We start from the raw sequence: 115,343 nt of genomic DNA, 5'->3' as shown, positions 1-115,343 counted from the left end.
AAAAACCAGTATGCTAAAAAACATACCGGCTTTCTCATTTGTTCGATTAAAATTTCGCTGCAGTTTCAGCCACTTTTGCCAATCCATTAGCTATAATATCCTGAGTTTGATCTGGATATTGATTATGTCCCTGAATGATTACCGTTTCCAGGTCCGTAATGCCCCATAAATTCAAATTCATCGTTACGTATTTCTCGGCCATTTCACCAGCGTTCATTTGCGGCAAGGCATAATCCGAGCCACGCGCATTAAGCAATGCCACTTTTTTACCTCCAGCAAGACCTACTGGGCCTTCAGCTGTATACTTGAATGTTGTACCTGCTTGAGCAAGATAAGAAATATACGTGATCAGCGGAGCAGGAACGGTAGCATTCCATAATGGGAAGGCAAAAACCACTTTGTCAGCAGCTAGGAATTGATTCAAATATTGTTGGACGATATCAGCAATCTTCACTTCTTCTTCCGTCAGTTCCATACCTTGGCTCCGTTTATATAGCGCAGTGATCGCTGTATTGCCGTAATAAGGTAAGTTCAGCTTAAATAAATCCAGCTCAGTAATCTCATCGTTACTGTTCGCTTCCTTGTATGTGTTCAAAAACGTTTCATACATCTTCACGCTTATAGCTTGTTCTGCTGGACGGTCGTTCGATTTAACAAATAACACTTTAGACATTGTCATTTCCCCCAAAAGTTTGTTTTGCTGCTAATATTGTCAACCCATATATCTCGAATTAACTGCAATTGCTACTTTCACATTATAAGACTGGAAAAGTAATAGTGCAAGAAATTTGTTTTGAACCACAATGATTGTCCTTCAACCCTTTTTCTTTCAAAAAAAATGAGAGCCAATTGGCTCTCGATTTAAGGTATCTCCTTGTGATGGAAGGGGCATTTTCCTTTAATCGGTTCAATATCATCACCGATGAAAAATTGTTTCCACTCATTATGGTTTACATCACCAAAGTGACTGATATCCGGGTGAGTAGGGAGATTATCCCATTTTTTAACTCTTTCTCGAACCTTTTCACGTGACATGATACCGCCTTTTTCCGTTCCTTTTAACCCCTCGAAAATCATTCTAGGCTGGAAGCCAAGAACAAGGCTATTACCTAAATCACGGGTTTTACGCTGTTTATATGCTGGTGCATTTCCAAACACGAAAATTGGCTCCCCAGCAAAATGGTAATCCCATAAATAATGTTCCGGATCTTTTGGCTTTTCAATCGGCCAAGGTTTTTTATCCTCTTTATGCAGGTATTGCAGAATATCCCAAAAACGTTTGCGATATCGTTCAAGATCCGCTTCTTCTTTCTCAGGCTCCATAAAGACAAACAGGCCATGCCTGATATATGGCGGTTCCTGAAATAAATTCAAAAAGCTTTCGACAGCTTTTGGGAGGTTCGACCAATCCTCCTGGGTAATAAACGCATAACGGAGTTCCCCTTTATTCTCGGCCTTCATGCCAAAATAACAAGGAAATGTTTGATCCGTCACCGTTTGGTGGAATGTTTGATATTCTTTTATTAACCATGGTGGCACTCGATCGGGATTTGTCATATCTGCTTTCGTCAATAAACTAGAATTAGCAGCTAGCATCAATGTTCTCCTTATCTCTTTTTTACTTTATGTTACCCGCTTACAGTGAACTGAAACTTCCTTCGCTTAACTTTTCATTCATGCTGTGTCTGAACATCCACTTACATAATCTTATTGTTTTTTCATTCTTAACATGACTATCAATTGTGGAATGTAACGAAAATCGATAATCATTTCCCTTCCTTTTGGTAAACCTAAGAAAAAATTGGAGGTATCGATGATGGCAAAAAGAAAAAGAAATAAGATTTTGATTGCTGAAGCCAGGAAAGGGCTTGATGACTTGAAAGCCAAGGTAGCCGGTACGGATAATCCTGAGGATGCCAAGTTTGAAGTGGCGAAAGAAATGGGTGTGCCGTTTAAAAAGAACGATAACGGTTTGTTGACCGCAAAGGAGAACGGAAAAATAGGCGGCAGGCTTGGAGGGGGGATGGTCAAGGAGCTTGTAAAGATGGCCCAGGAAAGCTTAACGAAAAAATAATGCATTTTCGTTCAAGCTCCCAAAATTGGAGTGATCGATTAAATCAGGCTCGTACCAACTAAATAGGTTCAACATCCTGAAATGCGCACCCGTAAGCATTTGCTAGAGCGAACAAAAAAAGTCGCATATACATAGCAGGCTTTTTTTGATTTGTAATTAATTGATTCCTACAGGTGCAACACGAGAAGCCACTGACTTAATCAATTCGGCTGACATCGGAAAATTAGCGGCAGCTGGATCCTTCATGACGGCTTGGACAATGCTGTCAATATCCAATTGATTAACCCGATATTCACTGAATTCGGACGGAAGTCCAAGATCATTCATAAACAAACGGAGTTTTTCAATCACTTTTGCCAACAGTCCTTTTGCATCCTCACCGTCGAATTTCACTTTAAAAGCTTCAGCTATTAAATGAATCTTTGGTAAATATAAATCAGGGATGGACTCCATGACGACCGGCAGGAAAACAGCATTGGCCAGTCCATGGGGAATGCGAAATAATGCACCATACGCATGGGCAAAGTTATGAATCGGGATCGCATTCAGTGCACTGGAAAAGGCGGTGATTCCCATCATGCTCCCATGCAGCATTTCCATTCTGGCCTTGATATTCGTTCCATCCTTTACAGCCTTGGGTAAGTTATCTTCGATGACACGAATGGCCTGAAATGCGTAGGCATCCGTTAAAGATGTTGCCTGAGGTGAAACGATTGCTTCGATTGCATGCGTCAAGGCGTCTACTCCAGTAAAAGCAGTGATATAAGACGGCAAACCGACTGTTAAATCGGGGTCGAGAATGGCCACATCCGAACTCAGATAAATATTATATATATTCATTTTAACTTTCATATCTTCATTATATATGACTGCGATCGGAGAAACTTCAGAGCCTGTCCCTGCCGTTGTCGGCACGGATATATGAGGAATGTTCATTGGTTGCGCTTTTGGAAACCCCTCATACAGAAAGCCTCTTGGAATGCTATCGTTTATTTCGGTGATCCCTTTATATAGCCCGAATTTCAGCGCTTTAGCTGTATCGATGACACTTCCGCCGCCAACGGCTAGTATAGCATCTGCTTGGACTTCACGAGCATAATTCAATGCTTCATTCACACAACTGCTCCCTGCATCTTGTGTTACCTTAAGAAATTCCCCTACTATTTCTGGGCCAGCACTTAAAGCATGTACTTCAAAAACTTCGGTAACCTTTTTAACGACCCCTGCATTTTCCAATCCCGAATCACTCACAAGCAAGATCCTTTTTGCCCCAAGACCTTTGAATAGTTCCGGTATGAGCGATCGTGAATCAGAACCGCTATAAACTGAAGATCTTAACCAAAAATTAGAATGACTTTTTATGCCCATATTTTCCCACCTCAGACTTCTTAGTTTTTTTGTATTGACGATACGATATATTTCCATTTCAACGATTGCCAGTTAAAGCAATTGTTGCTGCCATTCACATTTGATGACCGTATAGGATTTCATCAACTCATCACAAAATTCCATAGTCCTTTTCATGGCTATGATAGATTTCCTCAATCTTCTTACCTTTTGCCCTTGCCAATATCTCCATCCTTACAGCCAGCTGTTTCATGGTAAAATCCAAAACCGCTTGTTTGTCATTTCCAAACGGATTGCCCAACCGGTCGTATCCCTCCGTATTCAACGCGATGGCCATTGGTGAAAGCTCTTCCATCCTCTTCTCAACCTGTCTGAAGATATGTGGATGTTCACTGATGATTCGCTGCAGCAAGAAGGTCCCATACGCAATGTGGCGTGATTCATCCTTCTTTAATAGACCCACACCTTTCAACAATCCAGGCATCATTTTATTCGCTTCAAGTGTCTGATAAAATCCGAAATATCCAGTCTCTGCAAGAACCCCCTCCGTAAACATGTTATAAACGGTTGCTGCTTCTGCCAATGCTTCCGGGGACTGGTCGGTTAAAAGTTTCTCCATCGCCTCAGGCAATATATCGTAAAAAATCGCTTTGTACGTGTCTGAGTGAAAAACCGTCAAATCGCCTGTTTCACCGATTTGATCCAATGTATAACGAAAAAACTCCATATGCTTCGCTTCCTCGAACAAGAATGTCGTCAAATACATTTCCTCTTCGATCCTGCCCTCTTTGGCAATTGTCATAATGAGCGGCAGTAAATCCAATGTCACTGCTTCTTCTCCCCCTTGAAAAAGCGAAATGATTCGCAATAACACCTCCCTTTCGACTTCAGTGAATGACTTCCAATCTTCTTTGTCCTGACTGAAATCGATGTCACGAGGATTCCATACACCGAATTTCTTCGCTTTTTGATATAGTTTAAATGGTAGGATATCTTCTCTAAAGCTCCGGCTCGTTGTCGTTAACGCCTCTCTTTTCATTTTATTGCCTCCTTGTATTTATGTACCTTTTTCATTGTAAGGGCTTTCATTATATTGTAATATATTAGTAGGCTATCGACTAGCACTGAAAATGTAGGGAGGAATAAAGTCGAATGCTTGAGGAAACTGTCATGAATCATGTTAAAAGGATTTCCCATCAAAAAAATGCTGCCCTTAAATCACAAATGATCGTAAGGGGCTGTGTGGACTTTTTTTCGTTTCAGCGAGCATCCTTATTCAGTTACTCTAGTCTAACGGGTATGGGTCAAGGAATATGCGCCTATACAAGTGAAGATACCTATTCTATCCAACATGTTAAAGAGAAGATTCACGATATTTACCCCATTTACCAGGCTGTCATCCATAATCAACCGATTTATTTAACAATCCAGCATGCAAAATCCGCGATCCCTGCAAAATACATAAAAAGGTTCGACATTTCTTCATTGGCTATCATTCCGGTCATTGTAAATGGGATGGTGATCGGTTTCGTTTTAGTAGACCCCGAAATTCCCAATGAACCGATTTCCAAGAATGATTTACTGACGCTAGCCCATTATTTGAAACTGGCAGTCAGTTCAACCTTCGATACCGCTCCCTGCCAATACCTTTTAAGTAAACGTGAAGTGGAAGCCTTACAGCATTTAGCTAATGGTTTGGGATTAAAGCAAATGGCCCCAAAAATGAAAGTAAGTGAATATACCGTCCGCGATCATATTTCTTCAGCAATCAGGAAATTAGGCGTCGCACACCGAACGGAGGCAGTAGCAGTTGCAATCAGGAATAACATGATCATGTAAAGGAATATAAAAACCCTAAAGGGGTTTCCGCTCCAGGCACTCATATTTTAACGGAAGGATCTTGGCGTTTTATATAGTCCGAAGCCTTCATCCGGGCATGGATTTTAAGCAGTAATCTCGATACCCGCTCTGTATGAAAATTCTTTTTTTAACAAAAAACCAAAGGAACTTCCTTTGCTGCTTTCAACCATGCCACCATGACGAAGGTATGATTCATTTCCAGTCGTTCTGATGCTCGGTAATAAATAGTATGTCATTTTGATAATGTTCAAGATGCCCCTCGTCCATCATTCGCTGAAAGGCAAGGTAACCTTCATTGGCTTTGCTTGTAATCGTTTTACATAATCCTTTTAAACGTAGCAGGACCATATCTATATAATCTTCTGCCACCGCTTCACCGTAGGAATCAAAAAACAATTGAACCCTGTTTTTAATACGGTTCGCATCTTGACAAGATTGATAATGAACTTTTTCACCTGTTTCATCAAGATGAAATCTGCTTAATGGAACACAAGTGTAAAGAGTATAGGCTATGTCCCACAGTCTTGGACCAGGTCCCGCTACATCAAAATCAATGATGCCCATAGGTCTTTCATTTTGGAAAACAATGTTGTATAGGGCAAAGTCATTATGACATAGAACCTCGGCAGGTTGTGGCGTATAGTCGATTGATTGCCAGTTTGCTTCAAATGAAAAATCGCTTACGGAATCATGATATTGACGGAGCATTTCGGCAATTGCTCGTAAAACTTCATCTGACCACATATATTTTTTCACAGGATAATTGCCAGCTTCTCCTTCGATGTATGACAGAATTTCTCTTCCTTTTTCATCGATACCAAGATACTTAGGCGCGTATTCGTATCCTTTGTGTTCAAGATGCGTAAATAATTCATGAATTCTTTTGCTATTCGACTTTAAATCCCTTCTAACTGTATTACCTGACCTATATACGTTTGAGACGTTACCGCCAGCTAACAATTCCTCTTTTGATCGTTTAGGCATATGTAGACCTCCTATTCTAAAGTAAGATAATTTTAGTGAGTCAATGGGCATGAACATTATTGTAATTTGAACACAATAACCACGGAATAAAGGCAAAAGCGATGACAGCATAAATGGCAGAAGCGGATTTTTAAGTGGAAATCAAAAAGGTTTCGGAAGAGAACTATTCCGAAACCTTTTTGAACCGCAACCTTCATAACTATGATAAAGTAACTTTTTCTTCAACTTTTGTAGTCCAGTTTAACTCATCTGCAAGTTTACCCGTTTGAATGCCTGTAAGTGTATCATAAAGCTTTTTAGATAACTCACCCGTTTCGCCGCTTTGTACCGTCATTTCTTCACCGTTCCATAAAAATTGACCAATTGGCGATATTACAGCTGCTGTTCCTGTTCCGAAGGCTTCTTCCAAGAGACCTGATTTATGGGCTTCATAAACTTCTTCCATGGAAATGCGTCTTTCCGTCACCGGAAGGTTCCAATGTTTAAGCAATTCGATAATGGAATCACGGGTAATCCCACGAAGTATGCTGCCGTTTAAAGCTGGAGTGATGATTTCACCGTTAATCTTGAAAAACACGTTCATGCTTCCAACTTCTTCAATATATTTCTTCTCTACTCCATCCAACCAGAGTACTTGGGCATAGCCCATCTTTTCGGAAACCTCCTGGGCCTTGAGGCTTGATGCATAATTGCCACCCGTTTTAGCTTCACCTGTCCCCCCGCTCACTGCACGGGTGAAAGCTGACTCCACCGCTATTTTGACAGGGTGAATGCCTTCTTTATAATATGATCCGACAGGTGACATGATGATGATGAACTGATAGTTGTGCGATGGTGAAACACCAAGATATGGCTCGGTCGCTATGATGAATGGTCTGATATATAGCGATGTCCCCTCCTCCTGAGGGATCCATTCTTTATCAACACTTATTAAGGTTTTTAATGCCTTCAATGCAAACTCCACATCGACTTCAGGTATGCATAGCCGTCCATTGGAACTATTCATGCGTTGAAAATTCTTTTCGGGACGGAATAAAATAACTTCATCCTCTGGCGTTGCATATGCCTTCAACCCTTCAAAAACGGATTGACCATAGTGAAATATCATTGCTGACGGCTCTAATGCGAGCGGTTGATAAGGAACAATTCTTGGATCATGCCACCCTTGTCCTTCTGTGTAATCCATCATAAACATATGATCGGTAAACTTTTTACCGAACTCAAGCTGGTCGGTCTGCGGTTTTTCCTTCTTTGCTGTGCTAAGCGTGATTTGCATGTCTTGTTCCTTCATTACCAAAACCCCTTGCTGAATAAATTTACAAGATTTCACTTCCATAAAATCTATCTTTCATTAGTTTACTCCTATCAGGAATCATAGTTCAAGTCTTTGTGACGAAATTTTCCGAATTTTTTTATAATATCATGAACTTTTCAAATTTACATATGTATGCTTCCTAATAAAATGACTGTGTATGCTCTCTTTTAGAAAATAATATTCATTTCGTCTGCTCCAGTGTGTCTGCACACACGAAAAATGCTAACCAATATTAACAAATCCCATGTAACGAGGCCAATTCGTTCGTAAATTATAACATAAACAAGTACATTATGCCTTCTCAATAAGCTATTTCATAATAATTTTTTATTAGTACCCTTTACTTTTCAATAAAGCGCTCGTACCTTTCCGACTTCATTCTAGATTTCTAGATCATGAGTTGCACGCTTTTTGACAGGTGTTTAGTAATTGGAGATGTACCTTCGGAAATCAAACCGTCCTCGTTTCTCGGCTTGATTCAAAGAAAACTTTGGATTTCGTATGGCCTTCCTTTTCTTTTCGTGCCCCTGATTAAAATAGTTTAACTTTACGCCAATAAAGGGAATCAACAAAGAGATGGAATAGGGGGGATTTTCTTGTGGATCAATAAACCTTTTTTTAAGCATGCATGCGCGATTATATTGATCATTTTAATTATTTTCTTACTAGGTAAGATTGATTATGTTTTACAGCCGCTGCAAAAGATTATTGCAGCGATGTTCTTCCCAATCATATTGGCTGGGCTATTATACTACATATTACGGCCGGTCGTTAACCTATTGACTGAATTCATCCCAAGAACCGTCAGCATTTTTATTGTTTTTTTAATTATCTTTGGTTTGATTGGGGCAGGTAGTTATTATGGAACGCCAATAGTGGTCGATCAATTTCAAAAACTATCCGAAGACTTCCCGAGCAAGGTCAAGGAAATCTCTAAAGAATCTGAAGATATGATCAAAAAAAATGATTTTGGAATGGTTGATACGGAAGCTTTAAAAGAAAATGCCGGGTCACACTTGAAGGTTTATTCTGAAAAACTGTTAGTGAATGTCAGCACCGTTTTCACCATGATAACAAGCGTCTTGACAGTACTGGTCATTACACCATTCATCTTATTTTATTTCCTCAAGGATGGAGAGAAGCTTAGACCCTTCCTGCTGAAATACATTCCGAGTGAAGTGGAATCAGAGGGAAACACGATCTTAAAAGATGTGGATAAAACACTGTCAACGTACATTATCGGCCAATTCATCGTATCGATGGTAATTGGGACGTTGATGTATATCGGCTACCTGATTATCGATCTCGACTTTGCTCTTGTCTTGGCTCTTCTTGCAATGATTTTTACAGTCGTTCCATTTCTTGGGCCGTTAATCAGCGTCATTCCTGCCCTTTTCATTGCTTTGCAGCAAGACGTTGGGATGGGAGTGAAAGTGCTTATCGTCCTCACTGTCGTTCAACAAGTCGAGGGACACCTGGTTACCCCGAATATTATGGGTAAACGCCTTAATATCCACCCATTGACAATCATCTTATTGTTACTGGCTGCAGGTTCAATCTACGGCTTCATTGGCATCCTAATTGCAATTCCTACTTATTCCGTGTTAAAAACGATCATAGGTAACTTCAGGAAGTTTTATCGATTAAGAAAGCGGACGACTTGAACAAAAAAGTCCAAGCACTTTTATCCATGAATGAAAGGGAGACCTATTAAGGTCTCCCTTTCAATTAATGATGACAGCGCTATATGTTTTCCTTCATGCTTTCATCAGCGTTTGTTTAATATTCGTTTAACCCAACTTTTTAATTTCGATTCGTTGCTCTTCTTTTTTTCAACCTGAATGGTTTTTTTTTGCTTTTCTATATATATTTCTTCATTGTTTATCGCATTTTTTTCGGCTAGGACCAGACCCAATTCAGTGTCATGATCTTTGTTCAGGACAATTTTATACGGTATATCATGACTCGTGGCCAATTTAATGTATTTACCTAGGTATTGGTAGTCCATCTGACCATTCAATAACAAATCTGCGCCGGAGTGCTGTTTCATCATTTGCTCAATCTCCGGATAGACATCTGTTTCAAAAACTTGGCTTTTCTTTAAGACGATGACGACGCGCTCTCGTAAGGTGCCAAGAAATTCTCTTCGTTCACCGGGCTTGATTTCTTTAGGACCATACATCCCTTGTTCTAGATAGTCTTCGACTTTTGGGCGTGACACTTATCCCACCTCCACTTTCACTTCAATAATGTATGTAATATGGCCAAAAACAGTGTTCTTCATTCTTAATGGATCAAATAAAAAAGTAAAATAGGCGTCTGACTCTTTGCCGCCATTAAATGTACCCTCCCGATAAAAAATTGTCACTTTTGTTAAGCAGCATGCATAGGATAGTATATGCGTGAATATATAACTGTTTTTAATAAGGGACGGGGAAAAATATGAACAAAGTGATAATATTTGCACTGATATTCGTCTTTAGTTTTTTTGGGTTCGAACATTCAGGAAGTGCGGCATCAAGACAACTGATAATCATCAATAAGGCCAATAATCAGCTTGCGTTTTATGAGAATGACAAATTAGTGAAGGTGTTTCCTGTTGCTACAGGAAAGAAGGCTTCCTACACCCCTGAAGGAAAGTTCAAGGTAGTGACAAAGATTGTGAATCGTCCTTATTACAAAGGCAACATCAGGGGAGGAGATCCAAAGAATCCTCTCGGAAAGCGTTGGATGGGGATTAACGCACGCAATACACCGGGGAATACGTATGCCATCCATGGCAATAATGACGCTAACTCCATCGGGAAATATATAAGTGCTGGCTGTATCCGAATGTATAATGGAGATGTTCAATGGCTGTATGATAAGGTGAGTATGAATACGGTGGTCTTGATTGCCAGTTCTAAAAAACCATTTGCTTCAATTGCTGCTCAAAACGGGTATAAAGTTACTGGTCCTGGGAGTGTCCCTGTGAATTCTGCCCATTCGACATTGAAAAAAGGAAGTAATGGCCCTCAAGTAGTTGAACTGCAAAAAAGGTTAACTAAGCTTGGATATAGCACGAAAGGAATAGACGGGGAATTTGGAAAAAACACTGAACTAGCCGTAAAGAAATTTCAAAAAGCGAAGAGACTTACTGCTGATGGGGTCGTAGGGCCCAAAACGAAAAAGGCGCTCGGAATAAAATAACAAGATATTCTCGATGATATCCATTTAAAAGGATATCATTTTTTAATGGCCATTTTACATCCAACCACACAACATTACCCATACCGACATAAATTTCCCACCACCACATTTAGGCTTTGTGATATAATTTATACAGAAACAGCGAATCATAATCGCACTGTCTTTCATTACATAAAAGGAGGTAAATTAAATGTACGATGAACTTCTCATTAATATCATAAAATCAACCTTCGTTATCGGTACAATCTTAATGTTTGTAATTTTAGGACTTGTAAAAGGACGCCAATTTTAATTTCCCTCTCAAGCAGCCTCAAGCCTAATTACCTTTGGTAATTAGGTTTTTCCAATTAAAGAAACCTTAATAATTCCAGTAATTCGTTTTATCTAAAAGTTGATCAATGTCAAATGTAACAAGATGGAATGGAACTGATTCTTCTGCAATCTCTTCAGTAGCAAGCAATAACTGGTCGATATCAATAATAGCCAATACAGTCCTCTCCCTTTTTTAATCGTCTTTACCCTCATTTAAAATATAATAAACAATACGTTCAAAAGATATTTTATAAGAGGGTAGCCGTTTAATTTTTATATTTGACAATTAATCAATATGAACGGAATGATCTTTTTCTGAATTTGCCTGAGAAAGTGTATGTATCAATTTAACCAGCTTATAAAGTGTACCGCTGCAAATGGTTACCTCGGGTAGGTTATGAAAAATCGATTTTTTATTAATATGATAGTTGTCTTTTTCCGGTGAATATACAATAATTTTCTTATTTAATGACAAAGCATATCCAAGCTCGGAAAGATTCCCCTTTCCTGCAGTTAGGAAAATCAGCATAAAATCAGCTTCCTCAATTCCCTTTTTCTCATAATCGCTAATGCCGTCAGCAATTGGGTCAGCTTCTTCATCAGCTTGTACATTCCAGTCATTCACACATAAAAACCCTTTTGACGTCAATTTTTTAACCAAGGACCTTACTTGCTTCATATTTTTTTCGTCTGATGCCATATAATATTTCACGGATACACCTCCAAAATCTTTTGATATTGATACTTTTTACCTACGTTACCTATACTATACATATTCGTTATAAAGAACGCAATATCCTTTCCCCAAAATAAAAAATTTATTAATGACACAAAGTAACTCCATCACCTTTCGTTATTAATTTGCCTTGTTCGTATAATTACTTAAACGAGTAGTTTAGCCCTTGATCACTTTCCATATCGTATTTTAAATAAAGGGCGGAGTTGGTGTGAATCCCCTTTCATTCGCCAATACGAATCCAAAATAAAAATCTTGTCCTCTATCAGGCAAGATTTTTATTTTTCATATATAATATTTTCTATTTCAATTCGAAATGGGGCACCATCACAAATATTAATTCCCCTATCAAGGTTCACCTTTTCCATTTCACTTGCATCGGGTATCGTTTTTTTATCGTGAATGAAATGTTCGACCATGGTTTCCAACAGTTCTTGAGCACAAGCTAAGGCATCTACCCGATTCCTACCGCTAACAGATGAAATAAATCCCTCTTGCCTGAAATCCGGAAAACAAACTTGAACAGAGAAAGAATCCATAATCAACGGATGTTTTTCATAATAGAATACGGCCGGGTACTCAAAGATTTGAATGGTCAAAATATCATCCCTTCATGAATATTTAGAATCATTAGTTAATAATAACATAAATTTCTTTTAAAAAGTGGTTTATCTTCATTTTTCTTTGTTTGTCAAGTTATTTTTTCATCAATAGGTGGTAATGCCCGTATTCACGACAAAATAAAAAAACACAATGAAAATCAAAATCGCGAGTAGATTCAAAATTATTCCGATTACACTGCATATTTTTCCAGCTGTCACCAAGCCATTCCCTGTTTCCCCTGTAAGCTTCATTTCTGTTTTGCTTCTTGATGCGAAAACCAAGCCTAATACACCCAATATGATACCGATAACTGGAGTAAGCAGGGATAGCACGCCCAAAATCAGGGTGACAATCGCTTTGCTATTGCTCCGTTTAACTTCATCCATATTTGCCCACCGTCCTTCTTATCTTTATATATACGGCCAATGAAAAGAAAAGATTCAATTTTTATGCACTCGAACACTTCGACTGCGCCATAAAAAATGAGTCACAGACTGTATATATATTAGATGGAAATCTAATTATGGGTGTTTATTGAATGTTTTTTTCAGTGCAGGCATTGGCATCTTGGTTCTAATCTAAAACGTTGAGGGATGGAACATCCAAAGTCTTAGCCTTCCAAAACTATGTGCATCGAAGTTTAACTTCATTTTTTCACACAGAGTTAATTGGAGCGAGTGTGCGAGACTCCTGCTTAGAAATGCGCGTCTACTTGAGACCCGCAGGCCGAAAGCCGAGGAGGCTCAAGGACCGCGCCCGCGGAAAGGGAGCGCCTGCAGTGCAATGAAACGATTTAAGTACAAATCCTCCGAAAATGTGAGCAAACAGGATTCCATCTTCATGTTCACGGAAAGTGGAATGGAACGGATAAAGTATGAATCCTTAAATTACCGGCAATAGGAGTTTTATATTTGTTTCACGCAACATCGATTGGCTCGTGAGTGAGACCCTGCTTGGAAAGCGAGAGGCTTCAACTTCCATTTGACAGTTTTTAAACTAAAAAACCGAAGGCAAACTCGATTTTTATTGAGTTTGTCTTCAGTCAGTCTGAAACGCCCTATATTTATTAAGTAAGTTGTATGTTTACGTTCGTTTCAGTTCAAGTCTTTGTGCCACCAATGACAGACTATAGTTAACGACGAAATACATAAGAGCAACCAGGATCAAAATCGGTATTAAAAACTTTTGGCTCTGTCCATAGATAATCTGCCCATGATGGGTCAGCTCCGGCAATGAAATCACGACCGCCAATGATGTATCCTTCAATAGGGAAATGAATTGGCTGACGATGGGCGGAACCATGCGGCGAAGCGCCTGGGGCAAAATGATATGTATCAATGCCTGTGTATAGCTTAACCCTGATGACCGGGCAGCCTCCATCTGACCTTTATCGATGGATTTTAACCCGCTTCTTATCACTTCAGAAAGCATGGCTGACTCGAAAATCGTCAAGGCTACGATGGCTGCAGGAATGATTTCGAGTTTAATGCGTATCTCAGGTAAAGCGAAATAAGTAAAGAATATGATTAATAATAACGGTAAATTACGGACCGTTTCAACAATCAAAGCTAATAGTTGTGATAATACCGGCACTTTTGCGTAACGGATTATCCCGATAATCCCGCCAATTATGAAACTTAAAATGATCGATATAAAAGCTACCTTAAGCGTTACCCAAAATCCTTCTAATAGAAACGCAAGATTATCCGCTGAATAGGCACCTGCAAAATCCATACATTATACCTCCCTCAATTACTCTTAGCCAGGCGTTTTTCTAAATAACCAACGCCTATGCTTAAAGGAATGGTAAGAATTAAATAAAACGCGGCAACAAAAATATAGACATCGAACACAACAAAAGTCCGCGAAGAAATCAAATCTCCATGGTACATGAGGTCAAGTCCGGCGACCACGGCTAAAATGGACGAATTTTTAACAAGATTGATAAATTGGTTACCGAGAGGCGGAATGACTATTTTAACTGCCTGTGGCAAAATGACGAGCCTCATTGCTTGTCCATAACTCAAGCCTGATGAGCGGGCGGCTTCCATTTGTCCTTTTGGCACGGACAATATCCCGGCCCGAATGGCCTCGGCTATGAAAGATGAAGTATAAATGGTTAAGGCTAACGTTCCTGCATATAGACCGCTAAGCTTAAGACCGAGAAAGAAGAAAAAGGTAATGATCAATAACGGTATGTTACGAATGAATTCGACATAGGCGGTTCCAAGCCAATTTAGAGGCTTTATCGGGGCAATCCGCATGATGGCTACTAGTATACCAAGGATCAAACTCGCGACTAATGCGATCAAACTCGACAGTATCGTATTTTTAAAGCCCAATAAATACATATCCAGATTCTCTGTTAAAATGGAGAAATCAAGCACGACATTCACTCCTTTAACTAGTAAGGATGAGCAATTCGCTCATCCCGACAGAAAAAAATGTACAAATGTAAGGTAAGTCCATCTACCCTACATATTTTCAGAAAAATGGCATTAGTGTTTAATCCATTTATCATGGATCTCCTCGTACTTGCCTGAATCTTTAAGTGTTTTAAGTGCTTTATTCAATTCGGCAACAAAATCTTCATTACCTTTTTTAACAGCAATACCATAAGGCTCTTCCGTAAATGTACCGCCAACAAGTTCATAACTTGGATCTTCATCCGCCATACCATAAAGGATGGAATCATCCGTAGTCAATGCATCCCCTTGTCCGGATTTAAGTGCAGCGAACGCTTCGGAATAGTTTTCGAATTCTAGCACTTGGGCTTCAGGAGCTTTTTCACGAATATTTATGGAAGAAGTAGAGCCCTTGACGGCCAATACCTTTTTTCCTTTTAAACTATCAATACCCTTGACATCGCTGCCCTTTTTGACTAACAAAGATTGTCCAGCATCGAAATAGACATCCGTGAAGTCGACTTCTTTTTTGCGATCTTCGGTGATTGTCATCGTTGCTACAATTGCATCGATATCTCCATTATTCAACAATGCCATCCTTGTTTTTGAAGTCACTTCCTTAAACTTGACTTTATTCTCATCACCCAGAATTTCAGCTGCAAGAGCTTTCGCGATATCAATATCAAACCCTTCAACTTCACCAGTACTAGGGTTTTTCAAGCCGAATAATCTTGTATCATTTTTGACACCAAACACAATCTCATCCTTTTCCTTCACCTGTGTAAGGACATCGGTATCTTTGCCTTTGCTTCCGTCTTCCTTACCCTTGTCAGCATCCTTGCCAGAGCTGCATCCTGCTAATAAGATGACAGCGAGTAACGATAGCAAAGAAAGCTTCACCCATTTCTTTTTCTTCAACATGTGAATCACCCCTGTTTTCTAATTTAATGATTTAATATACGGCTAAGGAATAAACGAGCCCTCTCCTCACGAGGATTGGCGTAAAACTCAGCCGGTGTTGCCTCTTCCAAGATTTTGCCTTCGTCCATGAATACGATTCGATCTGCCACTTCACGGGCAAACCCCATTTCGTGGGTGACCACCACCATCGTCATCCCTTCATGAGCAAGGGCCTTCATTACATCCAATACCTCGCCGATCATTTCTGGATCCAAGGCTGAGGTCGGTTCATCAAACAGCATGATTTCCGGTCCCATTGCCAAACCTCTAGCAATGGCAACCCGCTGCTGCTGTCCACCTGAAAGCTGGGAAGGAAATGAATTCGCTTTATCTCCTATCCCCACTTTCTCCAAATATTTAAGGGCAATCTTTTTCGCTTCCGCTTCGGATTGTCCCAAAACCTTCCTAGGGGCAAGCATGATATTCTCAAGCACGGTTTTATGAGGATACAAATAAAAATGCTGGAAGACCATACCGATATTGCGGCGCAGTTTGTTTATGTCCGTTTTTTTATCGGCAACATTTAAACCATTAATGGAAAGTGAACCGCCTGAAATCGTCTCTAGGCGATTGATGCATCGCAGCAAGGTGCTTTTTCCTGAGCCGGACGGTCCGATGACCACGACCACCTCTCCTTTGTTGATTGTCAGATCGATTTCTTTCAACACATGAAAATCACCAAAATACTTATTCACTCCATCAAAAACAATCATAATTAGCCTCCCTGCGACAATTGTAATAGTTTATAATAATCAGAATTCTTTATGTATTCATTAGCACCCTTACATATATCACGCTTGAATTCATCTTCATTGCCTGTCCTTACCATAAGCCCTTTCCGCATTATTTCCCATTTCATCTCTAGCAATTGTTAAAAATAGCTGATTTATTGTTATTTTAATCTAGTAATTTAAATAATATATTCAATATTCACAATTTTATTATATCTAATGCTACTTAAAATTACCATATAAACTTTAATTTGTTAAAAATGTTATTATATTTCATGATACTATTGCCATATCCCATAAAACGTGCATATATAAAATGGTTTCCCAGTGTATTTATTTCCCATAAATAATTTGTATTTGCACTAGTTATTAAGAACGCAAAAAAAAGACAGCTTCTGCTGTCTTTCTCATTCCTTCATAGCATCTTCGAACGGTGCTGAAAATAGGCCTCTTGGCGCTAGCATATCCGTTTCCGATTCACGTTCTTCCCCTGCCACCTCATAGGGTCCAACTGGAAAAAAATCAAACATATCACTTTCCTTATGCAGGATCAGGAAATAATCGTATAAATCATCCATCAATTCCTGATGGTCTTCCTGCTTTATGATTTCGCCATATTGATCAAATTCGAAGTTTTCATTAATCGCATCTTGGAGCTCATCATTATTGGAGGAAGCGATATATAGATCCACGTCTCCACATTCCATGCATAAGAGAAGTTTTTCCTTTCGTGCTTCTTCATAGTTCCTGCTGACGATTCCCCTTAAAATAGCTTCAATCTTTGCAGAATTGGATAGTTTAATTTTTGACTGAAACATAAAATCCCTCCCCAATTAAATACAAGGCATTTGAAAAGTATATACCAGCTCGAAAAATTAAAAAAGCAATACCCTTACGTTCCGACAAATTGCTAAACCATTTTACAATCGTGAAGCAAACGACTCAACCTTTGAACCGAAGGCATATTGTGGAGTGCAACAATTCTGATTTACCTTACTTAAGGAGCTTCGTTCAATGTTATAGGTTCTAACATTAATTATTTATCCTTTATTTCCAAAGCTGTTTTCGCATACATTGTTGCTAATCACCAAATAATGCAGTGTGGTTGATTTTCGCTCCAATCAACCGAAAATAGTTGCGTTTTAAAAACAACAATCTTCACGAAAAATATTTTCAAAAAACTACCATATCACTCTGGATGTGGTATATTTTTTATTTTACAAACGTAATGTACCATCAAACCTTTTTTGTTTATAAACTGATTAAGGGGTGTTTAATATGGACGTAAAATTCATGGAGATGGCGATTCGACTTGCACATGAAAATGTATTGACGAAGAATGGAGGACCGTTTGGCGCGATTATCGTAAAAGATGGTACAGTTATCGGAAAAGGATGCAATAATGTGACGACAGCCAAAGATCCAACAGCTCACGCCGAAGTGCAAGCCATCCGTGATGCTTGCCGAAACCTACAATCCTTCCAGCTAACAGATTGTGATGTCTATACAAGCTGTGAGCCTTGCCCGATGTGCATTGGAGCCATTTATTGGGCACGCCCAAGAGCGATTTACTTTGCAAGCACGAAAGAAGAGGCCGGACTCATCGGTTTTGATGATCACTTTATTTACCAAGAACTTTCCTTACCATTCGAAAAGCGCACCATTAAAATGGATAAATTGTCTTGTACCGGACACGATTCACCGTTTCAGGCATGGCAGGCTTATAATGAAAGAGTGAACTACTAACCAGCAAGATGAATGTCGATCATCAAAAGGACAAATCGCCATTCGCTTCATTTTTTCTTGAACTAACTGCGGGTTTGTATTACGTAAAAAAGACATCCCCCCCCTGCTAGGATGACTTGTCCCCTTAGTCGGGGTTTTTTTCTGGACAAAAAAGGGCTTCCAACATAATAAGATCTCTGCAAAGAATATTGGGTTCCATCTATGTTAAAATACAGTATAAACAAAAAACTCATGGAGGGGATTTATATGGTGAATGATCAACAGATCATCGGATATATCGGAACGTACACAAAAGGCGACAGCAAAGGCATATACCGCTTTACATTAGATACTGCAGAGGGGACACTCAGCACACCGGTCCTGGCAGCCGAATTGACCGATCCAACTTATGTTACGATCAGCGAGGACAAAAAGAATTTATACGCCATCTTAAAAGAAGCTGGAAGCGGCGGGGTCGCTGCCTATTCCATTACTGGAGATTCAGGCGAGCTGACGTACCTTGGCAAACAGCTTACACCCAATGGTTCTTCCTGTCATATCAGTGTCGACAGCAAGAAAGAAGTTTTGATCACTTCCAATTATGGAGACGGGCTAATCGAAACATACCAGCTCCAGTCCGATGCGATTCCCCTGTCTCTATCATCCACCATTCGTCACGAAGGCCGTGGACCGAATGAGGAGCGTCAGGAAAAGGCACACACCCACTTCGCAGGCTTCACACCAGATGAACGTTACATTGCTGTAGTCGATCTCGGAATTGATAAAGTGATCACTTATAAAATACATAATGGAGTACCGGAAGAAGTAAACAGCCTATCAGTCGCTCCCGGCAGCGGACCAAGGCACTTAACGTTCCATCCTAATGGAAAATTCGCGTATGTGATGGCAGAGCTTGTGCCCGAAGTCATCGTGTTAAGCTTCGATGACCAAACCGGCCATTTTTCTGAATTACAAACGGTTCGGAGCACCCCAGATGATTTCAAGGAAAACAACCAAGGAAGCGCGATTCATATTTCTGATGACGGCCGGTTCGTATATGCCGCAAACCGCGGGCATGACAGTATAGCCGTATATGAAGTTGACCAAGAGAGCGGTCAGCTATCCTTTGTCGAACTCGTTTCTACGGAAGGGCACTGGCCACGTGATTTTTCAATGGACCCTAGCGGGAGATTTTTGATTGCTTCCAATGAACAATCTGGGAGCCTGACCCTATATTCAAGGAATGAAAATACGGGAAGATTAACTCTTTTGCAAAAGGATATTAAAGTTCCCTTTCCCGTTTGCGTAAAATTTCTTTAATTCTATCATCTACAAAAAGGATGGAAGCTTCTATAGCTTCCATCCTTTTTTATTATCCTACCTTTATAACCATTTCTCGGCCATTTCGGGAAAGTCTATGAATGGGTTTCGATTACCCTGGAGTTCCTGAATGGCTTGGTTTCTATGTTTTTCATACGTACTGACCGGAAATAGCCGATGCCACTCCAACAGTAGTGCCATGTCCACATGGCCGCTATTGATGATTCCTTCATATCTTAGTGAAAAATACATCGTTGCCCTTGCTGCAATTCCCTTGCCATATTCAGGTTCGAATTTACCTTCTTCCGATTTGCCGCAACCTGCTTTAATACCGGCAGCTCCCACTTCTGGGATATAATCCTCAAAATCATGGTAGGGGTAGTTGCCTCTGCTGCTGTTACAGCTTGGTTCACAGGCAAACAGGTGATGCAGGTCCCCCCTCATCGGTTCTTTTTTATCGAACCACGATTGAGGTACGACATGTTCACAATTGACGAGCATGTTCTCTAGTTTTTCGGATTGGCTTGACAACACTTCCAGTATACGGATATCTTCCTCGATGACTTTAATGGGATCCATCCCTTTTCCGGAATACAGACTCTTCAACTTTCCATTTTCCTGTAAATCCACCCAAGGGTAAACATGACGATGCGGTGAATAGTTCAGCTGGTTTTTATGAGTCGATTCCAGTAGATCCCTCAGTCCCTCCCGGCTTAAGGAATCATCTTGATAGTACGCTTTCTTCATTTCCTGATCTTTGATTGGGTCGTAGTATTCGCGATTTTCACTGAATTCCACAAGTGCAGCCATGGCCATTACGCGTTCCTCTTCAAGCACTTCAAAACTATTCTTCATCCACTCATCCCTCCCGATTCTATTAAAACCCATCTCTTCCGTAAATTAAGTTTAATTGAATTGATTGGATAAAAAAAGGTGCTTTAGAAGGGTCTAACGCAGAATATCAATAAAATGGGTAAGGATTTTCGCTGTCATTCCCCAGATGACCCGATCGTTATATATGTAAAAATACTCTTCCATCTGTTTTGGCTGCCACTTATAATTTTCCCCGCCAACGATTAACTCGTGGGGGAAGTTTTCATGCGGTTCAATTTTATATTGCACATAATATATCTCCGGAGGTTTTTCCATAAAATACGAAAGCGGTACAGTGAAGGTGGTTTCCACCTCAGCTGGATTAGGCATGATGTGCTGATGGTTACGGACTATTCCTGCAAAGGGATACACAATCATCCCGAATGGAGATACCAAATAATCAATCGGAAAAACATGAGCGATATCCTCTTCCCCTAATCCAAGCTCCTCATTCGTTTCCCTAAGGGCTGCCGCCTGCTCATCCTGATCCAACTTGTCTATTTTTCCGCCGGGAAAACAAATATCGCCGGGCTGCCTCCTTAATTTGTGCGAGCGCTCTTCAAAGAGAACGTGCATCCCATCTTCTTTTTCGATTAACGGCACCAATACCGCATACTTTGAAAAATTCCCACTCCCTAAAATTTCAGGGATATGCACCATGAGTTTTTTCGTTATATCTTCACTTTTCATCTCCCACACCTCTTTTTTTGCGGATAATATTGACGATACAAAAATCGATAAACATTCGATCAATCATCATCCTTCCATTTTCAAACATCCTTGAACACTATGCAAGGAAAACGGTTCCAATTCTCGTTATCAATTGCAAAGTCGTTTCGTATAAATAAGGTTCAAAGTCATCGCAGGTTTTACAGATCAACGATTAATCAAATGATCCCGCTTATCGGACAAGGCTAAAAGCACCGTTACATGATTAACGGTGCCTTCACTGAAAATTCAACTTGGGGTGGAGCGTTCTTCTTTTTTAAAGTTCAGCTAAAGTACTCTTTACCGTTGACACGATGAAGGAAAAATCCTCTTCAGTAATACTGAGCGGCGGAGCAAGTGTGAGGATATTATTGAAACCTGCAACCGTATCGCCATTTTTGCCAATGATCAGCCCCTTTACCTTGCAGGATGCTATCACATTATTGATTTTCGAAAGGGCAATCGGTTGTTTTGTCTGTTTATCTTCAACAAGCTCGATGCCTACCAATAAACCTTTACCACGTACATCTCCAACATTGGGATGTGCTTTAATTTCTTCTAGCTCTTTCAGAAAGCGAAGTCCTAACTCTTTTGAACGCTCGATAAGTTTCTCATCTTCATATATTTCCAAATTCTTCAGGGCCAGGGCACAGGCGGCGGGATTGCCTCCGAAGGTATTCACATGGCGCAATCGATCATAATCATCCGAACCGACGTACGCTTCATATATTTCCCGTTTTACCGCGGTCGCCGATAAAGGCAGGTAAGCGCTGGTAATGCCTTTTGCCATCGTTATGATATCCGGTTTTACATCATAGTTCATGAATCCGAATTTCTTGCCCGTACGCCCAAACCCGCAAATGACCTCATCGGAAATAAGAAGCACACCGTTTTTTTCACAAATTTCCTTGACACGCTTCATATATCCATCAGGCGGCATCAGAATTCCGCCCCCAGTAATGATCGGTTCCATGATCACCGCTGCCACAGTCTCGCTTAACTCCCACGTAATTGTACGTTCAATTTCCGATGCACTTTTTTCTCCGCTTTCATCCTCCGGGTTTCGGTAGGAATCAGGCGGAGGCACATGGAGGAATCCAGGTGCAAGTGGTTCATACTTATACTTCCGTTGTGCCTGACCGGTTGCAGCCAAGGCTCCCATTGAATTGCCGTGATAGCCGCGGTAACGGGAGATGAATTTATAACGGCCATGTTCACCTTTTTGCAGGTGGTACTGCCGAGCGATTTTAAAAGCGATTTCATTCGCTTCCGATCCACTGTTAGAAAAGAAGATCACATAATCTCCACCAAGCCACTCATTCAACTTACCGGCCAACTTAATGGCTGGGATGTGACTGTTCGTTAAAGGGGCATAAGGAAGCTCCTTTAGCTGCTCGTAGGCTGCTTCAGCCAGTTCACTGCGTCCATAGCCAACGTTGACACACCATAAACCGGACATCCCATCCAAATAACGATTCCCATCCACATCCGTTATCCACGCGCCCTGCCCCTTTTGGATCACCATTGTCCCTTGGTTCGGGTCGGCCCCTTTCATATGGTGCCATACGTATTTTTTATCCATTGTCTTGATATCCTGACCTTGTTTTTCAACCTGCATAAGACACACCCCTCCTAAATGATGTCTAAAGGGGGCCGAGCACATATGGCGTCGACCCTATTAACCGTATCAGTATCTTGCCGTCAACATTTTCTTTCTCGTGTAAAATTCCACTCCGTCCTTCCCATTGGCATGAAGGTCTCCATAGAATGAACTTTTATAGCCAGAGAATGGAAAGAACGCCATCGGGGCCGGTACCCCAAGGTTCACCCCGAGCATCCCTGCATCAATTTCTTCGCGGAATTCCCGGATGGCCTTAGCGCTATCCGTATAGAGGCAGGCCCCATTGGCAAATTCGGATTGATTGGTCAAATCAATCGCTTCTTCAAGTGAATTGACCCGAACTATCGATAAGACTGGGGCAAAGATTTCATCTTTCCATACCTTCATGTTTGTTTTTACATGATCGAACAATGTTGGGCCAACGTAATAGCCACTTGCCTGATCTCCTTCATTCCTGCCATCACGAAGGAGGGTTGCCCCTTCCTTTTCCCCGATTTCAATATATTGCTCTGTTCTCTTTTTATGCGTATCCCGGATAACCGGGCCGAGGAAGACATCCTTATCCATCCCATTGCCAATTTTAATATCATCCGCCGCAGCCTTTAATCTCTCGACGAGCCCATCTCCCACTTCTCCTACGGCAACGACGACCGAAGCAGCCATGCAGCGCTCACCGGCTGATCCGAAAGCTGCATTGGTGATGTTCGTCACCGCATTATCGAGGTCCGCATCAGGCATGACGATTGAGTGATTTTTCGCTCCCGATAATGCCTGTACGCGTTTTTTATTGGCGGCTGCCGTTTTGTATACATATTCAGCAACAGGCTGGGATCCGACGAATGATACCGCTTTAATATCATCATGCTCCAAAATTCCATTCACGACGTCGTGGGCACCGTGTACAATATTGACAACTCCATCAGGTATGCCTGCTTCCGTCAATAATTCAACAAGGCGGTTCGCCAAGAGCGGAGTCCGTTCTGATGGTTTTAAGATGAACGTATTTCCACAAGCTATCGCAAGCGGGAACATCCAGCATGGCACCATCATCGGGAAATTGAACGGCGTGATTCCGGCAACAACCCCGATTGGGTACCGATACATGCCCGATTCAATCCCTGGGGAAATATCAGGCAGCTGGCTCCCCATCATCAAGGTAGGCGCACCTGCAGCGAATTCCACGCATTCAATACCTCGTTGAACCTCCCCGTATGCTTCCGTGTAGCTTTTTCCATTTTCAATCGTAACGAGCTTGGCAAGCTCTTCCCAATGTTCGATCAACAATTGCTGGTAACGGAATAAGAAACGCGCCCTTTTCGGCACAGCAACCCTTTTCCATTCTTTATACGCCTTATTTGCAGCTTGCACCGCTTTATCGACATCCTCTTTAGTGGAAAGCGGTACGATCGCCAAAGCTTCCCCTGTCGCTGGATTAGGCACTTCTTCATGCTTCGATGTCGCGGATTCCACCCACATACCACCGATGTAATTCTTCAATGTTTCTACTTCTTTGATCGCTTCCATTTTAGAAACCCTCCCATTCAACACAATGTAATAGTTATATTATAATTTTCAATCGGTCCTTTTACATTAGACGTTTTGTATAGTTTTCGCCTCCATATTTGCACATAGTGTTGTTTACTTGAACGAAAGCTTTGTCATGTTACTCCAGACACTCCCAACATTTCATCCATCCGGCTTGTTTGGCGTAATCATTTTATGATGCTATACGTTTTAAGGTCCACATGCTTCCCTTTCACGAACATCCCTTTTCTTACGATACCTTCAAAAGACATGCCTGCTTTTTGCATGACTCGCTCTGAACCCAAATTATCAACAAAGCAGCGTGCTTGAATACGCACAAGATTCATATGTTCAAAGCCAAAGGTCAAAATTTCCCTTACAGCTTCCGTAATCAAGCCCTTCCCCCAATATTCCGGTGCGAGTACATATCCAATTTCTGCACTATTGTGATTCACTTGCCACGTAACATAGTCGATAGTACCGATCAACTTACCACTTTCCTTGTGCTGAATCCCCCATGGAGCGATTTTTTGGTCCTCATAACTTTGCATGACTTGCTGGATAAAATCCTTTGTATCACTTAAGGAACGGTGTGCCTCCCACGTTACGAAACGGGAAACCTCAGGAATCGATGTATAAGCGAACATGTCTTCGGCATCCTCCATGGTAATCTTCCGCATAACTAGACGCTTCGATTCGATGGCAGGCAAAGCTCCGTATATATCCTTTATATTCATGATCACACCACTTTCATTAATTTCGATAATAAAGCCATCCTAACACGGTTCACAATTGAAATAAAAACAAAATTTACGTATAATTCAGAAAAATGACAAAGGAGGATGGATATGTCCAAAAGAAAACTCATTATCAGCCAAAACTTGAATGAGGCTTTATTGGAAAAAGTGAAAGAACTAGTTCCCGATTGGCAGGTAATCACGGGAAGGTCACCTGACATATGGAAGGATCATCTAACTGATGCCGAAGTGATCGCTGGCTGGAAAGCTTCCATGTCTGAAAGCATCGTAGTAAGCGATGTGAAATGGATACAGACCTGGAGTGCCGGAGTGAACAGCCTGCCCCTGGAAAGTTTGAAACAAAGAAATGTCCAAATAACGACGGCAAATGGTGTCCATGCATTTCCGATATCCGAAACCATTTTCGGGTTCATGCTTGCCTTAACAAGAAAAATCGATACATATATGCAGCAACAGCTAGCAAAGTCTTGGCGCCCGGCAAATAATCATCAGGAGATACACGAAAAGACAATCGGAATCATTGGAGTCGGAAAAATCGGCAAGGAAACCGCAAAAATCGCCAAGGCTTTTGGCATGACCGTATTGGGGATGCGCCACTCAGGGAAAGCCGAGGAATATGTTGATGAAATGTTCACTCAGGAACGATTGGCTGACCTTCTTCCCAGGTGCGATTATATTGTCGTGACTCTGCCCTTGACGGCAGAGACAGAGAATATGTTCGGCAAATACGAATTCGAGCTTATGAAGCCTTCCGCTTTTTTCATTAATATAGGCAGAGGAAAGCTCGTTAACCAACCCGAATTGATTCAAGCTCTTTTGGACAAGCAAATTGCCGGAGCAGGCCTTGACGTATTCGAAACAGAACCGCTTCCAGAAACTAACCCTTTATGGGAAATGGATAATGTCATGATTACTCCTCACACATCGGGAGACACGGAGCTGTACGACCAACGGCTGATCCTGGATATTTTCATTCCAAATTTAAAGGAATATCTTAACGGTAAAGCACCTTCAACCAATTTACTTGATTATAAAAAAGGCTATTAATAATTCTTTAGCGTTTGGGCACCATAAATAATCTTGCTTTGTCTACTTGCAGATTCCGACATTATCTGTTATATTTAAGAAGAATTATTTTTGTTCGGGAAGATTGATAAGTGAAAAACTTTTCGTCTAATGATTGAGCAAGGGTAGTAACACAATGTGTGGATTCACACTAGGAGGCAACAACAATGGAACAAGGTAAAGTAAAATGGTTTAACGCAGAAAAAGGATTTGGCTTCATCGAACGCGAAAACGGAGACGATGTATTCGTACATTTCTCAGCTATCCAAAGCGAAGGATTCAAATCATTAGACGAAGGTCAAGAAGTTACTTTTGAAGTTGAGCAAGGTCAACGTGGACCTCAAGCTACTAACGTTCAAAAAGCATAATTTTAAATACAATATATAACAGACTCTACTTGTAGGGTCTGTTTTTTTGTTTATTAAAAGCAACATAAAGAATAAAAAAAACCCTATCCGCTTCGGATAGGGTAACATGAAACAAGTTTAGTAAATGGTAAACACAGTATACCACACTCAGATAAGAAACCCTAATTTATCCGAAAAGTAAAAATTATCACGCACTTATTTTACGTATCATTCATTCATTTCTTTTCCACTTCGTACGTTCGATCTGTACTCCACGGATAAAAGGGAGGCATATCCGTGCTGCTTTTCATTTTGAAATCAGCTTGCCTTTTCTCCAGGAATGCTTCAATTCCTTCTTGAGCATCCGGCTGTTTTCCTGTCCAATGGAGCATCTTCGATTCTATTTTATGTGATTCAACAGGATGGTTAGCTCCGAGCATCGTCCACATCAGCTGCCGAGATAAGGTCACGGAAACGGAAGAATTGTTTTGGGCAATGTCTGATGCGATTTCCATAGCTGCAGCCATCAATTGATCTGGTTCGACAATTTTGTTCACTAGCCTGCCCTCATATGCTTCGTGGGCTGAAATCATCCGGCCGGAAAAAATCCATTCAGAGGCTTTCCCCATCCCGACAAGTCTAGGTAAGAACCAACCGCTGCAAGCCTCCATTGTAATCCCTCTCCGAGCAAATACAAAGCCCATTTTAGCATCCGTTGAAGCAACCCTGATATCCATCGGCAGCGTCATCGTTATACCAATCCCGACAGCTGGCCCATTAATGGCCGCAATTATCGGTTTCTTCAGCTCAAAAATCCGTAATGACAAAACACCGCCTGCATCACGGTATTCAACCAAAGGGGTATGGTCCATAAAGGTTGCCGCCCCTTTCTCCAAATCCATACCTGCACAATAAGACTCGCCAGAGCCGGTTACAATAACGGCACGTACATCATCATTTGCGTCTGCTTCATCGAAAGCGAGAATCATTTCCGCGCACATCTTTTCATTAAAGGCATTCAGCTTTTCAGGACGATTTAGAGTAACGACCATCACATGATCGATGATTTCACTAGTAATCGTAGAATACACTATCATTCCCTCCTTCTCTCACACATTGAAGCAATCAACAGAAATTTCTTTATATTTACATATAATTACATTTTATATGTTTTATATGTATATTCCCAGTTATTTATTTTAATAAACGGATAAATTATTTCTTTTCCTGACCATCGCTTACCTAAAATGAACAAAAAGGACTTCGGAAAAACATTCCGAAACCCCTTTTGATACCCCTCTTGAATTATTTTTATGACAAAATGTATGATTACGTGCGACATTAAAAATAAAAAAAGACCAGTTGCAAAGGGCAACTGGTTTTTGGGTTTACCAATATAAATGACAAGCGACGAAATGTCCTGGTTTTTGTTCTTTCCATTCAGGGACGGCACTGGAGCAAATCTCCATCGCTTTAGGGCAACGAGTCCGGAATACACAGCCGCTTGGCGGATTGATCGGACTTGGCACATCGCCTTTAAGGACGATTCTTTCCCGTTTAATGGTAGGGTCAGGAATCGGCACTGCCGAAAGCAGGGCTTGAGTGTAAGGGTGCAGCGGATCCTTCGTTAAGGATTCACTATCCGAAAGCTCCATCATGCGTCCGAGATACATGACCAAGATGCGATCTGAAATATACTTGACCATCGATAAATCATGCGCGATGAATAGATAAGTCAAACCCATTTCTTTTTGCAGTTCTTTCAATAAATTGACGACTTGAGCTTGAATCGAAACATCCAGTGCAGAAATCGGTTCATCACAAACGATGAATTTAGGGTTTAAAGCCAACGCCCTTGCAATTCCAATTCTCTGCCGTTGCCCGCCACTGAATTCATGCGGAAAACGAGTGATATGCTCCGGACTTAGACCAACAAGCTTTAACAGGTCTTCGACACGTTTTCTTCTCTCTTTTCCCTTGGATATACCGTGGATGGCAAGCGGTTCGCCAATCAATTCCTCCACCTTCATCCTTGGATTCAAGGAAGCGTATGGATCCTGGAAAATCATTTGGATTTCACGGCGGATATGTGACATTTCCCCCTGTTTATAATCGAAAATATTTTTCCCCTGAAAAAGGACTTCTCCATCTGTAGGTTCGTAAAGGCGGGTTATCGTCCGACCGGCCGTCGATTTCCCGCACCCGCTTTCGCCTACAAGTCCGACAGTCTCCCCAGGATAAATCTTGAGATCCAAACCATCCACCGCTTTCAGCGTCTGAGAACCGACTGAAAAATATTTTTTCAGATTCTTTATTTCAACAAGAGGAGAATTTTCGTTGACTGTTTTTTCTTTTACCGTCTTATTTTTTAGCGAAACCATTGGTTCTCCTCCTTCATACATTAGCTTGCAGCTGTGCTGCTTTTGCCATTGGATGGTGAAGCCAGCACGCAGCTGTCTGTCCCTCTTCCACTACTTCTAGTTCCGGATCATGGTCTTTGCATACCTTCATCGCAGATTCACATCTTGGATAAAATGGACATCCTTTAGGCGGATCCAACAAATCCGGCGGCGATCCGATGATAGGTACCAGCGGGGCCGTTTTTTCCATATCAAGCCTTGGCACCGTCTTGAGCAGCCCTCTTGTATACGGGTGCTGCGGATTGGAAAATATCGCTTCAACTGTCCCCGTTTCCACAACCTTCCCTGCATACATAACGACAACCCGTTCGCAAGTTTCCGCAACCACTCCAAGATCGTGCGTGATGAGGATGATGGAAGTTTCCATTCTTCGTTGAATATCTTTCATCAATTCTAGTATTTGTGCCTGTATCGTAACATCCAAAGCCGTCGTAGGTTCATCGGCAATCAATAGTTTCGGTTCACAAGCTAGCGCCATTGCTATCATCGCCCTCTGGCGCATTCCGCCTGAAAACTCATGCGGATATTGCTGCATCCTTTTTTCCGGCTGAGGAATCCCAACCAGTGTAAGGGTTTCTAACGCTCGGTCGTATGCATCTTTTCGGGAGATGTTGCTATTGTGCTTCAAAATACCTTCCATGATTTGGCTGCCAATTTTCGTCGTGGGATTAAGGGAAGTCATCGGATCCTGGAAAATCATGCTAATATCATTTCCGCGAATCTTCTGCATTTCCTTTTCGCTTATTTTAATAAGGTCTTTCCCGCCAAAATTAATTGATCCCTTTCCATACTCTGCTGGAGGTGTTTCCAATAATCTCATGATAGATTTTGCAGTGACACTTTTGCCGCATCCGGACTCTCCAACAATGGCGACGGCTTCCCCTTTTTTCACTTCAAAGTTCACGCCGCGGACAGCCTGCACTTTTCCTGCATACGTATGGAAGGTGATGTGTAAATCGTTTACTTCTAATAGGTTCTCCATCATCGTCCCTCCTATTCTAGTCATATCAAATCTTTATGTTAGGACTCATTTATTTTCGTAGTTTTGGATCCAGGGCATCCTGCAGACCGTCACCAGCCACATTGAAGGCGAACATCGTCAAGGAAATCAAGATTGCCGGGATAAGAAGCTGATAGAAATTCCCCACCAAGATGCTACCAAGTGCATCACTTGTCAATGTTCCCCAGCTTGCCTGCGGCGCTGGCACTCCCAGCCCCAAAAAGCTTAAAGTTGCTTCGGCAAAAATTGCTGATGGTACAGTCAATGTCAAATTGACAAGAATCGGTCCCATTGTATTCGGAATCATATGTTTTCTTAACGTCCAGCTCGTGTTGGCTCCAGATATGGTCGCTGCATGAATGTATTCATTCTCTTTTAACTGTAATACTTGTCCCCTTACCAGCCTTGCCATCGGAATCCATCCTGTAATCGACATCGCGATAATGATCGGCAATATGCCTGGATCTAATACAACCATCATCAAGATGACCATCAATAGGTAAGGAATTGCATAGATCACTTCTGCAAAACGCATCATCATGTTATCGGTGCGTCCGCCGCGGATAGCTGAAATCCCGCCATATAGCACACCAATCAAAAAGTCTATCAACGCAGCCATCAATCCGATGAACAAGGAAATCCTCGCACCATACCAAGCTCGCGTAAATAAATCCCTTCCTGAAGAATCCGTCCCAAACCAATGCTCGCTATTCGGACTTAAATTCTTTTTCTCGAAGTCCTGTTCATAATACGTGTAACCGTTAATATATGGACCAACAATCGCCATCACGACCAAGAGGATAATCAGGATGAATCCTGTCATCGCCAGTTTATTTTCCTTAAAACGACGCCAGACGTCAGACCAGTATGAAACTGTCGGTCTCGCAATCTTTTCGGCTTCCTTAAAGTTTCCTTCAGCGGGTTGAAACATATCCTCTGTAAACTGCGCTTTATCTGCCATTATTTTTTCTCCCCCGTCACTTTAATTCTTGGATCGATAAGCGTATAGGCAACATCAACGATGAATATCAATAAGATAAGCACTGCACTATACACAATGGTGGAACCAAGGATGACCGGGTAGTCTCGGTTTGATATTCCCTTAACGAACATATCACCCATGCCCGGGATACCAAAAATACGTTCAATGATGAAGCTTCCTGTCACGATATTAGCCGTTAGGATACCAAGAATCGTGATAATCGGCAATAACGCATTGCGGATCGCATGCTTGATGATGACTCCGCTTCGCTTCAATCCTTTTGCTTTTGCTGTCAAAATGTAATCCTGCCCCATTACCTCAAGCATGCTTGTCCGCATCAACCTGGCAATAAAGGCAAGCGGCATCATGGATAGGGCAATGGATGGTAAGATGGTATGCTGCCATGTTGCCCATGTAGCAACCGGGAATATGTTCCATTTAATCGCGAAATAATTGATCAAAATAGTTGCTAATATAAAGTTAGGAACGGAAATCCCTACGATGGCAATGACCATTGAAAGATAGTCCGGCCATTTATTTCGTTTCAGGGAGGCCACTACACCGAGGATGAGACCAAAGAAAACGGCTATCACCAATGCTTGTGCACCTAAATGCAAGGACACTGGAAACCCCTTCAAGATGTAATCATTCACTGAAATGGATGAAGATTTTAGTGAAGGACCGAAATCAAATTGGACGACTTCCAATAAATAATTCCCATATTGGGTTAGCAATGGCTTGTCCAATCCATAGTGGGTTTGAAGATTTTCATAAACAGCCGGAGGCATTGCTCCTTCTTTGGCAAATGGATTTCCCGGAATCGTATGCATTATGATGAACGTTAATGTAATAACCGCCCATAAAGTAATAATCGCCCATTTAAAACGATTTAATGTATATCTCAACATGGTAATCACCCCAATCATCGATTTTCTAAGGAGTTGAAAACGGAAATGAATTCATGAAATATTCAAATTCGTAATGGAAAATGGGGTATGTCCTAAATCGGACATACCTCCCATCTCACGTTAATCCTTCTTATTTTTTATCCGCGTAAATAAAGTTCGGATAAGCATTAATCGGTGCATAAACACCAGTAACATTAGATTTAACCATATATGGTTTTGTGTAGAAGTAAACTGGAAGGATCGGCATTTCATCAATCATGACTTTCTCTGCTTTATGCAAAGCATCCATGCGTTCTTTTGGATCCATTGTAGATTTTGCCTCTTTTAATAAATTATCATAATCTTTGTTTGACCAACCTGAATCATTATAGGCGCCGTCCGTTTCCCAAAGCATGAATGTCATCGGGTCAACATAGTCACCAACCCATCCTGCACGGGAAATTTCAAAGTCACCAGCTTTTTCACGGTCAAGCTTAACTTGGAATTCTGCATTTTCAAGGGTAACTTCGACACCCAGGTTATCACGCCACATTCCTTGAACCGCTTCAGCAATTTTCTTATGTGAATCTAAAGTATTGTACAAAATTGAGAAGTCAGGTAATTTTTTCATACCTTCTTCAGCTAGTCCTTCTTTTAACAATTTCTTAGCTTCGGTAACATCTTCCTTAAATAAGTCACCTGTATTCTCCTGGAAATCTCCAGATGCATCAGGAATACCCGGAGGGATTACTCCGAAAGCAGGCTTTTGTCCGCCTTGAGCAACATTTTCTGTGATTTTTTGACGCTCGATTGCCATTGATAACGCTTTCCTTACTTTAGCATTATTGAAAGGTTTCACTTCTGTATTGAAGTTATAGTAATAAACTGCAAGTTCTTTGCCCATTTTGAATTCTTTGTCGTCAGAATTGACCATTTGACCTTGAATATCCACAGGCAGTGGATAAGCTAAGTCCAATTCGCCGCTCTGATACATTTGCCATGCTGTATTCTCATCTTCAATTAGAGCGAAGTTAACCGCATCCAATTTGATTTTGTCTTTATCGTAGTAGTTTTCATTCTTTTCAATTTTCAGGCTTTCTTTATGCTTCCACTCCGTTAACTTGAATGGACCGTTTGAAACGTGTGTTTTTGCATCCAAAGCCCATTTTGGATTTTCTTCCTGTACCTTTTTATCGATTGGATAGAATGTATAGAAAGAAGTCAAATCAAGGAAATATGGTGTCGGTTTCTCTAAAGTAACTTCTAGAGTCAGGTCGTCTGTCGCTTTAACGCCTACATCCTCTTCCTTGCCTTTTTTGCTGTTGTATGCTTCCCCGCCTTTAAGGTAGTAAAGTTGGTACGCATAATCAGCAGCCGTTTCTGGTTTCAAAGCATACTTCCAAGCATATTCGAAATCATGCGCTGTAAGCGGATCGCCGTTTGACCATTTCAAGCCATCTTTCAATTTGAAAGTCCATGTTAATCCATCTTCACTGATTTTCCAAGATTCTGCAGAACCTGGAACGATTTTACCTTCTTCTGTTTTCTTAGTCAGTCCTTCAAACGTATGTTCAAGGATCCATGATTCATGAGTTCCTTGAGCGTTTGCTGGATGAAGTGAACCAGGTTCACTCGAGTTGTTCACGTTCAGCACTTTTGATTTGGATGAGTCACCAGACCCACCTTCTTTTTCATTCGAAGTTTCCTTCGAACCGCCATTGCATGCCGCTAGGATAAGCATGATGGCCATAAGAAGAGCAACCACTGAAAATTTAGACTTTTTCAAAAAATATTCCCCCTTTAATATTTCTAAGAATATTCCCAATTAAGAGTTTATTCTTCTCCCACCTATTAATCTTCCGTATAGTAATGAAACATAGCGAGGAAAGTTAGAAGCATACATTGCAGAAATCCAATCCACTTTATTAAATCTAGCGAACCGTTTGCATAAATCTACGATTCTTACTTTAAACATCCAAAATGGTAGTTTACCAGTAAAAACCACCCACTTTCTAACCTCGCTAAAAGTACTATACCTCGAATTAAAGATGTTGAATTTTAAGTATATTACGAATAAATTAAAAAATCAATAAACCAATGAGTACTTTTTCATAAGATAATAATTTTTTGCTGAACAATTCGATCTAGATTAAGCGAAAATAGCATTATAAGGGCACATTAAATGAACAAAAAAATTTTCATCCGTTTTTTAAATACACTGAAATGTCAGTATTCATGTGTGTTCACCTAACTTAATTCCGTTTAATCATTCTAAATATTCGGAAAATTAATGCGATTCCAAATGTGTAATATAGTTCCAGAAAATAATTTTCATTCATTTGATATATTTTAGTACCATAACGTGTTAATCAATAAAAAGCTTATTTTATCTTAATTCTCCTTCGCCCCTAGACTAGAATCAATTTGGAGGTTTAGGGCTTTCATCCCCTTATTATTTTGTTCCTTCATGTCCACTCCTTTAATAGAGGAAAATCCACACCCTCTCTTACGATTGAGTACATATAGCTAATGATAGCTCCGTGATCTGGTCGATATGGATTTAAAAAAATTGAAAGGTACACCCTTTCACTTCCAATTATTACGAAAGTCGTCTAATTTGATTCAATAAAATATTCTGAACCTCCCTTTCCATTCCGTATACCTCAATATACGAAAAATCGATGCAAAGTTCTTAAGCATTTTTTGGAAAAAATCAAAACAGATAAATGACTTGAACCCAATACATCAAAAACGCACCATTCATTGTTTTTCTGAATAATCCTTTAAGACTGTTATAACTTCAGCAAATTGCCCGACAAAACATGAAGAATCTTCGTGAAAAAAATCACAGCCCTCGAAGTCTCAGCATAAACACAGGCCCTTTCAGCTTCATACTTTATTACCTCCATAAAAGCTCGCTTCCTTCAGCTATCGCGTCGACAAGGGCACCCTTGTATTAAATTATTGCTACTTTTCCCTCCACAATTCTAGCCTGCACCTATGCTTGGCGCACAAAAAGAAACCTTGAAAGGTTGTTTCCAATCAAGATTTTTAAAATTAATATATCTTTAACTCTTCTTCTAAATCTAAAATTAATATATCAATTTCTAATACTACAGAATCTGCATTGTTCCAAAATATTGAAGGTTTTATACCATCTTCCTTCAACCCTGGTAACCAATCATGAATAAAATCATCAAGTTCTATCTGTTCAGCTTGATAATTCTCCCAATCACCAACTGCACAAAAATTTACAAATTCTTTTTTCGGCCAAAAGGGCATTAAAGAATTCCCATCATCATCTTTTGAGATTGCCCACCCACCATTGAACAAGCCCCATACCTCCTCAAAGTCAGCTACTTTCTTTATAAAGTACTCATACCTTTTTGGAGCAGGGAGATTTTTAACTACTTCAACCTCTTTGTTATTCAATTAAAATCACTTCCGTTATTATTTCTCTTCGTTGCAGTCGTGCTCATCTTAACAATTTCTTGCATGAAGACACATTTATTCATAAAATTAGTCATTTTCATATGCTGCACCTTTCATGTCAACTGCCTTCTTGTTAAATCAATAACTTACAGAAAGCAATTACGTTATAGAATAGGGAAAACGTCAGGAAAATAACTTTCCGTTGTAGAGTACTTCCTCCTGCGCCTCCAATAGTAAAATATTCGATTTTTTTATTCAAGATAGTAGTTTTCGATATTAATCGCAATTCCACTTGTCATCGCCCATGATCCTATCAATTATATGTTCTTCCTCCCATACCGCAGCTTGTTCTAAGTCTATACATTTTTTTTCAGTAGATGGTGAAATTTCTCCTTTGTAATAGATAGAATAGGTCCCAGCAATAGTGTCATAAACACTCATTTCTGGTGGCCATGCTTCCTCTTCAGAAGGAAATTCTCGATAATCAACAAGTGCCCATTTTCCTGATTTTAGTATATCTTGATACACTCCTACAATAAAATCAAATTCTTCTTTTTTTGGAAGTTCTTCAATTGTGTTACCTATTTCTTTATATATGCCAATACAGGCATCCTTATAGACTTTTCCAAATGCATACTTTTTGTCTGGCAGAGGAATAGCATAAACATTACCAATTTTCACGCGTTTCTTTTTAACTTTCAATTTATCTAAACTCCCTTTTTGCAGCTTTAATATATTTTTTCCGTTTTTTATTTTGATCAGATATTCCATTAATTTTATTTCCCGATGTTCCTCCTTTTGATTGAGCGCCACCAAATTTTTCAATAAGTAACTGTTCTCGTCCACGTATTGCATCTTTATTCTTAGATGATTTATCAAGTCTTGCTTTTCCAAACCCCGCTTTATTCCTGTGATGGTTTCTATCTCTGTTTGCTATATTTTGAAAAGGGGTTCCTGTTCCACTTGTTCTACCAGTATAGACCTTCCCTGTTTTTTTATGTTTCTTAGTGTATGTTTGATACGTTCTTTCACAACTATTATGCGTCCAGATCCCCAAATCAGAGACATAATAAGAGTGATAATCTTTCACCTTGAAGTTATAGACGGTTTCTTGCTTTTGGACGGTTTGGATTGTGTCAATTCTTATGGTGTTGCCATCATTCGTCTCGACCAGATCTCCAGCTACAAGGTTTTTGGCTTCTACCCAGCCTTCGCCAACGATCCAAAATGGATGTTCGTCCGTTGTTTCGGTTTATTGGCTCTTGATTATTTCTTTTGTTTACAATATTTACAGAAAAACCTTGATAGCCATTTGGACCATCAAGGTTTTTCAAAATATTGTTTTTTTAATTCTTATATTTTCGTCCAGGACCCATGCTGGTTGAGAATTTAAATTGAATAGGAGTAATAAGAGTTGCAACCCAAATCACTTATTGCTTTATATTTATACATTTACCGTTCATAGAAAAAATATCTTTATTTATTTTACCCATTTTTTGAATACTTCTAAAATATCAGTCAAATTATTAACACTTCCATACCCTAAGAATTTATTATCTCTTACTTTACAATAAATCCAATCTTCATCAGAGTTTTCGACTCTAAAATCCTTAAAAAACTTCTCTTCACAATCTGTCCCTTCAAGATCAATTTCAATTAACCAACCAGGATTGTCTAATGTCAATACTTTAATACCGTTATTATGTTCCCACTCTCCATCACAATTTTGCATAAACCAGCTTTCAAGCCATTTTAGTGTATTCATATAATTACCTTCTCTGTTTTGGTTTCTCTTTTGGTCGAGCAGATCTAACACTGTACTCGTTTCCTTTTCTATTAAACATATGAACATGCGGAGTGTCTATTGCTTTATTTCTTTTCTTATCAAAATGTGTTGGACCATTACCATCATACCTTTTTACCTTGACCCAAGGATTTGGATTTCTAAGGTTTGTTTGTTGCTTGTAAGTTTCATACTTGGTTATAGTTCCTTTTTTATTTTTTTTAAACACAGAATGTGCCCCAGTGGCGGTAGAATCAGCTTTTAAATGATTTGAACTCTTTAGTTTTTTACAACTATTATGCGTCCAAATCCCCAAATCAGAAACATAATAAGAGTAATAATCCTTAACCTTGAAGTTATAGACGGTTTCTTGCTTTTGGACGATTTGGATTGTGTCAATTCTGATGGTGTTGCCATCATTCGTCTCGACCAGATCTCCAGCTACAAGGTTTTTAGCTTCTACCCAGCCTTCGCCAACGATCCAAAATGGATGTTCGTCGGTCGTTTCGATGATTTCATTTCCAATATGGATTTCATAAATAACATCCACATCTCGTTCGTATAACCATTCTACTTCTTTGTAATCTTGGTCTCCAGTTTCTTCATCTTTTGCAAGGACCAGGTCGCCTATTTGAATGTCTTCGATGGATTTTTCGCCATCTTTGGTGAGTACGGTGGTTCCTAGGGTGAAGCAATTGCACTTTTTGCTCGCAGATACGTTGCGTTTTGATTTGGATTTTTTGACGGAAGCGGCTGGGAATTTCTTTATCTTCTTCGCTTTCTTTCCGTACTTGACTGCACTGATCGCGCCTTTGGCGGCCCATTTGGCTTGACCGGCACCTGGAATGAAGTTGCTTGCGATCGATACGGTTGCTCCAGCCTTTTGATACCATTTGGATTTCGGGTTTTTGATGGTTTTGATATCATTGCCTATATAGGCATTATACCCTTTTTTCGAGTATTTCTTCGTTGCTTTCCAGCCTTTTTGCAGCCATTTTGGTGCATGGCCATCCGGGTCGATGTTATTGACTGGATCGGCATCCGCATAAAGATAGCGATTAAGGGAAGTTGGGTCTTCTTCCGTGCCTTCGTATTCATCAGGAACGATAAAGCGTCCGATCGAAGCGTCATAATCTCTCCATCCCATTAAGTACAGGTTGGTATCGGCATCATACATGACGCCATACTTCCCTACGTAACGGTAAATGTTTGTATTCGCTATTTCCTTGTCACCAGTAATGGCTGTAACATTACCCCATTCATCATACTCATAGGTCGCTTTCGTGTTGCCTGCTTTATCGGTTAGGGCGATGACGTCTCCGCGTGCATTAAATTGATAGTAATAGACAACATCATTTAAGCTAAAGCTTAATAAATTCCCATCTGAATCACGATGATATTTAATTTTGTCTTCCCTTTTGATTCCTTCTATACTTTCCAGGAATAACTCACCATTTGTATCCCGATGGTAATGATAGTGCGTGTTTTTCGTTCCATCGTTCACATCTTTGGCAATGCGGTTTCCATCAGTATCATATTCATAGGCGATGGTAGGTTTTTTCTTGCCGTTCACGGTTTGATTGACCTTCACTAGTTGATCATCACTATTGTAGCCGTAATCGGTTACCGTCGTGTTTGCTCCTTCTTTGATCGTAACTTTCGCTAGCATCCCGACAGGATTATGGACATAATCAGTCGTCCGGAGAAGCGCACCTGATGTTTCGTTATACTCTTTTTTCTGGAGAATCCGATTGTCGGTCGTATAGGTATACGTGGCAGCGACCTTGCCCGATGTTACATTTTCCGTTTTAACCAGATTTGAGTTGGCATCATAGCTATATTTAAGCTTCTTTCCATCTGCTTCAACGGTTTCAAGCTGCCCTTTTGTTGAATAGGTGTATTTCTTCTTTATCTTTCCTTTATCGGAGATTTGCGTGATTTGTTCTGTATCGGAATGCTGATATTGAAGGTCAAAAAGCACGCTCTGATCCTTTTGACTTACAGCCTTCAAGGACTTCACTTTAGAACCGCCATTATAGCTGATCGATGTTTCTACTCCAGGCGCTTTTACTTTGGATAACGAATCATCGACTAAATATTCATAATGATAGGTATCAAAATTCGGTGTCAGGATCTTTGTCATCCGATCATTGTCATCATACGTAATGACCGTATCACCGAGGGCGTTGCTCAATATCTCTTTATTGTCTTTTTCGTCATATCTCGTCGTCGTCTGTGTATCCGTGTGTGAAATCGTTTCTGAAATTAGGCGGTTATTGGCGTCATATTCAGAGACGGTTTCACTGTTAAAGAACCCATCACCATCTGGATCCACCGCTACTGGGACGGGATTACTCTCATCGTATACCCATGTATGCGTCACATTGCTATTATTATCATGGAGAAAACGGTTTTCCGTTATTTTCCCGTCTTCCACATTACAGCCCGTTTCTTTTACAAGTCTGCTTAACTCATCATATTCATAGGTGACTTCTTTAGAAACGGTTGTCTTGGAGCCATTTATTTCTTTCAAGCTTTTCTTTTTCACTTGACCAATAGAGTCATATTCAAAGGAAGATACTTGTGTCGTAGATTCACCGGAAGTTGGATCGGTCACTGCTTTTTTCTCGGTTTTCAGTTGACCCTCTTGATCGTATTCCCACTCTGTTACGGCACCAGTGGCATCTACAAGTTTCGTTTTATCTCCTGCAGCATTATAGGAGTATGTCGTATATTTTCCGTCTGTATCGACTACATCCTTTAATTGTCCATTGGCTTCGTAAATATAATGTGTTGCGCCTAATTTATCAAAGGCAATCGCTTCGTTCCCGAGGCCGTCGTAAAGCGTCCACGTTTCCACTGCTGGACTGGAAGAATCTTTACTGTAGATGGCTTTGTCATTCTTATCATATTCATAACTGACCCAGTCCCCTGTACCGGATATGGATTTGACAACATTACCGACAGCATCATACTTGCTTTGTTCCACCAAGGTGTTTTGGTCTTTGGTCGGATCGGAGTAAGCCTTCAGGCGATTTTGTTCATCGTACCGATAATGTGTTTTTCCTTTTGAATAAAGGGTGGAAGTTTTTGTATCATATGCGAAATTCTCTTCCGTTACCTTATTATCATTTGCATCATACGTCATTCGCAGTTGATTGGCTAATGGGTCGATACTTTTGATGAGTCTTCCCAAAGGATCATATTCATAGATATTAACGTACCCGTTGCCATCTTTTTCAGCTATTTTTTCACCGAGCTCGTTATATTCATCGATTTCTGTACTATTCGTTATGTTAGGAGGAAGAGGCTTTTGGAAATCATAAGCTTTCTTTGTGACTTTCGGGTTCCGTACAACGATTTGATGATTTTGTTCATCAAATTCATACTCTACCGCCTGACCAAGTGCATCCGTTTCCTTCAATAAATTGCCTACACCGTCATATTGATATTTCGTTATTTTTCCCAGTCTATCGATTTGTTCGGTTATTTGATTATCCAGGTTATAAGAAAATCTTGCTGTTTGTCCCAATTCATTCGTTTCTTTCATTTTGTTTCCAGCTGCATCGAACTCAAATGTCATTTTCTTTCCATAAGGATCATATGATTCTATTCCATGCAGACCGCTTGAATCGTAAACAGTTCGAGTAGTAAAATCACTTTCTTCCAATCTCACATCATCTACGTTGATATTAGATGATCCAGCTTGTATTTTCACGGTAATGAAGGAAGCGTTCGTAGGAATCGCTGCACCTATATGTTGTAAATTCCATCCAGATCCAGTTGATGCTGCGCTGGATTTGGTGCTAATTAATTTCTTGGACGAATCATAAAATTGAGCAGAAACTATCGCCCCTGATCCTTTTGTCCATGCCAATCCACGTACAGGTAGTTTTCCTGGTTTAATCGGCAGATGCTCCGATTCTATCGAACCTGTTATGGAAACGCTTCTCGTTCCTGTTCTTTTTTCAGTTGTTTGGTAGGATGCACTGCCCGAACTCTTCCAATTTGAAATGGATGTGCCTTCACCCGCTTCAAAGCTAAAGTTGGGAACGGCCGCATATAATGGACCTCTCTCTGAGGAGCTTTCCGTCAAATTTCCGAATTTATCGTATTTAAATGAATCCTTGAAACCTTCTGCATCAACGGTCCATAACCGGTTTCCTTTTGCATCATAATCATGACTTGTGACCCGGCCCAAGGCATCTATTTCTTTCGTCAATAGACTTGTGCCAGGTTTATATTCATATTTAGTTAAAGGAGTCGTGCTATTGCCTTCGATATCTTTTGTAGTTGGTTCGATTTTCGTTAAAATATTCCCACGGTCATCGTACGTAAAGGACGTTTTATATCCCTTGCCATCAAAGGAATCTTTGATTTTGTTTTGATCATACACATTCCTGCTTGTTACCTTTAGGCCATCAGGGTCATCGATCGTTTTATGCAAATTCCCCTTGTCATTCGTTTCATATTCAGAAGTGGTAATCTTATATTTACCTGATGTAGAAACTCTTGTTGTTCGTTTCTGTAGATCATACACAAACGATTCTTTCACGATGGACGGATTGTTTTTCTTATTCCCCTTGGCGTTATAAGAGGAGAATTGCCGTTCCGTACTGATGAGTCGGTGTCCATTATAATCGTAAGAAATGGCGTTTTTATTAGGATTGATATATTTCTTTAACTTGCCCATTCCGTCATATTCATAATTTAAAGACCGAACTAGTTTTTTGTCCTTATCCTGGTATTCAACCTTTGTAAGTGCTTGATTTTCATGAATGTATTTAATCGTTGCTCCGGTGCTATCGGTAATTGCACTTAACAGTTTATCCGTATAAGAGAAGGTTGTAATTCTCCCAGTAGAATCAACGATTTCTTTAATGCTATTTCCATCATAAGAAACTGAATTTTTGTTTCCATTTTTATCTTCAATTGATGTAAGTTGACCCTTAGCATTAAAGGTTTGGATCATTCCTGCTTCATCTAGATCGGTTAACGTATAATTCCCGCTACTGGTTTTGACCAAGTTTCGATTGACTCCCTGCGGGGAACTATACGTGCCATTCACATTCTTTTTGAAGATGTGCCTTGACCCGTCTTCATCATATAGACGGATATCCCCGTTTGACTCTTCAGTTAGAGAAATATGAACGTCCAGTCTCCATCCTTTGCCTAGTAAAGTTTGCTGATAATCTTGACTGTTATATGAACGGATTATCGTTGTATCCAGCCCTCGTCCTTTTACAGAGCTATCTGTATAAGACAAATGTAGATTCCCATTGGCAAGATTCGTCTTGCTTTCTCCATATCCCGTTTCCGTGCTCGTATAAGCCCAAAAATCTTCTATTCCGAGCATCGACTGTAACGGATCGACCCATACTTTTTTTGTGGCGATCGATGTATTGCTTGCTTTATCGCGTACATTCAACTGGATTGTATATAGTCCAGTTTCCAAGCCGGTTACATCCCATTTGCCTAAAATCCCATCTTTTATATCATCGTATTTCTTGGAAATTTGAGTCCACGCTTGAGGAGACTCGCCTTTTCCATAGCTTAGCACGTATTCGTCCATATCATCATTATCTGTTGCCCAACCATGTATTTCCGTTATTCCATTAAGATAATCCAATGTAGCGGGAAAGGTTAATTTCGCAGTTGGTAAGGTTGCATCTAGTAGGATTTTCTCGGAATAAGCTTTTGATTCATTACCTGAACCATCCTTAAACATGACAGATACGTTTTTTTCTCCATTGCCGCCTGATAAGGTCCACGCTTTCGTTTTCGCTTGTTTTTCATAAGCTGTCCAGTTTGCTAGTTCATTTCTAAACCTTTGGGAAATGTCACTATTGCTATTATCGGAGGATGCTAGATTTAAAGTCACGTTAGGCGTATTCGTTACCTTTGCGCCGTGATTAATGACAATTTCCCCTGCTGCCGGGGTTGTATCAACGACTTTGACTTTTTGGGATATTTGATCGCCGAACATTCCCGTTTTCAACTTCAGCATTTGCCATTGACTGCTATAATCACCGGTTTTTTTACCGCCGTTAAGCTTCACGTTAAATGTCTTTGTTTTGGAAGTGCTGATTGATTCTGAGTTTGTCAGCGTTAACCTGGCATTATTGGAGAATGGATCATTCGTTGCCGTTGATCCGAGCATGAAGCCTTCGGAATTGGTCCATGTCTCGATTCCTTCATTTTTCACCGTGATCGCTACATTGTAATCACCGCTCGCTTCCATTTGCGGAGGAATCGTGTAACTGACGATGGACGCATCCAGTTGCTTTCGCGCTATACCTGACGAGGAATCTGAATTGATATAGTTTCCTTGATTGTCGACTGCACGGACATACATATGGTAAGTGGTACGGGCAACCGCTTTTGGCAAAGTGAAAGAGTTTTGCGTCACTAAAGTGCCATTGACAACATCGGTTTTCCCAGCAGCGGTTCCCACATATACCTGATACCCCTTCACCCCGGAATTGGAATCCGTCGAGGCTGCCCAAGTGAATTTGAAATTCGAGTCTAAATGACTTGAAATCGTTGGTTTACCAGGTTTGGTTGGTGCCGTTTGATCAGCAATCGTTGGAGTGAATTGGGCGGATTGTGCACTATCCCCATATTTATTGTATGCCTTGATCCGGAACCAGTAATTTTTGTTATTTTGGTACGTTCCTTTAGAATTCTTGTAAACTGGCCTAGGATCATCCGCTAGCTCAGTTCCCGTTCCATTTAAACGCAAATTGAAGCTCCCAGCTGCGATTTGTGCAGCCGTTGGCCATATTTTCTTCCCTTTTGTTGACCAGGATGTCACATTTCCTACATTTATTTCTTCGTAATCTTTTCCATTAAAAACAAGGACTTTATAGCCTGTAGCTCCTGTAGCTCCTGCGACAGGTGTCCAGCTTAGATTTGCATAGCCTGTACCTGAATTCACTCCGTTTCCGACGGCTGATCCTGTAGGAGCGCTTGGCACACCTGAATAGGTGACAGAAAGATAGGGCTGTTTGGAGGAATAATCGGAAGAGTAAAACTTTCGATATGTTCCTAGAGTGCCTTCGGAAGATGATTTTAACACGACACCATAATTTGGAACTTTCCCTTTATACCACTGATCCACAAGATCTGTAAGGTTAAAGTTATACCAGCCATTGCTTCCATTGACAGCGGTACTTCCATATGATTTTGCCGTATCGATCGAGGGCTGCTTATTCCACGTAACACCCGTGGAGGACCAGCTTGAGGTCACGCGTTGCGCATATACATTCGTATTGATAGGAGTTGTTGGTTGGCTGAATTTATAACCTTTTAATTCGGCACTTACTAATAAGCCTCCACCCATGTTCGGTAAAGAGTTGGTGAAGTCTATATAAGACCTTGTCGTACTAGTCGAATCGGTAAATCCAGTTCTTAATTCGGTACTGTTATAATAGTTGATGGTCGGGAACTTCTTCATGACGTAGGTATCTTTTGTATTGGAGGCAGTTCCGCCAATATTGACGGTTGGGTCTACAGTGATGGGGAAAACACGGGCAGGATTTTTCACGAATTTCTCATCGATTTCAACTTGAATGAATTGCTTCTTGCCTACTTAGATAACTGAATATTCAATATCTTCGGAGTATTCTCCTTCGGCATCTTCCATGAAAGGAGGAAGCATTTCCCATACTACGTTATTATCTTTATCTAGGAATTCAATATATCTATCTACTTTTTTTGCTTTTAGTGTGCCATGAACCGAATACTTAAAACTGGTCGCACTTTTTTTGCTGTGTAAAATAATGTCCTCTTTTATCCCGTTCGGAAGCATCGTGTAATGGATATCTGTATCTTGATAGACATCTTTATAGATGGCTTTTCCGTCTTTCATGCTTGCATTTGCTGCATTTGGATCAACCAATCCAAAACCCAATTTTTCTTTTCCGAATTTCAGTGACACAATTTGTTTCTTTTTAGTAGAAGTAGACAATTTGGCAGAGAACTTATTGTTTTTATTTTTATATTTAAAATCCTTTTTGTCTGCTTCATCATTCGTCTCTAATTCATTATCTATAGGCTTCCACTCTTTTTTTGAATCATGATAATGCACTGGGCCGTTGTACACTTCTGTGGAATAGCTCAAATCACTGTTTAAAAATGTTTTTTCATCGGCTTTTCTTTTTTCTTTAATTTCACTGACCTTTTCAGTGTACTTACGCTCTTCACCTTTTTTACTTGGAGATTTTAATTTCCCATCATTTTTTTCTGTCGTTTTCACATGTTCCGAATTAGATAACATATCTCCATGCGCAAACACGTTTGTCGGAACCAATGGAATTAATAAACTGAAAATAATGATAACAGCCAATATCTTTCTGGTTAATACGGTTTTTTTATTCATCGGACATCCCCCTTTTTCAATTTTACCTTCTTTTTACCTATCAACCACCTTATTTTTCCTGTTTTTCCATCCATAAGTATTACTTTTCTATTATTAATATATTTTTACAAAGATGTCAAATAGATTTCAAAGCCATTTCGTTATATTCCTTGTTGTAACTAACTTCAGTTTTGTTGATATGAACGAGCCTGAACTGTCTTTTTATGGTCGATACTTTTTTAGTTGTTGGCTTAAGAGTTTTTTTGAACGAAAAGAAGCAAATACATTTCGAGGAGAAAACAGGCTGCTATAGGGGCAATTACAATTTAGGGAACATCAACAAAAAAAGCTGGCGCGAGTGGCCAGCTCATCCTTTCATATGTGATGGAAAAATGGAATAAATCATTAAACCGTTTGTTGATATAAGTTCCGGTATTCACCGCATAACAAGGAAAACACCACCGCATCGTGTGATTGGTGATGAAGAAATACATAACTTCGGAGGCTGCCTTCCTCTTTAAATCCAAACTTCTTCAAGAGATTTGCCGAGGCAAAATTTTCCTTGAAGGTTAAAGCTGCGATCCGGACCAATTTCATTTCTTCGAAAGAATAGTGTAATACTTCATTGACAGCTTCGGATGTATAATGCTTCCTCCAATAATCAGGGTGGATTTCATATCCTATTTCGGCGCGTTTATTGGCCAGGCTCAATTGATTGATTCCAACAGTGCCGATGAATTTGCCCGAATCCTTCAAGACCACTCCCCAGCGTATTCCCCGTTTGTTGATGAATGCACTTTTAAACGCGTCGATTAGGCGGCGGGCATCTTCAACGTGAGTTAAGCTATTTATCCCACCATTCCTGGTCACCTCATCTCTTGAGAGAATGTCGAACAGACTCTCCGAATGCTGATGGCCTATTTGAATTAACCTGAGCCGTTTCGTTTCCAATTCCCTAAACCACATCGAAGAACCCCTCCGTATATTGTGCTGTCTACTTTATTCTACTCTTGAAGGAAAGATTCCTGTCTTAATGGGCGATCCTTTTCTGTATTTTCCTTTCTTTAAGGTACAAAGCCGAGTCTGGATGTGCTCCTTTTGTGATCAGATCTCTGATGATTTGCGAAAGGATGACACTGTATACCGTCCCATTTCCGCCGTACCCTAATAAGAAATAGCAATTCGGGTGATCCGGATATATCCCGATTGTCGGCAAGCCATCATGTGTCTCGCCAAAAAAAGCACCCCAAGCATAATCTGCCTTGATTTGACTTTGTAATTCCGGAAATAAAGCGACGAGTTCTTTTAATAATTCATCTCTTTTGTTGATGATCATCGAATTCCGCTTGTCGATAAAACCAGTTGATTCGTCAAGTCCACCTATGATAATCCGGTTGTCAGCCGTTTTTCTTGCATATAAATAAGGCCTTTCCGTTTCCCAAATCATCATATCACCATACCATTTTGCGTGGTCGGCAATCGGATTGGTCGCGATGGCATATGAACTGAGAATCACTGCATTTTTGTCCCTTACCTCTTCCTGCGCTTCATACCCTGTGGCGAAGATGACCTTCTGTGCACGGATTGTATGTCCGTTTTCAGTAAATAGCACGGTTTGATCTTCCTTTAATACCTTTCCGTTGATTTTAGTATTGGAATAAACGCGGACTCCTTTGTGAAAGGCATTTTCAATCAAAAAATGAGCATGTTTATAAGGATTGATTTCCGCATCGTTACCCGTAACGAGTGCAGCCGATTTTGAGAACGAAAATTTTTCCTTAATCTCTTTTTCATCATAATATTCCACGGGGAAATTACGAGATTTAAGATTTTCATATTCTTCTTTCAGCAGTGAAACATCCTCCGGGCTTGATGCGTAATAAAGACTTTTCCTGATTTTAAAATCCGGATTTTCTGCGAGTGAAGGTACAACCTCTTTCTCAAGCGTCCGAATCGCATCCAAACAAAGCTGAACATGACGCGTTCCAGCTTCTTCTCCGAAACTATGAAGAAGCGAAGTCAATGTTTTATCATTCGAATACTGAAGAAGTCCGGTATTCGCAATCGTACTGCCTTCACATATATCACGCTTATCGATGAGGACGACATTCAGTCCTGTCTCCGCTAAAAAATGGGCACAGTGCGCCCCAGATGAGCCACTCCCCACGATACAAACATCACATGAAAGATCTTCCTCAAGACTTGGATATTCCCTCGCTTTAAAGGTATCCTTCCAAAACACTTTCCCTGCCTTCAAATCCATACAAGCTCCACCTTTGCCATAATATTACGATCATGTTCGTTTTAGTTCCATATAGCTACTTCCTGTTTTTCATCTACTTCTTATTTACCCTGAATAATGTGGCTGGCAAACATAAAAATGATTCTTTTTCTATATGGAATACATCTCCTCGTCTATAAAATAAGCCTCATAAACATCCTTCACCATTTTTCTTTCCAGTTATATGGCCCCCTATTTTGCATCGTATGATACGTTACCTTTCTCCCAATCTTCCAACGAGAAAGTATGGCCTCGTTTTACAGAGAAGAAGTTTTGTAGGATACTAGATTCTCAATCCAGATATTATCCTAGGAGGAAACAAAATGAAGAAAACGATTGTTATCACTGCACTATCTCTATCGCTACTTTCTCCGACGGCAGCTTTAGGCGCCAATACTCACGAAGTGGTACAAGGAGATACTTTATCAAAAATTGCCACTGAATATGATGTGAGCCTTTCCGATATTCTTAAAACAAACCCAGCCATTACCGATTCAAATCAAATTATAGTCGGTCAAACGATCAATTTACCTAGCGACAAACCAACTGCAAAGCAAGAATATGATCAGACGGTAGAACAACAGATTCTCCGCTTAGTTAACGAAGAGCGTTCCAAAGCTGGTCTTCCAAACGTCGAAATGGATACCTCCCTTTCCCATACCGCAACATTGAAATCCGAAGATATGCGGGATCATGATTATTTCAATCATACAAGCCCTACATATGGCTCGCCTTTCGAAATGATGAAATCATTTGGCACTACCTACAAATACGCAGGTGAAAATATCGCAGCTGGTCAGCCTAGCAGCGCATCCGTTATGAAATCTTGGATGAACAGCCCCGGGCACAAGGCCAATATTCTAAATAAGAACTATACTCATATCGGAATAGGGTATGCGACTGGAGGAAAATACAGCCATTACTGGACACAGCAATTCATCGGGAAATAAGATCCTAAAGAAGCGGCAAATGGCCGCTTCTTTTTTGTTGATAGAACAACTCCTCACTGCCTAATCCCCTGTAGCGATTCATTTAGTTGGTACCTGGTTATATCATTCTATCATTCAATTCACGAGAATGATTTTCAGCTTGGTAGCTCAAATCATTTACAATAGCTCACACTTTCAATAGATAACACAATTCCGCTATAATAGATGCAAGAAAGCCAATTGGAGGAAAAAAAATTGTCTAATAGATTAGGTTTAGTGCTCGACGTCGAAACAACGGGCTTGCGTCCAACTTCCGATGAAATAATTGAGCTTGCTCTTATATTGTTCACCTATGATAGTGAAACTGGGGAAATCATTAAACACATTGATCAGGAGTCATTTTTAAGGGAACCTCTTGGTCTTCAAGCTAGAATGAATTATGATCAAGCATACCGGATTCATGGCATTCCTTTTAGCACAGTTGAAGGAAAAAGCTTTCACGATGAAAAAATCAAATCCTTCATCGCACGTGCCGATGACATTTTTGCACATAATGCTTCATTCGATAGAAGCTTTCTTTACCAAATGTACCCCGAAGTCAATGATCAAAAATGGTTCTGCACGATGCGAAATGTACCTTGGAAACAATACGGCTTCGAAAATAGTAAACTGTTAACCTTACTGCAGGCACATAGGATCACCAACTTCCAAACCCACCGGGCTCTGGATGATATCTCCTATTTAATGGAGCTTATGAGAAAACCGGGTCCAGCCGGTCATCCTTATTTAAAAGACGTGATTGCTAAAAACCCAATGAAAAAATACGCACCTGCTTCCCTAAAATCAAGGGTATAATTGTTAAATCGATTACACACACTTGATGAAGCCATCAAGAACAACCATACATACAAAAGTCTACTAAAACATCAGGTGTTCAATAGATGGATTATGGGTCGTTGTAACAACCTAGATTCTAAACAAACTGCCGAGCCCCCTTCGGACTCCGCAGTTTGTTTTTCGTTCAGCATTCGCATCCTATCCTAGCTCACAATCCGTAAAACAGCCTTTCACCTCCTTGAAAGGCTGTTTTCCCTTGCATTCTCAAGCTCATTTTCGTTCTAACGTAATTTTCATGCAACGTGGAATGACGGAAGGCAGCTACACTCCTGCGGGAAAGGCTGTTGTGGGGAGATCCAAGCGCAAGCGCCGAGGAGGCTCACGGACCGCCTCTGGATAAGGGAGCGCCTGCAGTGCAATGAAACAATCGAAGTACAACTTCTCCAATACTCTGGGCANGTCAGGATTCCATCTCGTTTTCACACAGAGTGGAATGGAACGGAAGGCAACGACACTCCTGCGGGAAATACGGTCAATGGGGAGACCCCCACAGGCACAGCCAAAGAGGCTACCCGACGGACAGTGGAAAGCTAAGCGCTGCAGTGCAGTGAAACAATTGAAGTACAACTTCTCCAATACTTTGGGTAGTCAGGATTCCATCTCGTTTTCACACAANAGTGGAATGGAACGGAAGGCAACGACACTCCTGCGGGAAATGCGCGTCTTCGGGAGACCCCGCAGGCTGAAAAGTGAAGTGCGCAGCCGAGGAGGCTCCCCGACCGCCCGCGGAAAGGGAGTGCCTGTAGTGCAATGGAACGGACTAAGTTTAGTTTCCTCAACTTTAGGCAATCTTGGATACATCTTCGTTCCGTTCTAATGCATAGTGCAATGAAACGGAAAGCAACGTGGTAAGAAACACTTATACAAAACCAAAAAAACTGCAGACAAACTCCATTACTATCAAAGTTTGTCTACAGTCTGCGGACCCCTATTTGGGAATCCGTTCTTTGTTATACGGTTGTCTCTTCCTTATCATCATCATTTGCGTTCAATTTTCTGAACCGATAAATGAAGTAAAGAAGAGATAAGACTAATGCGACTACAAGGAATATCGCCAGGATGCCTAGATTATGCCACATAAAGCTATAATCTCCTGTTGAAATGACTGCCCGAAATGCATTAATCGAATACGTCATCGGTAAAAATGGTGTAAAACCTTGCAAGAAGCCAGGAACCAATTCATTCGGGAAGGTTCCGCCGCTGCTCGTCAATTGAAGAATCAAAATTAACAAGGCGATAAATCGTCCAGGATTATCCAAGGCTGAGCCCAGGAATTGAATGATCGCCATGAATGTACAGCTCGCAAGAATGCTTACTGCGAAAAATAGCGGAAGGCTCGTAACATTGATTCCCAACCCTAAAATTAGAATTGAATCGACCAATACCGCTTGACAAATACCTACGATGGCCATGACGCTATACTTACTGATGAACCAACTGAATCCATTTGCAGGCTTAACGGCAGGCTCCCTTAACTTGAAAATGATCGTCAGAACGATCGCCCCGATGAATAAACTCAAGGAAATAAGATAAGGTGCAAAGCTGGTTCCATAGTTTGGTACGTTGTTGATTGGCATTTTATCCACTTTAACCGGACTTGCGAACATGTCATATACATCTTCATTGGACTTTATTTTGCCGGCTTCATCTGCGCCATCCTTCAATTCATCATGTAATTCTTCCGAGCCATCAGATAGCTTGGCGATGCCATCCTGTAGCTTGATCGCTCCGTTCGCCAATTCACCCATCCCGCTTGTCAGGCTGGATGAGCCTTCTTTCAGCCTATCCGTTCCGGCAATTAAGCTTTTGGAACCTTCGGAAAGTTGAGAGGTGCCACTCGATAATTGCTTGGAGCCATCTTCAAGCTGATCAAGTCCGTTAACCAAGTTATTGCTGCCATCTGTTAACTGTCCAAGACCATTTTGGGCTGCATCGATACGATCGCCAAATGTTATCAAGCCAGATACCAGTTGTCCTTGACCGTCTTTCAGCTCATTTGCCCCATTGGCGAGTTTATCTTGAGCTTGCTTCAATTGATTGAAACCACCGCTTAGCGCGCTTGCTCCTTCACTTAACTGAGCTGCTCCATCATTTAAGTTGTTGCCGCCCTTTGCAATTTCATAAGCACTTGCCGAAAGCTTTCCAACCCCTTCAGAGACTCCCTTACTGCCTTCACTGATTCGGGAAAGTGAGACGATCACTCCTTCCAGACGTGCTTTCTCGGCAGGATCTTCCGTTCTTTCGGATTGTTGTTTCAATCCGGATATAACTTCTTCCAAACCGGCAGAAACTTCAGCTGCCCCAGTTTTCGCATCTCCTGTAGCTGCACTCCATTCAGATAAGGAGCCTGAAAGCTGACTTGCCCCGGCAGCGACACCATTTGCACCCTCAGTCAAAGCTGGCAGCTTTTCTTCGACTTCATTGAATCCAGCTAATGACTGCTGCAGTCCAGAGGCCAATTCACCGGTTCCAGCTTCGGATTTTTTGGCACCTTGTAAAAGCTGGGATTGCCCATCTTTCATTTGACCTACACCAGTGCTAAACTGGTGCAATCCCTGATTCAGCTCTTTTGAACCAGCCGCTGCCGAATCAATCCCATTGGAAAAGGTCAAGGATTTTCCGGCCAATTTTTCGAGATTTTCATGGATTGCGACTGAACCAGAACGAACGGAATCAATTCCGTCTTCCACTTTTTTGGAACCTTCTTTAGCAGAATTAATTCCTGCTCCAAGTTCGCTCGTTCCGTTTTTCACGTTATCCGTTCCATCTTTTAGCTTCCCTGCCCCATCACTGGCACTTTTAAGTCCGTCAGCAACTTCATTCAAATTATCAAACATGGACTCCGCGTACGTTTTCGTGACAGCTGAAGATACTTCCCCTTTTATTCTTTCAGTAGCTGCATCACCGATTTTCGTAGATATATAGTTAATTCCTTCATTAGACGTGTAAATTAAATCGAGTTTTTCCGGATTATCATCTTGCAATGTGGTTGCATTTTTGGAAAAGTTTTTAGGTATTTCTATCTTCATGTAATAATCCTGGTTTTCAAGACCTTCATTCGCTACTTTTTGACTGACGAAATGCCAATCAAAGTCCTTTTTCTCCTTTAACTCCTTGACTAAGTCTTTTCCTATTGTAAGGTCCGTTTCATTGTACACGGCTCCTTCATCCATATTGACGATGGCAACCGGCAATTGGTCCACCTTCCCATAAGGATCCCAAAACGCCCAAAGGAACGTCCCGCTGTATAGTAAGGGGATCAATATGATCCCTATTATGGAAATGAGTATCATAGGATGTTTGATGATTGCTGCCAACTCACCCTTTAGAGAATTAAACACACTTACCAAGTCCTCCTTTACGGCGTATATCGCCGTTCATATGCTCTATTTCACAATGGATGTACGAATCCATGACTAAGGTTCCTTCATTCGTACTATATAGTTATTTATTTCTTTCCATTCAACCATTAATGATAAATGACCAAATCGTTCAATTGGTCATTAACAGTATTGAATATAACATTTATCCAGTTTTTTATCAATATTTTTTCACTTTTCACCTTTTCCTGTACAGCTCCCTTTCAACAAATGAAAGATACGTTAGCAACAGAAAAAGGGCATCCGTAATCGGACACCCTTTTCTACCTTTTATAAAAATTATTTCCAGATAATTAAATGAAGCGCTTTCATATCATTTTGAAGTAATGCCCGTTAATTTTTCCGCCTGCCTTGTCAATTTCGCTAAGGAATCGTGATACTCTTTTTCCAGTTGCTTGATGATGCCTGCAGCTGTATCGATTTTTTTTATCGCCCCAACGCCATGTCCTGCCGACCAAATATCACGCCACGCTTTTGACTCGGATGGCTTGGACATGCTGTCGAAATCCACCTTTTCTTTTTTGGCTAGTTGCTCGGGGTCCATTCCTTCCTTTCTGATGCTCGGCTTCAGCATATTGCAATTCACGCCTGAAAATGCATCAGTCAAGATGATATCATCGTGATCCGAATCGACAAGCATTTCACGATACTCATCATTAGCCCTGCTCTCCTTCGCTACGATAAAACGTGTGCCCATATAAGCAAGATCTGCTCCTGCAGCTTGAGCAGCCAGGATACTGTGACCTGTACTTATGGACCCGGCAAGCAATATGATGCCGTCCCAGAATGTCCTTACGCTGTCCACGAAAGCAAAGCTATTAATCTCACCCGCATGCCCGCCAGCTCCAGAAGCTACCAAAATCAACCCATCCACACCGGTTTCGGCAGCTTTTTTGGCAAAATCGACACTGCTGACATCAGAAAAGACTAACCCTCCATAGCTATGTACGACGTCCACAACATGTTTAGGAGAACCTAACGATGTGATGACGATGGGAGGTTGATGTTTTTTAACCAGTTCCAACTCTTCTTCCAATCGGCTATATGTACGATGGACGACCATATTCATTGCCCATGGTGCAAGCTTGCTGTTCGGTTCTTTATCCCTTGCTGCCTTCAATGTATCGCTAATATCGCCCATCCATTCGTCAAGTACCTCTATCGGGCGGGCATTTGGCGCTGGAAAAGAGCCAATCACGCCATTCAAACAACATTCTTTCACTAACTCAGGACCTGATATCAGGAACATAGGTGCTGAAATGACTGGCAAAGATAATTGATCCCACCACTGTTCGGGCAAAGTTCTACTCATCTATGAAACCTCCCACTATTAATATATTACCAAAATATAACACCACAAGATTATCATACTTCTTAAATGCACAATTTTCAAGAAATTTAATTTTTAATCCAACTAAAATGCTGAAGGGAAAGATTTCAATAAAAAAACCGTATATGGACAACGCACCATATACGGCCTCAATTTAATTGGAAAGGACCCATTTACGAATGGCCTTCGCTACCCCATCTTCTTCATTCGTTGCTGTAACCCAATCTGCTTTTTCCTTCACCACAGTTTGTGCATTTCCCATCGCGACTCCCATTTTCGCCTCGGAAATCATCGCTAAATCATTCAGGCTGTCTCCCACTGCCATTACCTGATCCATCGTGATATTAAGCAAAGAACAAACGAGCTCTATCGCTTTCGCTTTATTTACACCGAAGGCATTCACTTCTATATTCGTCGGACTTGAATTGCTGATTTCCAAGTTTCCTCTTGCTACCAATTCATCCATGATGATTTGGCGGGTAGCTTCATCTTCTGTATCGAATCCGAATTTAAGCCATTCCGAATCATTGATTCTTTCAGGCATTTCAGCTCTGTAAATTTTATCGCAAGCTATGGCCCAAAAATGTGTTCCATGCTTTTGGCTTAATTCCCACATCCATTGGATCGACTCTGTATCGACGATATTTCTTTCCACCAATTTTCCTTGATTATCATAAATCTCGCTTCCATTCACCGTAATGAGATAAGATCTGAGTGACATCGACTTTGCAAAATCACTGCATGTCGCATAAGACCTCCCAGTGCTTAATACAACGAACGCGCCTTGATCTTCTGCTTCTTTAATCGCTTTCCTGTTTTCTTCAGAAATCTCCCCTGCTCGATTCAGAAGTGTTCCATCCATGTCTAACGCGACCAGCTTAATATCTGGTTTCATCATTTTTTTCACCCTTTCAGAAAAATTTCTCTATGTATCACATACCATGATAGCTTATTTTGTGTTTACATGGAAAGAACGTGAACAATTGAACAAGTACTGCCGGGCAAGGAGAATGGTGATTCCCCTTCTTCAAACTATATATTTTGAAGAAGGGAGTGTGAAGCATTCACGTTACATTTCGAAAGGGAAGCCATTTAGATTGAACGCCCAAGGCTAGGTAATCTGCTGTTCCCCATACATTGTAAGAACCTATTCCTTCTCTTTTTCCAGTTCAGTCAATTCTTTTTTGATTTGTTCTTCCCATTTAGGAACACCATCATTTTCATCGAACTCGATAATGACATCCGTTACTCCACGTTCCTTGAATATTTCCTCAAAAAGTCGATCTTTAATGTCATCTGCTTCGGCGATTGAAATATGGGGATCAAGCTCCACTTCCAATTCAACATGAAAGTCTTCACCTTCTTTTAAAACTGCAAGTTTCTGGATATCCCTCACATCCGGATCACTCATGACCATGCTTCCGATTTTTTTCCGCATTTCTATATCCGCTTCCCCGAGAGCACCTGCTGCATTATCTAGGAAAACCCGGCCAACCACGTAGAACATTCCAAGACCGATCATGACCGAAGCGACTCCTTCCGCTTGAATGAAGGGAGTGAAATTCGCTAATAGAATGGCAATAATCGCAAGCACTCCTCCACCAGTTGCCACCATATCTTCCATAAATACTAGTTTCGTTGCTGGTTTTGCCCGTTTTAAACCAGCAAAGCTTTTAAAGATAATTGCCGTTCCTGTTGCTTCAATTCCAGTCTCATGCACAACTTCCTTCATCGCTTTAAATAGTACATATGATTCCAACACAACAGCTAGTGATAAAACGGACAAGTTAATGACGATTCCGGTTGAATGTACAGGATGCAAAATGTGATGGAACCCCTCTTTGATCGTTTCATAAGACATAATTCCGACAACAAGAACCGCACCTAAAAGGACGAGATTCACCAAACGTCCGAATCCATCTGGGAATCGATCTGTCGGTGATTTTTTGCTTAATGCTGAACCGATGAAGACGAAAAATTGGTTCGCGGCATCTCCCAACGTATGTAATGTTTCCGCAAACATTGCCACATTCCCTGTCATGAAATAGGCAATTCCCTTTAAGACGGCAATGATGCTATTCACGCAGGCAGCAATGAATGCTGATTTGTTTCCTTGCTTTAATAATCGAAACAATTCCTTCAATAAAAGTCCCCCCTGTTTTCTTTATAATTAATCCATTATCATAATGTATTATCCCCAACACTGGATTAGATGAAACCACAAAAGGGAAAAACGGAGTTCTCTCTCATTGTTTTTCTTCTTGGGCACAAAAAAGGCAGTAAGCGGTTGCCTACTCCCCATTGTGCAAGAATCAGCTTTTTGTTCAAGCTTCCACCCGTTTCCCTAGCTTTGATGGATTATTGATTTTATATCGGATTTCTTTATTATATTTCTTATCGACCACTTTCCCATCAAATTCAATTTCGTCGCCTTCTTCTAGTTCAGCTTTTTTCAATGTCTTGCTATAACCGCACCAACCATCTCCGATTGACAATTCTGGTTCCGTCGTAACTTTGACATTCGACAGCAGAATAACTTCATCTTCCTCACCTGTAAAATGGTTCATTTTCGCCGTGAACTCCTTGACAGTTGCGGTGAAGTGCACTTTTTCCACTGGCAAATCCAATTTTGGTGTTGCTGTCGCCTTTTTGCTTTTCGTTTTTGCCTTTTTTGGTTCCTCAGTTAATGAATCGGAAGCTTTCGTTATTGGAGCTGCCGACTCCTTGTCGTTATCACTTGAAATGGCCGTTATGTCGGAAACAGGTCCACTCAAAAGCTCTTTTCCAAAATTGGAACTTTGCATTTCCTTTAAGTAAGAAGGATGAATGCAGCTCAGCCTCCCATTCTCAAATTCAACGACAACCGTATCAAGTCCGTTCCCATATTGTTCGTAGCCTGCCAATTTCACCTTTCCTTGATAGGTGCCGCTTTTATAAAGCAGTTCCCTTTTTACCGATCGCGCAGTAAACAACTTCCATTCCAATCCTTTAGCGATATAGTCCTCATCATCTACAAATGCGATATACTCGCCTTTCGGGGCAATATAGTGAATAAATTCTTCAGCTGGAGATTCAGCCACAGTCACCACTCCTAATTTTTATGTATATGATTATATTCTAGCAAAGGATTTCAAAGATGCAAATGAATCATGTTGATAAGCAAAACTAGAATGCCGACGCCCCCTCAGTATTGGAAGATCTTTACTTAGACCGTTTCATTGAACGTTGATTGAAAACATTCGAAACTCTCCACTTTTTATTAAATTAAGATAGAATATATAGACATGAAAGGGACCCAAAAATCATCTGCCATGGAGGAAGACTCGTAGATCCAATTGTTTACCGTAATGCAAAATCGGTCCAGAATAAAAAATTCTGGACCTCTTTTTCTTTTTATGGAATATTCAATCTTTTAATCATATAGGTGTTGCATACGCTGTAAAGCTTATTGAATCTTTTTAAGTTGTTTCTGTGATTCCGGAATGACAGCCGCTTTCTTATGATAAAACAGAAAGTATGATCCGATAACGAGAACGGTGAGAAGGGTCGTTAGAAAGAATTGCAACCGCATGGAATCGATGAAGGCTTGTGCGGCAAAAATGATAAATAAGACGGCAATCGTGGCATAGGTTAAGTAAGGGAACAGCCACATTTTCACTTTAAGTGTGCCTGGGTGTTCTTTTTCCGTCTTTTTCCTTAAGTACAGATGAGAAAAAGCGATGAAGATATACATAATCATGGTGACTCCTCCCGAGCTATTTGCGAGAAAAGCAAATAATTTATCTGGGGAAACAAATTTAAATGTCGTGCACACATATGCAAAGAATACGCTGGCCATTAACGCCCAAATCGGAATTCCCCGCTTATTCACCCGCGACAGAATTTTCGGCGCATCTCCTTTTTTTGATAAGGAATAAAGCATACGTGAGCTTGTGTACAGTCCAGAATTCAAAACGGAAAGCAACGATATGAAGATTACGATATTCATGATTTGACCCGCGGCAGGCAGGCCTGCCATCTCAAATACACTGGCATAGGGAGTTTTCAATAACTGTTCTGCTTTTTGCGGGATAATGATAACCAATACAGCAACTGAGCCTACAAAGAAAAGTAGCAGACGCCATACCACTGCGTTTATGGCCCTAATGATATTTTTTTCCGGGTTTTCCGATTCCCCTGCGGCAATGGCCGCAACCTCACTTCCCGATAACGAGAAGGTAATGAATATGACACTTAGGAGAACAGGGAGAAAACCATGAGGAAAAAATCCTCCTTCACTAGAAATGTTAGAAAGGCCAGGAGACTCAAATCCTGGAACAAACCCGAATATCATGGCTGCACCGAGAAATAGGAAGATAATAATGGCGGCTACCTTCATAAATGCTAACCAGTATTCAAACTCCCCGTAGGCTTTTACAGAATAGACATTCGTGATGGTCATCAGTATGGGGAAAGATAAACTAGCCGCCCACATCGGGATGCTGGGAAACCATTCATGTACCATGGTACCCAATAATGTCGTTTCAATGGCAATGATGATGACCCAGTTGAACCAGTACAACCAGCCAATCGTATAACCCGCCCATGGACCAAATGCTTGATGTGCATAGGTTGAAAAGGACCCGCTATCCGGATTGACCACAGCCATTTCACCTAGCATGCGCATGACAAGTACGATCATCAGCCCTGCAATGATATATGACAAAATAGCGCCTGGTCCTGCGGAAACGATGATTGTGCCACTTCCGATAAATAATCCTGCTCCGATAACTCCGCCAATGGAAATCATGGTCACATGTCTGGTCTTAAGACCATGCTTCAGTTCATTTGTTTGAAAAGCCACTATTTGCACCACCCTTTAAATGTAAGAATCCCGTTTTGTCATAATGCCTTTTCCTTTGCCTTAGGTACACCGGCAGTAGTCTCGCGTTCTTACCTTGCTACAAGATGTCCAACCTTCGTTTCCCCGCCTCTTGAAGCAAGACCGAGTGAATGGTCGATCAGTAAAATTCATATGTACGCGTGTTATAGCGCGAAAAATAATGTTTCGCTATGAACGTTTTATCTTTTTGCTCTTACAGCTTGCCCTACAGCGTTACGCCCGGGAAGTACAATGATTATCCCTGAAACGATGTCCTTATAGGTGTATGTTCATCCGCCCTTATAAAAGGCTTTGCTTGTCCCTCCTCTCCTCTGTATAACTTTTAAAAGCTATAAATAATCAAAGCAATATCCATGCCAAAAAAGGAAGGTTCATATCTAGAGATTTTATGCGTTTAGATAAGAAGAGTGATTCAAAGATGGATTAATATGGCGATATTTGATCCATTATTGATTTTTTAATTCTATTCTGAATCAAATCGGAATCTTGGTTGTAAGATGCAGCACGGTGATTGTCTGTTAAGACAAAAAAAGATGCCTCGATTCAATTCATCGATATCGATATCGGCATCTTCCAAAAAAATTCATTTATTTTCCATTTGCGACAAGTTGGTACCTATATAAAGTCCACCAACTAACTATTTTAGTACATGCGAATACATGAAATCGATTCTATGTATGAAAAAAAGATAAGTTCACTATTGGTCATATGGGAAATGGAGGCTGAATGTGGTTGCGTTTTCATTGGATTCGCAATTCATATATCCATCATTGCTTTCGATGATTTTTTTACATACGTATAGACCAATTCCCGTTCCTAACTCTTTTGTCGTGACAAAGGGCTCGAAAATGGTTTCAATCAGTTCACTGGCAATTACTGGTCCATTATTAGAAATGCGAATGATTCGTTCATTTTCTTCTATTATAGAGTCGATTCTCAATATTCTAGGGTGTTCTTTGTCCTTCAATGCATCAATGGAATTTATAAAGAGATTTAAAAACACTTGTTTTAATCCATCCTTGCTAGCGGTAATGAAAAAGTTCGGATGAATATCTATTTCAACATTTACGCTCGCATCCACAATATTGGCATATGTGAGTTCCTGTATCTCTTCAATTAACTTTAGAACGGAGATTTCCTCTCTTTGCTCCTCATTAACGTCAGATTTTGAAGTGTGGAGGAATTGGGTTATCCTGAAATTCAACTGGTTCAATTCATAATCAATGATATCCAAGTATTTCAGGTTTGGATTCTCTCGCTTCAGCAATTTATTGAAACCCATAATGGCTGTTAGCGGATTTCTGAACTCATGTACAAAGCTTGAAGATATTTGCCCAAGTACCGCCAATTTGTCTTTATGATTTTCACTGATATAAGACTTTTTTTCCTCGATCAAGTCATTCGTAAGGTTCGTATATTTCGTTACGGCATGATAACTGAATGTATCAAAGTGTATATTGATCGCATTAATGAATTCCTGTAGATGAGCAATAGGGATATTCGCCCCGAAAATATTCCTTATGATGATATTTCTCCCTAAATTAATATTATAGAGAAAATCCCCGATGTTAATATTTGCTTCGAGGCGCTCTTTTGCAACCTGATGGGCCAATTTTGTCAGCATGTAATCAGATAAAGCTCCTTTAAATGTTTGGATGACTAGAGCATACATGCCATATCCATTTTCTTTGATCTTTTCTTTGTAGGGATCTATTTCATTGATCTTAATGGTCTCGTTCCATTCATTTAAAAAAACGTTTTGATTTTTTTCCAAGTATGAAATCAGTACTTTTTTATACTGATTCTGTTCAGATGACAACTCCATACTATGACCACCACATCCCCTTGCGGAATTTTAGATATTGCATCATTAACATCATTCTATATGAGATTTTGATTTCCTGCACTTCAAAATTTGAACGAGATGGTGAATCTCTCTTTTTCCGCTAAAGGAAACAGAGTCAATACAAGAAATGATGCATATAGAAGAGTACGGGACCAAACTTTTCGATCTGGAAGTAACCTTGCATTATGAACAATGCTTCACGAATTTATAAATCCCCTGAAAAATACCTTTCCATATATATATCGGTTGCTTGACAAGTCTGCTGAATGTAAGTGAAAAATAATGGCTCTTTTCGTTTTTGAAACGAAATGATTTAAAGTTTATTGGCGCAGATCGCTAGACTCCTGCGGGAAATGTCGTTCACGCTGAGGAGGTTCCCCGCCCGCCCTCTGGAAAGCTGAGCATTGGACCGGTAATCATCCACACGTGTTACTTGGTGAATAGCACCAACGTATCAAAAAATAGAACTCCGTTTGTGAAAGGCTAGATCAAGTAAATATGGCAAAAGCTTCACTGTGCTCTAAAGTAAAAACTAGAATCCAATAATTCCATAGTTTTAATATGATTCTAAATCGGCATTTTCATTTGGAAACAATATCTTGTTACATTATCTTAAGCGCAACTGAATCTTGCCGTTTCGTTAATTCCAAACCTCATCTATAGCCGCTCTAAAAAGCTGATCCAAAAGCTCCGTCGGATCTTCCGTTTTCGTATCTAATGTTTTAGCATAGTTCGTCAAACGCTCGATTTCATGTTCTAAGAAGGCATTTATAACTTCAATTCTAGGTCCAAGGTCCAACTCGTCACCATTTATCTTCTTCTCCAATAAAGTTTGGATTTGCGTTTTTAATGGTCCCCCTGGAATGATACCTTCCAATAATGCTGGAAACTCCATGGGAGGAATGGTGTTGTATTTTTGTATCCAAAGGCATGCCATGACTGGACGAAGCACATAAAAATACTTTTTGATTTTCACCTGTTCATTTTGTAAATAATCTCGATAATTCCCCTTGGCCATGTTCAAGTAATGATACAATGCTGCGGTTGGTTCATACACCTTGTCACTCATTTCCTTCAGCTTGTCGGTAATCGAGTAAGCTTGATAATATACGATTCCCGAGTTTAACCATTCGTGAAGCGGCGGATTGGATTTTCTAAATAACCGTAAGGCTTTCGTTAGTTCCCAACCATTAATATCCAGTAAATCATTGATTGGCAGCTCAATGACATCTCTTTTTTTATCGATTGACAAATACCAATCTTTTTTATGTATATAAATGAACCTAACATCGTAATCACTATCTTTCGAAGGAAGTTCCCATGCACGACTTCCCGACTCACAAGCGTACAGGATTTTGACATCATTGGCTGCTTCAATACCCTTTAATTCTTCGATTATTTTTTCTTTCATGGCACTTCCCCCTTCCCATCTTTCAGTTGTCCTTACCAAATATCATTGTTTTTAAAGCGCTGTCAAACAACAAAGAGGTGTCACATCGCCCATTACCGTTAAACGTTTGGTTAAGGACCTTTGGATGTTTACGTTGATTCTCCAATTATATCATTTTAAAGGCAGTACGCTTCATTTATAAACAAAGAGACCTCTCATTTGTGAAAGGTCCCATTGTGGAGCACATTATCCATTTCGTTCGATTTGCATTTTTTCCTTGCTTGCTTTTTCTTTTTCTATTTTTTTCTGCCTTGAGGTTCCAGCAACTAAAATGCCAATCACTACTAAGGCTTCAAATCCATATTTAATGAATGGATTGGCAAAGTAGTCCTGCATGAAGGGTTCAGCAACGATCATCTTAGCAGATGTCCAGCCAAGTATGCCTGCGCCGATGATGATGATGAATGGGTAACGCTCTATCAGTTTTAAGATCAAGGTGCTTCCGTACATGACGACTGGAATCGAAACGAGCAAGCCGATTACCACTAACGTGAAGTTACCATGCGACGCGCCTGCAACAGCTAGGACATTATCCAGTCCCATCAAGGCATCCGCAATGATGATCGTTTTGATTGCAGCCCACATCGAGTCTGCAGGCTTCAAATCAGGTTCGTCTTCATCGATGAGAAGCTTATAAGCAATCCATACTAGAAGTAATCCCCCAATTAAATGCAGTCCTGGCACCTCTAAGAGCCAAACAACCAGTAGCGTTGCAATGATCCTGATCACTATTGCCCCGACCGCTCCCCATATTATCACCTTTTTTTGCTGATCTTTTGGAAGCTTTCTTGCAGCCAATCCAATAAGGATCGCATTATCACCGGCAAGAACCAAATCTATCATAATGATCGCTAAAAGTCCTGAAATAAATTCACCTGTTAAAAAATCCAACACATTTTCCTCCTTTTGTACAAAAATAAAGAGACCTCAGCCATTGATGGCAAAGGTCTCGCTGAGCACTAAATGAATTAGGCCAATAAAGCCGGTGGAATCCCACGTAATGACGACTTTATTTCAGGTTATCCCTGACGCTACTCCCCTTCACGGGAATGTTGAGCTATGCAATTTACGTTTCACATATGGTATAGGTCCCTAAAGAATATACCAAGAAAATATATCACTAGTTCAGTATACCAAAATTACGAATAAATGAAAGAAAAAAATAAGGATTGATAGACCTGTTTTTTTTCAAAAAAATGGCTATTTCATGAACTCTGAACGATTCTTTGAAACCATTCATCACCGACGGTCTTTACTACAAGCTTTTAGGAAACTCGCTTTAGCAAGAATCTCTCATTAGCAAAGTCGGCTTCAAACGATGCACGCTTGTGTCTTTGGTTTCTTCTTTATTGATTTGACTCATCAGTAGCTCGGCTGCCAAATTAGACATTTCAATGGCTGGCTGATCGATCGTCGTGATTGTCGGGGTATAAAAGCTGGCATACGGTACATCATCGATCCCAATAATTGCAATATCATCGGGAATAGTGATGCGGTGCTTTTTCATATATCGCAATACCTCATTAAGGACGATATCGTTTCCTGCCAATATCGCTTGAGGTCGTTTTTCCAAATCGAAAATTTCTGAAAGTGCAGCTGGAATTTCATCTATATTGACGGTTTTAATATATTCCGAATTGAATGCTATCCCATGTGATAAGAGTGCAGCTTTGTACCCTTGGATCCGTTCGATTCGAGGACTGATGTCCCGTATTATTGAAGTGGTTATGATTGCAATATTTTCAATACCCTTTTCAACGAACCGATCAACCGCCAATTGAGCGGCAAGTTGATTATCAAGCATGACCGTTGCAACATTTAGTTCTTCAATCGTCCTATCCATGAAGACGATCGGAAATTGATCACTCTTCATGCGCTTATATAAATCGAGATTGTCTCCTGTGGGGAAAATGATGATCCCGTCCACTTGTTTGGCTCTTAGCATTTCGATATAATTTTTTTCCTTTTCAGGATTGTCATCTGCATTGCATACGATGATATGGAAGCCATGTTCGTAAAAGTAGTTCTCTATCGCTCTAATAACTTGCGTAGAAAACGTGTGAAGAATATTGGCCACAACCACCCCGATGGTATACGTGGATTTTTGTTTTAAACTGCGTGCAAGGATATTAGGTTGATAGTTTAACTCTTCTATCGTTGCTTCAATCTTTCTCCTCGTTTTTTCACTCATATACTCATATCTCTTGTTCAAGTACTGGGAAACCGTGCTTTTTGATACTTTTGCGTGATTGGCAACATCAGTTATTGTAATGGGTTTCATATCATTCATTCCTGTCGTGTGATTTCAATTTTCTCCTTGATGCCTGTAAACAATATGCCTTTGTATAAAGAATATTCTATTATGCTAATTGGCCGTTTACAAACTCCTTCTGATGCAGTAGCAAAGGTCAGTTCCCCATATCATTGAACGGATGTTGTCGGCTGAAGGTCAAGTCATACTCGAATCCATATTATATTGCCATTTGGCGTTCAGACGCCCGAGTAAGCCATGAAGCCCCCATCGACAGGCACCGTTATACCCGTTACAAAACTTGAATAAGATTCATCTGCCAGCCAAAGCAAAGTACCAAGTAAATCCTCAGGCTTCCCGAAGCGCTTCATCGGTGTAGCAGTAATGATTTTATTGGATCTAGACGTCAGGCTGCCATCTTCCGTTAACAGTAGACCTCGATTTTGCTTAGTCAGGAATAATCCTGGTGCGATGGCATTCACCCGTAATCCCTCTTCAGCAAAATGAACAGCCATCCACATGGTGAAATTATTGATCGATGCTTTTGCAGCACTATATGCCGGCACTTTGGTCATCGGGGAGTAGGAGCTCATGGAAGACAGATTAATGACGGCTGGTGCTTCCACTTGCAGCAGCTCTTTCCCAAAAACTTGACTGGCCAGGAATGTACCCGTGAAATTACTGGCAAAAACTTCTGAAAAGCCATTTTCATCCAAGTCAAAAAATGATTTCCCTTCGGTTTCCTCGCCATATGACTCAGGTGCTGTAATTGCATCCGGATGATTGCCCCCTGCACCATTTATTAATAAATCTACACGTCCGAACGTTTTTTTGATTTCCTCTCTTGCCTTTTCCAATGAACTCAATTTCAATACGTCGGTCGCAATGGATAGTGCAGTGCCGCCATCTCGTTCAATGAGCTCGACCACTTCCTGACCTTTTTCTGCCGTTCTGTTCAATATTGCTATATTGACTCCGTGACGAGCTAATTCCACTGCCATTTTGGAACACACCGCTGCCGCCAGTGATTATCGCTACTCATTCGTTAAATTCTCATGGATGGGGATCATGAGCGGTCACCTAATTTAGTAGCTTCATTGGCATCCCATAATCCCAACAAATACATGATTCCTAAAGCCCGGTCGTATAGACCATAGCCTGGACGGCAAACCTCTCCCCATATATGGCGGCCGTGGTCAGGTCTGACATATCCCGTGTAATCCTGCTTATTCAATTCTGCAACAACACCCTGTACGTTTATCGATCCATCTTGAGTATAATGCGATGTTTCCACAAAATCACCGTTTTCATAAATCTTCACATTCCGGATATGCGAGAAAGGAGCGCGGCAGGCATATTTTTTAGCTACCTGAACCATATCATTTTCTGGGTTTGCCCCCATCGAGCCGGTGCACATCGTAAAAGCATTCGATGGTGATTTCGAAATCGAGATTAGCTTTTCATAACTCGCTTCCCCGGTAATGATTCGCGGTAAACCAAAAATGGACCATGGTGGATCATCCGGATGGATAGCCATTTTAATGCCGCATGCCTCGGCAACCGGTAATATTTCCTTAAGGAATATTTCCAAATTCGCCCACAGATGCTCTTCATTCACGCGTTTATACGCTTCGAACAATTCCGAAATCCGCTCCATTTTTTCTGGTTCCCAGCCTGGTAACGTTAAATCCGAAGCTTCGGCTACGGTACGGATCAACTCTTGTGGATCTAACGTATCCACTTTTCCCTTTTCATAAAATAATGCAGTTGACCCATCTTCAAGCGGATAAAACATTTCAGTACGTGTCCAATCAAAAATCGGCATGAAATTATAACAAATGACTTTTACGCCCACCTCCGAAAGGTTCCGGATCGTTTCTTTGTATTTCTCGATATACATCATGCGATCGTCGTTGCCCAATTTAATCGATTCATGAACATTTACACTTTCTACAACATCCGTGTGAAAACCAAAGGATTGGATATGGTCAATTTCTTTTTTGATTTCTTCCTTTTCCCATACCTCACCAACCGGTTTTTGGTGCAATGCCCAAACAATCCCCTTGACCCCAGGAATTTGTTTAACCTGCTCCAACGTAACGGTATCATTGTCCTTCCCGTACCATCTAAATGTAATATTCATCATGCACCCCCACTATTCAGCAATTTTCTGCATGTATTGTTTACTCAATTCAACTACCGCTTCATAGCCTCCGCTCTTATAGGCTTTATTCAAGTCACTGCCAATCCCTGTTGCAACTGCACCGGCTTGGAGCCAGTCATTCATATTGTCCAGATTAATTCCACCTGTCGGCATGATCCGTACGTTAGGCAGCGGACCATTGACACTCTTGATGAACGAAGGGTCAAATTGGTTAGCCGGAAATAACTTCAATACGTCACAGCCCGCTTCAAGTGCTGTAGCCATTTCCCGTAAAGTCATGCAGCCGGGCATATAGGGTATCCCATAACGATTGCAGAGCTTGGCAACATCTTCGACCAAATAAGGACTGACAATGAATTTGGCACCAGCTAAAATGGCATGTCTGGCCGTTTCAGAATCCAATACCGACCCTGCTCCGATAAGCGCATCCGTATGTTCCAGTTGCTTGAACGCTTCTTCAATCCTTGGTGTTGTATAAGTCAATTCGATGGCCCTTACCCCACCTTCGACAGCTGCTTTAGACAGTTGGGCAGCTTCTTCTGCATTCTGACCCCTGATAACGGCGACAACTTTCATTTCTGTTAATTGATTGATTATTGAATGCTTATCCATCATGATTCCCCCTTAAATGCGATGAAGCGCTTTACGATCCTTTTCTGTTGGCCTTCAACAAAATTGACCGCCTCTTTCCCGTCTCTAAGAAAAAAGTATGTACAACTACTCCGATTTATCTGTAGTGAGCTATTTGACCGCTCCACTACCTTGCTAATCTATCTTTCAATAACGATTTCATTGTGAATGAACGGCAGTACTTCATCCAAATATGGCAATCCTTCATTATCACCTGAAACAGTGGTGACAATTGCCCCGACAGCATTTGCGAATGTTAACCTTTCTTCAATCGATAGGTCATGCAGATAACCATATATATAGCCGGCATCATACCCATCCCCTGCTCCAACAGTATCTACCGGGGTAACAGGGAAGGCCTCTTTTTTATGCCATCTTCCTTTTGTATATAGCTTTGAGCCGTGTTCCCCGTCTTTGATGACAAGCTGTTCAATGTTGTTTTCTTTTGCGAATTCCGCCAAGAATACCTCAGAGTCATTTCCGGTAATCGATTTTATTTCATCTAAACCTGTAAGCAAAATATCCACATAAGGAAATACCTCTGAATAAACGGCTCTCGCTTCCTCGATGGACCATAGCTTTAGCCGTATATTCGGATCAAATGAAACACGGATATCTTTTTTTCGGGCAAAATCCATGACACGCTTGGCGATATGTATATTCCTCGGATCAATTGCCAGAAAAACTCCCGTGAGATGGACGAGATCGATCCCGTTAAACATCTTCTCCGTTATATCTTCCGGCTCTAATGTCAGAATGGGAGATTGATGGCGGTAGTAAAAGGTTTTTCCTGAACCATCGTCGCGAATTTCTTTAAAGTTAAGGGAGGTAGGATGTCCATTAACAAATGCTACATCACCCATGTCAACGCCTTCCCCGCGTGCGAAATTATAGATCACTTTACCAAATTCATCATTGCCTAAACGACTCAACCATTTTACCCGCATGCCAAGCCTTGCACAGCCAATCGCGAAGTTCAGCTCAGCTCCGCCCACTTTCCTCTCAAAATGGTTGACGAACCTTAAAGGTCCGGTCTGTTGCGGATTTAACGTAATCATGGCATCACCTAACGTTAATACACCACTTTTTAATGATGACAATACAATACCTCCTTTATTTGAACAATCACAAATCAAAGCTAAAGTTGTGATCTTCTCACTTTCTTAAATAATTAAGTAAATCGGTTTAGTAAAACCGTATGGATTAGTAAACCGGTTTATAAAAAGATTGTAAATGAAAACCTTGCCAAAAACAATATTAAATTTTCATAATTTATCATTAACTTCATTTTGCGCTATTTTTTGTAAATATTTATATGTAATCAATAAACGGGCACAGCTTTTCCTTCTTTATTAATGCAGCAGTTTCTGTTAACCTGTTTCCTAACATTGACACTCTTTGCTATACTATATCAATTGCTAAATATTTTGGAAGGGTTGTTTTGAATGAGTTATGCGAAAATTTACCTATTACTGACAGGAATCATGATTACTTGGGGATTAAACGTTTCCGTCCTTAAAATTATCATTATGAATACGCAGCCAGTAACGATAACGGCATTACGGATCTTTACCGCTTCACTTATAGTCATTATTATCCTTTTCTACCTTGGTCTACTGCGTCTTCCTAAGAAAAGGGAGCTAATTTACGTTTTTGGCGGAGCGCTATTCAGCGTCGTTTTTCATCATTATTTCTTAGCAGAGGGATTGTCAAGGACTTCCGGTTCCAATGCTGGGCTGATTTTGGGGATGGGTCCAATATTGACAGTCATCTTGACCATGATATTCTTTCGCCAAAAACCCACTATCATCCGCCTTCTTGGTTTCATATGCGGCGCACTTGGTGTGAGTTTTACCGTTATGGCGGGAGGCGGAAGCAATCATTCTATTAATCTCGGAGATATCGATATTTTGTTATCCATTCTTTCACAGGCGTTGAGTTTCATTCTGATCAACCAAGCGTCGAAAACGATGGATCCACGGTTATTGACCGGCTACATGATGCTAATCGGTTCTTTCATTCTTTTTGCCATCAGCTTTTGGAAGGAACCCGATGGCTTATCTTCGCTTGCAGATGCCCCTCCTTCCATGTGGGGAGCTTTCTTATTTTCGGCAATTTTTGCCACTGCGCTTGGACACATGAGCTATAATTATGCAATTGGCCAGGTCGGGGCAGCGGAGTCCTCCATATTCCTTAACTTGAATACCTTATTCGCGCTGGTAGGGGCGGTCATTTTTCTTAACGAAGAAATTGTACCTTCACATTTCGTCGGACTGATTTTTATCGTTTTAGGCGTTTTGCTCGGTTCCGGGGCAATGGAAATGTGGATTTTCCAAAGAAAGATCAAAAGGCTGCCTGATTGATGTCAGGCAGTTCAGACTATAGACAAACTCGATCAAAATCGAGTTTGTCTATAGTTTTTTTATGAGTGCGTACCGCTTGAACGTTGATTGTAACGAAAGGCACTCGCTTATCCAGAAGCAGTCCGGGAGTCTTTGTACTCAACAACAAATAAAGAATGCCACCCGAGATTACATATCTGTACAACGGTGTACAGATAGCAAATAATATCAAAAAGTGGTGATGAGACATATCTCGCAAACATATGTGCAAGGTCATATCATCTGCGTCATCACCAAGATGTAAAAACTATATATGTAAAACGTAAAGAAACGATTGAGCCTGCTTTCTCAGATGCAAAAAAAAGCATGATATGCGTTGGACTACATAAAGTGGACTTAAAAAATTCTCAATGAAGGTGCTACTTACTTTCGCTGCCATTAATTTAAAGAAGGTGACCAGTTGGACATGTAAGGAATCAAAAATGGCCTAACATTGAGAGTTGGTTGGATTAATATCTTAACATTAAGGGAAAAATTCAAAAGGGGTACGGAATGTAAAAATTCCGTACCCCTTTTGTCTACAAACTGAGGAATTGAAGTATCTCCAAGTCCTTGGTGCAGCAAACATTGTAAAATTTGATATATCTCCTGAAACTCATGTTTTTCATTTCTGGAATTGTAGTTGATGAAGATTAGCAAAAATGCCCCCCTGCATAAGCAAGTCATCGTGACGGCCTTCTTCGGCAATGCCTGCTTCGGTAACCACAATGATTTTGTCAGCGTTCCGAATGGTTGCCAAACGGTGCGCAATGATTAGTGTCGTTCTGTTTTCGGCAAGCTCCGTAAGGGCCTGCTGTATGATTGTTTCCGTTTCGGTATCTAATGCAGAGGTTGCTTCATCGAGAATCAATATTGGCGGATTCTTCAAGAACATCCTTGCTATCGCAATTCGTTGTTTTTGCCCTCCCGATAGCTTCAACCCCCGCTCTCCTATTTGAGTCTCATAACCATCTGGAAGTCCCGCAATGAAAGCCTCTAAATGGGCTTTGCGAGCGGCCTCATGAATCTGTTCATCCGTTGCATCAAGCATTCCGTATGCTATGTTCTCTTTTAATGTTCCTGTAAAAAGGAACACATCTTGCTGGACAATCCCAATTTGTGATCGCAACGACTTTTTCGTCATCTCCCGGATATCGATTCCATCAATGGAAATGGAGCCTTCATTCACATCATAAAATCGCGGGATCAATGAACAAATCGTCGTTTTGCCAGCCCCGGACGGACCCACAAAAGCGATCGTTTCACCAGCGTTGATATTCAGGTCAATACTTTTTAATACGGTCTTTTTGTCTTCATAGCTAAAAGAAACGTCTTTAAAGGATATATCGCCCAATAGCGAATGGACTGCTATAGCATCAGCTTTGTCCACTACATCAGGAGCAACATCTAAAAGTTCGGTAAAACGCTTGAATCCTGCCATTCCTTTTGGATAAAGCTCCATCAAAGCACTGATTTTGTCGATTGGCTTGAATAATACGTTAACATATAATACGAATGCCACTAATTCCCCGGAAGAAAGCTGCCCATGATAGGTTAACCAGGCCCCCATCACCAACACGGCCAAAGTCATGAATCTCGTCATCATGTAAATACCTGATAAGCTGAACGACATCACTTTATATCCAACGAGCTTCGCTTTGCGGAACTTGCGATTATTCGTTGAAAACCTATCCATTTCATATTTTTCGTTCGTGAAGGATTGGACGACCCTTACTCCTGAGACGCTATCCTCGACGCGGGCATTGACATCGGCAACCTCCGTATACATTTGCTTCCATGCTTTATTCATCTTTAAATTGCTTATGACAATTAATAAAACGAGGAGCGGCAATATACAAACAGATACGAGTGCCAGCTTCACATTGATTGTCAGCATGATCCAAAAAGCGCCGATAAAGGTCATGAAGGCAATGAACAAATCTTCTGGTCCATGATGAGCGAGTTCCCCGATATCGAACAGATCATTGGTGATACGGCTCATGATATGGCCGGTTTTCGTGTTGTCAAAAAAGCGGAAAGACTGCTTTTGCACATGTTGGAATAATTCCTCACGCATATCCGTCTCAATATTAATGCCTAGTTTGTGACCCCAATACCCTACAATGAATTGCAGGAAGGTACTAATGATATAAATCAACAATAATCCTGCACTGACAGTAACAATTGCAGACCAATCCTCGCCAGGCAGCAGTGTATCTATAAACCACTGAACCGCGAGAGGAAAGGCAAGTTCAAGTACAGCAACAATGACTGCACTAAGGAAGTCGATAATGAATAACCGCTTATGCGGCAGATAATATGAAGCAAAACGTCGAATCATCAAATTTTTCTCCTTTTTTACATATACTAAGGAGTATAATTCCATATTGGATATTCAGCAAGTATTACCGTTTCATTTAATGAATTATGGTAAAATCATCTATATAAACCAGACCGGCCCGACACATTGTAAACTTACCTAGGAGTGAATCCAATGTAACGATAACAACCATTCTATTAAACCTAAATCAATTATTCTCTTATAAGGATGGTATTCATGAAAAACAAATCGTTTCGCTTTCTATGGGTCGGGCAAGCATTTGCAAATCTCGGTGATATATTTTATGTCGTCGGGTTGATTTCATTTATATATGCCATTACGGGATCGGCCTTTTATTTGAGCTTGCTTCCGTTCACCACAACGATTTTCCGGTTTATCAGTAGTTTGCTTGCACCACTCGTTATCGACAAATTATCCTTAAAAAGGATCCTTGTCCAATCACAATGGTGGAAGACGATCTTGCTCATTATCCTCGGAATCACCCTGCATTTCAGTCAAGATTCGGCCATTGTCGTCATTTGCTTCATTGCTGCAATCTCATTATTGGATGGAGTCGCTGCCCCTGTAAGCGCAGCTTTGGTTCCTCAATTGGTACCAACAGAGGAACGGATGAAGGCGAATGGTTTCTTGAATATACTCACCCAAACCATTTTTCTCGCGGGATGGCCAATTGGATCATTGTTATTAATCAACACCAACAGCCAATTCATTATTTGGCTTACGGTCATCTTTTACACTGTATCGACTGGCTTTGCAGTGAAAATAGAAGTTCTGAGTGAGCAGACTACCGAAGACACACATCGCTCCAGCTGGGATTCGATTAAATCCGGATGGTTGGCAATTCGCCAAGTCCCAACCATCCGCACCCTCATTTCGCTTGATTTCATAACATCTTTAGCTTCAAGCGTTTGGGTGGCAGCCGTGATATATGTTTATGTTGAACAGAACTTACAGCTAGGTGAGGAATGGTGGGGATACATTAACACAAGCTACTTCATCGGCATGATCATCAGTGGATTGATCGTCATCCGTTTTGCCAGATTCATTGAAAAACATACCCGTCATTTCATTATCATCGGGCTTTTACTCAATTCCTTGCTGATTCTGTTTTTCGGATTAACAACGATGCCAGCATTGTCGTTGTTGCTTGCATGTCTCTACGGACTCCCTGAACAAATCCGCGATGTAATCTACACCAAGCTGTTCCAAGATTATGCATCGGAAAAGACATTAGCCAAAATTTATGCCGTTTGGGGCGCGGTATTAAACCTTACATTTGCCGGTTCCGTCTTGTTATTAGGATATATAACGGAAGCTTATAGTGTCAAAACAACCTTTCAATTTTCTTCCGCGCTCGTGTTCCTGGCTTTTATTTATGCCGTTTTTAAAAGAAAAGACCTGCGAAGGGAGAGGGTTTAACACATTATAACGGAAAAGGAGCCTTGATTAAGGCTCCTTTCACATTGTAGACAAACTGGATGAAAATCGAGTTTGTCTACATTTTTTTATGATGCACCAATTGAACAAAGATTGTAGCAAAGGCACTCGCTTTTCTAAGCAGGAGTCTCGCACACCCGCTCCAATCCACTTTGTTTTTACTTCAAGCTAAAGCCCTAAAGTCTTTATTGTTTTGGAACACCGGCGAAAACAAGCTTCCTATTTTAAAGAAACCATATTTTTTACCCCTTTATTGCAAATGAAAATATGTGTAGGTTGAACATTGTGTTTGTTATCTTTGCCCAAAGGGTGAGCTACTAAGGTACTCACAGAATTTAGAGAGGATCTAGACATGATCCTCTCTCTTTCTCCATGGAATCATTCTATTTGATAATCACTATGTTTTGATCCATAAACGCCCAATTCTGCGGAAATGCCAAACCGATTTGCCAATACGTTGCACCAATAAGATCATAAGCGTCGATCATTTCATATTTTGCGCTTATCGAACGAATATCTTCAAACCAAACGACGTGGTTGGCATCCTCTCTCCGATAAGAATAGGTAGGGGATGCTGCTGTCGTCTCAAAAGAGATTTCGGTTCCAGTCGCAATCGCCAGATTTTGCGCATTTTGAGCTGATAAAGCTTTCGTTTCAAGGCTCGGTACGATCCAGTCATATCCATACATAGGGAATGCTGCCTGTAATTTATAAGCAGGTATATTCGTCAAGGCATAGCGGAGCACCTCGACCATCCACCAAAGTGGGGAAATCGGTTCCGGTGGACCAGTTGGGTACCCATAATCAATGGTCATAACAGCAACAAGATCCGCTGCCTCCCCAATTCCCCGATAGTCGTGCCCGCCGACAATTCGATTGTCAGGATTATCGGCTGTTTTTGCATGTACGTTCACATGTAAGATTAATTCGTTCAACTCTGCCTTTAATTCCTTTAACAAAAGCACATAATCGGAACGTCTTGCCGGAGGAATGAATTCGATATCCATACTGACTCCCCCATATCCTTTGTCTTTGACGAAATTTAGCAAACTATTGATTAAATTCCGCCTGGATACTGAACTGGTGAGAACTTCACCCGCCAAATCGGCATCAAAATCACCGTTCTGAAAGTTACGGAGCATCAAAAGTGGCGTCACCCCGGTCTGTATGCATTTAGCTATAAGAGGTCGATCATCACCATTGACGTAAACATAGCCCTCCCGGGTAAAGGAATAAGCCACAATTGCTAAATAGGTTAATTTATTCCCATTCTCTTCAAGAGCTTCAAACACCACACCGCCTGCTGTTGGAAAGGCAAACCCAAGCGTGATCAATTGGTTTTTGTAAGGAGACGGAATCAAAATTTCCGTGCCGACCTTTAACGAGCTTGCGACAATGCCTGAATTGGCTTTGATGATGGACGATACGTTCGTTCCGAAACGACGGGCAATTGCAGAGAGCGTATCCATGCTTCTGATGATATATCTTCGATTTGCGACAACTGCATCAGGAATATACAATGCCAGGCCAGGAATCAAACCAGTTGATTCCAGTCCATTGACTTCAATGATCCTAGATGGGGTTACTTGATTTTTAGCGGCTATTTCCCAAAGACTATCACCTTTATCCACAACAATGATCGTCATTTACACCCCTCCAAACTCCCTTCAAGAAGTTTATGATATTCAGGTATTTGGTTAGAACGAATTACCGCAAATTCATGGCGATGAATATCCAATCGTCTCTTTCCTCATCTTTTCATGTGCAGGCGATGAGTGCAACGCTTCCTGTCATCCGTCAAAGTAAATCTTTAATATCATAGAACTTCCCATTCTCCAATTCTTCCATTTCAAGTAGCTGCAATAGTTTTTCAGCTACCAACTCAGGGCTCCTTAGCATGCCCTTTTCTTTATATTCATGAAATTTGTCTCGATCGGCAAAGTCGTTTTTGTCTGCTAACCGGATCGTTCCTTGCATCTCCGTGTCCATTACACCAGGTGAAAAAGAAATGAGGGACACAGGAAAAGGTGCTTTATCTTGTTCCAATCCTGCAACCCTTGTGAACATTTCAAGCCCCGCCTTCGTACTGCAGTATGCCGCCCAACCATGGTATGGATTTTTTGCTGCTCCTGATGAAATGTTGACCACTACCTTCTTTCTGTCGGAATCCTTGGTTTGCTTAATGAATTCATCGGTCAATACGATCGGTGCCATGAAATTAACCTTCATGCTGAATTCCAGACGTTCGTGGCCAAGGTTTCCAATAGGCTTAATTGGGTCAATGACCCCTGCATTATTAATAAAATACAAATCACTTTTTTCATCAGCTTCAGTGAGAATTTCCTTGACTAACGGACTTAGCTTTTCTGTTTCCTGTAAGTCTGTTCTAATAAAGGTAAGTTTCGTCCCGAATTGGCTAGCGAGCCCAGCGAACTCAGGATTGACTGTCCGAGCTATCAATATGCAATGATCACCGGAGTGCAAACACCGCTTGGCAATGTCAGCCCCTAATCCTTTTGATGCTCCCGTTATGATAAAAGTTTTCACGATATATCCCCCTTTTTTTTCGACACCAATCATTGTATCAAAAAAAGCGGCCCCTCATGTATGGGACCGCTTCATTTAATGGTTATAAAATAGGTGATAATAGCCTTGCAATCGATTCTTTAAAGCGGATCCATTTCGATCGTTTTTCAAATTCTTCAATTGTAAGCTGCCTGCAAACTTCGACATCTTTATAAAAAAACCTGGTCAGCTTTTTAGCCATCTCATCGTCATAAATGAAGGCATTGACTTCAAAATTCAATTTAAAACTGCGGACATCAATGTTAGCAGTCCCAACGGAAGATACCTCTTCATCCACGACGATCATCTTCGCATGGATGAATCCGTTATCGTAGATGTATATCTTGGCTCCAGCTCTTAATAGTTGCCCTGCATTGAATGTGGTTGCCCAATACACGAAAAGGTGATCTGGTTTATTCGGTATCATGATTTTTACATCTAATCCTGACAAGCTGGCAATTCTGAGAGCATCCAATAAACTTGCATCCGGTATGAAGTAAGGAGTTTGAATGAGAATCGATTTTTTAGCAGAAGAAATTAATTTAATATAGCCATTTTTAATTTGTTCCCATTCAGAATCCGGACCACTCGTCACGATTTGCAAGTCTATATTGCCTTGAGGCGCTAGCGTAGGAAAGTAGTGGGGCTGATAAGTGATATCATGGTGCTTCGATGCCTGATTCCAATCCAGGATAAAACGGGTTTGGATGGCTTTGACGGCAGAACCCTTTATTCGGAGATGTGTATCACGCCAATAACCGAATTTAGGATTAAGCCCTAAATATTCATCACCAACATTGAATCCGCCAACATACCCTATCTCTCCATCAATGATGACGAGCTTTCGGTGGTTACGGAAATTCAATCGTAAATTAATGAACTTCAACTTGGATGGGAAAAATGCTTCTACTCGACCACCAGCCTGCTTAAATTCCTTAAAAAAACTTTTTGTCATGCCCCTCGATCCCAACTCGTCATACAGCAGGCGAACTTTTACACCTTCATTAGCCTTTTTAGTCAAAGCTTCAATGAACCGTTTGCCAAGGTCGTCTCTTTGAATGATGTAATATTGTATATGAATATGGTTCTCTGCCGCTTCGATATCTTTAAAAAGCTGGTCAAACTTCTTTTTACCTTCCGTAAATATATCGACCTGGTTATCTTCCGTAAGAACGGCATCATTGTTACGTAGATGCATATAGATCAGATCACGATAATTACTTGATGAAGTATTTCGAAACGGAAAATGCTCCGTTGAAAGCTCCTGCATCTGTTTATCCAAAATTTCTTCGATTCCGATCTTCTTCTTATCCTCCCATTGGAATAGGTGGGCGTGCCTCAGACTTGTTCCAAAAAGAAGATATAAAACAAAACCGATGACAGGCAAAAAATATAATACCAATAACCATGCCCAAGTCGTGCTCGCTTCTCTTCTTTCAAAAAATATAACGATCGTTGCGAATAATATATTAAGAATGATAACGAGACCGAGCAAAACTGATGTAACATGTGTAAATTCCATAGCATACCCTCACTCAATTTTTATCCCTTTAAGGATAACATGCAAATTCTTTATATCAAAGAAATTGCTTAGTAGAACCGGAAATCAAAGAATTCACAAAATAGTTCCTCCCTTCCCAGGCCCGAAACGATTCATATTCCGTGTGAGGCCGACCTCCTGCCATACCTATAGCAAATAATCTTATGATACATAGTCGATAGGCATGATTGGCAAGTGCCTATAAATCGGTATGTATATTCATTTGGGCAAAAGTAGATTTTTTGCTATGGCTTCAGAAAACTCGATCGTCATTTGGGGAACGTAGGTTTTTAACAAAGCATTAGCAATAGGTGCTTTTGCACCTTTTGCCATAATCGCCAGGCAGCCAGTCATTTTAGTCTCTGACATCCCATATTGTTCAGCTAAAAAATAGCCATACCCATCAAATTTTTCATTCAACCCCCTAAGTTTGAATGTAACCTTATCAGGTTCGTTCCACTCCACTATAGTTACTTCAAGCTTGATTTTCTTTTTCATCAATCCGAGATCGCCTTTAAACTCCCATAATAGTGTGCCATCACCTATCATCTCATGGTTGATATATCCTGGAACAAGCGGTGCCCATCGGTCGATGACACTGACAAAATCCCATACGGTTTCGATTGATACAGGTAATTTAATACTATGCAGACCTTCTGACAAATCAGTTCCCCCTTCATCATTTCCCTTCCATCCTTTTAATGTATGGCTGAATTAGGGAGACTAGAATCGAAAATCTGTAAAGTGTCCAGAGCATTTCTATACTATTACATATTATGCAGTAAAGACATTTTTTTGAAAGGATGGCCGAGATGACAGATGATAGGTCAAAATTGACATCGAACTCTTGGGAAAGCGGCAATGGAACTACTAATAATCTTGCCAATCTTTTTGAGATGAATAATCAAGCATTCAGCGGGCCAATCGGGCCAGTAGGAATTAACGGATCCGGCGTTTTGGCATATGGCTCTGTTTACGGATCGAATGCCAATGGCCCTGTATCCGCTGGATCGCTTGTTGATTTTACTTCTTCTGGCCCATCGTTGAACACTACGGTAAATTTATCTGCAAACACCGTCTCGGTCTCAGCATCTGGCATATACATCATTCAATATAATCTAAACGTTGCACTAGCGGTTACTTCTACTTTGCTTGCTGGCTCCAGCCGTGTTGTAGATGTTGCCCTGAACGTAAATGGAACGGAAGATCCGACTAGCTTCAGTAGTTATTCCATTACAAACTTTTCAGGCGTAGCAGCCACGTTAGCTCAGGTTGGCTCGATAGGTAAGGGCATTATCAAATCATTGAACAGTAATGATGTCGTTACGCTCCGATTCAGGAGTACTTCGACAGGCCACGGTGCGGCGACATATACATCACCCTCCCTTATCATCACTAGAATCGAATAATATGAGTTAAACCTTCAGTGACGAAATTTCTGATTGACAACACCCTAAACGTAAAATGGGGGAACTGAATTAGGACAGGTCGTTTTAAAAAAAAGAAAAATGATAAATAAACACATGAGTTGATAACTATTCCGTTTCATTGCACTGCAGGTACTCGCTTTCCGCGGGCGGTCCGGGAGCCTCCTTGGCGTTTACGCCTGCGGGGTCTCCCCTGGACTCGCACTCCCGCAGGAGTCTCGCACCTTCCGTTCCATTCCACTTTGCTTGAAAACTTGTAAAAATGAAAAAGGTTTCGGAACGAAGACCATTCCGAAACCTTTTTGTCTATTTAAGGACGAACAAATTCAAATAATTCGCCCAGTTTTGTATAAGTCTGTCCCGCTAATCTGGCTACGGGCTTCAACCCATGCTGGTCAATCCGTCCATTATGGTAAATATCCGGCTTTATGTGATAGCGGACTATTTTCCCTATCAATAAGTCACAGCCAGGTTTATCAACGGTACCTGCTAAGGGTATGGCCTTCTCCAAAGTACATTCAAAGCGCACTTTCGCTTGAAGTAACCCTTGTACGGATACGACATCACTATCAGTGACCGTAAAACTCGTCAATCCAAGCTCACTTTCTTCAGGAGGGAGTTCCTTAGCCGTTTGATTAGCATCCGCAACATTATCTTCATCGGTAATATGAACGACGAATTCACCAGTTTGGATGGCATTTCTCGCGGTATCCTTTGAAACTCCTTCTTTCCGTTGGACAGAAATCGAAATCATCGGAGGATTGGAACTGACAATGTTAAAAAAACTGAACGGCGCTACGTTGATTGTTCCAATTAGAGATTTGGTCGTAACAAGGGCTATAGGTCTTGGGATTATGCTTCCAGTCAAAAACTTATAATTTTCCCTTTCCGTTAGACTATCAGGATTTACGGAAATCATTTTTATCCCCCTTTGCTTTCTTATAGAAAGTTCTTATTAAACCATGAACCAGCTGCTTCAACCTCTGAGCGCGTTAGCTGATGGCCGTAGCTTTCCCAGTGAATATCCACCTTAGCACCCGCTTGTGCTAACAGTTGATTAAGTTCGTTCGTTTCTTGGGCCGGGCAAATCGGATCATTTTTCCCAGCAGCGATAAATACAGGCATACCTGAAAGTACTGGTAAAGTAATCCCCCGTCTCGGGACCATCGGATGATGAAGAATCGCTCCTTGCAACGCCCCCTCATAATGGAACATCAAGCTTGCAGCTATATTGGCTCCATTGGAATAGCCTAATGCCACCACCTTGCTTTTATCGAATCCATACTCCTTAGATGCAAATTCCAAGTAATCATAAAGTTCCTTTGTACGGTATATCAAGTCTTCTTCATCAAAAATCCCTTCAGCTAACCGTCGGAAAAAACGGGGCATGCCGTTTTCGAGCACATTTCCCCTTACACTCAATACCGAAGATCCAGGTGAAACCATTTCGGCTAACGGCAGGAGATCTGTTTCCGTTCCTCCCGTTCCATGTAAAAGCAAAAGTAACGGGGCTTCTGAATTACTTCCTTTTTGAAAAATATGCTTCATGCTTCATCCTCCTCCAACACTCTCGGCACTGCCGGCAACAATGTTCTTTCCATGATTTCCCTTTTCCCTTCAAGCCAAGGAGGCAACATTAATTTACTGCCCATCGTTTCCTTCGGTTCATCATGAGCGAATCCAGGCGGATCCGTTGCAACTTCAAAGAGCAAGCCCCCATCTTCCCGAAAATAAATCGCCTCGAAGTATTGCCTGTCTTTAAATGGAGTCACTCCATATCCATGATTTGCAATATGCAATCTCCATTCTTTATGATCTTCATCATCATTCGCACGCCATGCAAGATGATGAACCACTCCCACTCCCATTTTACCAGTTGGCAAAACCGTTTTTTTCACATCGATTACATTGCCGATGTCTGAAATGGATTTGAAACGGATGTATTCTCCCTCTTCCCCTATTTTTTGCAGGCCCAATACCTTTTCTAATAATTCACTCGTTTTGGTCGGCTCTTCAGACAATAATACTGCACCACCAAATCCTTTAATAGCCTTATCAGATGGAACCCCGCCAAAAGACCATTCACTATTTTTACCTTCCTTGCGTTCAACCAGTTCAAGTTGTAAGCCATGTGAATCTTGAAATTGCACATAATCTTCGCCGTACCGGCTCGTTTTTTCGTAATCAATTTTGAACTTAGTCAATCGCCTTTCCCAAAAATCCATCGAACCTTCCGGAACGGCATAGGTTGTTGTCCCAACCTGACCAGAACCGATTTGGCCTTTGTAGGCCGCAGGCCAAGGAAAGAACGTGATGATCGAGCCCGGGGAACCCGATTCATCACCAAAGTATAAATGATAAGTGCCTGGATCATCGAAATTGACCGTTTTCTTTACCATCCTCATTCCCAATATGCCAGCATAAAAATCTACATTCTCTTGAGGATCACCAACAATTGCAGTAATATGATGAATTCCAGCCGTTTGCTTAATCATGCCGATACTTCCTTTCATTGATCAATAGGTTGATTTTGTATTCAGTGGTTTTAGCTTTGACTCTATTTCTTTTCGCTTGGATTCTAAAAAAGGTGGTAAAGCAAGATTTTCACCTAGGTGCTGCTCTGTTTCATCCACTGCAAATCCTGGTCCATCAGTAGCTAGTTCAAATAATATGCCATTCGGCTCCCTAAAATAGAGTGATCGAAAATAAAAGCGGTCCACATATCCCGAATTGACGAAACTGGATTCATTAATTTTCTCAATCCATTTTCTCAATTTCCCTTCATCATCGACCCTAAATGCGACGTGGTGCACCCCGCCCCTCCCTAGTCGTTCACGGGGGATATCTGTCCTTTCTTCAATGTGGATTTCCGCTCCTGTTCCACCCTCACCTGTCTCGTAAACGACAATCGGATTTTGTCCGCTAATAGACGATGGATATGTGCCTGATTTCCTGAACCCGAGCAATTCAGTAAGAACCACTTCTGTCGGTTCAATATTGGGCACGGTGAGCTTAACTGGCCCTAAACCAAGGATGAAATACTCTTGCGGTACAGGGCTGCCTTCCCAGGGAATTCCTCCTTGTACGCCCTTGTTTTCCTGGTCGGATACAAGTACAAGCCTTTGACCTTCCGGATCTTTAAAGGGCAGGACCCTCCGCTGAAACCGCGTGGTTACTCCTTCATGCTCCACACCGTATTCGACAAAACGTTTTTTCCAAAATGCGAGCGCGTCATCACTGCTCACTCTTAAAGAAATTTCTGAAATGCTATTATTTCCTTCATGCGTTCTTGCAGCATGGGGAATTTCGAAAAACGTCAGTTCCGTACCCGGCGATCCGATATGATCGCCATAAAATAAGTGATACACATTTGTATCATCTTGATTCACCGTTTTTTTGATCAATCTCATTCCCAACACTTTCGTGTAGAATTCAAAATTGTTTCCCGCTTTTGCTGTAATGGCCGAAACATGGTGCAATCCCCTTAGTTCCATCCGTATCACTCCTATCTTCATTATCAATCTTTCCTTAAGAAGAAACATTAATGCCAACTAATATCTCGAATTCGAGATATTTAACATGATGAATAATACCTTTAATAAAAATATCTTGATTTAAAGATAAATGATAATCACATCTTTGTCAACCTTTCCTGACTGCAAATTTTCCAAAACATAAAAAAATGAAAATAAGGTCAAAATAAGGCTCGTATAGATGACGGAGGTGCAATAGTTGACTAAAGATTTTTTTCTCGCAATAGAAGATAGACGCTCATATTATTCTCTTAGCAAGGAGACGGTTGTTCCTGATAAAAGGATTAAAGAAGTTATCGATCATGCCCTGCAATATTCCCCATCCGCTTTCAACTCCCAAAGCGCCAGACTTGTGGTATTAACTGGTCAAAACCACGATCATTTATGGGAAATTACGAAAGACACATTACGTATGAACGTCAAGAAAAAGGATTTCGCTAAAACAGAGGGAAAAATACAATCTTTCAAAAACGCCTATGGTACGGTGTTGTTCTTTGAAGATCAGGCTATTATTGATGCACTTCAAATGCAATACAAAACATACGCAGAAAACTTTCCTATCTGGTCGAACCAATCTTCTGGCATTTTACAGTTTGTCGTATGGACTTCATTGGAAATTGAGGGCTTTGGAGCCAGTCTTCAGCATTATAACCCATTAATTGATGATGAAGTGAGAAAAACATGGGACATATCCCCCCATTGGAAGCTCATTGCACAAATGCCGTTTGGGAAGCCCACTGCAGAACCTGGTGATAAAGCCTTCACACCCATTGAAGATCGAGTGAAATATTATCAATAATGCAAGGGGGGCTGGCTCTATGTCAGAACCAGCCCCTATGATATATACTAACGATCAGCTATTGCTGCAAAGCATCTTTATAATGTCAATGGCATCATCGCTATCTTTTCAATTTCGAATTTACCCATGCGGCTCCTCCCATCTTCCTATCCATATTATTGAATAGGAGAAGAACGCTCTGGTAGCCACTCCTTCAAATAAGATGGTAAACTCCCTGAATATTGCTTGGAAGCATGTCCACTTTCCAATACTTTATATGTCTTATCCTTACATGTTAATTGCTCCATGATCGGGTAAATCATTTCTTGAGGAACCAAACGATCATACTTACTTGCAACGACCAAGACATTCGCATCAATCCTCGATAACTTCGCTTTTTTTCCTCGCACCTTAAATTTGCCTTTAACCAAACGATTCTCTATTAGAAGATCTTTTGTTATTTGTTTTGCTGCCGCTCCCGACAATGGGACATGTCCATTAGTCCAGGCATTGAAACGTCGCCAATTTTGTACATATTTCTCGTCATCGGCTTGATTCAATAATGATAAATAAGGTGATAGATAGACGGGAGAGGTAATTAAGCGAATCCCATATTTAACCGCACTGGCTGGAATCGTTTGATAAATATCAATCGTGTCGTCGAAATCCGCTGTACCTTCTTTCAAGGCTTCCTGCCACTGATCGAAAAATTGTGAGGAACTGAAGTCTATCGGGGTAACGGAGAGGATTAAATTCTTGATCGGCTCGTCTGCAATGGCTGCATAAATGGCGGATATCGTGCCCCCAAGACAAAACCCCATCACGGTAATTTCCGATGCTCCTGAATGGCGGAGAGCACGCTTTACCCCATTTTGAACATAATCGACGATATAATCGTCGATCGAAATTTCGCCATCCTCAAATCCCGGACTCCCGAAATCAAGCAAATACACGTCAAATCCTTCATTAACGAATGACTCTATTAAGCTATTGCCTGGCGACAAATCAAGAATTAAAGGAGTATTGATAAGTGAATAAATGAGAAAAACCGGCACAGCATATTTTTTTTGTGCCGACGGATAGTGCCACAATGTAGATTTATTTTTCTTCCACACCTGTATTTTCGGTGTAAGTCCCATTTCAGGCATAGGTTGATTGGGAATATCCAAAAAGTGCTTCCATTTGGGTTTCATCCCAGGTTTATTTCCCGGTGTTTTCCGTTTAGACATTCGTATTCCTCTGTCCATTGACCTCAGGTAACTGTGCACTTAACAACAATGAATCATGGATAAAATCCAGTATCCTTTTTTTATTCCCTTCCTTTTCAGTGGAACTCCCTCTTGATTTCTTCTTTCCCCGTGATGAAGAACCCTCGATTTTTACATGCTTGTTCTTTTCAAGGGATGAAAGCATTTCTTCTAACCTGTCAATTTTTCCCTCAAGCTGGATGACTAATTTTGCAACACTTGCCACGTCTTTTTTTGTTGGATAATTCATGATGATTGACATTCTTTCCGAAGCTTCCTGCATCCTATTTATTCTTGGGACCTGAAGCTGCGCATTATCGCTTACCGATTCCAATAAACTGCGATTATTCAGCAAGCTTTTCAACTTCTCATTCAACTGCTGCTCTTTTTGTGAGCCAAGTAATTTAAGACCTTTATATAAATCCGTTTTTTCCGCCATATATATCTTCCTTTCTTCTCCGTTTATACTAAAGCAGATATTCCCCCGTCAATGGTCAAAACATGTCCCACCATATAATCCGAAGCCTTTGAAGCCAAAAATACAGCGGCCCCTTTTAAATCAGATTCATTGCCAAATCGGTGGGCAGGGGTTTTTCCGAGTATGTCATAGTTGGATTTTTCAAGAATTTTCTTCGTGATCTTCGTCGGAAAAAAACCTGGTGCTATCGCATTGACTTGGATGTTATATCTAGCTAGCTTGACTCCTAAGTCCTTTGTCATCGTTATGACTGCGCCCTTACTCGTGTTATAAGCAATAGTATCCAATAGTTCTGGAAACGTCCCGCCAAGACCCGAGACGGATGCAATATTGATGATTTTCCCGGAATTTTGCTCCTTCATGACTCTTGCAACCGCCTGTGAAAATAAGAATGTCCCTGTAATATTGACATTCATTACTTTCTCCCACTTATCCTTAGGAAGATCTAGCAACGGACCTGACCAGGACGTTCCGCTATTATTGACCAAAATATCAATAGTGCCGAATTGAGCAACGGTCTCTTTTACGACAGAATCAACGTCAGCCTCATTGGTGATATCACATTCAAGGGCAATGGCTTTGACACCCAGTCCTTTCAGCTCCTCACATGCTTCGATGCACACTGAAAGATTCCGGGATGCAATGACGATATTTGCCCCTGCCTCTCCCAATGCCATGGCGATCTGCTTGCCCAAACCTCTGCCGCCTCCGGTAACGATAGCCGTTTTATTAGTTAAATCGAACATATCACTCAAAGTAGTCAACTTCTCAGCCCTTTCTATCATGAATTATTATGGAGATACTTATCTATATCATTATAGAAAAGCTTGACCGATATTGTGCTTAAAATAGCCTAATGCCTCAGCCTTTTGTTTCACTAACCCTTCTCCTTATTTGGCTATTTCCAATTTGCCCTCAAGACAAGGAGCAAAATTACATACTTAACCGGCTTTATCGTTTAGACTAAGGACATACGAAGGAGGTTTTTTTACTATGACGATGCATCACTTTCACTTAACCGCTTCATGGCCTGGCGGCAGAAATGATACTGGTAAAATCCATTCAGGCAATCTTCAGACCGAGATAAGTATCCCCACCGAAATGGAGGGACCTGGTAAGGGCACGAATCCTGATGAAATGCTGCTTGGAGCTGCCTCTACCTGCTATATCATCACCTTGGCAGCCATGCTGGAAAGAAGCTCCATCAAAAAGGACAGCTTGACCATGCAATCCGAAGCCTTGGTCGATGTTACAAACGGTGTATTCACCTATAAGAAAATCATCCATCGCCCGACACTTGTATTGGCACCGGACACTTCTGAAAAAGTAGCCGAAAAAGCGAGGAAACTTGCTGAAAAAGCTGAATCATCATGTATGATTTCGAGGGCGATCAAAGGCAATGTAGAAGTGGAACTGAACGCAACCATTTCCATAGCCCAACAACCGTGACCAAAAAAAGGCCTAACCTCGAATAAGGTTAGGCCTTTTTTGTGAACTATTGAATTGCATTCAGCTTATCTTCAACCTTATTGCACACTTCATCAGCCGTTAAGCCATTGGCGTCAATGATGGACGCTTTAATCGAAGGATCGCTGATTCCCATCACATTGCTTTCCATCCCTGTTACTACGCAACAATCCAGGTTTTTAGCGTCAGCTTCTTGTTTAATCTCCACAACATCAAAACCTTTTTCGCGAAGTGCTTCCTGAATGTTCGTTAATGATTCTTCAACACCGATTTTTGACATGAACACACACCTCCTCTACTTGCTAACCTGTCCTTTTCCCCGTCAATATATGTATAAAACGCTAAGGAAATAGGGAAAGTAATCTCGAGGTGATAAACATGAATGGAAAAAACAAAAAAGATGCCACGCAAACTCGTTTAGGTTCTGCTCAGGTAGAGGGACAAGGTACCACTACAAAGGAGACCGGGTCCTTCACTCAGCCCTCTTCCCTTAAAAAGCAAAAGCGTTCTTGAGAAAAATCAATCATTACAAAAATGCTTGGTGAATAACCAAGCGTTTTCTGTTTTACATTATTAACAGGTGCGGAATGGTTCGTTCCATGTTGACACCATGACCCGCTCCACTGTACCTTTATTTCCCAAAAACCAAACACATCAATTCATGCAAAAAATATCAATGGAGGTGGTTTTGTTGGAACAAAATAAACTAGGGAAAAAGGAAATTCCCGATTTCAAAGAGATGGACGACCGTATCTTCAGAGAACCTTCCGATAGCCCTCGGATAGTCATTGAAACAAACTTGGATGCCAAGAACGTAAAGGACGGAAATCCATACTCCAATAGGATTAACAGCGAAGGATTCGAAGACTATTTCGAGGAATGAAAAAAACCGGCTTAAATAGCCGGTTTTGCTTTTGTTGTTAAGCACGTTAAACCATCGCCCCCATCACATCAAGGACAATCCATGCTGGATTCGCGGCAACAGCTTATATTGGTCTGTACACTCGCCGGATTAGGGAAAATACAAGACATTCATTTAATATATGCGCCTTCAAAACAGTCCCCGCGGAAAGGGAGCGTCTGCAATGCAATAAACGGTCGATGTACATTCTCTCCATATCTGTGACTAGGCAATCAGGAATCTAACTTAGTCTTCATGCAGAGTGGAATGGAACGGAAGGTGCGACACTCCTGCGGGAATTGCGTGTCTCCTTGAGACCCCGAAGGCTAAAAGCCGAGGAGGCTCAAGGACCGCCTCTGGATAAGGGAGTGCTGCAGTACAATGAAACGGACATAGTCATATAATAAAACTATGGGTAAAATAGGATTCCATCATCTTATTCACTCATAGTGGAGTGAAACGAATAAAGTACAAATTCTCCAAAACTAGGCAATCAGGATTCTAACTTAGTCTTCATGCAGAGTGGAATGGACGTTAAGGAATCAATCAACGAAAACAAAAAAACCACAAACAAACTCAATAAACCGAGTTTGCCTGCAGTCTGAAAGAGACATAACAACCAATTTTCCTTAAAAATATTTCTTCTTCCAAAAAATGAATGCTGTCGTTCCCGCTAAAGTGATAGCAATTAATAAAGTAAAAATAAAAGCATACGAATTGTGCTCAAATGGAAGTTTCACATTCATTCCGTAAAAACTTGCCACCATCGTCGGAAGCGTTAAAATGATGGTCACCGAGGTCAAAAACTTCATCGCATTATTGACATTATTGGATATGATTGAAGCAAATGCATCCATCATCCCACTAAGGATCGAAAGGTATACCTCTGCCATTTCGATTGCCTGCGCATTTTCAATGATTACATCTTCCAGCAACTCTTTATCTTCTTCATACATTTTCAAATAATTAAAACGGAGGATCTTATCAAGCACGACACGATTGGATTTTAATGATGTCGTAAAATAAACAAGACTTTTTTCCAACGCCAGAAAAGTATATAACTCTTTATTTTTCATTGACTGGTGCAATTCCCGTTCTGCTTCATTGGTCATTTTATTAATCTGTTTCAAATAACGTAAATAATAAGATGAAATTTCAAATAACAATTGCAAGGCAAACCTTGTCTTTTTATTGGTATAAAATCCTTTGATTTTATTATTCTTAAAATTCTCCAATATCGGTGTTTCTTTCAAAGAAACTGTAATGAAACAGTCTTTCGTAAAAATCATCCCGATCGGAATCGTTTCAAAGATGGGTAGGTTAGCTTCGTCCCGAGTCAGATACGGAAAATCGACAATAATTAAAACATTATCATCTTCTTTTTCAATTCTCGGCCTTTCCTCATCGTCCAGCGGATCTTTCATAAAATTAATCGGTAACTTCAAAGTATTGCATATATATTCTATTTCGGCTTCTGTGGGCGCGACTATATTGACCCAGGAACCTTTTGTCATTTCCTCGATATTGTTTAGGAGACGGTTTTCATTCGTCTTGTAGATTTCAATCATTCGTTGACCTCCTCTTTTATAGAGAAAGCCTTATTTACCTTCTTCGAGCAGATACTCAGGAAGAATAACAGTCTCGACTTCTAGCATCATATTGGCTTCCTCTTGCATACTGGGTTCAGGATCATAAGAACTGCTGCTCACTCGTATCCACTTCCTTTCGATTCTTTTATCTTAATCCTTATTCTTTTAAAGCACAATAACGAATTTACGTCTTGAATCCCTTGTTTAAAATTCATAATTATCTGATTTATCAAACGAAAAAGCGATTGCCTTTCTTCATGAAAAAAACGCTTGGGGATTCCCAAGCGATTGGCATTACATTATCCATGCTTTGCATTATTATAATAATGAACTCCATACATGGCGCCTTCATCCACCATTTTATTATCTTCATGATCATAAGGATCTGGATGGCCCGCCTTTTCAATCAATGGATCCAATTCTGAACACTTCCTATTCAAAAAGCTCATCGTCTTATCTTTAGCAGTGAACCAAATATTCTTCACTTTACTTCTGTTCGCTTTAGTTGATAAATATGAGACTCCGGCAACTCCGACTCCAAGTAACACAGCGTTTCTTCCTACTGCCATCATTACCTTCCTCCTTATATTTCGATTTATATTTGTATACCCGCTGATAAATCTTGTAAACCTTTATTTATATGGAGGATTTTGATAAAAGAAATTAGGCTTAAGTATTTCATTTTTGTATTGCTGATGAAAAACGTGTGTGGTAGCTGGTGAGACAGGGGGAATTAACCATGTCCAGTCCCCGGTGACGTTTCGGTTATTATAAGCTTCTTTTTCTTCGAATTTCTTGAATTGCTTTGCAGCAGTATGATGATCTACGATGCTGACCCCGTTCTTTTTGAAGGAATGCAGGACAGCCTCATTCAGCTCAATCAAGGCACGATCCTTCCATAAATTAGATTCACGTTTGATATCCAGGCCCATCCTCTCCCCGATAACAGGGAGTAAATTGTACCGATCTTCATCGGCTAGGTTTCTCGCTCCGATTTCCGTCCCCATATACCACCCATTAAATGGGGCAGCGGAATAGGTAATACCGCCAATTTCCAGTCTCATACCAGATATGATCGGAACAGCATACCATTTCATTTGAAGCTCTTCGAACCAATCGTACTGTGGGTGCGTAAGCGGAACTTCTTTCACGAGTTCATCCGGAATTTCATAAAGCTTCGGCCGCTTGCTGTCTAATTGGAACACAAGGGGCAATATATCAAAGGGCCCAAATTTCCCTTCCCAGCCTAATGCCTGACATTGCTTCGTAAATTCAATTGAGCTTGAGTCTCCAATGACACCATATTCCGTATCATAACCCGCATAGCGAATAAGCTGATGATTCCAAATGTCCACCCTCTCTTCCTGTTCCTTCTGCTTGAAAATGGTAATCACTGGCCTGATGTTGCCGTTATTCGTAGCATAATCGATATGTTCAAAAAGAGCCGAAACAATTTCTTCCTCATCTTGAACCATCCGTTTATCGATCACCCGCAGTGACTCCCAAAAAAAGCGGCCGATACAGCGATTACTATTACGCCAGGCCATTTTAGCACCATATACCAATTCTTCATATGTATGTTCATATTTGTTTGTATCATTGATTTCTCTTGTGATTTGCTCGATTCTACCTTTAATATCGTCTTCAGTTTTCAATGATTCCGTATAGCTTGTCCTAATAAAGGATATAGCCTCTTGCAGTAAATCACTCATCTTTCCCACGGATCCTTCCATTTGCAAAACTTTACTTTCACTACTAAAGTAACATATTTCTTGGAGGATCTCTAAAAGAACCACCTTGTATGAGCATTTAATTTTTAAATGGAAATTTGGCATGTTACTTAAAGTAAGCTCATGTACCTTTTATACTATAACATCTCTAGTAACTAAATAATAATCGGTAAAGTTGTTACTGTAGTGGTAAATGCATTATAATATAGGAATATGAGGTGATATGATGAATGAAACGACACTTTGTCCACGTTTTGAAAAAGGGATGCAAATTTTGAGTAAACGCTGGACTGGACTGATTGTCAATCAATTACTAAATGGCCCTCAACGGTTTTGTAATATTGAATCTGCCTTCCCGATTAGCGGCAGGATTCTTTCTGAACGTTTAAAGGACTTGGAATTCGAAGGGATAGTCAAAAGGGATGTTTATCCAGAAACACCAGTCAGAATTGAATATTCCTTAACTGAGAAGGGCAAGGCGCTTGCACCAGTAATGGTTGAAATTCAAAATTGGGCACAAGAATGGCTTGCACCAATACAGAATCAATAATAAGAGCATACGAAATTAGAGAGGAAAGTCCCCACATGGCGGGCTTTCCTTTTTTTATATGCTTCATTTGTTTATCCGAGCAAAACTAGTGGTATATTTTCAACAGATAGAATAACACTAGGTTTATCCAAAAACTGTATGGGCGGTGAAATCGTGAAGCAAGCAGACTGCATTATTATTGGTGGAGGCATCGCCGGTATTCAGGCAGCCATCCAGCTCGGTAGATATAAACATGATATTATCGTGATAGACTCAGCTCACGGCCGATCCTCCATCGCAAAGGCATATCACAACATTCTCGGATGGCCGGATGGGGTTAGCGGCAACCAATTAAGGGATCTTGGCAGACAGCACGCAGAAAAATTCGGTGTCGAATTTCTCGATGATACGGTCACATCCCTTGAAAAAATAGAGGGCAAGTACATGGTTCGAACAAAGAATGGCAGTCAATATCAAGCTGAAACGATTTTTCTTGGAACAGGCATTACCGATAATATCCCTTCAATCAAAAACATTTACTCCACTCTCGGTTCTTCTACATACATATGCCCAGACTGTGATGGATACGAGATCATGAATAAGCAAACGGTTGTAATTGGAGGCGGAAATACAGGTGCCAAGCTGGCATTGTCCCTACTATATTGGTCAAAAGATATTCTTTACGTAAATCACTTGAAAACAACAATTGATGATAAGGATAGGGAAAGGCTAAAAGAAAGCCAAATTCCCTTAATCGAAGAAGAAGTCGAGGAAGTGCTTGTGGACGACGAACAACAACTGATTGGGATACGATTGGTAAGCGGCAAAATCATTGAAGCGACAAAAGCTTTCACGGCGTTCAAAGGAAACAAACTCAACAATGAACTCGCATTGCAATTAGGAGTGCAGGTAAATGAAAATAATCATATCGTAATCCATCCTCGTACTAAGGAAACGAATATTAACGGGGTTTGGGCAGGCGGCGACCTCGTTGCCCATTCAGAACAAGTCACCATATCAATGGGAGATGGAACCCAAGCAGCGATTTGGATTCATAAGCGGCTTCTGGGACAACCGCTCCCCTATGATTAAAGCTAACCAATAGAAAAAAGGAAGGGCGACCTGATTACCAGGACGCCCTTTCTTTTCGTATTACATCTACATTCGGTTCCTTCCTTTAAACACTTTAACCAGGATAAGAATGACTGCGATGATAAGCAATATATGTATAAAGCCGGCAGCCACTTTAAAAACTAAACCAAGAACCCATATTAAAATAATTGCACCGATAATTGTCCAAAACATGATAATCTCCCTTTCTCCATCCTTCTCATCAAACAACCTTCTTGATGGCTTACCTTTAAATTACCCATTTCTTTCATTTACAAACCCATGTACTTTAGTGGGTAAACCAAAAAAAATTACATAAAACTGTAAATGATGTAAAAGATAATAACGAAATAAGGTATCTACCAAAGGACGATAAACAAATGACATAAGAAAGTAATTCTTGTTTATGATTGTCGTCCTTACAGCATGATAAAACAAATAAGAGGAGTCGTTCATTCATGAAAAAATTTTTAGCCATCTGTTTAACAGCCTGTTCCCTATTCCTCGTTAACTTGGATCACTCGGCTGCACAAGATACTAACGTAAAGCGGGAAAGCGTCAAATTTACTGAAGCTCAAAAAACAGAACTTGCAAACATTCAAAAACGGATACTCGCAGACAAAAAGGTATTGATTGAAAAATACGTAGAGTATGGCGCTCTTACGAAAGAAGAAGGCGAAAAAATGCTTTCACACTTTGAAAAGCATTATAAAATGATGGAAGAACATAATTTCCAAATCCCGCCGCACCGTCCTCATTCAAGGCACATGCATCAATGATCAGCACACCTTTACCCATTTGGCATGAAAATCCGTCCTGATCCAAGGCCGGATTTTTTTCGTTTCCTTCATTCTTGATAAATAATCCTTACGCGTTTACCATTTACTAAAGGATTTATATTTCACTTTAGCGAAATACATAACTATGAGAAATGAAAGGGTGAAAAGGATGAACCAAATAGGTATAACAGCAAGAGACTTATTTCACTTGAAGTCGGTGACAGATCCAAAGCTTTCACCAGATGGCAGCATGGCTGTGTATGTCCAAACGAGAATTGACGGAAAAACGGAAAAATACATTTCCAATTTGTATATGTTCAGTATGATTACGAATGAAACCAAACAATGGACGTTTGGCGATAATCGCGATACATCACCAGCCTGGTCTCCGGATGGTAAGCATATCGCATTTATATCGGACAGATCAGGAAAAAAACAAGTTCACATCATGGGCAGCATCGGCGGGGAAGCTCGGCAGCTTACCCATTTCATCAACGGTGCAAGCACCCCTATCTGGTCTCCATGCTCCACCAAGTTATTGCTTTCAACAAGTTTAAAAGAGGGAGAAACACTCGATACCGTAGAGGAAAACCAATGGTCTAAAGAGATTAATCGATATGACCGAATCAAGTATAAATGGGATGGCAGGGGCTATTTCGACCAATCATATCAACAGCTTGTAATAGTGGATGTCTTGAAGGACGAATCAGTGGTACTAACGGAAAATGGTGTTGATCACCGCCCGAATGCCTGGTCCCCTGACGGTCAGCACATTGCTTTCATATGTGGTGACGCAAACAAAAGTGATGATGAGCTTTTCTCCGATATTTTCACTATGGAAGTTGAAACGAAAACTTTACAGAAAATAACGGATAGCAAAGGGTTTTATACAGATCCGAAATGGTCTCCAAATGGCGAATACCTCTCTTTCATTGGGCATAATAAGGAATTCGCCGGTGCGACGCATTCAAAGATCTGGTTATATACCTTTATAGATCAGACCATTCGATGCTTAACCGATGGATGGGACGTCGAGATCGGGGATTCTGCAATCGGTGATTTTCAAATCGGTGCAGTCGACCCAGGTATCTTATGGACGAACGATAGCCAGGGCTTTTACTTTTTGATTAGTGATTATGGAAATACCGGCGTGTATTATGGTTCGATTGAAGGAGCCATGTATCCTTCAATCCTTGATGCCCAGCATATATATGGCCTGACTATCGATCCAGAAAGCCATCGTGCCGTCGTGGCCATCAGCACTTCCGTTCATCCGGGCGACCTGTTTGCATATAACCTTACCAATGGCGATAAAGAACAAATCAGTTTTGTAAATGAGGATTTTTTGAAGGATAAACATTTGTCCACGGCTGAACCGATTTCGTTTCCAGCTTCTGATGGGCTTACGATTCACGGCTGGATTATGAGACCTGCCGGTTTTGTTGAAAATCAAAAATATCCACTCATTTTAGAAATTCATGGCGGTCCGCATATGATGTATGCCAATACCTATGTTCACGAATTCCAAACATTGGTCAATGAAGGCTATGCCGTTTTGTTTACAAACCCGCGTGGAAGCAAAGGGTACGGCCAGGAGTTCGTTAATGCCTGCCGAGGTGATTATGGCGGCATGGATTATCACGACTTGATGGCTGGTGTTGATTACGCTCTAGCTACATATGATTTTTTAAACGAGGAGAACTTGGGCGTATCCGGTGGAAGTTACGGCGGGTTCATGACAAATTGGATCGTCGGCCACACAAACCGCTTCAAGGCTGCAGTAACTCAGCGCTGCATCAGTAACTGGTTAAGCTTTTATGGTGTCAGCGATATCGGCTATTATTTTACAGAGTGGGAAATCGGTGGGGATATCGTTCATTCTGCCGAAAAATTATGGCAGCACTCCCCTTTAAAGTATGTAGGAAATGTTGACACACCTTTGTTATTGCTTCATGGTGAACGAGATTACCGCTGCCCGGTAGAACAAAGCGAGCAATTTTTCGTTGCATTGAAACGACAAAAAAAAGAAGCTCTGCTCGTAACCTTCCCCGAAGAAACTCATGAAGTTTCACGTAGCGGATCACCAAAAATGCGTCTTGGGCATATCGAAGAAATCAGAGGATGGTTCAATAAATATTTGTAACGATAAAAGCTCCGCTGGAAAAGCTAGCGGAGCTTTTATCGTTAGTGCTGCATTTCATCTCTGTCCTCGGAAATCGAGCTTAAGGCAATGCCAGCCTCTGAACTTGTTTGTTTGTGTATGGCAAGATCTCCTAAAGCAATAATCCCGATTAGCTTGCCATTTTCAACAATAGGCAGCCTCCTGATTTGTTCATTACCCATTAACTCCTCTGCTTCGTCCACTAGCATATCGGAGGTGCCCGTTATAAGATGAGTGGACATCACATCGGTTATTCTGGTCGAATTGGGCTTTTTCCCGGCAACACAGCGGATTACGATATCCCTATCGGTAATGACGCCTACCAACTGGCCATTATCCAACACAGGAATGACCCCAACATCATGCTCCTTCATTTTTACGGCAGCCTCATAAATATTATCTTCCACAGTACAAAAGTCCACATCCATAGACATAATATCCTTCAAAGCAGTCATGAAACCCCTCCATTAATCATACGTTGCTTGATTATTTTTGACTTCAGGAAGGAAATTATTCAGCTTAATGCAAGGTTCATTCCACATACTTCCCATGATCGGGCTTAGCCAAAGAGTCGAATTCCCTTGCAAGCTTAGATAGCCCAAGCTTCAATTCTTCCCCTTCCGCAGGATACCCGTGCCCGGTTACAGCGATATTAGGCTTCAGTGCTTCAAGCAACGTCACAGATTGCTTGGCCGCCTCCCAATCGGTTGTCAAATACCGCGGCGGGCCAGATATTTCCCTTTCCTGGGTGAAAACCTTATATAAAGAATCCTGCCTGACATTTACAAAAGCATCACCTGCAATCAGACTTCGGTCACTTTCCCGAAAAAGTGAAATATGACCTTTGGTGTGGCCCGGGGTGTGAATCCATTTCCATCCGTCAAGGAATGGTACAGACTGATCAACTGGAAGGGGTTGAACTTTTTCATCCAGATTGATCCCTTCATTCGGAAACATCCAAGAAATTTTGGCGACCATCCCCCCTTCTACTGAAGGGTCAGGTTCAGGATAACTTTCCTGTCCCGTCAAATAAGGCATTTCTTTTATGTGGGCATAGACAGGAGCCTCCCAATACTCCATCAGCTCAATCAATGCACCAACATGGTCGAAATGACCATGCGTCAAAATAATGGCTGCCGGTGGATGGTTCGGTCCATATATGGCTTTGGCCGTCTTCTTTATAAGCTCCGCCGAACGTGGCATTCCTGCATCGACCAACACCCATTCATCACTTTTCGGAAGTCCTAAAAAAATTACATTCACGATTTGAACCGATAGACAATAAATATCCTCCCTAACTTTCCTGACATCTCCATTGCTCATTGATGTCATTGGCAAAACTTTTTCATTCAAATGGTGATCTTCCATTATTTATTAAACCCCCTAATTAGGACATATTGTTGTTTAGGGTACCCTATATGAGAAAAACCAGCCTACAATTTAGAGGCTGGTCAGTTTGCAGAAAAAAGGCTGAAAAACTAATCCGAATTATAGGAGAAAAAATAAACTTGCGAGTAAACGCCCAATCTCGCGAGTTGACCATCCAAATACAGGGAAATACGCTTGAAAACATGGAGTGAAAATCACTGTTCCAATTTTACAAGCCATTAGACTTTATATTATATAAGCTGGTTTTCGTTAGTAAACATCCTTCCGGGTAAAGGCGGTGAACGATACAATCAAAGCAAGCAGCCACCAGACGAGCAGGGTAATGACAGAGGATAAAAGTGTCATTCCCTCGATAGGTGGAGCAGATCCGCTAATATAGGTGGTCAATTTCAAATTTACCATAAAGAAGTATTTTGCTGATTCCCATGATGAAACCATATTGTTCAAGATAGCTCCTGATATCAAGGCTGCTAGCATGATACCCATTCCGGCAGGTGTACTACGAACCAAAACCGATAGCATGAACGAAAGGGTCCCTATCACGACCGCAACCAACCATACGAGTCCCAAATCCATCATAAGGAATTTCCATTGCTCCACTAGCCTTACTTGGCTGACATCCACATCAGAGCCGTTCAATTCGAACCCCGTTATGACCGGTGCCGCCCATCCTTGATAACCAAAAACAAGACCCGATAATAAATAGGACAATAATGCTGTCATTGCCACGATTATTGAAACTGACAATAATAAGGTTACATATTTGCTCATTAAGATTTTCCAGCGCTTCACTGGCCTCGTCAGCAGAAGCTTAATCGTCCCTTGACTATTTTCCGAAGAAACCAAATCACTTGCTACAATCATGATGAGCAGGGGAATGAACAAATCGATGGCATTTTCCAGAAACATGCGTGTAAATGTGGCAGCCCCTGGCTCTGAGGGGTTTATGTCATTGTCGAGGTAATACTGCTGCTGCTTCAGCCCCACTTCTAGCTGTTCACGCCACTCATCGAGCATCCTATTTGAGCTCAAACGGTTTTGCGTATCAATGATTTGCTGCTGAAGAGCCGCTCGCCAATCAACAGTACCCAACTTCTTCTGCTGCTCTTCCACTTGTTTAAATTGTGCGTACGTAAACATCAGCACCAAAATGCCAACGATGATCCCTATTATGACCAACCGTTTCTTTGCCAACAACTTCATCATTTCATTTTGGATCAAGTTATTCAATGCCAGCACCCCCGCCGCCGGTTACTTGTAAAAATAGTTCCTCCAAGCCCGGAAGTTTCCGGTTCATTTCATGCACCTTCACTCCTGCCCGGTTAAGTGCGGCATTCCATTCAGGGGTTTCAAGTTCATCATAAGCAGTAATGATGTATGTTTGATCTACGATTACCTCCGTGAACCCACCAAGGATTTCCACTCCCTTTTGTAATGGCTCTACCCTCCACAGTATCCGCTCTTGTGTAGCCAAAAGGCTTTCCACCGTATCCGTCTGGATTATTTCCCCACTTTTTATGATCGCGACCCGGTCACAAAGTTGCTGGATTTCCCCCAATAAATGCGAAGAAACGAGAACACTCATCCCTTCTTCTTCCGCCAATTTTCTGATGAATTGGCGCATTTCGCGAATGCCTGCAGGATCAAGGCCATTAGTCGGTTCATCCAAAATCAATAGCTTGGGACTATTCAGCATGGCCTGCGCAATTCCCAGACGCTGTCTCATCCCAAGAGAATAGGTCTTCACTTTATCATGAATTCTTGCTTGCAGGCCCACTAGCTCAACGACCTCGGTTATTCTTTGTTTACCCACATTAGGTAGCATCCTTGCAAAGTGTAGCAAATTATCCCAACCACTCAAAAATGGATATAGCTCTGGATTTTCAACGATACACCCCATATGCTGCATGGCCTTCGTGAAATCCTTGCGAACATCATACCCGCATATTTTGATGGATCCCGAAGATGGCTTTATCAGCCCGACCAGCATACGGATGGTGGTCGTTTTACCTGCTCCATTCGGGCCTAAGAAGCCAAAAACCTCGCCTTCTTTCAGTTCAAAATCGATTCCCTTAATAATTTCCCGATCGCCAATCTTTTTTTTCAAGTCCTTAACAGATAACGTCACCTGTTTCATTGTGTCTCATCCTCCCACTTTATTAAAGGAGCAACCCTATCAGCAATTAAGCGATATCCCTTCTTATTCGGGTGAAAATTATCTGAATATAAGTAATCTTTTACCGACAATTGAAATAAATCAAATGTCGGGACGAAAATGGCATTTTTATAATCAGCCACGACTTCTGCCGTTTCATTATTCCAGTCCCTTACGATCCGGTTCGTATCAAGATCTTCATCCAACCCTATAAACGGATTATACAAACCAAGTAAGAAAATGGTAGCTTTATCATTGACTTGATTGATATTTTTAAAAATCTCATCTAAGTTTTCCACATATTCCTTTTGCGACTCAGTGATGACCTGACTATCATAATCAATCAGTGTCTGACCTTTCTGAAATAAGTCGTTGCCGCCAATAGTAAGTAAAATAACATCGGCTGCCTTGATTTGGCGCCTTACTTCCGTTTGTTTAACTTGCTGCACCAATTCTTTTGAAACTTGTCCATTAATACCGAGGTTATGAAAGAGTGGCTTGTGATTATATTCACTCTCCAAATCTTCCAAAACAAGTCCGACGTAACCTTTTCCCGACTCATCACCAGTACCGCGTGTCAACGAATCGCCTAACGCGACTACCGTAAAGTCATTCGGTAAATCCTTGTTGATGGGGGGTGCCTCTTTTCCTCCCAAATCAGAGGTTTTCTTTCCATAATGGTCTAAAATCGCCCATCCAAGACAAAATAAAAAAAACAGTCCGACACAAGCTGAAACAATCGTAGTAACCAACACTTTCGGTTTGTTCAAGAACACTCATCCTTCCATTCATTCTCTACTTTCCATTAAATCATATTATTTCCAAAAACAAAAAACTGAGTGCTCTTTAGATGAATATATCAACATATCCCTCCTATTTACACCGAAAAAGCCTATTCACGGTAAAGGTGAAAAGGCTTTTGAATCTTCCTTCGGATGCAAGGTAGGCCACACTCATCAGCGTTCACATTCCTCCAATTTTGTTATCAGAATTGGAGGAATATGAACGCTAGGCGCTACAATCAATTTTCCAATCTGCCCGCCGTTCTTGTTGGCGCTTTTTGTTTACTATCCAACCTCATGAGCCAGATTGTGAGCAGGACCCCAATTAAGGTGAGCACACTGTAAAATAAATATACCGAATATATACCTGATTTATCTAGGATGATCCCGCCGCCAAATGTGCTGAACCAATTTCCCAAACCATTGCCGATCGCCGAATAGAGCGTAATGGCCGTAACCGTAATATGGGCAGGAACGACCTTCCGAATATACTGTAAGGCCGCAGGAATGAATAGGCCCAGTGAAAAACCTTGGATGACCGAAGTTACGTATACCGTTGCCAAACTCGGTTCGGTAAAATACAGGACCCAGCGAACCAACGATGCCGCTCCAGCTAGTAACGTAATTGGCAGCAAACCTATTCTATGAATCCAGCTGCCAGCCATTCTCATAAACGGAATTTCCGACAAGACAGCCAGAAGGAAGGCGATTCCGATTCCTGTATATGTCCCTCCTCTCGCCTCAACAAACAAACCATAATATACGTTATTGGCTAGATTAGGACCAAAGAGCAGGAATGTTATCGCAAGAAAGATAAGAAATCGTTTCATCGTTAACAATTCCTTCATGCCACTGAAAACCTTTACCTTCCTTCCAGGCGGCTCTTCGGGCAACCGAAGTGCAAGAAGGGCCGCAACCAATAGACCGAGGAAAAAGACGTAAAAAATAATGGATGGACCGATGAACGATTCAGATAACTTCCCCATCATGAAAACGGCCACACCAAAACCAAGCGAACCGAATAAACGGACTTTTCCATAATTCGATTTGATTTTTGTCGTATATTGAAGCGTGATGCTGTCAGAAACCGGGATGATGGCACTTTGAAAGACAGCCAAAGCAATCGCAACGGCCACTAATAGTAAATAAGGCTCAAACAGCAAATATCCTAACCCCAGAACACCAGCAAGAAACGAGGTCAATGCCAGTATTTTAGCTGGTCTTCCGCTCCAATCACAGACAATTCCCCATATAGGCTGGAAAATGATCATAACGATCGGTCCAACTGACATGATTGAGCCTATCTCAAGTCCCGTGAGTCCTGCTTCGTTGGCCAAATAAACGCTTAAGAGCGGCGTTAAACTTCCAACAGCAAAAAAAGAAAATAAGTAAAATACCTTCAAACTTATAACATTAGCACGCATTTGCTTTTCCAAATCCAGTTTCCCCCATGCAGTCATCTTCTACCAAAAACTAGCCATGCAATGTTACCGATTTCCTTGATGATGGCCCTCCGCCCAAGGGTTAATCCGGCCTGCTGAGCCTATTTCCCGGCCGTCCTAGGATTAATTCGACCTGCTGAGTCGATTTTCCGGCCGTTCTTGGATTAATTCGACCTAGTGAGTCCATTTTCCGGCCGTTCTTGGATTAATTCGAACTGCTGAGCCGATATTCCGGCCGTCCTAGAATTAATTCGACCTAGTGAGCCGATATTCCGGCCGTTCTAGGATTAATTCGACCTGCTGAGCCTATTTTCCGGCCGTTCTAGGATTAATTCGACCTGCTGAGTCGATTTTCCGGCCTTTCTAGAATTAATTCGACCTGCTGAGCCTATTTTCCGGCCGTTCTACGATTTATTCGACCTGGTGAGTCGATTTTCCGGCCTAAAGGACGGTTTTTTCGTTACGACATCCCGTGCAAAGCGTCCTTTAAGTGTTTAATCGGAAGCTCATCTCTACCGTTCTATTCTCCTATATTGTAATGGAATTTCATAGTGTCTCAAAGGTTTTTATTTCCTTTCACCTATTCCTTCAAGTTTAATATTTCCAACAAATCCTATTTTCCCTGAAGAAAAGGAGCTTTCTTTCATAAAATCACTAAAATTTGAAATACTATTCTTTTGTATAGAGTAAAATAGAAAAAGCAAGGCTTTTCGATGCCTGGATAACAGATTATATCAATTATGAATGTTAAATTCTTTATTTAATTATACCTATAAGTTTATAATTAAATAGCACATAGAGAGAAAAGGAGTGAGAGGCATGATTATGTCAGACCTGGCAGGAGCAAGTACAGCGGAAATTATGCATAAAAAGACCCAGCATAAAAAATTAACGCTAAGACAAATACTACAAAGGGGTCTTTTAATAACGATCGGCGCAATTTTAATGGCTGTCGGCCTCGAGATTTTTTTGGTACCGAATAATGTCATTGATGGGGGAATAACAGGGATTTCGATTATGTTATCCTACATTACTGGTTGGAAGCTCGGTATCTTCCTTTTCATCTTGAATCTCCCTTTCTTTTTTATCGGGTATAAACAAATTGGGAAAACCTTCGCACTATCTACCTTGTATGGAATTTTAGTCCTTTCCATAACTACTACATTGCTTCATCACGTACCAGCTTTCACTCAAGATATCCTCTTAGCCTCCGCTTTTGGCGGAATGATTCTTGGCATTGGTGTTGGAATGGTCATTCGATATGGCGGCTCATTGGATGGTACAGAAATACTCGCCATTCTTGCGAGCAAAAAGATCCCTTTTTCCGTTGGAGAGATCGTCATGTTCTTCAATGTATTCATCCTTGGCAGTGCTGGCTTCGTTTTCTCTTGGGATCGTGCCATGTATTCGATCATCGCGTATTTCGTAGCCTATAAAACGATGGATATCGTTATCGCTGGGTTGGATGAATCTAAATTCGTTTGGATTATCAGTGATGAGTTCGGTGATATTGGGGATGCAATCATGCACCGCCTTGGAAGGGGTGTAACCTACTTGTCAGGCGAAGGCGCTTATTCCGGGGATGATAAAAAAGTTATATTTTGTGTAATCAACCGGCTAGAGGAAGCAAAGCTCAAGGATATCGTGAAAAGTTTCGATCCCTCTGCATTCCTTGCTGTTGGAGACATTGCAGAAGTTCGCGGAGGCAGGTTCAAGAAAAAGGATATTCACTAAGTTTTACAAACATTCTTCCTGCATTTTGTTTGTAACCTTGGCAAAAAGATAAAAAAAGCTGAAGGGAATCCCCTTCAGCTTTTTTTATGCAAAAATTAATAATTTCTTGGGTTGTTGATTGCTTGAAGCATTCTGGTTCCGGGTTTCATCTCACTGCTGCACAGTGGACAAACATGTTCATCATTACTTGTAAAGTTATCGCGGATCCAACCTTTGCAATCTTCTGATGTACATTCCCATACCTTTGTTTCTTCAGGAATGATTTCTTCCGTATTATTTCTTCTATACATATATCTCACTCCTTAGAATTGAATTGACTCCGTCCTGCATAAAAGCTCTCAAGCCATAAAGATAAAAGAAGAATAGATGGCAATAAGTCTAAAATAATCGTGAGTAGTCACTCATGCTTATTCTCCACACTCAAGAAGTTGAGAATGGGACCATGAATTTTTAATATCTCAATAATCATTATAGCATATATATGCTTTTAATAATTGAGTAAAGATTCTAAAGGAGAAATGATTCTGTAAATAACACTATTCTTAAGCCGGATAAATTTGAAACACAGTCCCGATAACCCCTCGAGGTAATCGGGACTGTGTTGTTTTAAGAATCCATTCCATATGATTCTTCCTGCCGGTGTTTCTAAATGAACCGACATGAGAGTAATTTTAGTGCCAAAACCTAAAACAATGAAAGCCCTGCCTCTCTCCCATCCATACGGTTCCTAGACCGTGCCTGCGAGAATCAGATAAAAGCTTATAAGTACATGTTTATTAATTAAAACCGTCCGTAATTCCAATTGGGAAAAGTATATTCCAAAAGATAAATGGTACATAGAAGTAAGTTAATGAAGAACAGAAATGGATCGAGGAAAATACTTGGTGACTACATGTATTTCTTTTTTCTAGATGTGTTTAACTTGATTCTACTCCATCAAGCAATATGATGATGGAAAATTATTTGATTAATAAAAATGTTACTTTAAATTACCCTCCAGTGCTTCCTGTTAACAACACTGAAATTTAATCTTATCACATTTATCCACACATGTAAAGCTCCTAATAGCAAAAAAATAAAGAGGCAATGTTTCACCTCTTTTATTTAAACGCATTATATTCATTTTCGATTTTGGGCAGTTCCCTGATTTCCTCGACCAATTGACTTCCGCACATCGGGCAATCGTAGTTTTCCGAGGCAAAATCCTTTCTCATCCAACCATTGCAATCTGCTGATCCGCACGCATATACTACCGTATCTTCCATAATGATTTCTGGTTCCTCTGAATTCTTTTTGCCAAAATACATGAGCAACCTCCTCTTTTTTATATAAAGACTCTGATTAAAGGCAGCGACCTTAACCTTTACATCAACCCTAGTATACGCATTAAACCAAAATCTTATTAATTCAGGAAAAGATTACCCAAAAATCTTTTCATTTTACCCGTTTTCCAATCCTGCTTTCACCATGATCGCTTTAATCATAAAGTATGAAAAATGATCAGGCAGCGCTTCTTTCAGTGGTTTTAGTTTTTCAGAATCGGATTGTGTCGCCGTTTCCAATACGAGATTGTACTCTTCAGCCGAGAAAATATCTTCCCATTTGATGTCTAACTGCTCTTGTGCACACTTTATTAGATGATTTTCAACAGAAATTGAAGACAGCCCTCTCAAGGACGCAATTTCTTGAATTGATTTGCCCTCTTGAAATAAGTGGTAGCTTTCTAGATGTGATGGTGCCGTGCTCCGCTTACCTGTTTCCTTAGTCTTCATTATATTCACTTCCACTTCAGGATGTGCCTGGACATATTGGGAGATCCTTTCGAGGAACACGGTACCGAAGCGCTCGAACTTCTGGGTGCCTACCCCTTTGACTTCAAGGAATGCCTGTTCCGTTCCAGGTAATTTTGCGGCCATATCTTTTAAGGACGCATCGGAAAAAATTATGAATGGCGGGACTTTTTCCTTTGTGGCGATTTCTTTTCTTAGCTGCCTTAACTCTTCAAACAAGCCATGATCCACACTGATGATGCTGCTTACTTGCTTCAATTCTTTCCGAAGTACTTTTTTCTGCCCCAAAAGAACCTCCCTGCCAGCATTGGTAACTTTCAGAACAGGAAATTGCCCGCCCGTCATTTCGATATACTGTTTAGCTGTCAGGAAATCAATGAAATCACCCACATCTTTTGCCGTTTGATTATTGATGATTCCATAAGTCGAAAGCTTCTGAAAGCCAAACTCCTCCACTTTCTTGTTACGTGAACCTGTCAACACCTGTGAAATCATCGTTTTACCAAATCGTTCACCCATACGCAGCATGCACGAAAGAACCATCTGTGCCTGTGTTGTTACATCAACGGAATCGCGTTTATCTGTACAGTTCTCGCAATGACCACAATCCTCAGGATTTTCTTCCCCGAAATAGCGAAGAATATAGGCCTGTAAACAGCCTTCGGTAAAGCAATAATCCTTCATTTTATTTAACTTCTTCAGCTCCTGAGATTGCCACTCCTGAGAGGGGTTTGATTGATCAATCAAGAATCGTTGGATTTGCATATCTTGCGGCGAATACAAAAGGATGCATTCACTATCCAATCCATCCCGACCTGCACGGCCCGCTTCCTGATAATAACTCTCCATATTTTTTGGCGTTTGATAATGAATGACGTATCTGACATTCGATTTATCAATACCCATGCCAAAGGCCGAAGTCGCAACCATCAAGGAAACTTCATCACGAATGAATTCATCCTGCTGTTTTGAACGATCCTGCTCATTCATCCCGGCGTGATATCGTCCTGTTTTGAACCCAGCCTTATTAAGCTTCGCATGTAATGAGTCTACTTCTTTCCGCGTTGCGGCATATATGATGCCTGATTCATTTTTATTTTTCTCTATATAACGCATTAAAAAACGTCCGCGATTTTCTTCCTTCACAACGGAGAAGAATAAATTTTCCCTGGAGAACCCCGTTGAAATGGCATGCTCCTTGGATATACCAAGCGACTGACATATATCATCGGTCACGTGCGGCGTGGCCGTCGCCGTCAAGGCCAGGACAGTCGGTTCTGCTGGCATGTTCTTCAGCAGTGTTTTGATTTTTAAATAGCTTGGTCGAAAGTCATGACCCCATTGAGAAATACAATGAGCTTCATCAATGGCTACCAAGGAAATTTCCACACTAAACAATTCCTGTTGAAATGCAGGGTTTTCCAGTCTTTCAGGAGCCACGTATACCAACTTATATCTTCCTTGCTTAATATCGTTCATTCTCTTTGCAGATTCCAAACCTGAAATGGAACTATTCAGAAATGTGGCATCAATCCCGTTTTGTTCGAGGGCATCTACTTGATCCTTCATCAAGGAAATAAGCGGGGAGATCACGAGTGTAACACCAGGCAGCAGAAGTGCCGGAATTTGATAACAAATGGATTTACCACCGCCAGTGGGCATGATTCCCGCTGTATTCATTCCTTTTAACACCTGTTCAATAATCTGTTCCTGGCCTTTTCGAAAAGATTCATAACCATAATACTGCTGTAAATATTCACGTGCTTTTTCCATCAATTCACTACTCCTCCTATTTATGTTGTAAGTTCCGATAAGGGGCTTTTCCTTTCATTGTACCTGCTTTTCCGATGAACCAAAAGCATAAAAAAAGAGTAGACACATAAATCTCCGTGTCTACTCTACTCTTATATATGAACATGTTTTGCATAGGTAAGTTAATTCAGGACTTGAACTTTAACATTTTTAACGCCCCAATTATTGGCGTCCTGCTCATTAGGAACAAAGATGTCGACTCTATTACCCTTGATGGCACTGCCCGTATCGGCAGCTGTTGCGTATCCATAGCCCTCGACATAAACTTTTGAACCTAGCGGAATGACTGACGGATCCACTGCAATCACCTTTGCATCAGGATTAGCCTTCAAGTCCACGCCTGTTGCTGTAGTGCCGCTGCAGCCTTGACAATCAGCGGTATATGCCGTTGCTCTAGCGGTCAACTCTTTTTCCACACCCGCTTGATCGTTGGATTCTTGATTTGTTTCTGCCTTTTCAGGTTGTTCTACTGGTTTAGCTTGTTCTGCTGGCTCAGCTTGTTCTACTGGCTCAGCTTGTTCTACTGGTTCGGCTTGTTCTGCCGGTGCAGCCTGTGCTGATGCTGGCTCAGGGCCTGCCGTCGCCGCTTCCACTTTGTTGCCCGCTGGCTTAATGACTAAATCCTGATCCGGATGGATGGTTTCGGAATTTAAGTCGTTCCAAGATTTAATATCATTTACCGATACATCATATTTGTGCGCTATTTCCGATAATGTCTCCCCTGACTTGACTTTATGGTGCTGTTCTTGAGAGATATGTATAGTTTCTCCTACATAAATCGAGTCTGAAGACATATCATTCCAAGACTTAATATCTTCTATTGATACTTTATACGATTGAGATATCCCCCATAATGTGTCTCCATCTTTCACTTTGACATCTTCTGCTTGTACCGGAATTGTGAATGCACCGGATATTGCAGCCGCTGCCGCTAACGATAAGATTGATTTTTTCATATGTTGTTACCTCCTTGTGAGCTGCTTTATAAGCTACGAGTTAAATCTTAACATAGTTTTTTTCTATACAAAGAACAAACAGATAAAGAATAGATGACAAACATCACAGCAAGATAACGGGAGGATAACAAGTTGTTTTAATATTCTGATAATATTTATTTAACCACTACCTCCCATTTTCAGGTCCAGTGGGCTCCAGCCTGGGTTTACGGTACATCATTATTAGAAGCTATTTCTTTACTTTACAAACGAGGAGATCATAGCATTGCAGGTTTTAAAAGGGAAAATATAAAAACAGCCCCCCGATTGGTAGACTTATGTCTAGCAATCGGGGGGCTGTTCGCTTTCGATCATTTACGGTCTGAAGAGTAAGTCCATCCATCTTCCTGATAAATCTTATCTTCCTTCATCAATTTGCCAAGAGCACGTTTGAACGCTCCCTTGCTTAAACCGAAATTAAATTGAATATCACCTGGAGGTGTTTTATCGCCATAAGGCATTGCGCCGCCACGATTCATTAAGTACTTGAAAATGACATCGGCATCTTCGTCCATCAAATCTTGTTTAAACGGAATTAGCGAGACGTTCAGCGTACCATCTTCTTTGCTATCTATGACCCGGCCTTCTACCAATTCCCCAAGACGTGGCTCCTCCTTGCGTTCACTTTCATGAATGAAGCAACGATAGCCTTCTTGTGAAACAAAGAAAGATCCAACCATAAGCAGACGATAGACGTTCCCGCTCACGGTTGTATTTCGGACCCCTTTTAATGGAGCTTTCACGACAATCTCCTGGATTACATCTTCCGTTGCAAGCTTACCGAACAAGCGGTCATTCCGATCCGTCTTCAAGGATACATAAAGCCGATCGCCAACCTCAGGCCATAACCGATCAATATTCGGCAGATCATCAAGAGATACAAGAATATCTTTGGAGAGGCCGATGTTTACAAACACTCCAAGCTTCCTTTTCACATTGACAACTTCCGCCCATCCATATCGATCGATTTGAATCTCGGGAATCTTCATTGTCGACGTTAGACGCGCTTGTTTATCATGGTAGATGAATACCGTCACCGCATCACCAATCTCAAGCTCCGTCCCCTCAATCATTTCATTATGATGAAGTAAGACATCTTCTGAACCATCAGTTAAAAACCAACCGAAATCCGCCTTACGTTCCACTTCCAACTCTACAGCCATACCGGCCTGGATTTTTTGCATGTATATGAATCCTCCTGTAACGTACCTTTACCTAAAATTGTATGTCATTCATTATTTTTTCCAACATCTTTGAATTTATCATTTTTTTGTTGTTATGTATACCTATTCCTGTTTTTTTCTTTACACTTGGTCACCTTCATTACAGGAATGCGGTATCAAGATTTGCCCTTTTTTCCTCGTGCTTAACAGCGTATGCATGATCACTTTGGACAATTGCCTCGGCTTGTATGGCTTAACTAAATAATCGTTGGCCCCCAAGGAAAGTCCCTTTTCCCTTTCATCAAGTGCGGTTGATATGAAAACAGGTATCTCCTTCAAGTCAGCGGAAATTTTCAACTCCCTTAAGATTCCCCACCCATCCATCTCTCCTTCTTCAAGAAGGATATCTAGCACAATGGCGTCAGGCGGTGAGTTTTTCAACTCCTGAAAAGCTTTTCTTCCACTATTGAAATAATTCACATGAAAGCCGCTATCCATCAATTCATATTTCAATAGTTCCGCTAAATTAATATCGTCCTCGATAACCATGATTTCATAGCTCAGTTTCATCGACTGTCGATCATGATTCGGGCCCATTTCCTTTTGAGCAACCCTCGGTAAAGAAATGGTAAACGTGCTCCCATGTCCGTAATGTGAAACCACCGTCACCTCACCTCCATGTGATTTGATGATTTCATCAACGATGGCCAGCCCTAATCCGGTTCCTCCAATTCTGCGGCGATCTGAATTGTCGACTCGATAAAACTTCTGAAATAAATGGGGCAGTGATTCTTTGGGGATGCCAAGCCCTTCATCCTCAATATCAACGGAAAGCTTATCATTCCTACTGCAAACACGGACGACTATTTTGCCGCCATCAGGAGAATACTTGATTGAATTGCTTAGAAGGTTGGTAAAAGCTTGTTCTATCTTTATCCGATCTCCTAAAATGATCAAGTCCGTTGTTTCAACCTGGAGTTGAATATCGTGATGTTCTGTATTTATTTCCAGATGTTCAATTACCTTCTGAAGGATTGGCAGGATATCAACATATTTTTTTTCGTACATTTGTTTGCCGGACTCCATTTTTTGAACATCAAGAAAATCATTGATAAGTGCGGTGAGCCGCTTTGCTTCATTGTAAATAGTCTGTAAATATTTTATCTGTCTTTCGGGCTTCAATGGTTTATTCAGCATCAATTCGGCAAAACCAAGAACACTTGCAAGCGGAGTTCTCAATTCGTGGCTGACCGTACTGACGAACTCGGATTTCATTTGATCCACTTCATATTCCTTCGTTATGTCCCGATAAACCAAAATTGTACCAAAGCCCTCTTCACGGTAGCGTAATGCTTCGAAATATACCTTTATGACCTGATTCGTCTCTTTCTTCTTAAATGTAAAGCTTCGTTGTTCATGATTGGTTGCTTCAAGATGCTGAAACGCCTCATCCAATGAACGGGAAAATCCGTCCCCCTCCATTTGACCAGTCATCTCGGCACTCCACTTCTCCCATGGCAAATCAATGATCTGCTCAGGGGTAGAACCGGTTTTAAAAATATCGCAGAAAGGCTGATTAACCTGAACGACCTTCCCATCCTGATCGATCAACTGGATGCCTTCCTTTATCGTGTTCAGAATATCTTGATTTAACCTTCGATTCCCCTCGGTTTGCTCGTATAGCTTAATCTTATCAAGCGACGTTGAAATCTGCTTCGCCAGCGTTTCGCATTCTTCCACTTCTTGATCGGTAAAGGGCGTTCCATATCTGCTGAAAACCATGATGGCATCCACTTCTTGAAATGTCGATAAAACAGGTAGATATAAGTCATAACTGTAATTCGTATTTTCGTGGTACCCTTTCTCTGCGTCCAATTGTTCTCGTTTTATCGTGAAGGGCTTTTTTTCTTTTAGCAAGCGATAATTCAAACCACTGTCGATGTTATTGCGGAATTGCTTCACTCCATTTTCAGAAATTCCAAATGACGAAGAGGAATCTTCATGAACTAAAGCAATCATCCCACGATCAGCCGAAATGATGTTACTCATATTAACGACAATGCTATTTAATACTTCGTTTTTATCTAAAGTGGAGGATATCCCATTGATCAGTTCATTTCTCCTTGTTAGCTTTTGTTCATTATCCCTTATGATTCCAAGCGTCACTTGCAGTTCGTTTTGCTGGGCCTGCAGCTCATCCTGCTGGGCAAGCAGTTCTTCATTATGCGCCATCAATTCCTGCTCTTTGTCCTGAACGCTAGCTAACATTTTCTTGAAGGCAACCGACAAAACCCCAAGTTCATCCATGCGATTTTCGTTGACGGAAATGACAGCCTCCCGACCAGCTGCAATCTCATTGGCTGCCACTGAGAAATCGGCAAGTGGCTTACCGATGTTCCTGATAATCGATCTGACAATGAACAGGCAGATGAATAAGAAAAAAAGAACGAAACCGACAAAAACTCCTTGAAGGATGGACTGCTCCTTTGTAAGATTTTTCACATTTTCATCACGCTTATCGGCCAAATTGTTTAAATATGATTTAATTAAGCCGCGAAAATCCGAAATTTGAGCCGAGATTTGTATACCGCCAAAATAATCATCGGAAAAAGTCTCAAGCTTATCGGAAATGATCCTATCTTCCTTGGAACTGGCAATAGCCCTAAACTCTTCGATTTTTTTCCTTAATGAAGCTTCCTCTTGAATTGCTTCATCCTTTAACCCATCCTTATCAAACACATCGGATGCCGGCATAGTTAAAAAAACTGTATGATATTGGTCGAGTATCTCCTCCACTAACAATTGCTTCTCGACAATGCTTTGCCGCTTCTGGAGATATTCTGCGTGCAAAGATTGCAATTGGTAAAATAATATTCCTGTTCCGGCAATGAATATGATGATGCACCCCGACATCAAAGACACGACCTGCCTGGATAGACTGTTAGTTCTGTAAAGATTCAGCTTCATGCAGAATAACCTCTATCTGTTCGATTAGCTTTAACGGACTGAATGGCTTGGCCATAAAATAATCCGCACCCGCTTCCAAAATTCTTTCCTGTTCGAATTGCTGGCTTTTGGCAGATAACATGAGAATCTTCCCTTGATTTTTTATTTCGGACGACTGGATTTTTTCGATGATCTCCAATCCGGTATACCCAGGCATCATATAATCAAGAATAATTAGATCATAGGTGCGGTTCTTAAGGAGCTTTACGGCTTCGATTCCATCTGCCGCTTCGTCAACCACATAATCCTCATCCTCGAGGGTATCCACTACGAGCATCCGTAACACTTCTTCATCTTCCACTAATAAAATTCGTTTCATCATTCAATCTCCTTGAAATGGTTTTTAAAATACCGAAACATCGGCGCGCAACCAGATATCCGTATGTAAGTGTTTCTAGATCGCTTACTTAAAATGGTTTAGATAAGCTTTATCAACAAACGCTCTATCCTTGCCTTTAGTTCCGTTATGCTAAATGGTTTCGTTACATAATCGTCCGCGCCTAATTTCAATGCTTTTGCAATATCGTCCCTGCTCTTTCTTCCTGTCAGCATCAGTACGGTATAAAAATCCGCATTACTGCCCTGTTTCACGTTCTGCAGCACCTCGATTCCATCCATGTTCGGCATCACTCCATCAAGGATTAGAAAATGCCCGACATTCTCCTTGGCTCGGTCGGAATTCAAAAACGAAGGGCCGTCTTCATAAACGGCAATATTCAAATCGAAGTGCGGTACCTGCAACGACCGCAGTGCTTTAGTTAAGATGGTCCGGATAATAATATCATCATCAATCACGGAAACATTAAGAGATTTCTTGTTAAAGCGTGTTCGCTGTGTGCTTTCAACCTTTGCACGTCCGGTACGCTTTGCTTCATATAAAGAAGTGTCCGCTTCTTCAAGGGCCTTCTTTGGCGTAACACTGTCATTTTCAACCGTAAATACACCGGCCGAAAATGTAACCGAAAACGTTTGCCCATCGTGGGAGAATTCCTTTGTCGAAAATTCCTTGATTAAACTTGTTAACTTATGCTTGGCTTGATCGGATGAAGTATCAGGGAAAATAAGCACAAATTCTTCCCCTCCATAGCGGCAGATCAAATCCGAACTCCTGATTTGGCTTTTAATGAATTGAGCAAACTCTACCAGGACAAAGTCTCCCACCGCATGTCCAAATCGATCATTCACCCGCTTAAAGTGATCTATATCAATGATGCTTATCGTGAAGTGCTGTCCTGACCGCTTAAAGTCATGGAAATAACGCGTCAGTGTGTCTTCAAGGAACCTCCGGTTATATACTTGTGTCAGTTCATCCACCAAAACCGATTGATCAAAAATCCTCTTCCGCTCTATATGTCTTTCCATCTTTGCGATAAACTCATCTATATCGATCGGCTTTCCAATGAAATCATCCGCTCCCATCTTGAATGCTTTTATTCGGGTATGCTTATCGTTCTGAATGCTGATCATGATTTTCGGAATGAAATATTTCTCATTATGCAAATGAATGTCCTGAAGGATCTGAAACCCATCCTTTGCAGGCAGCTGGATATCAAGAATCAGGCAATCTGGCTGCATTTCAAAGTATTGATTAGTCGCCTTGACGGGATCGGCATTCGTGATCACCATCCATCCTTGTTCCTCCAAAACATCTTTCAATAAAATCAGCATGGATATGTCATCATCAATGATTTGGATGAGGGGGGCCTGCGAATCACATACCGGCTTTTTCTTTATTTCAATTTCATCAAAATGCTCATATTCGTATGTATGTTCAATAAGATCGAACAGGAAATTCCTAAGATCGGATGGTATCCATAATCGATCACCGTCTTCATAAGTTTCTTCTAACAGCTGTTCTGTGATTGCCATAAGTCCACATAATTGCAGCGTTCCAGCCGTTCCTTTAATTGAATGCAAAAAACGGAATACTTCTTGGTCCGGAATTGTCTGAACTTCTTCAAGCTCTAGCCACTCTGAAAGTTTGTTTTTAATATTTTTAAATAAGCTATTTTTGTATTTTTCGATATTTACAAGTTTCACTTTTAATCACTTGACCCTTTCTTCTTGTGCGAATAAGCCTTTTTAACTACTAACTTTGTTTCATTATACTATTTTTAGGTCTATAGTATATTATTTCAGGAATATTTTACAACATATATGTTTGTCTATAAATAGAATATCGCCATCTTGCAAAATTTATTTACATGATACTCGCGGTCTAACAACACATTTTTTATAAAAGGGATTTCAATGATATAATTTATTGACCAACTGAAAGGAATGGGAAAACATTCATGACAAAAAAATTATTTTATACATCCCCCAAAACCTCCCAATGGGAGTCAAAGATCCAGCAGTGCTTCAAAGAAAATGACTATTACTACATTAAACTTGATGAGACGGCCTTCTATCCAGAAGGAGGCGGCCAACCTTCCGATAAAGGAACCATCGATGGTCTCGCCGTTCTTGACATAATTAAAGAAGCGGATGGAGATATCCTTCATAAGCTTGAGGAAAGGCCAGGTTCGGAGACTGTACAGTGTGAACTGGATTGGGCACGCCGCTTCGATCACATGCAATCGCATAGCGGCCAGCATCTACTCTCAGCCGTCTGCCGGGAACTTTTTGACGCAAATACGGTCAGCTTCCACCTTGGAAAAGAGTACTTGACCATCGATATAACGGAATCCAATTGGACTGAAGTACATACGATGGCAGCTGAAGAAAAGGTGAATCAATATATCATAGAAAATCTCGAACTACTCACCTACTACGTAACAAAGGAAGAATTGCAGAATCTCCCTGTTGTCAAGATGCCAAAGGTTTCAGACAATATCCGGATCGTGGAAATCAAAGGGATAGAATATAACCCGTGTGGTGGAACCCACGTTGAACGAACCGGGGAAATTGGCATGATTAAAATTCTAAAGACGGAGAAGCAGAAGGAACATACCCGCCTCTATTTTAAATGCGGCTTCAGGGCATTGAATGATTATTCCGAAGGTCTTGGCATTCTTTCTACACTAACAAATAAATTCAACACCGGACGTACAGAAATTCTCAATCGGATCGAAAAATTGGAAAATGACTACAAACAGCTGCTATCGGCAAACGAACACCTAAAGCTTGAAAATGCAAAATTCCTGGCTGACTCCTTGCTTGCAGAAGAAAATGAGGAAGGGTTCATTCATCATCTATTCGAGGAAAGCTCACTGAAAGAACTGCAAAATCTAGCAGCTACGATCGCAAAAAAAGAAAAAGTGCTCGTATTATTGGCCTCGCTAAAGGACCAAAATGTGGTTCTTTCCAACAGTGGCCCCTTGCCTATACATTGTGGACAATATTTCAAAGCCCAGCTAAGTCTCTTTAACGGGAAAGGCGGCGGAAGTGAACAAACTGCCCAAGCAGGCTTCAACTCACAACATGATCTACAGGCCTTCTACCAGTTCACAATCGAAAAACTGCTTCAAAATTCCGCCGAATAAAACCGAGCCGAAAGCATCAACCGCCTAAAGAAGATGCAATGTCGTTGGAACGGCTGTGCGAGACTCCCCTTAGGAATACATGTCCAAGGGAGAACCTCGGCCCATGCGCCGAGGTCACTGATAAAGTCCATTAAAGAAAAAAAGAAGTTGATACCTACTATTTGTAGATAATCAACTTCTTTTATTTAGGGACAATTTTTCAAGTAGTCTCCGCAATACTCCGTGGAGGCTACACCT

102 protein-coding genes and 3 pseudogenes are annotated in these 115,343 nt (G+C 40.9%); 25 read left to right on the top strand and 80 right to left on the bottom strand.

Going from position 1 to position 115,343, the window contains the following annotated elements; all coding sequences use genetic code 11:
- Positions 1-46: 46 nt before the first annotated feature.
- Together ASU00_RS08045 and ASU00_RS08040 are read right to left on the bottom strand one after the other, a co-directional pair.
- The gene (locus ASU00_RS08045) at positions 47-679 is read right to left on the bottom strand and encodes an FMN-dependent NADH-azoreductase (protein ID WP_057912922.1); all 633 of its coding nucleotides are present in this window, start codon (positions 677-679) and stop codon (positions 47-49) included.
- A 182-nt stretch (positions 680-861) separates the two neighbouring features.
- Positions 862-1,596, bottom strand: a complete 735-nt coding sequence (locus ASU00_RS08040) for a YqcI/YcgG family protein (protein WP_057912921.1) — start codon at positions 1,594-1,596, stop codon at positions 862-864.
- Positions 1,597-1,816: 220 nt separating this feature from the next.
- Between ASU00_RS08040 and ASU00_RS08035 the strand changes: the two genes are divergently transcribed.
- Positions 1,817-2,074, top strand: a complete 258-nt coding sequence (locus ASU00_RS08035) for a small, acid-soluble spore protein, alpha/beta type (RefSeq protein ID WP_057912920.1) — start codon at positions 1,817-1,819, stop codon at positions 2,072-2,074.
- Between the two features lie 156 nt (positions 2,075-2,230).
- On the opposite strand, the gene ASU00_RS08030 is transcribed toward ASU00_RS08035, so the two are convergent.
- Both ASU00_RS08030 and ASU00_RS08025 read right to left on the bottom strand, forming a co-directional pair.
- Positions 2,231-3,442, bottom strand: a complete 1,212-nt coding sequence (locus tag ASU00_RS08030; RefSeq protein WP_236712650.1) for an iron-containing alcohol dehydrogenase — start codon at positions 3,440-3,442, stop codon at positions 2,231-2,233.
- Positions 3,443-3,572: 130 nt separating this feature from the next.
- On the bottom strand, positions 3,573-4,460 hold the full coding sequence (locus ASU00_RS08025) for a R2-like ligand-binding oxidase (RefSeq protein WP_057912919.1): 888 nt from the start codon (positions 4,458-4,460) through the stop codon (positions 3,573-3,575).
- Positions 4,461-4,573: 113 nt separating this feature from the next.
- On the opposite strand from ASU00_RS08025, the gene ASU00_RS08020 reads away from it, so the two are divergent.
- Positions 4,574-5,260 (top strand): response regulator transcription factor, encoded by a 687-nt coding sequence (locus ASU00_RS08020; protein WP_057912918.1) that lies wholly within the window; start codon positions 4,574-4,576, stop codon positions 5,258-5,260.
- A 213-nt stretch (positions 5,261-5,473) separates the two neighbouring features.
- On the opposite strand, the gene ASU00_RS08015 is transcribed toward ASU00_RS08020, so the two are convergent.
- The gene (locus ASU00_RS08015) at positions 5,474-6,265 is read right to left on the bottom strand and encodes a phosphotransferase (RefSeq protein ID WP_057912917.1); all 792 of its coding nucleotides are present in this window, start codon (positions 6,263-6,265) and stop codon (positions 5,474-5,476) included.
- Between the two features lie 199 nt (positions 6,266-6,464).
- Positions 6,465-7,556 (bottom strand): branched-chain amino acid aminotransferase, encoded by a 1,092-nt coding sequence (locus tag ASU00_RS08010; RefSeq protein ID WP_057912916.1) that lies wholly within the window; start codon positions 7,554-7,556, stop codon positions 6,465-6,467.
- Between the two features lie 620 nt (positions 7,557-8,176).
- On the opposite strand from ASU00_RS08010, the gene ASU00_RS08005 reads away from it, so the two are divergent.
- Complete coding sequence (locus tag ASU00_RS08005; RefSeq protein ID WP_057912915.1) at positions 8,177-9,244, top strand: AI-2E family transporter; 1,068 nt, start codon at positions 8,177-8,179, stop codon at positions 9,242-9,244.
- 104 nt (positions 9,245-9,348) lie between these two features.
- Here the strand turns inward: ASU00_RS08005 and ASU00_RS08000 are convergent, their stop codons facing one another.
- Positions 9,349-9,801: a YueI family protein gene (locus ASU00_RS08000; RefSeq protein ID WP_082630202.1), complete on the bottom strand. Its 453-nt coding sequence runs from the start codon at positions 9,799-9,801 to the stop codon at positions 9,349-9,351.
- A 221-nt stretch (positions 9,802-10,022) separates the two neighbouring features.
- On the opposite strand from ASU00_RS08000, the gene ASU00_RS07995 reads away from it, so the two are divergent.
- Positions 10,023-10,769 carry a L,D-transpeptidase family protein gene (locus ASU00_RS07995; RefSeq protein ID WP_057912914.1) on the top strand — a complete coding sequence of 249 codons (747 nt, stop codon included), beginning with the start codon at positions 10,023-10,025 and terminating at the stop codon, positions 10,767-10,769.
- Between the two features lie 358 nt (positions 10,770-11,127).
- Here ASU00_RS07995 and ASU00_RS26650 read toward each other — a convergent pair whose 3' ends face one another.
- The 9 genes from ASU00_RS26650 to ASU00_RS07955 all read right to left on the bottom strand — a co-directional run bounded on the left by ASU00_RS26650 (position 11,128) and on the right by ASU00_RS07955 (position 17,334).
- On the bottom strand, positions 11,128-11,256 hold the full coding sequence (locus tag ASU00_RS26650; protein ID WP_269085312.1) for a hypothetical protein: 129 nt from the start codon (positions 11,254-11,256) through the stop codon (positions 11,128-11,130).
- Positions 11,257-11,367: 111 nt separating this feature from the next.
- Positions 11,368-11,793, bottom strand: coding sequence for a nucleoside 2-deoxyribosyltransferase (locus ASU00_RS07990; protein WP_057912913.1), 426 nt, complete (start codon positions 11,791-11,793; stop codon positions 11,368-11,370).
- A gap of 302 nt (positions 11,794-12,095) precedes the next feature.
- Positions 12,096-12,416 carry a type II toxin-antitoxin system HicB family antitoxin gene (locus ASU00_RS07985; RefSeq protein ID WP_057912912.1) on the bottom strand — a complete coding sequence of 107 codons (321 nt, stop codon included), beginning with the start codon at positions 12,414-12,416 and terminating at the stop codon, positions 12,096-12,098.
- A 108-nt stretch (positions 12,417-12,524) separates the two neighbouring features.
- Positions 12,525-12,806, bottom strand: a complete 282-nt coding sequence (locus tag ASU00_RS07980; protein ID WP_057912911.1) for a DUF4190 domain-containing protein — start codon at positions 12,804-12,806, stop codon at positions 12,525-12,527.
- A gap of 697 nt (positions 12,807-13,503) precedes the next feature.
- Positions 13,504-14,154 carry an amino acid ABC transporter permease gene (locus ASU00_RS07975; RefSeq protein WP_057912910.1) on the bottom strand — a complete coding sequence of 217 codons (651 nt, stop codon included), beginning with the start codon at positions 14,152-14,154 and terminating at the stop codon, positions 13,504-13,506.
- 14 nt (positions 14,155-14,168) lie between these two features.
- Positions 14,169-14,807 carry an amino acid ABC transporter permease gene (locus ASU00_RS07970; protein WP_057912909.1) on the bottom strand — a complete coding sequence of 213 codons (639 nt, stop codon included), beginning with the start codon at positions 14,805-14,807 and terminating at the stop codon, positions 14,169-14,171.
- Between the two features lie 111 nt (positions 14,808-14,918).
- Entirely contained in the window at positions 14,919-15,746 is an 828-nt protein-coding gene (locus tag ASU00_RS07965; RefSeq protein ID WP_057912908.1) for a transporter substrate-binding domain-containing protein, read from the bottom strand.
- A gap of 23 nt (positions 15,747-15,769) precedes the next feature.
- Positions 15,770-16,498: an amino acid ABC transporter ATP-binding protein gene (locus ASU00_RS07960; RefSeq protein WP_057912907.1), complete on the bottom strand. Its 729-nt coding sequence runs from the start codon at positions 16,496-16,498 to the stop codon at positions 15,770-15,772.
- A 425-nt stretch (positions 16,499-16,923) separates the two neighbouring features.
- Positions 16,924-17,334 (bottom strand): hypothetical protein, encoded by a 411-nt coding sequence (locus tag ASU00_RS07955; protein WP_057912906.1) that lies wholly within the window; start codon positions 17,332-17,334, stop codon positions 16,924-16,926.
- Between the two features lie 460 nt (positions 17,335-17,794).
- On the opposite strand from ASU00_RS07955, the gene ASU00_RS07950 reads away from it, so the two are divergent.
- Together ASU00_RS07950 and ASU00_RS07945 are read left to right on the top strand one after the other, a co-directional pair.
- On the top strand, positions 17,795-18,262 hold the full coding sequence (locus ASU00_RS07950; protein ID WP_057912905.1) for a nucleoside deaminase: 468 nt from the start codon (positions 17,795-17,797) through the stop codon (positions 18,260-18,262).
- A 246-nt stretch (positions 18,263-18,508) separates the two neighbouring features.
- Positions 18,509-19,561: a lactonase family protein gene (locus tag ASU00_RS07945; protein WP_057912904.1), complete on the top strand. Its 1,053-nt coding sequence runs from the start codon at positions 18,509-18,511 to the stop codon at positions 19,559-19,561.
- Between the two features lie 63 nt (positions 19,562-19,624).
- On the opposite strand, the gene ASU00_RS07940 is transcribed toward ASU00_RS07945, so the two are convergent.
- The 5 genes from ASU00_RS07940 to ASU00_RS07920 all read right to left on the bottom strand — a co-directional run bounded on the left by ASU00_RS07940 (position 19,625) and on the right by ASU00_RS07920 (position 25,024).
- Entirely contained in the window at positions 19,625-20,416 is a 792-nt protein-coding gene (locus tag ASU00_RS07940; protein ID WP_057912903.1) for an endonuclease I family protein, read from the bottom strand.
- A gap of 93 nt (positions 20,417-20,509) precedes the next feature.
- Positions 20,510-21,124 carry an NUDIX hydrolase gene (locus ASU00_RS07935; protein WP_057912902.1) on the bottom strand — a complete coding sequence of 205 codons (615 nt, stop codon included), beginning with the start codon at positions 21,122-21,124 and terminating at the stop codon, positions 20,510-20,512.
- 295 nt (positions 21,125-21,419) lie between these two features.
- Positions 21,420-22,760 (bottom strand): aspartate aminotransferase family protein, encoded by a 1,341-nt coding sequence (locus ASU00_RS07930; RefSeq protein ID WP_057912901.1) that lies wholly within the window; start codon positions 22,758-22,760, stop codon positions 21,420-21,422.
- A gap of 69 nt (positions 22,761-22,829) precedes the next feature.
- The gene (locus tag ASU00_RS07925) at positions 22,830-24,287 is read right to left on the bottom strand and encodes a CoA-acylating methylmalonate-semialdehyde dehydrogenase (RefSeq protein ID WP_057912900.1); all 1,458 of its coding nucleotides are present in this window, start codon (positions 24,285-24,287) and stop codon (positions 22,830-22,832) included.
- A 188-nt stretch (positions 24,288-24,475) separates the two neighbouring features.
- Complete coding sequence (locus tag ASU00_RS07920; protein ID WP_057912899.1) at positions 24,476-25,024, bottom strand: GNAT family N-acetyltransferase; 549 nt, start codon at positions 25,022-25,024, stop codon at positions 24,476-24,478.
- Positions 25,025-25,135: 111 nt separating this feature from the next.
- On the opposite strand from ASU00_RS07920, the gene ASU00_RS07915 reads away from it, so the two are divergent.
- On the top strand, positions 25,136-26,092 hold the full coding sequence (locus ASU00_RS07915) for a D-2-hydroxyacid dehydrogenase (RefSeq protein ID WP_057912898.1): 957 nt from the start codon (positions 25,136-25,138) through the stop codon (positions 26,090-26,092).
- A 185-nt stretch (positions 26,093-26,277) separates the two neighbouring features.
- The gene (locus ASU00_RS07910) at positions 26,278-26,478 is read left to right on the top strand and encodes a cold-shock protein (RefSeq protein WP_029714163.1); all 201 of its coding nucleotides are present in this window, start codon (positions 26,278-26,280) and stop codon (positions 26,476-26,478) included.
- A gap of 215 nt (positions 26,479-26,693) precedes the next feature.
- Here the strand turns inward: ASU00_RS07910 and ASU00_RS07905 are convergent, their stop codons facing one another.
- From ASU00_RS07905 to ASU00_RS07845, 14 genes and pseudogenes are all read right to left on the bottom strand, one after another.
- Positions 26,694-27,548 (bottom strand): crotonase/enoyl-CoA hydratase family protein, encoded by an 855-nt coding sequence (locus ASU00_RS07905; protein WP_201786278.1) that lies wholly within the window; start codon positions 27,546-27,548, stop codon positions 26,694-26,696.
- A 297-nt stretch (positions 27,549-27,845) separates the two neighbouring features.
- The gene (locus tag ASU00_RS07900) at positions 27,846-28,838 is read right to left on the bottom strand and encodes an ABC transporter ATP-binding protein (protein ID WP_057912897.1); all 993 of its coding nucleotides are present in this window, start codon (positions 28,836-28,838) and stop codon (positions 27,846-27,848) included.
- Between the two features lie 13 nt (positions 28,839-28,851).
- Positions 28,852-29,859 (bottom strand): ABC transporter ATP-binding protein, encoded by a 1,008-nt coding sequence (locus ASU00_RS07895; protein ID WP_057912896.1) that lies wholly within the window; start codon positions 29,857-29,859, stop codon positions 28,852-28,854.
- A 49-nt stretch (positions 29,860-29,908) separates the two neighbouring features.
- The gene (locus tag ASU00_RS07890) at positions 29,909-30,838 is read right to left on the bottom strand and encodes an ABC transporter permease (protein ID WP_057912895.1); all 930 of its coding nucleotides are present in this window, start codon (positions 30,836-30,838) and stop codon (positions 29,909-29,911) included.
- Complete coding sequence (locus tag ASU00_RS07885; RefSeq protein WP_057912894.1) at positions 30,838-31,767, bottom strand: ABC transporter permease; 930 nt, start codon at positions 31,765-31,767, stop codon at positions 30,838-30,840. The genes ASU00_RS07890 and ASU00_RS07885 overlap by 1 nt, the downstream gene beginning before the upstream one ends.
- A gap of 130 nt (positions 31,768-31,897) precedes the next feature.
- A complete protein-coding gene (locus tag ASU00_RS07880; protein ID WP_236712649.1) occupies positions 31,898-33,532 on the bottom strand; it encodes a peptide ABC transporter substrate-binding protein in 1,635 nt (544 codons plus the stop codon).
- A 1,271-nt stretch (positions 33,533-34,803) separates the two neighbouring features.
- The gene (locus ASU00_RS07875) at positions 34,804-35,178 is read right to left on the bottom strand and encodes a DUF2750 domain-containing protein (RefSeq protein WP_057912893.1); all 375 of its coding nucleotides are present in this window, start codon (positions 35,176-35,178) and stop codon (positions 34,804-34,806) included.
- Positions 35,179-35,454: 276 nt separating this feature from the next.
- Positions 35,455-35,949 carry an Imm26 family immunity protein gene (locus ASU00_RS07870; protein WP_152983707.1) on the bottom strand — a complete coding sequence of 165 codons (495 nt, stop codon included), beginning with the start codon at positions 35,947-35,949 and terminating at the stop codon, positions 35,455-35,457.
- A pseudogene (locus tag ASU00_RS24410) lies at positions 35,882-36,412 on the bottom strand (polymorphic toxin-type HINT domain-containing protein); the annotation flags it as partial. The gene ASU00_RS07870 and the pseudogene ASU00_RS24410, both read right to left, overlap by 68 nt.
- Before the next feature lie 246 nt (positions 36,413-36,658).
- Positions 36,659-36,943, bottom strand: a complete 285-nt coding sequence (locus ASU00_RS07865) for an immunity 53 family protein (RefSeq protein ID WP_057912892.1) — start codon at positions 36,941-36,943, stop codon at positions 36,659-36,661.
- A gap of 4 nt (positions 36,944-36,947) precedes the next feature.
- Entirely contained in the window at positions 36,948-44,507 is a 7,560-nt protein-coding gene (locus ASU00_RS07860; protein ID WP_057912891.1) for a DNRLRE domain-containing protein, read from the bottom strand.
- A gap of 45 nt (positions 44,508-44,552) precedes the next feature.
- Positions 44,553-45,341, bottom strand: a complete 789-nt coding sequence (locus tag ASU00_RS07855) for a hypothetical protein (RefSeq protein ID WP_057912890.1) — start codon at positions 45,339-45,341, stop codon at positions 44,553-44,555.
- A 384-nt stretch (positions 45,342-45,725) separates the two neighbouring features.
- Positions 45,726-46,286, bottom strand: coding sequence for a GNAT family N-acetyltransferase (locus tag ASU00_RS07850; RefSeq protein WP_057912889.1), 561 nt, complete (start codon positions 46,284-46,286; stop codon positions 45,726-45,728).
- Between the two features lie 64 nt (positions 46,287-46,350).
- Positions 46,351-47,583 (bottom strand): NAD(P)/FAD-dependent oxidoreductase, encoded by a 1,233-nt coding sequence (locus ASU00_RS07845; protein ID WP_057912888.1) that lies wholly within the window; start codon positions 47,581-47,583, stop codon positions 46,351-46,353.
- A 341-nt stretch (positions 47,584-47,924) separates the two neighbouring features.
- Here ASU00_RS07845 and ASU00_RS07840 point away from each other — a divergent pair, with 341 nt between their 5' ends.
- The 3 genes from ASU00_RS07840 to ASU00_RS26070 form a co-directional block, all read left to right on the top strand.
- Positions 47,925-48,551, top strand: coding sequence for a CAP domain-containing protein (locus ASU00_RS07840; RefSeq protein ID WP_057912887.1), 627 nt, complete (start codon positions 47,925-47,927; stop codon positions 48,549-48,551).
- A 234-nt stretch (positions 48,552-48,785) separates the two neighbouring features.
- Entirely contained in the window at positions 48,786-49,385 is a 600-nt protein-coding gene (locus ASU00_RS07835; protein ID WP_236712645.1) for an exonuclease domain-containing protein, read from the top strand.
- Between the two features lie 658 nt (positions 49,386-50,043).
- Positions 50,044-50,244 (top strand): hypothetical protein (locus tag ASU00_RS26070; RefSeq protein WP_236712643.1); only part of this gene is annotated, 201 nt, incomplete at its 5' end.
- Positions 50,245-50,377: 133 nt separating this feature from the next.
- Here ASU00_RS26070 and ASU00_RS07825 read toward each other — a convergent pair.
- The 14 genes and pseudogenes from ASU00_RS07825 to ASU00_RS07760 form a co-directional block, all read right to left on the bottom strand.
- Positions 50,378-52,768: a YhgE/Pip domain-containing protein gene (locus ASU00_RS07825; RefSeq protein WP_082630200.1), complete on the bottom strand. Its 2,391-nt coding sequence runs from the start codon at positions 52,766-52,768 to the stop codon at positions 50,378-50,380.
- 352 nt (positions 52,769-53,120) lie between these two features.
- Positions 53,121-54,119 carry an NAD(P)H-dependent flavin oxidoreductase gene (locus ASU00_RS07820; RefSeq protein WP_057912884.1) on the bottom strand — a complete coding sequence of 333 codons (999 nt, stop codon included), beginning with the start codon at positions 54,117-54,119 and terminating at the stop codon, positions 53,121-53,123.
- Positions 54,120-54,291: 172 nt separating this feature from the next.
- Positions 54,292-55,035, bottom strand: coding sequence for a Cof-type HAD-IIB family hydrolase (locus ASU00_RS07815; protein WP_057912883.1), 744 nt, complete (start codon positions 55,033-55,035; stop codon positions 54,292-54,294).
- A 249-nt stretch (positions 55,036-55,284) separates the two neighbouring features.
- The gene (locus tag ASU00_RS07810; protein ID WP_057912882.1) at positions 55,285-56,280 is read right to left on the bottom strand and encodes a cation diffusion facilitator family transporter; all 996 of its coding nucleotides are present in this window, start codon (positions 56,278-56,280) and stop codon (positions 55,285-55,287) included.
- Positions 56,281-56,461: 181 nt separating this feature from the next.
- On the bottom strand, positions 56,462-57,217 hold the full coding sequence (locus ASU00_RS07805) for a hypothetical protein (protein WP_057912881.1): 756 nt from the start codon (positions 57,215-57,217) through the stop codon (positions 56,462-56,464).
- Between the two features lie 365 nt (positions 57,218-57,582).
- Positions 57,583-58,980, bottom strand: a complete 1,398-nt coding sequence (locus tag ASU00_RS07800) for an amino acid permease (RefSeq protein ID WP_082630198.1) — start codon at positions 58,978-58,980, stop codon at positions 57,583-57,585.
- Positions 58,981-59,716: 736 nt separating this feature from the next.
- Entirely contained in the window at positions 59,717-60,844 is a 1,128-nt protein-coding gene (locus ASU00_RS07795) for a histidine kinase N-terminal domain-containing protein (RefSeq protein ID WP_057912880.1), read from the bottom strand.
- 661 nt (positions 60,845-61,505) lie between these two features.
- On the bottom strand, positions 61,506-62,276 hold the full coding sequence (locus ASU00_RS07790; RefSeq protein ID WP_057912879.1) for a nucleotidyltransferase domain-containing protein: 771 nt from the start codon (positions 62,274-62,276) through the stop codon (positions 61,506-61,508).
- A gap of 225 nt (positions 62,277-62,501) precedes the next feature.
- On the bottom strand, positions 62,502-63,206 hold the full coding sequence (locus ASU00_RS07785; protein ID WP_057912878.1) for a TerC family protein: 705 nt from the start codon (positions 63,204-63,206) through the stop codon (positions 62,502-62,504).
- Between the two features lie 388 nt (positions 63,207-63,594).
- The gene (locus ASU00_RS07780; protein ID WP_057913011.1) at positions 63,595-64,596 is read right to left on the bottom strand and encodes a LacI family DNA-binding transcriptional regulator; all 1,002 of its coding nucleotides are present in this window, start codon (positions 64,594-64,596) and stop codon (positions 63,595-63,597) included.
- Positions 64,597-64,805: 209 nt separating this feature from the next.
- Positions 64,806-65,636, bottom strand: a pseudogene (locus ASU00_RS07775) (SDR family oxidoreductase).
- Positions 65,633-66,709 (bottom strand): mannonate dehydratase, encoded by a 1,077-nt coding sequence (uxuA, locus tag ASU00_RS07770; protein ID WP_057912877.1) that lies wholly within the window; start codon positions 66,707-66,709, stop codon positions 65,633-65,635. The pseudogene ASU00_RS07775 and the gene uxuA overlap by 4 nt, the downstream one beginning before the upstream one ends.
- 12 nt (positions 66,710-66,721) lie before the next feature.
- Entirely contained in the window at positions 66,722-67,345 is a 624-nt protein-coding gene (locus ASU00_RS07765) for a bifunctional 2-keto-4-hydroxyglutarate aldolase/2-keto-3-deoxy-6-phosphogluconate aldolase (protein WP_057912876.1), read from the bottom strand.
- 155 nt (positions 67,346-67,500) lie between these two features.
- Positions 67,501-68,460 carry a sugar kinase gene (locus tag ASU00_RS07760; RefSeq protein ID WP_082630197.1) on the bottom strand — a complete coding sequence of 320 codons (960 nt, stop codon included), beginning with the start codon at positions 68,458-68,460 and terminating at the stop codon, positions 67,501-67,503.
- A 345-nt stretch (positions 68,461-68,805) separates the two neighbouring features.
- Between ASU00_RS07760 and ASU00_RS07755 the strand changes: the two genes are divergently transcribed.
- Both ASU00_RS07755 and ASU00_RS26890 read left to right on the top strand, forming a co-directional pair.
- Positions 68,806-69,723, top strand: coding sequence for a DMT family transporter (locus ASU00_RS07755; RefSeq protein WP_057912875.1), 918 nt, complete (start codon positions 68,806-68,808; stop codon positions 69,721-69,723).
- A 175-nt stretch (positions 69,724-69,898) separates the two neighbouring features.
- A pseudogene (locus tag ASU00_RS26890) lies at positions 69,899-70,193 on the top strand (transposase); the annotation flags it as partial.
- 173 nt (positions 70,194-70,366) lie between these two features.
- On the opposite strand, the gene ASU00_RS07745 reads toward ASU00_RS26890, so the two are convergent.
- The gene (locus ASU00_RS07745) at positions 70,367-72,082 is read right to left on the bottom strand and encodes an ABC transporter ATP-binding protein (protein WP_057912873.1); all 1,716 of its coding nucleotides are present in this window, start codon (positions 72,080-72,082) and stop codon (positions 70,367-70,369) included.
- A gap of 216 nt (positions 72,083-72,298) precedes the next feature.
- Between ASU00_RS07745 and ASU00_RS07740 the strand changes: the two genes are divergently transcribed.
- Entirely contained in the window at positions 72,299-73,501 is a 1,203-nt protein-coding gene (locus ASU00_RS07740; protein ID WP_057912872.1) for an MFS transporter, read from the top strand.
- A 401-nt stretch (positions 73,502-73,902) separates the two neighbouring features.
- Here ASU00_RS07740 and ASU00_RS07735 read toward each other — a convergent pair whose 3' ends face one another.
- The 4 genes from ASU00_RS07735 to ASU00_RS07720 form a co-directional block, all read right to left on the bottom strand.
- Positions 73,903-75,165, bottom strand: coding sequence for a glycosyl hydrolase family 18 protein (locus ASU00_RS07735; RefSeq protein ID WP_057912871.1), 1,263 nt, complete (start codon positions 75,163-75,165; stop codon positions 73,903-73,905).
- A 151-nt stretch (positions 75,166-75,316) separates the two neighbouring features.
- A complete protein-coding gene (locus tag ASU00_RS07730; RefSeq protein ID WP_161809710.1) occupies positions 75,317-76,066 on the bottom strand; it encodes a (S)-benzoin forming benzil reductase in 750 nt (249 codons plus the stop codon).
- Positions 76,067-76,148: 82 nt separating this feature from the next.
- On the bottom strand, positions 76,149-77,606 hold the full coding sequence (cls, locus tag ASU00_RS07725; protein WP_057912869.1) for a cardiolipin synthase: 1,458 nt from the start codon (positions 77,604-77,606) through the stop codon (positions 76,149-76,151).
- Between the two features lie 237 nt (positions 77,607-77,843).
- The gene (locus ASU00_RS07720) at positions 77,844-78,287 is read right to left on the bottom strand and encodes a CoxG family protein (protein WP_057912868.1); all 444 of its coding nucleotides are present in this window, start codon (positions 78,285-78,287) and stop codon (positions 77,844-77,846) included.
- A gap of 149 nt (positions 78,288-78,436) precedes the next feature.
- Here ASU00_RS07720 and ASU00_RS07715 point away from each other — a divergent pair, with 149 nt between their 5' ends.
- On the top strand, positions 78,437-79,033 hold the full coding sequence (locus ASU00_RS07715; protein ID WP_057912867.1) for a hypothetical protein: 597 nt from the start codon (positions 78,437-78,439) through the stop codon (positions 79,031-79,033).
- Between the two features lie 328 nt (positions 79,034-79,361).
- Here ASU00_RS07715 and ASU00_RS07710 read toward each other — a convergent pair whose 3' ends face one another.
- From ASU00_RS07710 to ASU00_RS07695, 4 genes are read right to left on the bottom strand one after another with little or no spacing between them, the layout of a single operon-like run.
- Positions 79,362-79,970, bottom strand: coding sequence for a flavin reductase family protein (locus ASU00_RS07710; protein ID WP_057912866.1), 609 nt, complete (start codon positions 79,968-79,970; stop codon positions 79,362-79,364).
- Between the two features lie 20 nt (positions 79,971-79,990).
- Complete coding sequence (locus ASU00_RS07705) at positions 79,991-80,599, bottom strand: alpha/beta hydrolase (protein WP_057912865.1); 609 nt, start codon at positions 80,597-80,599, stop codon at positions 79,991-79,993.
- The gene (locus tag ASU00_RS07700) at positions 80,596-81,546 is read right to left on the bottom strand and encodes a ring-cleaving dioxygenase (protein WP_057912864.1); all 951 of its coding nucleotides are present in this window, start codon (positions 81,544-81,546) and stop codon (positions 80,596-80,598) included. The genes ASU00_RS07705 and ASU00_RS07700 overlap by 4 nt, the downstream gene beginning before the upstream one ends.
- 21 nt (positions 81,547-81,567) lie before the next feature.
- A complete protein-coding gene (locus ASU00_RS07695; protein ID WP_057912863.1) occupies positions 81,568-82,545 on the bottom strand; it encodes a ring-cleaving dioxygenase in 978 nt (325 codons plus the stop codon).
- A 238-nt stretch (positions 82,546-82,783) separates the two neighbouring features.
- On the opposite strand from ASU00_RS07695, the gene ASU00_RS07690 reads away from it, so the two are divergent.
- Entirely contained in the window at positions 82,784-83,383 is a 600-nt protein-coding gene (locus ASU00_RS07690) for a nitroreductase family protein (RefSeq protein ID WP_057912862.1), read from the top strand.
- A gap of 155 nt (positions 83,384-83,538) precedes the next feature.
- Here ASU00_RS07690 and ASU00_RS07685 read toward each other — a convergent pair whose 3' ends face one another.
- From ASU00_RS07685 to ASU00_RS07675, 3 genes are read right to left on the bottom strand one after another with little or no spacing between them, the layout of a single operon-like run.
- Positions 83,539-84,591 carry an alpha/beta fold hydrolase gene (locus ASU00_RS07685; protein ID WP_236712641.1) on the bottom strand — a complete coding sequence of 351 codons (1,053 nt, stop codon included), beginning with the start codon at positions 84,589-84,591 and terminating at the stop codon, positions 83,539-83,541.
- Complete coding sequence (locus ASU00_RS07680; protein ID WP_057912861.1) at positions 84,584-85,048, bottom strand: hypothetical protein; 465 nt, start codon at positions 85,046-85,048, stop codon at positions 84,584-84,586. The genes ASU00_RS07685 and ASU00_RS07680 overlap by 8 nt, the downstream gene beginning before the upstream one ends.
- A gap of 23 nt (positions 85,049-85,071) precedes the next feature.
- A complete protein-coding gene (locus ASU00_RS07675; RefSeq protein ID WP_236712662.1) occupies positions 85,072-85,833 on the bottom strand; it encodes an SDR family oxidoreductase in 762 nt (253 codons plus the stop codon).
- Between the two features lie 247 nt (positions 85,834-86,080).
- On the opposite strand from ASU00_RS07675, the gene ASU00_RS07670 reads away from it, so the two are divergent.
- Positions 86,081-86,536: an OsmC family protein gene (locus ASU00_RS07670; RefSeq protein WP_057912859.1), complete on the top strand. Its 456-nt coding sequence runs from the start codon at positions 86,081-86,083 to the stop codon at positions 86,534-86,536.
- 46 nt (positions 86,537-86,582) lie between these two features.
- Here ASU00_RS07670 and ASU00_RS07665 read toward each other — a convergent pair whose 3' ends face one another.
- Positions 86,583-86,834: a YkuS family protein gene (locus tag ASU00_RS07665; RefSeq protein WP_057912858.1), complete on the bottom strand. Its 252-nt coding sequence runs from the start codon at positions 86,832-86,834 to the stop codon at positions 86,583-86,585.
- 98 nt (positions 86,835-86,932) lie between these two features.
- Here ASU00_RS07665 and ASU00_RS24985 point away from each other — a divergent pair, with 98 nt between their 5' ends.
- Positions 86,933-87,067, top strand: a complete 135-nt coding sequence (locus tag ASU00_RS24985; protein WP_152983704.1) for a YuzL family protein — start codon at positions 86,933-86,935, stop codon at positions 87,065-87,067.
- Between the two features lie 178 nt (positions 87,068-87,245).
- Positions 87,246-87,437: a hypothetical protein gene (locus tag ASU00_RS07660; RefSeq protein ID WP_236712640.1), complete on the top strand. Its 192-nt coding sequence runs from the start codon at positions 87,246-87,248 to the stop codon at positions 87,435-87,437.
- Positions 87,438-88,084: 647 nt separating this feature from the next.
- On the opposite strand, the gene ASU00_RS07655 is transcribed toward ASU00_RS07660, so the two are convergent.
- The 3 genes from ASU00_RS07655 to ASU00_RS07645 form a co-directional block, all read right to left on the bottom strand.
- Complete coding sequence (locus tag ASU00_RS07655) at positions 88,085-89,023, bottom strand: magnesium transporter CorA family protein (protein WP_057912857.1); 939 nt, start codon at positions 89,021-89,023, stop codon at positions 88,085-88,087.
- Between the two features lie 320 nt (positions 89,024-89,343).
- Positions 89,344-89,613, bottom strand: a complete 270-nt coding sequence (locus ASU00_RS07650; protein ID WP_236712638.1) for a hypothetical protein — start codon at positions 89,611-89,613, stop codon at positions 89,344-89,346.
- 63 nt (positions 89,614-89,676) lie between these two features.
- Complete coding sequence (locus ASU00_RS07645) at positions 89,677-90,756, bottom strand: nitric oxide synthase oxygenase (RefSeq protein WP_057913007.1); 1,080 nt, start codon at positions 90,754-90,756, stop codon at positions 89,677-89,679.
- Positions 90,757-91,000: 244 nt separating this feature from the next.
- Between ASU00_RS07645 and ASU00_RS07640 the strand changes: the two genes are divergently transcribed.
- Both ASU00_RS07640 and ASU00_RS07635 read left to right on the top strand, forming a co-directional pair.
- Positions 91,001-91,324 carry a winged helix-turn-helix transcriptional regulator gene (locus ASU00_RS07640; protein ID WP_057912855.1) on the top strand — a complete coding sequence of 108 codons (324 nt, stop codon included), beginning with the start codon at positions 91,001-91,003 and terminating at the stop codon, positions 91,322-91,324.
- Positions 91,325-91,477: 153 nt separating this feature from the next.
- On the top strand, positions 91,478-92,395 hold the full coding sequence (locus tag ASU00_RS07635) for an NAD(P)/FAD-dependent oxidoreductase (RefSeq protein WP_330219525.1): 918 nt from the start codon (positions 91,478-91,480) through the stop codon (positions 92,393-92,395).
- Positions 92,396-92,461: 66 nt separating this feature from the next.
- On the opposite strand, the gene ASU00_RS24980 is transcribed toward ASU00_RS07635, so the two are convergent.
- Positions 92,462-92,608, bottom strand: coding sequence for a lmo0937 family membrane protein (locus ASU00_RS24980; RefSeq protein ID WP_152983703.1), 147 nt, complete (start codon positions 92,606-92,608; stop codon positions 92,462-92,464).
- 263 nt (positions 92,609-92,871) lie between these two features.
- Between ASU00_RS24980 and ASU00_RS07630 the strand changes: the two genes are divergently transcribed.
- On the top strand, positions 92,872-93,192 hold the full coding sequence (locus ASU00_RS07630) for a YckD family protein (protein ID WP_057912853.1): 321 nt from the start codon (positions 92,872-92,874) through the stop codon (positions 93,190-93,192).
- Positions 93,193-93,361: 169 nt separating this feature from the next.
- On the top strand, positions 93,362-95,335 hold the full coding sequence (locus ASU00_RS07625) for a S9 family peptidase (RefSeq protein ID WP_057912852.1): 1,974 nt from the start codon (positions 93,362-93,364) through the stop codon (positions 95,333-95,335).
- A gap of 41 nt (positions 95,336-95,376) precedes the next feature.
- On the opposite strand, the gene ASU00_RS07620 is transcribed toward ASU00_RS07625, so the two are convergent.
- The 6 genes from ASU00_RS07620 to ASU00_RS07595 all read right to left on the bottom strand — a co-directional run bounded on the left by ASU00_RS07620 (position 95,377) and on the right by ASU00_RS07595 (position 101,115).
- Complete coding sequence (locus ASU00_RS07620) at positions 95,377-95,808, bottom strand: CBS domain-containing protein (protein WP_057912851.1); 432 nt, start codon at positions 95,806-95,808, stop codon at positions 95,377-95,379.
- A 76-nt stretch (positions 95,809-95,884) separates the two neighbouring features.
- Positions 95,885-96,721, bottom strand: coding sequence for an MBL fold metallo-hydrolase (locus ASU00_RS07615; protein ID WP_057912850.1), 837 nt, complete (start codon positions 96,719-96,721; stop codon positions 95,885-95,887).
- A 270-nt stretch (positions 96,722-96,991) separates the two neighbouring features.
- The gene (locus tag ASU00_RS07610; protein ID WP_057912849.1) at positions 96,992-97,972 is read right to left on the bottom strand and encodes an ABC transporter permease; all 981 of its coding nucleotides are present in this window, start codon (positions 97,970-97,972) and stop codon (positions 96,992-96,994) included.
- Positions 97,965-98,879, bottom strand: coding sequence for an ABC transporter ATP-binding protein (locus ASU00_RS07605; protein WP_057912848.1), 915 nt, complete (start codon positions 98,877-98,879; stop codon positions 97,965-97,967). Before ASU00_RS07605 ends, ASU00_RS07610 begins: the two co-directional genes overlap by 8 nt.
- Positions 98,876-99,667, bottom strand: coding sequence for an SGNH/GDSL hydrolase family protein (locus tag ASU00_RS07600; protein WP_057912847.1), 792 nt, complete (start codon positions 99,665-99,667; stop codon positions 98,876-98,878). The genes ASU00_RS07605 and ASU00_RS07600 overlap by 4 nt, the downstream gene beginning before the upstream one ends.
- A 251-nt stretch (positions 99,668-99,918) precedes the next feature.
- Complete coding sequence (locus ASU00_RS07595; protein ID WP_152983702.1) at positions 99,919-101,115, bottom strand: MFS transporter; 1,197 nt, start codon at positions 101,113-101,115, stop codon at positions 99,919-99,921.
- An 867-nt stretch (positions 101,116-101,982) separates the two neighbouring features.
- On the opposite strand from ASU00_RS07595, the gene ASU00_RS07590 reads away from it, so the two are divergent.
- Complete coding sequence (locus ASU00_RS07590) at positions 101,983-102,855, top strand: YitT family protein (RefSeq protein WP_152983711.1); 873 nt, start codon at positions 101,983-101,985, stop codon at positions 102,853-102,855.
- Between the two features lie 95 nt (positions 102,856-102,950).
- Here the strand turns inward: ASU00_RS07590 and ASU00_RS07585 are convergent, their stop codons facing one another.
- The 8 genes from ASU00_RS07585 to ASU00_RS07550 all read right to left on the bottom strand — a co-directional run bounded on the left by ASU00_RS07585 (position 102,951) and on the right by ASU00_RS07550 (position 113,661).
- Positions 102,951-103,145, bottom strand: a complete 195-nt coding sequence (locus ASU00_RS07585; RefSeq protein ID WP_034307294.1) for a cold-shock protein — start codon at positions 103,143-103,145, stop codon at positions 102,951-102,953.
- Between the two features lie 810 nt (positions 103,146-103,955).
- A complete protein-coding gene (locus ASU00_RS07580; protein ID WP_057912846.1) occupies positions 103,956-104,162 on the bottom strand; it encodes a cold-inducible protein YdjO-related protein in 207 nt (68 codons plus the stop codon).
- 132 nt (positions 104,163-104,294) lie between these two features.
- Complete coding sequence (gene recQ, locus ASU00_RS07575) at positions 104,295-106,421, bottom strand: DNA helicase RecQ (protein ID WP_152983701.1); 2,127 nt, start codon at positions 106,419-106,421, stop codon at positions 104,295-104,297.
- Positions 106,422-106,579: 158 nt separating this feature from the next.
- Positions 106,580-107,413 carry a 3D domain-containing protein gene (locus tag ASU00_RS07570; RefSeq protein WP_057912844.1) on the bottom strand — a complete coding sequence of 278 codons (834 nt, stop codon included), beginning with the start codon at positions 107,411-107,413 and terminating at the stop codon, positions 106,580-106,582.
- A gap of 350 nt (positions 107,414-107,763) precedes the next feature.
- The gene (locus tag ASU00_RS07565; protein ID WP_057912843.1) at positions 107,764-108,636 is read right to left on the bottom strand and encodes a CvfB family protein; all 873 of its coding nucleotides are present in this window, start codon (positions 108,634-108,636) and stop codon (positions 107,764-107,766) included.
- Positions 108,637-108,756: 120 nt separating this feature from the next.
- Positions 108,757-111,582, bottom strand: a complete 2,826-nt coding sequence (locus ASU00_RS07560) for an ATP-binding protein (RefSeq protein ID WP_057912842.1) — start codon at positions 111,580-111,582, stop codon at positions 108,757-108,759.
- On the bottom strand, positions 111,557-111,940 hold the full coding sequence (locus tag ASU00_RS07555; RefSeq protein ID WP_057912841.1) for a response regulator transcription factor: 384 nt from the start codon (positions 111,938-111,940) through the stop codon (positions 111,557-111,559). The genes ASU00_RS07560 and ASU00_RS07555 overlap by 26 nt, the downstream gene beginning before the upstream one ends.
- A 98-nt stretch (positions 111,941-112,038) precedes the next feature.
- Positions 112,039-113,661, bottom strand: coding sequence for a GGDEF domain-containing response regulator (locus ASU00_RS07550; protein WP_236712634.1), 1,623 nt, complete (start codon positions 113,659-113,661; stop codon positions 112,039-112,041).
- Between the two features lie 254 nt (positions 113,662-113,915).
- On the opposite strand from ASU00_RS07550, the gene ASU00_RS07545 reads away from it, so the two are divergent.
- Complete coding sequence (locus ASU00_RS07545; protein WP_057912840.1) at positions 113,916-115,106, top strand: alanyl-tRNA editing protein; 1,191 nt, start codon at positions 113,916-113,918, stop codon at positions 115,104-115,106.
- The last annotated feature ends 237 nt before the right edge of the window (positions 115,107-115,343 follow it).

It is taken from the genome of Peribacillus muralis (assembly GCF_001439925.1).
GTDB classification, from domain to species: Bacteria; Bacillota; Bacilli; order Bacillales; family DSM-1321; genus Peribacillus; species Peribacillus muralis.
This window is presented reverse-complemented; position numbering and strand designations above follow the sequence as displayed.

What these genes read in the sequence shown, in the direction of transcription:
- ASU00_RS07615 (WP_057912850.1), bottom strand. Translation starts at nt 96,721, where the DNA reads ATGGAAGATCACCATTTGAATGAAAAAGTTTTGCCAATGACATCAATG.
- ASU00_RS07840 (WP_057912887.1), top strand. Translation starts at nt 47,925, where the DNA reads ATGAAGAAAACGATTGTTATCACTGCACTATCTCTATCGCTACTTTCT.
- ASU00_RS07560 (WP_057912842.1), bottom strand. Translation starts at nt 111,582, where the DNA reads ATGAAGCTGAATCTTTACAGAACTAACAGTCTATCCAGGCAGGTCGTG.
- ASU00_RS07940 (WP_057912903.1), bottom strand. Translation starts at nt 20,416, where the DNA reads ATGAAGAATAGTTTTGAAGTGCTTGAAGAGGAACGCGTAATGGCCATG.
- ASU00_RS07955 (WP_057912906.1), bottom strand. Translation starts at nt 17,334, where the DNA reads ATGTTTCAGTCAAAAATTAAACTATCCAATTCTGCAAAGATTGAAGCT.
- ASU00_RS07580 (WP_057912846.1), bottom strand. Translation starts at nt 104,162, where the DNA reads ATGTATTTTGGCAAAAAGAATTCAGAGGAACCAGAAATCATTATGGAA.
- ASU00_RS24980 (WP_152983703.1), bottom strand. Translation starts at nt 92,608, where the DNA reads ATGTTTTGGACAATTATCGGTGCAATTATTTTAATATGGGTTCTTGGT.
- ASU00_RS08040 (WP_057912921.1), bottom strand. Translation starts at nt 1,596, where the DNA reads ATGCTAGCTGCTAATTCTAGTTTATTGACGAAAGCAGATATGACAAAT.
- uxuA (WP_057912877.1), bottom strand. Translation starts at nt 66,709, where the DNA reads ATGAATATTACATTTAGATGGTACGGGAAGGACAATGATACCGTTACG.
- ASU00_RS07755 (WP_057912875.1), top strand. Translation starts at nt 68,806, where the DNA reads ATGAGTTATGCGAAAATTTACCTATTACTGACAGGAATCATGATTACT.
- ASU00_RS07625 (WP_057912852.1), top strand. Translation starts at nt 93,362, where the DNA reads ATGAACCAAATAGGTATAACAGCAAGAGACTTATTTCACTTGAAGTCG.
- ASU00_RS07605 (WP_057912848.1), bottom strand. Translation starts at nt 98,879, where the DNA reads ATGAAACAGGTGACGTTATCTGTTAAGGACTTGAAAAAAAAGATTGGC.
- cls (WP_057912869.1), bottom strand. Translation starts at nt 77,606, where the DNA reads ATGGAATTTACACATGTTACATCAGTTTTGCTCGGTCTCGTTATCATT.
- ASU00_RS07995 (WP_057912914.1), top strand. Translation starts at nt 10,023, where the DNA reads ATGAACAAAGTGATAATATTTGCACTGATATTCGTCTTTAGTTTTTTT.
- ASU00_RS07620 (WP_057912851.1), bottom strand. Translation starts at nt 95,808, where the DNA reads ATGACTGCTTTGAAGGATATTATGTCTATGGATGTGGACTTTTGTACT.
- ASU00_RS07980 (WP_057912911.1), bottom strand. Translation starts at nt 12,806, where the DNA reads ATGGATGAAGTTAAACGGAGCAATAGCAAAGCGATTGTCACCCTGATT.
- ASU00_RS07740 (WP_057912872.1), top strand. Translation starts at nt 72,299, where the DNA reads ATGAAAAACAAATCGTTTCGCTTTCTATGGGTCGGGCAAGCATTTGCA.
- ASU00_RS07735 (WP_057912871.1), bottom strand. Translation starts at nt 75,165, where the DNA reads ATGACGATCATTGTTGTGGATAAAGGTGATAGTCTTTGGGAAATAGCC.
- ASU00_RS07895 (WP_057912896.1), bottom strand. Translation starts at nt 29,859, where the DNA reads ATGGAGAACCTATTAGAAGTAAACGATTTACACATCACCTTCCATACG.
- ASU00_RS07705 (WP_057912865.1), bottom strand. Translation starts at nt 80,599, where the DNA reads ATGAAGCATATTTTTCAAAAAGGAAGTAATTCAGAAGCCCCGTTACTT.
- ASU00_RS08010 (WP_057912916.1), bottom strand. Translation starts at nt 7,556, where the DNA reads ATGAAGGAACAAGACATGCAAATCACGCTTAGCACAGCAAAGAAGGAA.
- ASU00_RS07815 (WP_057912883.1), bottom strand. Translation starts at nt 55,035, where the DNA reads ATGATGAAACCAGATATTAAGCTGGTCGCGTTAGACATGGATGGAACA.
- ASU00_RS07960 (WP_057912907.1), bottom strand. Translation starts at nt 16,498, where the DNA reads ATGATTGTTTTTGATGGAGTGAATAAGTATTTTGGTGATTTTCATGTG.
- ASU00_RS07670 (WP_057912859.1), top strand. Translation starts at nt 86,081, where the DNA reads ATGACGATGCATCACTTTCACTTAACCGCTTCATGGCCTGGCGGCAGA.
- ASU00_RS07650 (WP_236712638.1), bottom strand. Translation starts at nt 89,613, where the DNA reads ATGGCAGTAGGAAGAAACGCTGTGTTACTTGGAGTCGGAGTTGCCGGA.
- ASU00_RS07765 (WP_057912876.1), bottom strand. Translation starts at nt 67,345, where the DNA reads ATGATGGATAAGCATTCAATAATCAATCAATTAACAGAAATGAAAGTT.
- ASU00_RS07665 (WP_057912858.1), bottom strand. Translation starts at nt 86,834, where the DNA reads ATGTCAAAAATCGGTGTTGAAGAATCATTAACGAACATTCAGGAAGCA.
- ASU00_RS07710 (WP_057912866.1), bottom strand. Translation starts at nt 79,970, where the DNA reads ATGATTTCCGTAAATCCTGATAGTCTAACGGAAAGGGAAAATTATAAG.
- ASU00_RS07855 (WP_057912890.1), bottom strand. Translation starts at nt 45,341, where the DNA reads ATGAATAAAAAAACCGTATTAACCAGAAAGATATTGGCTGTTATCATT.
- ASU00_RS07745 (WP_057912873.1), bottom strand. Translation starts at nt 72,082, where the DNA reads ATGATTCGACGTTTTGCTTCATATTATCTGCCGCATAAGCGGTTATTC.
- ASU00_RS07645 (WP_057913007.1), bottom strand. Translation starts at nt 90,756, where the DNA reads ATGAGTGATTTACTGCAAGAGGCTATATCCTTTATTAGGACAAGCTAT.
- ASU00_RS07545 (WP_057912840.1), top strand. Translation starts at nt 113,916, where the DNA reads ATGACAAAAAAATTATTTTATACATCCCCCAAAACCTCCCAATGGGAG.
- ASU00_RS07565 (WP_057912843.1), bottom strand. Translation starts at nt 108,636, where the DNA reads ATGCAAAAAATCCAGGCCGGTATGGCTGTAGAGTTGGAAGTGGAACGT.
- ASU00_RS07630 (WP_057912853.1), top strand. Translation starts at nt 92,872, where the DNA reads ATGAAAAAATTTTTAGCCATCTGTTTAACAGCCTGTTCCCTATTCCTC.
- ASU00_RS07585 (WP_034307294.1), bottom strand. Translation starts at nt 103,145, where the DNA reads ATGTATAGAAGAAATAATACGGAAGAAATCATTCCTGAAGAAACAAAG.
- ASU00_RS07865 (WP_057912892.1), bottom strand. Translation starts at nt 36,943, where the DNA reads ATGAATACACTAAAATGGCTTGAAAGCTGGTTTATGCAAAATTGTGAT.
- ASU00_RS07890 (WP_057912895.1), bottom strand. Translation starts at nt 30,838, where the DNA reads ATGGCAGATAAAGCGCAGTTTACAGAGGATATGTTTCAACCCGCTGAA.
- ASU00_RS07780 (WP_057913011.1), bottom strand. Translation starts at nt 64,596, where the DNA reads ATGAAACCCATTACAATAACTGATGTTGCCAATCACGCAAAAGTATCA.
- ASU00_RS07640 (WP_057912855.1), top strand. Translation starts at nt 91,001, where the DNA reads ATGAATGAAACGACACTTTGTCCACGTTTTGAAAAAGGGATGCAAATT.
- ASU00_RS08035 (WP_057912920.1), top strand. Translation starts at nt 1,817, where the DNA reads ATGGCAAAAAGAAAAAGAAATAAGATTTTGATTGCTGAAGCCAGGAAA.
- ASU00_RS07945 (WP_057912904.1), top strand. Translation starts at nt 18,509, where the DNA reads ATGGTGAATGATCAACAGATCATCGGATATATCGGAACGTACACAAAA.
- ASU00_RS07910 (WP_029714163.1), top strand. Translation starts at nt 26,278, where the DNA reads ATGGAACAAGGTAAAGTAAAATGGTTTAACGCAGAAAAAGGATTTGGC.
- ASU00_RS07555 (WP_057912841.1), bottom strand. Translation starts at nt 111,940, where the DNA reads ATGAAACGAATTTTATTAGTGGAAGATGAAGAAGTGTTACGGATGCTC.
- ASU00_RS07925 (WP_057912900.1), bottom strand. Translation starts at nt 24,287, where the DNA reads ATGGAAGCGATCAAAGAAGTAGAAACATTGAAGAATTACATCGGTGGT.
- ASU00_RS07935 (WP_057912902.1), bottom strand. Translation starts at nt 21,124, where the DNA reads ATGAAAAGTGAAGATATAACGAAAAAACTCATGGTGCATATCCCTGAA.
- ASU00_RS07570 (WP_057912844.1), bottom strand. Translation starts at nt 107,413, where the DNA reads ATGAAAAAATCAATCTTATCGTTAGCGGCAGCGGCTGCAATATCCGGT.
- ASU00_RS07790 (WP_057912879.1), bottom strand. Translation starts at nt 62,276, where the DNA reads ATGAAAGAAAAAATAATCGAAGAATTAAAGGGTATTGAAGCAGCCAAT.
- ASU00_RS07680 (WP_057912861.1), bottom strand. Translation starts at nt 85,048, where the DNA reads ATGGCGGAAAAAACGGATTTATATAAAGGTCTTAAATTACTTGGCTCA.
- ASU00_RS07715 (WP_057912867.1), top strand. Translation starts at nt 78,437, where the DNA reads ATGACAGATGATAGGTCAAAATTGACATCGAACTCTTGGGAAAGCGGC.
- ASU00_RS08030 (WP_236712650.1), bottom strand. Translation starts at nt 3,442, where the DNA reads ATGGGCATAAAAAGTCATTCTAATTTTTGGTTAAGATCTTCAGTTTAT.
- ASU00_RS07675 (WP_236712662.1), bottom strand. Translation starts at nt 85,833, where the DNA reads ATGTTCGATTTAACTAATAAAACGGCTATCGTTACCGGAGGCGGCAGA.
- ASU00_RS07845 (WP_057912888.1), bottom strand. Translation starts at nt 47,583, where the DNA reads ATGGATTTGAAGGCAGGGAAAGTGTTTTGGAAGGATACCTTTAAAGCG.
- ASU00_RS08020 (WP_057912918.1), top strand. Translation starts at nt 4,574, where the DNA reads ATGCTTGAGGAAACTGTCATGAATCATGTTAAAAGGATTTCCCATCAA.
- ASU00_RS07920 (WP_057912899.1), bottom strand. Translation starts at nt 25,024, where the DNA reads ATGAATATAAAGGATATATACGGAGCTTTGCCTGCCATCGAATCGAAG.
- ASU00_RS24985 (WP_152983704.1), top strand. Translation starts at nt 86,933, where the DNA reads ATGAATGGAAAAAACAAAAAAGATGCCACGCAAACTCGTTTAGGTTCT.
- ASU00_RS07965 (WP_057912908.1), bottom strand. Translation starts at nt 15,746, where the DNA reads ATGTTGAAGAAAAAGAAATGGGTGAAGCTTTCTTTGCTATCGTTACTC.
- ASU00_RS07915 (WP_057912898.1), top strand. Translation starts at nt 25,136, where the DNA reads ATGTCCAAAAGAAAACTCATTATCAGCCAAAACTTGAATGAGGCTTTA.
- ASU00_RS07850 (WP_057912889.1), bottom strand. Translation starts at nt 46,286, where the DNA reads ATGTGGTTTAGGGAATTGGAAACGAAACGGCTCAGGTTAATTCAAATA.
- ASU00_RS07795 (WP_057912880.1), bottom strand. Translation starts at nt 60,844, where the DNA reads ATGGAGTTGTCATCTGAACAGAATCAGTATAAAAAAGTACTGATTTCA.
- ASU00_RS07900 (WP_057912897.1), bottom strand. Translation starts at nt 28,838, where the DNA reads ATGGTTTCGCTAAAAAATAAGACGGTAAAAGAAAAAACAGTCAACGAA.
- ASU00_RS08025 (WP_057912919.1), bottom strand. Translation starts at nt 4,460, where the DNA reads ATGAAAAGAGAGGCGTTAACGACAACGAGCCGGAGCTTTAGAGAAGAT.
- ASU00_RS07950 (WP_057912905.1), top strand. Translation starts at nt 17,795, where the DNA reads ATGGACGTAAAATTCATGGAGATGGCGATTCGACTTGCACATGAAAAT.
- ASU00_RS07820 (WP_057912884.1), bottom strand. Translation starts at nt 54,119, where the DNA reads ATGAGTAGAACTTTGCCCGAACAGTGGTGGGATCAATTATCTTTGCCA.
- ASU00_RS07885 (WP_057912894.1), bottom strand. Translation starts at nt 31,767, where the DNA reads ATGTTGAGATATACATTAAATCGTTTTAAATGGGCGATTATTACTTTA.
- ASU00_RS07685 (WP_236712641.1), bottom strand. Translation starts at nt 84,591, where the DNA reads ATGTCTAAACGGAAAACACCGGGAAATAAACCTGGGATGAAACCCAAA.
- ASU00_RS07655 (WP_057912857.1), bottom strand. Translation starts at nt 89,023, where the DNA reads ATGATTGAAATCTACAAGACGAATGAAAACCGTCTCCTAAACAATATC.
- ASU00_RS07870 (WP_152983707.1), bottom strand. Translation starts at nt 35,949, where the DNA reads ATGGAATATCTGATCAAAATAAAAAACGGAAAAAATATATTAAAGCTG.
- ASU00_RS07695 (WP_057912863.1), bottom strand. Translation starts at nt 82,545, where the DNA reads ATGGAACTAAGGGGATTGCACCATGTTTCGGCCATTACAGCAAAAGCG.
- ASU00_RS07975 (WP_057912910.1), bottom strand. Translation starts at nt 14,154, where the DNA reads ATGGATTTTGCAGGTGCCTATTCAGCGGATAATCTTGCGTTTCTATTA.
- ASU00_RS08015 (WP_057912917.1), bottom strand. Translation starts at nt 6,265, where the DNA reads ATGCCTAAACGATCAAAAGAGGAATTGTTAGCTGGCGGTAACGTCTCA.
- ASU00_RS07930 (WP_057912901.1), bottom strand. Translation starts at nt 22,760, where the DNA reads ATGCAGGTTGAAAAACAAGGTCAGGATATCAAGACAATGGATAAAAAA.
- ASU00_RS07590 (WP_152983711.1), top strand. Translation starts at nt 101,983, where the DNA reads ATGCATAAAAAGACCCAGCATAAAAAATTAACGCTAAGACAAATACTA.
- ASU00_RS07700 (WP_057912864.1), bottom strand. Translation starts at nt 81,546, where the DNA reads ATGATTAAGCAAACGGCTGGAATTCATCATATTACTGCAATTGTTGGT.
- ASU00_RS08045 (WP_057912922.1), bottom strand. Translation starts at nt 679, where the DNA reads ATGACAATGTCTAAAGTGTTATTTGTTAAATCGAACGACCGTCCAGCA.